Raw genomic sequence first — 115,343 nt, 5'->3', positions numbered from 1 at the left:
AAAAAAGTTGGTATAGAAGAAGTTCATATATTTGTATAAATATACAGATAATTCCCTTTATTTTTAAAATAAAAACATTAAAAAAGTATGTCATATTGAATACCCATACATTACCGGAAACATTGGTTTTTTTATAAAAAATCAAAAAAACATCAACATATTTGCCGATACATGTTGTATAATCTTGCGTGGGAAGCTATCATATAAATGTATAAAACGTTTACTAACATACGCGAAGGGAAGAATAGCATGTCACATTCAATCGAACAACTTTCTATCAACACGATTCGCACATTATCCATTGATGCGATTGAAAAAGCAAATTCTGGTCACCCAGGAATGCCAATGGGTGCAGCACCAATGGCTTATACATTATGGACTCAATTTATGAAACACAATCCAAATAACCCAACGTGGTTTAACCGCGATCGTTTCGTATTATCTGCAGGTCATGGTTCAATGTTACTATACAGCCTACTTCATCTATCTGGTTATGACTTAACAATGGATGACTTAAAGAACTTCCGTCAATGGGGAAGCAAAACTCCAGGACATCCTGAGTATGGTCACACAGCAGGTATAGACGCAACAACTGGTCCACTTGGACAAGGTATTGCAACAGCTGTTGGTATGGCGATGGCTGAAAGACATTTAGCAGCAAAGTATAACCGTGATGCGTACAATGTAGTAGATCATCATACATACGCTATTTGTGGTGATGGCGATTTAATGGAAGGCGTTTCTGCTGAAGCATCTTCATTAGCTGCTCATTTACAATTAGGTCGTCTTGTTGTGCTTTACGATTCAAACGATATTTCATTAGATGGCGATTTAAATCGCTCATTCTCTGAAAGTGTAGAAGATCGTTACAAAGCATACGGCTGGCAAGTAATCCGTGTTGAGGATGGAAACGATATTGAAGCAATTGCAAAAGCAATTGAAGAAGCGAAAGCTGACGAAAAACGCCCAACGCTAATTGAAGTAAGAACGACAATTGGTTTCGGTTCTCCAAACAAATCAGGAAAATCAGCTTCACACGGTTCTCCACTTGGTGTAGACGAAACAAAATTAACGAAAGAAGCATATGCTTGGACTGCTGAACAAGATTTCCATGTAGCAGAAGAAGTATATGACAACTTCCGTAAAACGGTACAAGATGCTGGTGAGACTGCACAAGCTGCATGGAACACGATGCTCGGTGAATATGCACAAGCATATCCAGAATTAGCAAACGAGCTGCAAGCAGCAATGAATGGTCTTCTTCCAGAAGGTTGGGAACAAAGCTTACCAACTTATGAATTAGGATCAAAAGCAGCAACACGTAATTCTTCAGGTGCTGTAATTAATGCTATTGCAGAGTCTGTACCATCATTCTTTGGTGGATCAGCTGACCTTGCTGGTTCTAACAAAACATACATGAATAACGAAAAAGACTTCACAAGAGCTGATTACAGCGGTAAAAACATTTGGTACGGTGTTCGTGAGTTTGCGATGGGTGCAGCAATGAACGGTATTGCACTACATGGCGGTTTAAAAACTTACGGTGGTACGTTCTTCGTATTCTCTGACTACTTACGTCCAGCAATTCGTCTTGCAGCATTAATGCAATTGCCTGTAACGTATGTATTCACACACGACAGTATCGCTGTTGGTGAAGATGGTCCAACGCATGAGCCGGTTGAACAATTAGCAGCACTTCGTGCAATGCCAAACGTTTCTGTTATTCGTCCAGCTGACGGTAACGAATCTGTTGCAGCTTGGAGATTAGCTTTAGAATCTACAAAAACACCAACTGCATTAGTGTTAACTCGTCAAGATCTTCCGACATTAGAAGGTGCAAAAGACGATACTTATGAAAAAGTAGCAAAAGGTGCATATGTAGTTTCTGCAAGCAAGAAAGAAACGGCTGATGTAATCCTACTTGCAACTGGATCTGAAGTAAGCTTAGCAATCGAAGCGCAAAAAGCTTTAGCAGCAGACGGCGTTGATGCAGCTGTTGTTAGCATGCCATCTATGGATCGCTTTGAAGCTCAAACTGCTGAGTACAAAGAATCTGTACTACCAAAAGCAGTAACGAAACGTTTCGCAATTGAAATGGGTGCTACATTCGGATGGCACCGTTACGTAGGTCTTGATGGAGATGTACTAGGTATCGACACATTCGGTGCTTCTGCTCCTGGTGAGAAGATTATGGAAGAGTATGGATTTACTGTAGAGAACGTTGTTCACAAAGTAAAAGAAATGCTTTAATGATTTTAGAAAAATCTCTCCAGCATGGGGAGATTTTTCTATGTAATTGAGTTTTTTCGACAGGAAAAGTTTTTTCTCTCTCCGTAGTCAGACAATCATTGCAAATTTTTTCTTATATAATGTAGGGAAAAGGTTGTCCAGATCGGGAGGGAAAAAATGAAAACGTATGAATTGTATTTAATTCAAGAGGATATTGCGAAAGCTTACTTTGGTCGTGAATATTTGTTTTTTGATTTATTTGCTCGATTTTCAGAATCTGGGTCCCTTTCGGAGAAGAAAGTATTATATAAACAAATGACGTATATTACGATGCCATTACAAGTAATGAAACTTCATCATAAATTAGAACAAGCTTTGCATGTTCTTGGCAAATATGAAAGAACACATCATACTCATACGCTCTATACAGGAGCCGAATATGGCGAAATAATGGTGAAACCACAATATATTCGAATGAATACTTCTGGAAATGTATCCATGGAAACAACTTTCTTTGAGGTGCTTAGAAAGTGTGAGTTAACATTTTTAGCGATGGATTATGAAAATAAAAAGTACGGATGGTTAAATCCTCTCAAACAAGTACGAACATATGTGTAAAAAATGTCGAATAGTATCTTGTCTTATTGAAAAGGTTTTAGTACACTGTAAGGTAGACAACATGAAGGAGGAAAAGATATGCCAATGTGGTTAGGTATTCTAGTGGGCGTAGTAGCACTAGTAGCAGGCGTGGCGTTAGGATTTTTCATTGCCCGCAAATATATGATGAATTACTTACAAAAAAATCCACCAATTAACGAACAAATGTTAAAAATGATGATGATGCAAATGGGACAAAAACCTTCCCAAAAGAAAATCAATCAAATGATGAGCGCGATGAATAAGCAACAAACAAAATAAGCGCCAAAGGGCACTCTTACCGAGTGCCCTTTTCTTTTGGATATAAAAGATATTTAAAACTTTTAAAAATTCTGCATTTTTGATAAACTGAAAATATCGCTCATTTTAAGGGAGGAGGATAAATATGAAAGTATTTTTTAATTTAGCTTGGTTTTTTAAACAAGAAAAACGAGCGTACATAATTGGAATTATTATGTTATTTGGTGTCGCGCTTCTTGAACTTGTAGCGCCAAGGGTACTAGGAATTGTAGTAGATGAAATTAATAATGGAACATTAACATCTGAAAAATTGTTGAACTGGGTTATTCTATTAGTAGTTGTAGGAATGACGATGTATATATTACGTTACTTATGGCGTATTATGATTTTTGGATCTTCTTTAAAACTAGCTCGTCAATTGCGAAAGAATTTATATGAACATTTTACAAAGATGAGCCCATCCTTTTATCAATCACGTCGTACGGGCGATTTGATGGCACATGCGACAAATGATATTCAGGCGATTCAGCAAACTGCTGGGTCAGGTGTGTTAACACTCGTTGATTCATTAGCTGTTGGAGGATGTGTACTCGTAGCGATGGGGTTTACAATTAGCTGGAAGTTAACGTTATTAAGTTTAATTCCGATGCCAATTGTAGCTATTTCTACAAATTATTATGGAACTTTATTGCATAGAAGATTTCATAAAGCGCAGCAATCGTTTTCTGAAATCAATGATAAAGTACAAGAAAGTATGAGTGGGATGAAGGTAATTCGCTCACTTGGACAAGAGAAAGAGGATTTACAAGCGTTTCGGAAAAAATCGGAAGATGTCGTACATAAAAATATGTTAGTTGCACGTATTGACTCGTTATTCGATCCAACGATTTCCTTAATTGTCGGATTTTCATTTTTAATCGCAATTTGTTACGGATCATTATTAGTCGTACGGGGTGAATTAACTGTAGGGGAATTGGTAACATTTACAACATACTTAGGGACTCTTGTATGGCCAATGTTAGCTTTTGGATGGCTATTTAATATTATGGAGCGTGGACGTGCTTCGTATGATCGTGTGGAGAAAATACTTTCACAAACTTCGGATGTAGTGAATAAGGAAAATGCTATACATGCTATAGCAAGTGGTGATGTCTCGTTTGCTGTTGATTCGTTTTCTTATAAAAAGAATGAACTATTAAACTTAAAAGATATTTACTTTAATTTAAGAAAAGGTGAAACGTTAGGAATTGTCGGGCGTACCGGTGCAGGGAAGACGACGTTATTAAAATGTTTAATTCGCGAGTATGACCACTTTAATGGTGAATTAAAAGTTGGTGAGCGGGATATTCGAGATTTAACACTTCACGGTGTACGCTCTGCAATTTCATACGTACCGCAAGATCATTTTTTATTTTCAGCGAGTATTGGGGAGAACATTGCTTTTGGAAAGGCCGATGCTACATATAAAGAAATTAGCAGGGCTGCTGAGATTGCTTGTATTCATAATGATATTATTCAATTTTCGGAAGGATATGACACGGTAGTAGGTGAAAGAGGGGTTTCGCTATCAGGAGGCCAAAAACAGCGGATTTCAATTGCACGTGCGTTATTAACGAATGCTGAAATTTTAATTTTAGATGATTGTTTATCAGCTGTAGATGCAAAAACAGAAGAAACTATATTAACTGCATTGAAACGAGAAAGAGCAGAAAAAACGACGATTATTACTGCGCACCGTTTAAGTGCGATTCAGCATGCAAATCTTATTCTTGTTATTGATGAAGGTAAGGTTATGCAGCGAGGAACACATGAACAACTAATGAACGAAAATGGTTGGTATAAAGAAATGTATGAAAGCCAGCAGTTAGAGGCGTTGGTAGAGAAAGGAGGCGTATGATGGCTGAGAAAAAGCGGAGTGATTTAAGGAGATTGCTTTCTTATATGAGACCATATAAAGGATTATTAGCATTAGCATTTTTATTTCTAGTTGGCGCAACTGTAACTGAAATGATGGGTCCTTTTTTAATTAAACAATTTCTTGATGAACACTTAGTACCACGTAACTTTGAACAATCAGCACTTGTAACTCTATTTGTAGTGTATATTATTGCTCACTTATTAAAAGTATTATTTACGTATTTAGACTTATTGTACTTTCAAAATATCGCTTTTAAGATTGTTCAAGATATGCGAGTTGAAGTGTATGACCATGTTCAAAAATTGTCATTAAGTTTCTTTGATCGTACGCCGATTGGTACACTTGTATCTCGTATAACGAATGATACGGAAGCGATTAAGGATTTTTATGTTAGTGTACTATCAACATTCGTGAAAAATGTAGTCTTTTTAGTGGGGATTTTAGTAGCGATGTTTTTACTAGATGTAAAATTAGCGCTATTCTCTCTCATATTAATTCCAATTATGTTTGCGATTATGGTGCTGTATCGACGGAAAAGTGCAGCTTTTTATTTAGAGGTACGTAATCAACTGAGTGTATTAAATGCAAAGTTAAATGAGTCCATTCAAGGGATGAATATTGTTCAAGTGTTCCGGCAAGAAAAGCGGATGAGAAAAGAGTTTGAAGAAGTGAACAACAAGCATTATAGTGCTGGACGTCGTACATTGAAATTAGATGCATTACTTTTACGTCCAGCAACAGATCTTGTTCATATTGTAGCAATTGCGTTAGTTCTTGGTTTATTTGGAATTGACGCTTTAAAGAGTCCTGTTGAAGTAGGGGTTTTATATGCTTTCGTTAACTATATTCATCGTTTCTTCCAGCCGGTAAATGAGATGATGATGAAACTATCTTTCTTCCAACAAGCGCTCGTTTCATCATCGCGTGTATTTCATTTAATGGACGATAAAGATTTAGCTCCTGTTCAAATGGGGAGTGAAAATCCACGAGTAGTTAACGGGGAAATTCAGTTTAAAGATGTTACTTTTTCATATGATGGAAAGCGTGACGTTTTAAAAAATGTATCTTTTCACGTAAAGCCAGGACAAACGGTTGCTTTCGTTGGACACACTGGTAGTGGTAAGAGTACAATTATGAATTTATTAATGAGATTTTACAATATTAAATCAGGTAATATTGTAATAGACGGAGTGGGTTTAGAGAAGTTTGAAGAACAAGAAATTCGAAAGAAAATTGGTCTTGTGCTGCAAGATGCATTTTTATTTGCTGGAAATGTAAAGCAAAACATTCGTATGTATAATGAAGAGATAACGGATGAAGAGATAGAAGAAGCAGCGCGATTTGTGCAAGCGAATACGTTTATTGAAAAATTATCGGAGCAGTATGATACAGAAGTTGTCGAGAGAGGAGCTGCGTTTTCTAGTGGTCAAAGGCAATTAATTGCTTTTGCTAGAACGATAGCAACTAATCCGAAAGTATTAGTGTTAGATGAAGCGACGGCAAATATTGATACAGAAACAGAGGAGGCGATCCAAACGGCATTGCAGCAAATGCGAAAAGGTAGAACAACGATAGCGATTGCACACAGATTGTCTACAATCCAAGATGCGGATCAAATATTTGTTATGCATGAAGGGGAAATCATAGAAAGAGGAACACATCAAGAATTGCTTAGTGAACAAGGACTTTACTACAATATGTACTTACTACAAAATAAAGGGAGTTTGCAACAGGCCTTGTAATTATAAGGTCTGTTTTTAATTCATTGAAGTAGTAAAAGTATGCAATGAAATTTCTTGTGGACAATAAAGTGGTATTTTGCTTAAGGTGCTTTTTTATGAAAAATATATAATTTTTACAAAGTATATATTGATAACATAGTATAATGTATTTGATATATATTTAAAAATAATCGGAAATGAAATAAAGGAGTAATAATATGGAGTATGTGCTAATAGGTGGGATTTTAATATTATTAGCTGTAGTGTTTGTACTGTTTTATAAAAATAAACAGTTAGAATCAGAGAGTCAGCAAGTAGAGTTTGAAAAGAAACAAGCGATTGAAACGTATGAAAATGAGATTGCAGCTACGATTACAGGGCATAAAGAACAACAGGATACTTTAAAGAATATGGAACAGAAAAAATATAATGATTTACAAGTGAATACAGCTAGAGAACTTGAAAATATGCGTATGATGAAAAATCAATTGGCTGTTCAACATAGTAAAGAACGTAGTGAAATGCAAGATAAGCATAGTAGTGAAATACATATGTTTCAAAATTTAATTGCGGATTTACGAGAATATACCAAAAATGGTGCTGAAGTGAATGCGCATGAAACATTACATTATATGAAGCGAGGTTTCGTTGAGCAAGGAATAATACTAGAAGAAGAGTTTCATATTATACCGAACGTTTTTATGATGCGCAATAAATATAGAGATAAACGTGACATAAATGATAATCGAATCCATCACCTCATCTTATGTAAAACTGGCATTTATCTACTTGAGACGAAAGAATGGACGGGGACATTAATTCATGGTTTAACGAGAGAAAATGCTGGTGTATGTTCATTTATGATGGAGGAAATTGGTAAGTATCAACATGAAATTGAAAAAGAAGAGACGTTTGAATTTATTACGGAGGGAACTTCATTAACTATGCAAGTAAGAAATGAAGGGAATCCAGCGTATAAAGCGAAAATACTATCTCAAACTTTATATAATTGTTTGGAAGAGATGCAAGTAGATATTGTAAAGGAAAAAGTAAAACCGATTGTATATTTTGAAAATGAAAGTGGAAAAGAAGTTATTGATCTTTCTAATGAAGAATTGCCGAGATTTAAAGATAGAGAGCAAATTGTAACGTTTTTCAGAAATGAAGTTTTAACAAGTAAAGTAATATATACAGCACGAGAACTACAAAAGCTTAGAGATATGATTGGCCAGATGAATTATGTTGCGAAGTGAAAAATAAAGTAGGGGTGTTGAATGAATGGAGAAAGGTAAAAGGTAAAAGCGCTATATTGAGGGAAGAAGCTATATCTTTTATAGCTTCTTTTTTATTGTTTAATTTGTTTTAGAAGGGGCATGAATTGTTGAATGGAATAAGGAATGAAAGCGGAGGTGATGCATATATTTAGAGGCATTGGGTAGTTTTTTATAATTTTGTATAAAATGAAAAGGAGGTAGGGCGGTGAAAGCGATACCGACTGATGTCCTGAGTAAGGAATTGATGGAAAGAGAAGGGGTTATATCTATTACAGTGATGGAATTTGAAAAGATAGAAGTGGCCGGAGTAGTTGTTTCTGGTCCGGCTGTTATTTTGATTAATCAAGAGTAAGTATATAGTATCAATATAGAAAAGTAGAAAGAGCATCCATTTAGGGTGCTTTTTGTTTGTATAGAAGTGCGCATATGATAGATAATTGGAGGGGGAATATGTGGCAATTATTATGACACCGATACTAGCTGGATGTATGTATGTTGTTAGTAGAGTAAAGAAAACTATTAATATATTTTACGAATGAATTATGTAAGTAATTCATATTTCCCATATAAAAAGATTTGCTTTAATATAATGAGTGTAAAGTTCGAGTATTCGAAGTATTACTTGAATTATATCCCTATCCCTTTTCTAAAAATGCGAACAAGTTTTGTCCTATTCTATTCAATAGTTTATTGTATAGAAATATATTGTTCGATGACCATTATGGAACGCACATAATGGGTAAATCCCGATCCTTAAAGAGGATGCCCCTAATCTTCATGTGAAAATATGATCGGATAAGAAAGCTGGCCAATTTATGGTCAGCTTTCTTTTTGTTCAAAGAGTAATTCTTCTTTAATTTCTGTTTGCAATAATAAAGTTTTTCCAAAGCGGCGTTTGCATTCAGCCCGTACTTTTTGGATTGCTAGTAGCTGAGAAGTAGCAGGCACTGTGACAATGGCTTGCCGAGGTTTTCGGTTTTCTTCACAAAAGACACACTCCACAACATATTTAGAAATCATAATTTCATCCTTCCATATTGAATTTCTAAGAAGGGACTGCTCATGAAGTTGATGTAAACTTTCGTCATCTTTTTACTTTTTTCCTCTTTTTTCAAGGATAAATATAAAAAAGATAGAAATTTAGTATGGGGAGATAGGATGAAAAGATGGATTGGTACGGCAGCTATATGTATGAATGAAAAGAATGAATTTCTAATGGTATTACAAGGAAAAGTAAATGAAGAGAAGCGATGGTCTGTGCCGAGCGGAGGACAAGAAGAGGGAGAAGAGCTTGAAGGGTGTTGTGTTCGTGAAGTATGGGAAGAAACCGGTTATGAAGTGGAAGTTATAGACAAGCTATGTGAAAAAAAGGGGATAACATATGGGGTACCAGTTCAGGTGTATTACTATATGGTAAAGTTAATAGGCGGTAACATGAAAATACAAGCCCCTGATGAGTTAATACATGAAATAGATGAAGTGAAAAAATTATCTTTATCGTTTCCGGAAGGTTATGATCTGTTATATAAATATGCAAATAAAAAAGAAGTGTTTAAACACTTTCTTTTTTATTGTATCCAAGATAAGAAAAGCGGAACGATAACTAAACTAGCTCCAGCTGTTAAAAGCATTGATAAACTTGCAATTGTACCTTCTACAGGACCGATTTCAAATGCTTTTGATGTTCCGGTTCCATTCGCGCTAGTACCTAGCATTATTCCTTTTGCAAGCGCTGTTTTAATACGGCATATGCGTATGAGCGTAGGACCGAGTAATGCTCCAGTTAAGGCAGTTAATACGACGAAAACGGCTGTTAATTGTGACATGCCGCCAATCATTTCTGAAATAGCCATTGCAATAGGTGTTGTTACAATGTGTGGTGCTAAACTTTGTTCTATTGTAGAGTCAATTTGAAAAAAATCAGCTAATAGTGCGGAAGTAATAACCGATAGAAATGAACCAACAATGACATTAATTAAAATGGCCGTTCCATGTTTTTTTAATAGATCAAAGTGTTTATAGATTGGCCACGCGAAAGCAACCGTTGCAGGTTTCAATAATTCTGTTAGCCAATGACTACCAGATTCGTAGGTTTCGTATGGTGTATCTAATCCGAGTAGTAAAGCAATTAAAATGATTGGGCATACAAGAAGGGGAGAAAGTAAGCTCCAATTCCAGCGTTGATACATTTTTTTAGATACCCAATATGTGAATAGTGTTAATAGTAAACAAAGAAAGCCGATCATTGTGTGGATCCTTTCCGCTTTAATAGCAATTCTGTTAAAAGTCCTGTTACGAGAGTGACACAAAGTGTACTAATCACGATAATTAAAATGAGATCGATTCCATATTGTGATAATGTATCTTTGTAACGAATGACAGCGACTGCAGAAGGGATGAAAAATAAAATAAGTTCTTTTAATAAAAAGTCTGCACCGTCTTGTATCCATTCTTTTTTCACTATGTTAAATTTTAATGAGATTAATAATAAAAAAATACCGATTATACTTCCTGGAACTGGGAGGTGTGCCTGTTTTGAAATCCATTCACCTGTCCAAGCGAAACAAAATAATAATAAAATTTGTCCGCTTAACTTCCACCATTTCATACAGTAACCACCTTTTTGTTTTTTTACATAAAAATTGTAAAAAATAATTCGCAATTTCTACTATACGTTCATTCGAAATATTTGTCTAATATATAAATTATATGTTATTAATATATTAGATGTATTAATCGAAAATGAAAAGGGTGTCCAAAATGGAATTACGGCATTTGCAATATTTTGTTGTAGTGGCAGAGGAATTGCACTTTGGACGAGCAGCTGCTCGTTTACAAATGACACAACCCCCGCTTAGTCAACAAATTCAGCAATTAGAAAAAGAAATGGAAGTTATGTTATTTTCAAGAACGAAGAGAAAGGTTGAATTAACAGAAGCGGGAGAAATGTTTTTAAAAGAAGTAAAAAAAGCGTTTGAACAAATTGAAAAAGCAGTAGAAGTCGCACAAAGTGCTCAAAGGGGAGAAGTGGGATCACTTTCAATTGGTTTTGTAGGTGCGGCGATATATGATATTTTACCGTCAATCGTCAGGGAGTATAGAAAGAAATTTCCAAGAGTGTCTGTTGCATTACATGAATTGTCAACACCGGATCAGGTGCATGCACTTCATGATAATCGAATTGATATTGGATTTTTACGTCCGCCAATTCCAACGCAATTACTTGAGTTAGAACCAATTCAAAAACTTTCGTGTACGTTATGTTTACCGAAGGCACATCCACTTGCTGAAAAGGACGAAATACATATCGAAGATTTAAGGGATGAACCTTTCGTATTTATTACGAGACCAGTATGGCCAGCGTTATACGATACAATTTTATCGCTTTGCCGCGATGTAGGTTTTAGTCCGCATATTGTACAAGAAGCAACGGAGTATCAAACTGTCATGGGGCTTGTAGCAGCAGGTATTGGAATTACAGTAATACCTGTATCCGCAAATAAATTGTATAAAACAGAAGTTGTATATAAAGAGTTATGTGATTCTAATTTTGTTGCAGAAATGTCAGTGGCTTATAAAAAAATGAATAACAATCCAGAGTTGTTAGAGTTTTTGAAAATTGCAAGAGAGAAGAAACGAATAGAAATAGGAGATGAGAAGGACGAGTAGTAATCGTGACGAAAAAGCGATTTAATTTATATATATAAAAGTACACCTTGTTAAAAAATAAAGAGGAAAGGCATTTGAGTTGCCTTTCCTCTTTATTGTTCTTTTTTTAGCTCGATACTAAATAGATAAACGTGTTCGTTTTCTTTTAAGAGTAACTCAATGCCTGGTTCTTCATCAATTGTAGGAACACTTAAAGTATCTTTACTTGTTTTTATTACAGCGGCTAAAATCGTTTTTTGATTGTATTTTACGTTTTTAGTAGATTGAATTGTAGTGGTTGCAGAACTATTTATGCTTGGAGGAGCTACTGCAGGAACAAGTGTTGAACCACCTTCGATATTAATGTACCATTGACCTTTTTCTTGTACATCTTTATCAAATTGGAAATATGGTGGTATGAAAGAAAGCCTTATTTTATTTTTTAAAAAATGTGATGAAGCTATGTTAGCAATCTCTTTCACTTTTTTACCATTTTGATAATATTCAATCGTAGCATGTAGTTCATCTTTATTATTCTTGACTGTAACATCATAAAACATTCTATTTCCTTCTTGTATAGGAGTCATTTGTAAAATATCAGATTGTTCTTTTGTTAACTTGTATGGTTTAACAGTGGCATCTTCGTTGTTTTTTAGTGGGCTACAACTAGTGAAAAGTAACAAAGAAAGAATAAACAGTAATTTTACACGCATATAACCCCTCCCTTTTTTTGTAATTATAGTATGTAAATAGTGTTATTTCCATTTTTATTTCTAGGACTAAAGGCTTAGTAAAAATTCCGATTGAAGTGCGATGTTTAAAATGTCATATTTTTATACACTAGTAGTATAGAATGCGTATGTTATGAAGTAAGGTAGGGGAAGGGATCTATGTCTTTATGTCGGTTAGCGAGAAAAAATATACAAACATTTGCTACCAAAAGGTTAAAACAATTTACGTGGATTGCTATGAATACAATGATTTGTTTTTTTATGATATCATTCCGATTCAATGAAGTTGTAATAAGTAAAGCGGGATATACACTTATATTTGTAAAGTGGTTTTATGCTATGTTTCTATTTGTAGTTTTTGTATGTATTTTCATTACTTATAAAATGACAGCCTCTTTTTTACAGGTAAGAAGAGAGGAGTTTAAATCGTACGAAGTAGTGAATATGACGAGAAAGGAAATGTTATGTTTATTGTGTCATGAGCAATTATTAATTTACGGAGGAGCTTTCGTTTTCGGATTAATTCATGGTATGTTATTTTTGAAATTATTTATTATTATTTTTATGAAAGCAGTAGGAATCCAAGGAGTAACAAATGCACCGATTACGACGTATGCGATAATGGTAACAGCAGTTGTTATGATAACCGTCATTATAGTATCAATGTGGCAATGTTGTAGGTTTATACAAAGGTTAAAGGGTGAAAAGTCATATGAAACAAGGAAAAAGGCATGAGAAATCATGGCTTTTTCTTCATTTTACACATGTTATTAATCATGATACAGTGGGAAGAACTGAAAAAAAGAGTTAAGAAGAAAGGTTGTATGGAATGATAAATGAGCAAGCGATCGTAAAAGTTGATCGATTAACAAAGCGAATTGGTTCAAAGACGTTAGTAGAAAATATTAGTTTTGAAGTGAAAAAAGGTGAAGTAGTTGGCTTATTAGGACCAAATGGTGCTGGAAAAACGACATTAATGCGAATGATGGTCGGAATGATTCGTATGACAGAAGGAGAAGTATGGATTGATGGTCAATCTGTAAAACAGCAATTTGAAAAAACTGCTGCGAAAATTGGCGCTGTAATTGAGACACCAGAATTCTATCCTTTCTTAAGCGGCTATGAAAATTTAACATATTTCGGACGAATGAATGGAAATGTAACTGAAGAGCGTATCGATGAAGTTGTGCAACTATTAGGAATGGGACAAGTGATTGACCGTAAAGTAAAAGCATATTCACTCGGTATGAGACAACGTTTAGGAATTGCTCAGGCGCTTATACATAATCCAGATGTATTAATACTAGACGAACCAACGAACGGATTAGATCCTAGTGGTATACATGAAATGCGGATGTACATAAAGAAAATTGCACATGAACAAGGAAAAGCTGTTCTTGTCTCTAGTCACTTACTCTCAGAAGTTGAATTAATGTGTGACAGGGTTATTATTATTCAGCACGGAGAATATGTCGCAACACAAAATATTCAAAGTGATCAAAAGGAAGAAACAGAAGAAATACATATCCGTGTAGATGATGCGAATAAAGCGGCAGAGGTTTTAGAATACGATGTTTTAGTAAAAGAAAACGAATTAATTATAAACGTGAAAGATGAAGAAATTCCAAATATTCTTCGTACATTGATGGAGAAAAATATTCAAGTTTATCGTGTATATGAAGAAAGAAAAACGCTAGAAGAGAAGTTTTTAGAATTAACAGGGGGAAAAGATATTGTTTAATTTAGTTTATAACGAGCTGTATAAAATATTTAAGCGAAAGCGAACGATTATTCCTTTTGCAGCTATTGCGGTATTAATTATTGGGTTAGGATGGGTTACGGTAAAGTATTTAGAGCCAGAAACAAAAGGGTGGAAAGCGGATTATACAGAACGCACTGTAGAAATTGAGAAAAAGCTCGGCATGAAAAAAGAGGATATTTTAACAGAAAAGTCAGGAGACGAGCTTGTAAAGGAATACCAGCTTAAAATGAAGCATTTAGATACGAATACAGCGCCAGCAAGTAGTTCTCCACTTTCTTTCATGAGAGATACTGGTTTTATTGTTTTTCCTATTTTACTTCCGTTTATTCTCGTATATGCGAGTACAATTTTTGCGAATGAATATAGCTGGGGAACATATAAATTTTTAACGATTCGTCCGGCGAGCCGATTTAAAATTTTAACATCTAAGTTTTTGGCAATCGTTATATTTTCGGCATTATTATTTATATTTAATATGATTTTTTCCGTATTATGTGGGCTAATTATTTATAAATTCCAACAACCAGCTTGGACTGAATTTGTCGTTCAAAACGGAAATATAATAAAACAAAATATTTTCGTAGAAGCAAGTAAATATTATATTTTATCGTGGCTACCAACTCTGGTGTATGCTGCATTTGCATTTATGATTTCTGTTTTAACGAGATCGAGCGGAGGTGCAATCGGGATTTCTCTATTTCTTGCATTATCAGGGGGAATAGCGCTAATTCCGGCAGCAAGATATGAATGGGCGAAATATTTATTACCAGCGAATACAGATTTATATGGGCTTTCAAAGGGCGGGAGCTTTATTGATGGAGTAACATTCCCATTCGCTTCTTGTATGCTTCTTCTATACTTAGCTGTATTTTTAGGGGTGTCCTATACTGTATTTATAAAACGAGATTTAACAGCATAAGCAAAAGCCGTTAAGGGTAACTTAACGGCTTTTTGTTTGTGATAATTGATGAATAGCTTCTTCGGCTAATAAGGCGAAATACTCCGCGCTAATAGGTAATGCTTCTTCATCTACTGTAAAAGCTGGATGATGCCATTCATGTGTACCGCTTGTTCCCATAAAGACGAATGAACCTGGTATTTCTTGTTGGTAAAAAGAAAAGTCTTCTCCTGCCATTGATGGTGTAGGAGAGATAACGTTTAGATTCATTTTCTCTGCAATCTGAATAGAAAAATCAGTGAGTACTTTATCGTTTTGAACAGCAGGAGGACCTGGGTAAAATCGAAATTCTGTTTTTACACCTAGTGCATCAGAAATGCCTTTAATGATACGTTCCATTAATGCCGGAATCTTTTCACGTGTTTTAGCTTGGAATGTACGGACAGTTCCTTCTAATATTGCTTTTTCGGGAATAACGTTCCACGTATTCCCTGAATGAATGTTTGTTACACTTACGACAGCGTTATGAGAAGAACTAATATTTCGGCTTACAATTGTTTGAAGTGCCATAACGATTTGAGATGATGCAACGATAGGATCGACGCCGGCATCAGGCACAGCTGCATGTGTTCCAACACCATGAATTTCAATTTCAAATCGATCTACTCCAGCCATTAGTGGACCGTCTTTAATACCGATTGTACCTACTGGTAAATCGGGCTTATTATGCATACCAAAAACGGCTTGCACATTCTTTAAATGTCCAGCTTCAACAACTTTACATGCTCCGTTTCCACTTTCTTCAGCAGCTTGGAATATAAAACGCACAGTTCCGTTAAGAGAAGCTTCTTTTTCTTTTAATAAGTAAGCCGCACCCAATATAGCAGCTGTATGAAAATCATGCCCACAAGCATGCATTTTACCTTGTATTTTTGAAGTGTATGGAAGGTCTGTTTCTTCTTGGATAGGAAGGGCATCTATATCAGCACGAAGCGCTACCACCGGTCCGTTTTTATTACCAGAAATTTCAGCGATAATTCCTGTTTCTAAACTGGAATCAATAATAGTAATATTAGCTTCTTTTAACCAATTTTTTATTGCTTTTGTTGTTTCAAATTCTTCGTACGATAGTTCTGGGTATTCGTGTAAATGGCGACGAATAGAAATAAGTTTTTCTGTTAATTGATTTGGAATGGATGCCACTTATTATCCCCTCTTTCTTAAGTGAAATATTTGTATTCATTATATAACACAATAATAAAAGAGAGGATTTTCAAATGAAAATCCTCTCTCGTTTATGCTGCAACTTTTTTATGAGCATGCTGTTTTTTATAACGTCCACGCATTGCATATGCAATTTGCGGGATTGCAATACCGATTAAAATAAGTGATACACCGACCCATTGTGAAGATAGTACAGCTTCTTTTAAAACGAATACAGACATAATTGTTGTAACTGGCAGTTCTGCTGCACCAAGAATAGTTGCTAAGCCAGATCCGATTTTTGGAATACCGATTGTAAAGGCAATGGACGGAATAACGATACTAAATATTCCTAATCCTAAGCCGTATTTCCAAAGGCCTTGAGAAATTGCTCCGTTAAAAATAAATGTTGGCGGGAATACGATCATGACTAAAGTTAAAGCGCCAGCCATTAAAAGGACACCGCGTGGTAACGAAGGTACTTCAACGGCAACTTTACCACTTACGAAAATGTATGTTGCAAATGTAATAGCAGATAATAAGCCTAAAATGATTCCAGTCGTATCGAAATCACCAGCTGATGTTTCTAATAACCCACTTGATAAAAATGTACCTGCAAGTAAGATGATTACTGAAATAACTTTTTCTCTTGAAGGTAATGTTTTCGTTGTAATTGCTTCAATGATAATTCCAACCCAAACGAATTGGAATAAAAGTATAATTGCAATAGAAGCTGGTACAGTTTTTAAAGAAGCGTAATAAAAAATTCCAGTAAAACTTGCAGACGTACCTGCGACGAATAAAATTAACATTTGTTTTAGTGGAACACGATGTCTAGAAAATAGAAGTGTAATAGCAAGTAAAATAATCCAACCGAACAAATACTGGCTACCAATTACCTCTCCAAGTGAAAATCCTTCTGCATATGCAAGTTTAACAAAAATAGCTAAAACCCCATAACTACACGCTCCTAATAAAACTAAAAGAGAATAACGAAGCATGAAAAATTCCTCCCATCTATATGAAATTGTTCCGTAACGGACATATATAACTAGAGGGAAGTATACAAAATTAAAAATGAAGGGTCAAATGAAAGAAAAGTGCGAAATTTTATAGAATAATAATAAAAGTATGATATTTATGCATAATCTTGAAATTAATAATAATTAAAGTATTGTAAAATCAGCTTTACGTTGTATAAAGACAGCATTTGAAAAAAATTTTTAGGCTTAATATGTGTGAAGTTAATTGTAATGTGCTAATGATTTGAGAAACTGTGGAACCTTTGTTATGTTAGTAACAATGAGAAAGAGTTTCATAATTCAATTGAGATTTTTCTATATAATAGAAGGGAATGAAAACGTTTTATTAGAAACTGTGTGAAAGGGTAGTTTTTCTTATTGTCACGTTGGAAAAGTGAATTCATGAAATGTCCATAGTATTTTCAATTGTTTTTGCTACAATATGGAGGAGGAGAGGAGTGGAATAATGCAAGATATTAGTATTTTTTTAGCGTTTGGAGCTGGGTTCTTATCATTTATATCCCCATGTTGCTTACCGCTTTATCCAGCATTTTTATCATACATAACAGGTATGTCGGTTTCTGAATTGAAAGAAGAAAATGCAATGCTTCGCAAAAGAAGTATGATACATACAGCGTTTTTCTTACTTGGATTTTCGATTATATTTATCGCAATTGGATTTGGTACAAGTTTTATCGGAGGAATTTTTACGGATTATAAAGATTTAATTAGACAGCTAGGTGGTATATTTATCATCGTGTTCGGTCTTATTATTGTCGGTGTATTTAAGCCGAAGTTTTTAATGCAAGATCGTAAATTTACTTTTAAAAACCGTCCGAGTGGTTATTTTGGTTCAGTTCTAATTGGATTAGCATTTGCCGCTGGATGGACACCTTGTACGGGGCCTATATTAGTGTCTGTAATTGGATTAGCTGCAACAAATCCAGAATCGGCAATGATTTATATGATTGCTTACATACTTGGATTTGCGATTCCCTTTTTCGTACTTTCATTCTTTATTACGAAAATGTCTTGGATTAAAAGAAATAGTATGGCGTTCATGAAAGTCGGAGGATACATAATGATCGTTATGGGGATCTTCCTATACTTTAATTGGATGACGAAAATTATCGTATATTTCTCAAGTTTATTTGGTGGATTTACCGGTTTTTAGTATTATTCTGTGAAAATGTTGGAAATACTAACGGAAAAGCATATAATGAAATTATATTTTGCATATAGCCACAAAAAAGGATGAGAAAATATGAACATAGTTTTGTTATCAAGTATCGTTGCTGTTTGTATGGCTGTCGGTGCGATGTTTATTCGTTTAAAAGCAGCTAAGAAACCTGCAACATTGAAAAAAATTATACTTCCGCCATTTTTCATGAGCACAGGAGCATTGATGTATGTTTTTCCTGAATTTCGATTAACTCCAGCAGAAATGTTAGAATCGATTGTCGTTGGTCTATTTTTCTCCATTTTTCTTATTAAAACATCTAAATTTGAAATACGCGGACAAGAGATTTATTTGAAGCGTTCAAAAGCATTTGTATTTATTTTAATTGGATTACTTGTAGTGCGTATCGTGTTTAAAACATACTTAAGCCAATCTCTTGATTTAGGACAACTTAGCGGTATGTTCTTCTTACTTGCGTTTGCAATGATTGTTTCATGGAGAATTGCAATGTACCGTTCCTTTACGAAATTACAGAAGGAAATGGAAAAAGAAGATGGTTTTTATAATGAGAAAGATATGAAGCTAACTTAAAAACTGTATATGTATAAAATAAAAAGACAGCGTCAAAGACGCTGTCTTTTTATTGGTATTGTTAACATCTTCTGTCCCAACCACGACGTATAAAACGTTTACCATTGATGTTAACTTGTTGAAAATAGGGAAAAAAATGAAGATTATTTTGCAAGTAAAGTTTTATAATTCGAATAATCAATCTCTTTTTCTTGCAATTTTTTAACTAAAAATTTATGATCACGCTTTGGTGTGGCAATAATATATCCTTTAATAATTAAATCTTGTGTGATTTGGGAGGCATTTTCTTGTAAGGCAAGCTCTCCAATTTTGCCAGCAATTTTTGATTTAGCAACATCGCGAAATAGTTCTGGAACAGGACTTACGAGCTCTTCTAACAATTGTTTTTGCTCGTCAGCCCATAAATGTCTCGTTTTATTTATGTAGTGTGCTTCCCAATCTAAAATAGACATACCGTCTTCTTTTGGTAATCGTTTTAAAAATTTTCTGAACATAAAGTATCCACCGATAGACATAAGCCCTAATAAAATGACAGTCCATAATACAATGAACCAACTGAACCATCCTTCGAGCAAGCGTACCCCCCCTTAATGATTGTGGTTTTCTTTTATTCATATTATAAACAGTGAGATTCATAGAAAGCAAGAACGCTTGGTCATTTTGACCAAGCGTTGTGATTTAAACGAAGTATAGTTGTTCAACGCGTAAAATATCATTGTCATCTTCTACGTATTCAATGATAAGTGTGCCAACTTTACGATCTTTATCTTCGGTTGTGAAAATAGAGTAAGAAGTAAAACGTGTTGTTGATAAGCCGCTTATATGTGTAGGTAAAGAAATGTAGTCGTTATCGCGGAAGAATTCCATCAGTTCAATATCTTCAAATTCTTTTCGGTCAACTTGTTTATTTGTATAGCGGCGTTGAAGTTGTTTTAACGATGCATTCCAGGAAATTGCTTTTGTGTCGTATACCATTGTTCTATCTCCTTACTGTATGTAATCATTAAGAACATACGTTCCAGATTAGTATACTCTTTTTATTAGAAAAGGGAAAGCAAAAAATAATGTAAGCTTGGATTTCCAAGCTTACATTATTGATGCGTCCGTCATAATCTCTATTTTTTATTATAAGTTAGATAAGAATAAGAAACAAGATGATATATATTTCGTTGATAGTTTTCAAAATTCTGTTTATTATCTATGTATTATAGTACAAGGGAATGAGAGGGATGGCATACGTAATTTCACTCCAAGGACCGATGGCAAGTGGAAAAACAACATTGGCAAAAAGGTTAGAGCAATATGGGCTTTCAATTATATATGAAAATCCATATCCAATTGTAGAAAAAAGAAAAGAATTGTATTTAGATATGAACTCAAAAGAGGGGTTTATTACAAATCAAAAAATGTTTATTGAAGCAAAAATAAAAGAGTTTCAAAATGTGAAAAGTTCAGTCATAATTTTTGATCGCGGACCAGAAGATATTGAATTTTATACACTTTTTTATCCGAAGATGATAGGGAAAGAGTGGGATATAGAAACAGAATTAAAAGATGAATTGTATAAATTAAGAGAATGTCGTTCAGATGCAATTTTTTATTTAGATGTTTCGAAAGAGAATTTGTATGATAGAAAAAATAATGATAGGGCAAGAAATCGAAGTACATTTGATGAACAATTTAAATTAGTAGAAATCGAAAAGGAATGGTATAAACAATTTCCTATAACTTATGTGAACACTAATGTACTAGCAGTGAACGAATTAGAGGCATATTTTATAGGGTGGCTAAAGGAGAAAGGACTATGAAAAAAATATTATTATTCGTATACCCAACATTTGCGGAGTTTGAAATTACGGTAGCAACGGCATTGCTGAAAAATAAATATGAGATTATTACAGCGGGTGTAACGAAAGAAATGGTTATAAGTGAAACGGGCTTGCAAGTACAACCGCACATAGAATTAAATGAAGTGCGTGTGGAAGAGTATGAGGGGATTCTTATTCCAGGTGGAGATGAAATACATATGAAAGAGGCAGAACTGCTTTTTTCAGTTATTCGTCAATTCTCTGAACAAGACAAATTAGTGGCAGCGATTTGTGCTGGACCGTATGCGTTAGCAAGAGCAGGTTTATTTAAAGAAATTTCTTATACAGCGACCATAGATTATCAAAAATTAGATTGTTTTCCAGTAGAAAATTTTGTGTATGAAGAAGTTGTACAGCACGCAAATATTATTACAGCACAAGGACATGCATTTGTACCATTTGGAATAGCGATTGCCTCTTATTTTGGGGTAGCGAATGAACATAATATAAATTTTTATAGTGGCAAGGGCAATATGATGATGGAGAATCTGTTACCAGAAAACGTGTAAAAGCTAGCAAATGCTAGCTTTTTTTACATTGATAAATCACTAACGTTTTCGGATCGCTCCATATACCGTCATGAATTGTTAATTCATTTTCTATTTCTTCTTTTAGCCATTCCTTCATTTCGGTGTGAAGGGACATATTATCAGGTATATTCAGCGACGGAAACATGCTAGATATATAGTTAACGATTGGAGTGGAATGATGAAAAACAAGTGCATTATGAATAATTGTTTCTTCAACAGTTGAAAAAACAGAGTGTAATAGATCTTTACCATTTTCTAAACAAAATGGAGCGACTGCTGGTGATGTTTTCGGTAAATCAAATGCGTCTAGCATGTTGTTGCACATTTCAACTATACGAGGCAATGAAACTTTAGAATTTGTTGTAGCTAAAAGGGCGCCGCCGGGACGAATTACTTTATGGAATCCTTGGATTGTTCTTTCGACATCTTTCATATGGTATAACATATGTCTTGCGATTACCCAGTCATAACAATTAGCCTCGAAAGGAAGTTTACTAGCGTCACCGAGTTTCCATTCAATCGTATTATTCGTTATAGCGGCTTCAGAAATCATGGTTTTCGATTGATCAAAGCCGGTTAACTGGACTTTATGACCATTGTTTTGCAAAAGGGAAAGGAATTTTCCATTAGCGCACCCGACCTCTAATATTTTTTCTTCCCCTTGGAGTTGTAAATGTTCAATGACGACTTCATCTACATTCACTCGTTTCTCTTCGAAATATGTATGCGTATCGATACGTGTTTGTAAATGGTTACTAACGTTGTATTGGCGTTTTACATCATTCATTTTTTCACATTCCACCTTTATGCAAAATTGCTGAATCGCATGTGTTAATACGTCTGTTTTATTTAAACTTTCGTAATGGAGTGCCGATTCAAACCTTGCAAGTAATTTTTCTTCAATTCGAAAATGAATATCCTTTCGCTTCGCCACTGAAATCTCACCCCTTTACATCTGTTAGTGAGACTATAGCACGTCTGAAAAAAATCTGTAAATAAATTGTGTACACAAGTACAAGTATGAGAGGGATAAAAAATTGCTTGAATAATATTTTAAACTATTGACGATTTAACCGTTTTCATATATTCTTAAATTAAGTAATATTCAAATAATTCAAAAGAAATGAGAGAGTCACATGCTTCTTCAAGGAACACATCGAATTGGTCGTATGGCCATGCTGTTGGCACTTGCGGATGAGAATGAAAGTCCCGTATTATCTATTCCAAAAGGTTGGAAATATTGTACTGGGAAAGTTGGTTCTATGAATTCGCAAAAAGTAGTAGCAGCAATGGAAACAGCGGCTAAGAGCAACCGAGTTATTGAAACAGATGTTTACAGAGAAACACATGCACTTTATCATGCAATTATGGAAGCTTTGTACGGAGTGACGAGAGGTCAAATTCAGTTAGCAGACGTTCTTCGTACAGTAGGACTTCGCTTTGCGATTGTGCGCGGTACACCATACGACGGAAAAAAAGAAGGCGAATGGGTTGCTGTTGCACTTTATGGAACGATTGGTGCACCTGTAAAAGGATCTGAGCATGAGGCGATTGGTTTAGGAATTAATCACATATGATTTGCCCATAGTCTATTAGTTAGAAGGGGGCCTTATTTTTTAGGACAGAAGTCTGTCTTAAAAAGATAAGGTCCCCTTTTGCCTTTATAAGGAGGAAAAAGAATGATTACGTTAACAGGACATACATTGACAGTTGAAGAAATGAAGAGGTTGTTACTTGAAGGTGAAGGTGTAACAGCTTGTCCAAATAGTATGCAAAAGGTAGCGGAGTGCCGCGAAGTAGTTGAGAAAATCGTAGAGGACGGAAAAGTCGTTTATGGTATTACAACTGGATTTGGAAAGTTTAGTGATGTACTTATTCAAAAAGATGATGTAAAGGCACTTCAGCATAATTTAATTCAGTCACATGCGTGCGGAATAGGCGATCCATTCCCGGAAGAAGTATCACGCGGTATGTTGATTTTACGAGCTAATACGATGTTAAAAGGAGTATCGGGTGTTAGACCACTTGTTGTAAATATGCTTCTTGAGTTTGTAAATCGTAAAATTCATCCGGTCGTTCCGCAACAAGGATCACTAGGAGCGAGCGGTGATTTAGCACCTTTATCTCATCTTGCTCTCGTTTTATTAGGTGAAGGTGAAGTGTTCTACAAAGGAAAACGAGTTCATGCGATGGTTGCTCTTACAGAAGAAGGACTTGAACCTATTGAACTTGAAGCAAAAGAAGGTCTTGCGTTAATCAATGGTACGCAGGCGATGACAGCGCAAGGGGTTCTTTCTTATATAGAAGCTGAAGCAAGTGCTTATCAATCAGAATTAATTGCATCGATGACAATGGAAGGATTACGCGGCATTATTGATGCATTCGATGAAAATGTTCATAAAGCGCGTGGTTATAAAGAGCAAGTGGAAGTGGCAAGCAGAATTCGTGATATTCTTCATGATAGTAAACTTGTGACAAAACAAGGAGAACTTCGTGTACAAGATGCATATTCACTTCGTTGTATCCCGCAAGTTCACGGTGCTTCTTGGCAAGTTTTAAATTATGTGAAAGAAAAATTAGAAATTGAAATGAATGCAGCAACAGATAATCCACTTATTTTTGATGGCGGGGAAAAAGTAATTTCTGGTGGTAATTTCCACGGACAACCAATTGCATTTGCAATGGATTTCTTAAAAGTAGGGATGGCGGAGCTTGCAAATATTTCAGAGCGCCGTATTGAACGCCTAGTAAACCCGCAATTAAATGACTTACCGCCATTTTTAAGTCCAGAACCAGGACTTCAATCAGGTGCCATGATTATGCAATATGCAGCGGCTTCACTCGTTTCAGAAAATAAAACATTAGCTCATCCAGCGAGTGTAGATTCAATTCCGTCGTCAGCTAACCAAGAAGATCACGTAAGTATGGGAACAATCGCTTCACGTCATGCGCATCAAATTATTCAAAATGCAAGACGCGTTCTTGCAATTGAGATGATCTGTGCGATGCAAGCAGCAGAATATCGCGGGATTGAAAACATGAGTACAGTTACAAAAACGTTCTATCATCAAGGTCGTCAGCAAGTGCCTTCTATTACAAATGACCGTATATTCTCAACGGATATCGAAAATATCGCGCATTGGTTAAAAACGAACTATTCAATAAAGGAAAGATTGGATGTAAATGCAGCACTATAAAATGAGAAAAGGGAGAGATTGAAATGGAAAAAGTACAACAAACAATTCGTGCGGCAAGAGGTACTGAGTTACAAACGAAAGGATGGGTTCAAGAAGCTGCACTTCGAATGTTAATGAACAATTTAGATCCTGAAGTAGCTGAAAAACCAGAAGAATTAGTTGTATACGGCGGAATTGGCCGTGCAGCTCGTAACTGGGAAAGCTACCATGCAATTGTTGATTCATTGAAAACGTTAGAAAGCGACGAAACGTTACTAGTTCAATCAGGAAAACCAGTTGCAATTTTTAAATCACATGAAGATGCGCCTCGCGTTCTTTTAGCGAACTCAAACTTAGTACCAAAATGGGCGAACTGGGATCACTTCCGTGAACTAGAGAAAAAAGGTCTTATGATGTACGGACAAATGACAGCAGGTAGCTGGATTTACATTGGAACACAAGGGATTTTACAAGGAACATATGAAACATTTGGTGAAGCGGCACGTCAACATTTCGATGGTTCATTAAAAGGTACTGTAACGATTACTGCTGGTTTAGGTGGCATGGGTGGCGCACAACCTCTTGCTGTAACGATGAACGGCGGTGTTGTAATTGCTATTGATGTAGATAAGCGTAGTATCGACCGTCGTATTGAAAAGAGATATTGTGATCTGTATACAGAGTCTTTAGAAGAAGCGTTAACTATTGCGAACGAGTATAAAGAGAAGAAAGAGCCAATTTCAATTGGACTGTTAGGAAATGCGGCAGAGATTTTACCAGAGCTAGTGAAGCGTAATATTACGCCAGATTTAGTTACGGATCAAACATCTGCTCATGATCCATTAAACGGTTATATTCCAGTAGGTTACACAGTAGAAGAAGCAGCGAAGCTTCGTGAAGAAGATCCAGAACGTTACGTACAATTATCAAAAGAAAGTATGAAAAAACATGTAGAAGCAATGCTTGCAATGCAAGAAAAAGGCGCGATTACATTTGATTACGGAAATAACATTCGCCAAGTTGCTTTCGATGAAGGATTAAAAAATGCTTTCGATTTCCCGGGATTCGTTCCAGCATTTATCCGTCCATTATTCTGTGAAGGAAAAGGACCGTTCCGCTGGGTAGCACTTTCTGGTGATCCAGAAGATATTTATAAAACAGACGAAGTTATTTTACGCGAGTTCGCGGATAATGAGCATTTATGTAATTGGATTCGTATGGCACGTCAGCAAGTTGAGTTCCAAGGTCTTCCATCACGTATTTGTTGGCTTGGTTATGGCGAGCGTGCAAAATTTGGCCGCATTATTAATGAAATGGTGGCTAATGGTGAATTATCAGCACCGATCGTTATCGGCCGTGACCATTTAGATTGCGGATCAGTAGCATCTCCAAACCGTGAAACAGAATCTATGAAAGACGGTAGTGATGCAGTAGCAGACTGGCCAATTTTAAATGCATTAATTAACAGTGTAAACGGTGCAAGCTGGGTATCTGTTCACCACGGTGGTGGCGTTGGTATGGGTTATTCACTTCATGCTGGAATGGTTATCGTTGCAGATGGAACAGAAGCAGCGGCAAAACGTATTGAACGCGTATTAACTTCTGACCCTGGTATGGGTGTTGTTCGTCACGTTGATGCTGGCTATGACTTAGCGGTTCAAACTGCGAAAGAAAAAGGCGTTAACATTCCAATGATGAAATAAGGAGGAAGAAACATGCTGGACACTTTACTAATAAATATCGGTCAATTACTAACAATGGATCAAGAAGATGGCTTGTTAAGACAGGAAGCGATGAACACGCTTCCTGTTATTGAAAACGGTGCTGTTGGAATCGAAAACGGCGTAATTACTTTCGTTGGAACAGCGGAAGAAGCAAAAGGATTACAAGCGAAAGAGGTTATTGATTGCGGCGGGAAAATGGTTTCTCCTGGTCTTGTAGATCCGCATACTCATCTTGTATTTGGTGGATCTCGTGAAAATGAAATCGCGCTGAAATTACAAGGAGTTCCGTACCTAGAAATTTTAGAACAAGGCGGAGGTATTCTTTCAACTGTAAATGCAACGAAACAAGCATCGAAAGAAGAACTTGTTCAAAAAGCAAAATTTCATTTAGACCGTATGCTATCTTTCGGTGTAACAACCGTAGAAGCGAAGAGTGGTTACGGATTAGATGATGAGACGGAATGGAAACAATTAGAGGTAACTGCACAATTACAAAAAGAGCATTCAATTGATTTAGTTTCAACATTTTTAGGTGCTCATGCAGTTCCGAAAGAGTATAAAGGAAGATCGAAAGAATTTTTACAATGGATGCTAGATCTATTACCAGAGATGAAAGAGAAGCAATTAGCTGAGTTCGTTGATATTTTCTGTGAAACAGGTGTGTTTTCTGTAGAAGAATCAAAAGAATTTTTATTAAAAGCGAAAGAGCTGGGCTTTGATGTGAAAATTCATGCAGATGAAATCGACCCTCTTGGTGGTGCGGAAGCAGCGGCTGAAATCGGTGCAGCGTCAGCGGACCATTTAGTTGGCGCTTCTGATAAAGGAATTGAAATGCTTGCGAATTCTAATACAGTAGCGACTTTATTACCAGGAACAACTTTCTATTTAAATAAAGAAAGTTTCGCACGCGGCCGCAAAATGATCGATGAAGGTGTTGCTGTTGCTTTAGCTACAGACTTTAACCCAGGAAGCTGTCCAACTGAAAACATTCAGCTTATTATGAGTATTGCAATGCTGAAACTAAAAATGACACCAGAAGAAGTTTGGAATGCGGTAACAGTTAACTCATCTTATGCCATTAATCGAGGCGATGTAGCTGGGAAAATTAGAGTTGGTCGTAAGGCGGATTTAGTTTTATGGGATGCTTATAATTATGCTTACGTACCGTACCATTACGGTGTAAGTCATGTGAATACAGTATGGAAGAATGGTAATATCGCATATACAAGAGGTGAACAATCGTGGAGTACGGCCACTATTTAAAGAAAAATGCAAAGTTTATCGATCGTGAAGTAACGAAATGGAGCGAAATGATTAAAGATTGGGAGGAAGGCGTAGAAATATTCGGTGCTGCCTTAATTGGAGCGCCCCTTTCTAAACCATCTATTAGTCATTCGGGGGCATGTTTTGCGCCAAAAACAATTCGTGCGATGTTAGATGCATATAGCACGTACGCAATTACAGAAGAACACGATATGAAAGAAAGTGTTCTTCATGATTGCGGTGATATTGCGATGCATGTGACAGATATAAAAGAGAGTCATAACCGAATTGCGAAAACAGTTGGCCACTTGACGAAAGTAAATCCGAAAATGATACCAATCGTTCTTGGTGGTGACCACTCGATTAGTTTTCCGAGTATAACTGGTTTTGCAAATAGTAAAGGGAAGGTCGGTATTATTCAGTTTGATGCCCATCATGATTTACGTAATTTAGATGATGGTGGTCCATCAAATGGTACACCGTTCCGTAGTTTGCTAGAAAATGATGTGATTACAGGAAAACAACTCGTTCAAATTGGGATTCGTAATTTTTCAAATGCACGAGCGTACCATGAATATGCAAAAGAGCATGGCGTGACAGTGTATACAATGAAAGATGTAAGAGAGCGAGAAATAAAAGATCTTATTTCAGAAAGTATTGAAATATTAAGAAAACAAGGTGTGACTTCTATTTATATTTCTCTTGATATGGACGTATTAGACCAAGCGTTTGCGCCAGGCTGTCCAGCAATTGGCCCTGGTGGAATGGATAGTACAACTTTACTTGATGCAATTGAATTCCTTGGTAAAGAGCCACTCGTTCAAGGGATGGATATAGTAGAAATTGATCCAACTCTTGATTTTAGGGATATGACGAGTAGAGTAGCTGCGCAAGTGATTATGAGTTTTCTTTTAGCGAGAGAAACAGTTCGTAAGCAGGTTAGTATATAGACGTAAAATTAAAAGTGAATGTTTTCCTATACCTTATAAAAAACACATTACTACTCATATGTAGTAATGTGTTTTTATGTTAAATGAGAATGTGAAATTAGAATAGATATGTGTGTGGAAAATGTAACAAAATGCGGGTTTTTTAGTGTTTCTGTACAGATTGAATTTTTATGCGTAAATAAATTGACATAGAAAATATTTTTGTGATATTATAAAAATTTTGCTAAAAAAATAAATGTGTGTTAAGATTGAGAAGGTTACCATATATGGAGGTGGATTATTTGTTTCAAATTGGCGATAACATCGTTTATCCAATGCACGGAGCAGGTATAATTAAAGCCATAGAAGAAAAGGAAATCACAGGAGAAAAACAACAGTATTATGTTATAAAAATGTCGGCTAGTAATATGGAAGTGATGATTCCTATTGGGAAAGTATTGACTTCAAATATACGACCAGTCACAGATATAAAGGCATTAACAAACATAATAGATATTTTTCAACATGGAGAATCAGACAGATTACTGACGTGGAAACAAAGGTATAAATTGAATACAGATAAAATAAAAACGGGTAAAATACAAGAAGGTGCTGAAGTTGTACGTGATTTATTACGTATGCAGAAAGAAAAAGCACTTAATGCAAGCGAAAAGAAAATGTTAGATAATGCACATGAATTTTTGATTAGTGAACTGGGATTAATTGAAGGTATCACAGAAAATCAAATAAAAAGCTTTTGTTAAGATTCATTGTAGATAATGTATTACATCCCAAAAAAGATCTTGAATTTTTTGGGAATATAATTATAGAACATCAATCATTTCAAAAACATTCAACTCTTTCAAACCACTTTTAAAGCATTAACCTCGTTTGTTATGACTACAATTTAATCCATTTTTATTTTTTAATTTCTTTTACGAATGTTCGAAGTTTAATTCAATACTTCGATAAAATAGTTACTTGATTTTTGCAATCCTGATTCACACTGGCACGGACAAGGAGCCGTAAGGATGAAAGAGAGGTAGGGCTTTCATTGTTTTAGGTATATAAGTTTTTATTTTTAGAAGAATACTGAGCCACTCTCATTTCTATTGTTACGGGATTTTTCATATGTGAGGAGATAATAATTGTTTATTTTCTTTATGTAAAAGAGATAAACGAATTGTTAGCCTTATATGGTCAACTAAAAGAGGTTTCCTAATTAGGAAACCTCTTTAATTTTTGTTTTTATTATTCTATTTGTTTAATATTCGAATCTTTAATGTTAAAGACGTATAAATTGACGTTACTATTTAAAAGTAAGTATGATGCGATTATAGTAATTTTTTATAAGGGGGAAGAAAAATGACAAGTTCAAACAATAAAGCAGCAAATATTTATGCAGGAACAAATATAAATAATTGGGGATCTTTTGAAAACATTGATGCAACAAAGGTGTTTGATCCGATTCAAATTGGATCTTGGTCTCTTCGTAATCGCATAGCGATGGCACCGATGACGAGATGTTTTGCAAATAATGAGACTGGGGTAGTTGGTACTGATGTAGTAGAGTATTACCAAAAACGTGCTGCGGATGGGATTGGATTAATTATTACAGAAGGAATTGTCATTAGCCCGAGAGCAAAAGGGAATCCGGGAGTACCAGGTATTTATACACAAGCGCAAATTGATTCTTGGAAACCTGTTACAGAGGCAGTACATAAAGAAGGCGGAACGATTATTGCTCAAATATGGCATGTTGGACGTATGAGTCATCACGAAATAATTGGTGGTCAAATGCCGCAAGCGCCGTCTGCTATTGCTGCGGAGGGTAATGTTCCGCGTTTTCGTAAACCGTTTGATACACCAGAAGCAATGACAATAGAAGAAATAAAAGAAGTTATCGGTCAATATGCACAAGCTGCAAAGAACGCAATCGAAGCTGGATTTGATGGAGTAGAAATTCACGGTGCACACGGATATTTAATTGATCAATTTACTTATGAGTTTGCGAATAAGCGCACAGATAAATATGGCGGGGACTTAAAGCAAAGGTTAACATTTATGAAAGAAGTAACCGAGGCTGTAATAGAGGCAGTTGGAGCTAATAAAACACTTCTTCGCTTCTCTGCATTTAAAGGTGATAATCCTGCTTATATGTGGAAAAATCCAGAACTTGCGATTGAAATGTTTGTAAATATGTTTAAAGAAGTTGGATTAGCGATGATTCACCCTTCAACGATGAATTATACGCAAGTTATTGCTGACGGAAAGAATTTTCATCAATTAGTAAGAAAATATTGGGATGGTACTATTGTTGGGGTGGGTAATTTGAATCCGAAAGAGGCAGAAGAAGCATTGCAAGAAGGAACAATTGATGTAGCGGCGTTCGGAAGACCATTAATCGCTAACCCAGATTTTGTTCATCGAATTAAAAATGCTGAAAGTTTAGTTGAATATGACGCGAAAGAGCATCTTGCTACGTTAGTGTGAATAAGGATAAAAAGAGAACACATCGAGTGTTCTCTTTTTATTATGGAATTTCATATATAGGGGGAAGCGGAATGAGTGAAGCGCTACTCGTTATTATTAGTATATTGCTCTTTTTGATGCTACTTTTAATTGTCTTTTTTATCATTACATTTTTTATTAAAAAACGGACGCATCATTCTATATTAAAACTGCATCCATACTTAGGTAGAATGCGCTATTTACTCGAAAAAATAGGTCCAGAATTTAGGCAATATTGGTTTGATCATGATACTGACGGAAAGCCTTTTTCGCGCTATGATTTTCAAAGTGTTATGTTTCTAGCAAAATACCGTTCTGAAATACTTGGTTTTGGATCAAAACGGGATTTTGAGGAATCTGGCTATTATATTGCTAATACATTATTCCCCACATTAACAGATGAATTAAGTGTGAATCTCACGCAAGAACGTGAGGGGAAAAAGTATATGATTCATAAAGAAGGGTTATTTTCAAGAAGAGAAAAATTGACAGCGGATACAACAAACCTTTGGTTGTATGAAGAAGATGATGCAATTATAGTCGGCGAAAATCGTAAATATCCATGGAAACTGTATGGGATGTTTGGAGCGTCAGCTACATCTTACGGTGCGATTGGAGAAAATTATATTTTATCAGCTGGGTTTGGTGCAAAAATGGCAGGTGGTTCGTGGATTAATACTGGGGAAGGGGGCGTAATTCCAGAACATTTACATACGGGTGCGAATATCGTTGCGCAAATTGGTCCTGGATTATTCGGATACCGTGACGAGGACGGGAATTTTTCGATGAAGGAATTTTTGGAGAAGGCGAAAGAAAGTAATATTAAAGCGTTTGAATTGAAATTTGGGCAAGGAGCAAAAATACGTGGTGGTCATTTAGAAGGGCAGAAGGTAAATGAGAAAATCGCTTCCGTTCGGAAAGTACGAGAAGGTGAAACGATTAATTCGCCAAATCGATTTTCATTTATTAATAGTGCGGCAGAGGCTTTATATTTTATTCAAGATTTGCAAGAAAACGGTGGTAAACCAGTGGGCATGAAAATTGTAATTGGTCAACAGAAGCCTTTGGAAGATTTATTAAAAGCAATGAAAGAATTAAACATCTATCCAGATTTTATTACAATCGACGGTTCAGAAGGTGGATCAGGTGCAACATATAAATCGATGGCAGATAGTATGGGGCTGCCGCTTATACCGGCATTACTTACATTTATTGATACGGCGAATCATTACGGTGTTCGGGATAAATTAAAGGTGTTTGCCTCAGGGAAATTAATCACACCAGATAAAGTAGCGATTGCTTTAGCTATCGGTGCAGATGCCGTAAATTCAGCACGCGGCTTCATGATGGCAAGTGGCTGTATTATGGCGCTTCAATGTAATTCAGGGCAATGTCCATCGGGTGTTGCAACTACGAATCCACACTACCAAAAAGCGTTAGATCCATATGAGAAGAAATGGCGAGTAATGAACTACATTATTAGCATGAGATATAGTTTGTTTTCATTAGCGGCAGCGGCGGGGGTAAAGAGCCCGCGCCATTTAACGAGAGAGCATATTGTGTTTAAAGATGAGATGGGGAGAGTAGTTCCACTTTCGGAATTGTTTCCTTCCGTAATTGGGAAGTAAATATGTAGCTGAACAAAAAATATGAGTACAAAGTCATACATTTGTATGGCTTTTTTGGTTATGGGAAAAGTAGAAGTTTATTACATGAATGTTCCCGCTTGTCTGTTGCTCTTTTTCAAACAAATTATTTGATGGAGATGAGTTGTCAGAATATTGTTTTTGATGAAAAAATGAAACGATATACGCATTGACAATAAAAACTAATTAGACTATAATAAATCTCGAATTCAAGGTATTTTTGAAGGATAGTCAAAAACATAAAATCAATATTTTAAATATAATCATAAGAACTGTAGTTTTTTTGTGAATTATCTCGAATTCGAGATAATTTCTGAGCGAGATGAAATGTGTTAGTTTTTTTGAAAGGCATCTCAAAATTGAGATAAAATAGCATTGCGGATTGAACTTTATCATATGGACAAAATGAATAATGAATTTTAGCAAATAAACGTTTTTTGTAATGAAATAAAAAAGGGCGTGGAGAAGACGATGGGTGAGGAATTAAAATTACCAGAGCGATATAATCAGCATAGAAAACAGATTGAACAAGGGTTATTACCAATTTAAGTAAGAGAATTATACTAATTATATAAGGAATTGAAAGGGGAGAAAAATGATGAAACATGTTTTTCAAAAAGGAAAAGATGAGTCAAAACCAACACTATTATTGCTTCATGGTACGGGAGGAAATGAATTAGATTTATTACCGCTTGCAGAAAGAATTGATCGGGAAGCTTCTGTCTTAAGTGTTCGTGGAAATGTATTAGAAAATGGGATGCCCCGTTTCTTCCGCCGATTAGCAGAAGGTATTTTTGATGAAGAGGATCTTGTTTTCCGTACGAAGGAATTAAATGAATTTTTAAATGAAGCAGCAAAAACATATGAATTTGATAGAGATAATATCGTAGTTGTTGGGTATTCAAATGGAGCAAATATTGCAGCGAGTTTATTATTCCATTATGAAAATGCATTAAAAGGTGCCATTCTTCATCATCCAATGGTCCCAAGAAGAGGGATAGAACTTCCTAATTTAGTAGAGAAAGCAGTGTTTATTGCTGCTGGAACAAATGATCCAATTTGTTCACCTTCTGAGTCAGAGGAATTGAAGATGCTATTAGAAAATGCAAATGCTAATGTAACAATGCATTGGGAAAATAGAGGACATCAATTAACGATGAATGAAGTAGAGAAGGCAACAGAATGGTATGAAAAAATGTTTTCACATGCATAAATAGTAGACTAAATCGAGTGTAAAATCATAAAGATTTTATACTCGATTTTTTTGTTGCAATTTAAGGAGTTAAAAGAGAATAGGAAAGTTATGTTAAAATAAAAGTAAAGGGGTTCCTGTATTGTTAATGAGCAGGAGTGTCGATTATTCTAATAATGGGGGAAACTATTAGATGGCAAACTACGAAAATGAAGAAATGCTAACGGGAGGCAATGTCTCAAACGTATATCGTTCAGAAGATACAGTTCGACGAGAATTAAAGCAAGGCAGTACCAAAATTCATAAGCTATTAAATCATTTAGAAAATAAAGGTTTTAGTTATGCACCAAAGTTTTTAGGTATTGATGATAAAGATAGAGAAATATTATCATTTATTGAAGGGAAAGCTGGTAATTATCCTTTAAAAGAGTACATGTGGTCTAATGATGTTTTAAAAGAAATAGCGAAGATGCTCCGTCTTTATCATGATGCCGTGAGTGATTTTCCTTTATCAGATGATTGGAAACTAATGGATAATACTCCGAATAAAATAGAGGTTGTATGCCACAATGATTTTGCAATATATAACATTATTTTTAATAACGAAAAACCAGTAGGTATTATTGATTTTGATGTTGCTGGTCCTGGACCAAGACTTTGGGACATAGCCTATACTCTTTACACTTGTGTCCCATTAAGTAGAGTTTATTATACGGAAACAGGTAAGGCAGTTTATTATAATTCATTACAGCATGCGGGACGTATAAAGCAAAGGATTAAATTGTTTTTTGAGTCCTATAAAGGTGAGGGGATGGACGAGGATTATTTGGAGATGGTACTTCTACGATTAGAAGGATTATGTAAATACATGAAAAGAAAAGCAAAAGAAGGCGATATGAACTTCCAAAAGATGATAGATGAAGGACACCTTGAACATTACGAAAAGGATATTAAATTTATTCGTGAACATGGAAGAGAATGGATGTAATGAAATGCGTTTTATACGCTAAAAAGCTCAGAGTCATATAGGGACTTTGAGCTTTTTAGCGTATTAGTGTAGATGTTTTCCACAATAACTGAACTACTTATAACAGATATCTTTTACTATATTCATGTAGCATAGTTAAGAGTTTGTTACAGGCTGAGCTGTAGCAACTGGTAATTGGATATCGACAGTTGTTCCTATGTTTAATTCACTTGAAATGAATAATTTCCCGTGATGCTCTTGAATGATTTTATAGCACATCATTAAGCCAAGGCCAGTTCCTTTTTCTTTCAAGCTATAAAAAGGTTCGCCAAGACGAGCCATGCGCTCTTCAGGAATCCCACAACCTTCATCGATAATGCGTATTGAAACAAAATCATTTTCTAACGAAGTTGTTTGAATGAATATGTTACCACCATCAGGCATCGCCTCGATCGCATTTTTTAATATGTTAATAAAAACTTGTTTTAATTGATTACTGTCACATTGAATGTCAGAAATATAATCGAAATGGTCCATGATGATATGAACGCTGTGCATAATTGCTGTTGGTAAAATAAAAGTTACAACTTCTTCAATTAATGTTTGTACGTTGCATGTATGAATAGATAACACTTGTGGTTTAGACATCGCCATAAATTGGCTTGTTATAGATTCCATTTGTGAAATCTCACTCAGCATAACGTCCACATACCATTTATTTTCCTCATTTATTTCTGGATGTAATAATGTTAAAAATCCTTTTAATGAAGTGAGTGGGTTTCTAATTTCATGTGCAATTCCAGCTGTCAGTTGTCCTACTACTGCAAGCTTTTCGGATTTTCGTAATAACTTTTCAGTTTCTTTTAGTTCGGTAACGTCTCTTCCCATTACTATAAGACCTTTGCGTGAGCCATCAGGGTGGAAGAGTGGGACTTTTGAAATACTTAAAACTAGGTCGAAATCATCTCTATGTATAATAAATTCCTCTCCGTGAAGAATTTGTCCTTTTTGCCATGTTAGTTCATCGACTTCTTCACAATGCAAAAAAGATTCGCGGTACGCTTCGTTATATTGAATGAGTTCATTATCTCTTTTTCCATGATAAGGTACGTTATGGAAATTGAAACAAGAAAGCGCATAGTCATTCGCCTCAAGCCAGCGTCCTTCATGATCCTTAAAAATAACAAACGCAGGCATCGAATTCATTAATGTGCGTAATCGTTTCTCACTCTCTTGTAATACTTTCTCAATTCTTTCTGATTTTTCAAGGGGTTTCATAATGGCGTATACACCTGTTAAACGATTTTTAACAAAAATAGGAACTAATTTTGTTACGACATCTAGTAAATATCCGTCTTTATGATAAATAGAGACGATATACTCTTTTTGATTATCAGCCGCAGTATTTTTGATGTATTGTAGCACTTGATCAGAAATATGTGCTTCTAAAATAGAAGTGATTGTTTTTCGCTCCAATTCGTTAGAAGTATAACCTAATATTCTTTCAGCAGAGGGGTTAATATGTAAAATAACTCCTGCTAAATTCAATGAAATAATACTATCAGGGTTATGTTCAAAAAGAGATGCATACATTTCTGCTAAAGAACGATTTTGTATATGGTTTCGCAGGCGTCCAGATACGTTTGGTTGACGCTTTTTTTGAGTAGATGAATATTTTTTACGACTCATAATATTTCCTCCGTACAACTGGCATCTAAAAAAGATGGATCTATTAATAACTATAATATAGGTGTGATGTGTATTTCTATAAAAAATGGAAATTACATAGTGAATTTTCTTTTTTATTTTTAGTGGAAGGTATAAAAGGTAGTAATAAGAGAATCTTATATTGTTTTATTAATTTTTTGTAAGTTACATGAATGTATTTTCGTTATACGATTAGAATAGAAGAGGGGGAAGTAATATGAAAAATTATATTCAAGGAATTGATCATGTACAAGTAGCTGCGCCCGTAGGATGTGAAGAAGAAGCGCGAGAATTTTATGGTAATAAAATTGGAATGGAGGAAATTCCAAAGCCGGAGGAATTAAAGAAGCGTGGCGGATGTTGGTTTAAGTGTGGAAATCAAGAGATTCATATTGGAGTCGAGCAAAACTTTAATCCAGCTAAAAAAGCGCATCCAGCTTTTTATGTTTTGAAAATTGATGAATTTAAACAAGAGTTAATAAAGCAAGGTGTTGAAGTAATAGATGATAATGCACGACCAGACGTGATTAGATTTTACGTATCAGATCCGTTTGGAAATCGAATTGAATTTATGCAAAATAAAAACTAGGTGAAGGTCCACCTAGTTTTTTATGCTTTTCTAAACAATCCTAACACTTCAACAGTTTCTGTAATATTAACGAATGCATGAGGATCAATTTCGGAAATCGTTAGTTTCATACTTGCTAATTCTTCACGAGAAACGACTGTCATAAGTACACGTTTTTTCTCGTTTGAATAAGCACCTTCACCATCAAGTAACGTAATTCCGCGTACTACAGTTGAAAGAAGCTTTTTTTTCATTTCTTCCGCTTGATTTGTTACAATCATAAGTGTAACTTTACGATGTTTTGTATGAACGGCATCAATTACTTTACCAGTTACATAAATTGAAAGTAAGCTTGTAAGGGCAACATCCCAAGTGAAGAAAAATCCTGCAATGACAACAACAACTGTATTTAATCCAATAAGGAATCCACCAAGTTTAATATCTCGTTTACGAGATAACAACATACCGATAATATCAAATCCACCAGTTGAACCATGGCAGTTAAAGACAAGGCCAATACCAGCGCCGGCGATGACACCGCCAAATACAGAAGATAAAAGTGGGTCTGTTGCTACGACTTTTACAGGAACATAGTATAGTGCAACAGATAATACAATTACAGAGACAACTGTGTTAAAAATTACTTTTTTTCCAAGACCTATGTATCCTAAAATAAGGATAGGTAAGTTCAATACAAAGTTAATAATGCCTGTGTTTACAGGGGTTGCAATCCCTAAAATAATAGCAATTCCGCCAATTCCACTACTTAAAATTTTATGGGGGATAAGGAAAAGATTAAAGGCAATCGCAATAATAATAGAACCAAAAATAACACCAAGAAATCTGACCATCTTTTTCCCGTCCTTCACTAAATAATCATATTATTTCAAGATTATATATGAAATTGAAAGTTTTAGGTGAAAACAGTTTATTTTGGAAAATTAGATTAATCTAAACAGTTTGAGTATTTGATGATTTGAAAGGGGATACAGATATGAAGATAACGACGTATCAACAGAAAAGTCCTTTAAAACAAGAATGTGAGGATTCATTTTTTTGTAATGAACATAACATGATGTACGGTGTATGTGATGGCGCAACGCCACTTGTCCCGTTTTGTGATGAAGAAGGACATAATGGAGCATACATCGCTTCGCATTTATTTGCAAGTCATTTTACTTCGTTACGGGAGATTAATAGTTTACAAGGTGAAGTTGCAAAGGCGAATGAATTATTGCAAAACAAGATGCTAGAGTACAAGGTTGATACGAGAAAAAAAGACCATCTGTGGTGTACATGTATTGCAGCAGTTCAAATAGAAGGCGAAAAACTTGAATATGCACAGTTAGGTGATTGTATGGTCGTTGCAATACTTCAAAATGGAGCGATGAGAGTATTAACGAAAGATACGGTTCAAGGAATTAGTAAACGTGCAAAAAAGAAGAGAGAGGAAGATAGAGAAAAGGGATTACCTGTACCTGAAGAACACGTTTTTCAAGATGTTCGGGAGCAGTTAAAATACAATCGATATCTTGCAAATATGCCAAATGGCTACTCAGTTGCAAATGGGATGAAAGAAGCTATGGATTATTTACAATATGGTGAATTACATGTAGCTGAAGTAAGTGGAATCTTTATTTGTTCGGACGGATTGTTCCATCCAGAGTGGTCGTTAGAACAAATTGTGATATATATAAGAAAGAATAGTATAAAAGAATATGTAGCAATCATTGAAAGGTTAGAAGGAGAAAATAGAATAAGACCAGATGATAAAACAGTTATTATGATCGATTTGTAAGAGGAGGATGTTCATATGGAAATTAAATGTGTAAATTTAACATTTCAAAATGAGTTAGTTCCTTTAGAAAAAGTAAATAAACTGATCATCCACCATACGTCAGAAGATGGATGGGATGTGTATAAAACTCACGAATTTCATCAAAAGGTAAGAGGATGGAGCGGGATTGGTTACAATTATTTTATTGAAGAAGATGGAACTGTAGTCGAAGGGAGAGGTTTACATATTGGAGCACATGCGAAAGATAATAATAGTGATACAATTGGAATATGTATGACGGGAAATTTTGATAAATATGATCCAACTACCCCGCAAATGAATTCATTATATTCTTTATGTAAAATGTTTATGAAGCAGTTTGCCATAGAGAAAGGAAATATACTCGGCCATAGGGAGTTAGAAGGGGTTACAAAAACTTGTCCAGGAAATCGCTTTTCTATGGTAGAGTTAAGAAAAGTATTATCTTAAATATAGAGGGGTAACTAATGATGATGAACATAAAAATACCGACTGATAAAAAAGAAGAGCTTGTAGCACAAATTCAGCAGTTTTTCGTTGAAGAAGATTTAGATGAGATTGGACGTTTCCAAGCAGAACGTTTAATAGAGGAAATGATTAAATTAGTAGGACCATTTGCATACAATCAAGCAATTGGAGATGCAAGAAAACTTGTAAGTGAGAAATTAACGAATATTGAAGAAGATTTGTATGTGTTAGAGAAGAATGAGGGTAAATAAAAAGAGCCAGATGGCTCTTTTTTTATTTGTTTTCTTTATGTTCTTTATATTCATGTACTTTTTCTTTTATATTACCGACAGTATCTTTAGCAGTGCCTTTCACCTTATCCCATTTTCCCTCGGCTTGTAATTTTTTATTGTCAGTTACTTTCCCGACAACTTCCTTTACTTCACCCTTTACCTTATCAATAGCACCTTCTACTTTTTCTTTTAAACCATGATCATGTTTAGTCATACATTTCTCCTCCTTGTAGTTTGAGTAGAATTCTCTTTTCATATTGCAAGTTGAATGATGTATATAGTAATAGCGTAACAAATTTAGTTTGAATATTCAAATGAGTAACAGGATAGAAAGGTAATTGTCATAAAATGTATACATTCGTAATGGAAAGAAAAAGAAAGTTAATTATATGTCTTTCGCAGTCCATATTGATTTTGTATAAGCAATTTTCATATGGGCACGTTCCATATTATTTTGACTGCCGCTACCGAATCTTGCTTGTCCAACTATTAAATTGCAATTGGATGCAACAGCGGTCGCAATTCGTTTTTGAATTAATACGGTATGACAACCTTTACGTTGAAATTCTGGCAAAGTAGCAGAAGCAGCTAATGAAGCAACACCTTTATTTATATAAAGTACCCCTATACTAGCAGGAGTGTTTTGAACTTCGGCTATGAAAAAATGCCATCCTGGTTTATTGTAAAGAATTTCGTTATTTTGACGTACACCATCCTTTGTAAAGGAGGGCATATTAAATCCGCGTACATATATGTCTGCAAAAATATCAAATTCATTTTCTTTTAGTTGGCGTACTGAAATGTTAGAAGGAATAAGGGATGGATCTTCTCTCGGTATACTATATAAAGCGGTATGGAAGCTAGATTGATAAAAACCTTTTTTAGATAAGTATTGAAATAGTTCATCTGTACCTTGCGCTGGTGTAATTTCAAAACGACAAGGGATTTGTAGCGATTCATAATAAGAGATGATTTCATCTATCGCATCTGTATTTGTATATGTAATGCCTTTTACCGTATTAAAAGCAGGACCAGCAATTATTTTTGATGAAAAGGCAGTGGCACTCCCGAACTTTTTCATTTGTACTTGCATTGGATTTCCGCTTATTGCTTGTAGTGCCTCTAATCTAGAAGAAAGCATATATATTTCTGCGTTTTCAATTTCTTGCGCTGCATTGTATGTCATAATCGTACTCATAAGATTCCTCCATCAATTAATATAGTTCCTAGTACATATACGATTTTTGTTCTGAGATTCCTGTTGAAATGTAAGAGAATAAGAAGTTTTTTGGAAGGGAAATGGAAGTGAACTGTCGAAGGGAGTGAAAACAGATTAAAGGTGGTGCTCTCATGAAACAGAAAGACGTGCAGACATGCTCTAATTGTGGTTCTCAAAACATAGGAGAAGGTGAGTTTGTCGGATATGCACAAATACGGAAAAAGGAAACGATGTTTACATCATCTCCAGTAGATGCTTATGTTTGTACGGATTGCGGGAATATCCTTTTATTAAAGGTACGGAATTATGAAAAGTTTAAGCAGAAGCCGTTATGATTATTGAGAAGTGGTAATATAAAACGTCGTATAGGAAACATCTTACATTAAGTTAATACAAGTGACATTTTACATATATATGAGTACGCCTTAAAAAAAGAGATAAAAACATATACTGTATGAGATGCTCATCATTCATTACATAAACGGAAAAATATATAGAAGAAAAAGTAGTCATCTTAGAATGGTTCATAACGAAAACTCCTTTAAATGAATAAAGGAGTTTTTTGTTTTTTTTAACAATAATCACCTTTAATTGTTATAATTGGTTATTGAGAGGTGTTATTTTATTAACGTAATAATCATAGAAAAAACAGCTAAATCGTATACAAAACCGCTATATAACATAATCGCAACCGTAAGTTGACAAAGTGCAACCGCAGGAAGATAGAGATGAGAGCAATGTTTACCTACAATTTAGTTAAGAAAACAAAGGGGGACACACATATGGAATTTGGTGAGAAGCTTTTTAAATTAAGAAAGGAAAAAGGCCTTTCTCAAGAAGCGTTAGCTGAGAAATTAAACACAACAAGACAAGCGGTTAGTAAATGGGAAAATGGTCAAGGTTTTCCTGAAACCGAAAAACTAATAATGATTGGAAATGTATTTGAAGTATCTCTTGATTACTTATTAAAAGAAACTGCTGAGCAAAGTAATGAAAAGGAAAATGGTTATTATGTAAGTAAGGAAATGGCGGAAGGGTATATAGTGTATGGGCAAAAAATTTCTAAATATATCGCATTAGGGTTTAGCTTGCTTATTTTATCTACAATACCGTATTTATTATTTAAAGAAAATGCAACAATGTCTACATTCCTTGTCATTATCATTGCTGTCCTTGGAATTGGAGCAATGATGGTACCTGTAACTATAGAAGAGAGTCGATACAATGTATTAAAAAAAGAAGAATTACTATTTGATCCAAACTTTTTAAAAGAATTGACAAAAAGATATGCGACTATTAAAAAGAAGTATGCTGCAGTAGTAATTGTTGGACTTTGTTTCATAGCAGCAGGAGCGATACCTTTTTTATTTGAGAAAAAGCATATCACTTCAGGAGAATTAGTGCAGTACTATCCTTACTGTGTAGTACTTATTGCGATCGGTTTCTATCTTTTTGTTAGTGTTTTAGGAGTGCTAGAAACGTACAGAATTTTAGTGGAAAATAAAGAATATAGCAATCGTTTCATTTTTAAATTAAAAAAGAAAGTAAGAAAAAAGGTAGATAGTTTTTAAATAGGAGAGAACCATGTTTTGTATCGTATGTATTCAAAACATGGTTTTTATTTATTAGAATTATTTCCAAAGAAATAATTCAGAAAATACAGAAAAATGTCGTAATTATTTGTAGAAGTCTGTTATAATGAACGAAATGAAAACGCTTTAAAGGGAGGATGTAAACAATATGATGATGAATGTACCTCTAACAATTAGTTCTATGATGGAAAGGGCAGAAAAACTATTCCCAAAGAAAGAAATCATTTCACGGACACATGATACAGTTACGACATTAACGTATAAGCAGCTAGGGGAAAGGACAAGAAGACTTTCCAGTGCGTTAAAAAAGCTTGGAATTAAAGAAGGCGAGCGCATAGGAACGTTAGCGTGGAATCATCATCGACATGTAGAAGCATATTTTGCTATTCCAGGTATTGCTTCCGTATTACACACAATTAATATTCGTTTATCTCCTCAACATATTTCATACATTATTCAACATGCAGAAGATCGTATTTTACTTATTGATGAAGATCTTGTACCACTCATTGAGAATATCCAGTCTGAATTATCGACTGTACAAGCATATATTATTATGACTGATAAAGAGGAGCTCCCAAAAACTACACTTCAGCCTGTATATCATTATGAGAAACTTTTAGAAGAAGGCGACCCAAATTTCCAATTTGTTAAAGATATTGATGAAAATACACCTGCTGGTATGTGTTATACGTCAGCGACTACAGGGAATCCAAAAGGTGTTGTTTATACACATCGTAGTACAGTGTTGCACTGTATGGCACTCGGGTTAGCGGATACGACAGCTTTATCGGAAAGTGATGCAGCAATGGCTATTGTGCCAATGTTTCATGTGAACGCTTGGGGACTTCCTTTTGCAGCTACTTGGTTTGGGTCAAAACAAGTTCTTCCGGGACCGATGTTTACTCCGAAAATTTTATTAGAAATGATTCAAACTGAAAAAGTAACGATAGCTGCGGGTGTGCCGACAATTTGGCTCGGTGTTTTACAAGAGTTAGAAAATAATAGTTATGATTTATCTAGTATAACGAGATTACTATGCGGAGGCGCAGCTGCACCGAAAAGCGTTATTAAAGCGTTTGAGCAAAAATATAATGTTCCTTTCGTACATGCATATGGCATGACTGAAACGAGTCCACTCGTAACGCTTGCACGTCTAAAAAGCTATGAAACAGATTTGGCGTATGAAGAACAACTTGAGATAAGATCGAAGCAAGGATATCTTGTCCCTGGTGTAGAGATGAAAGTAGTCGGTACAAATGGTGAAGTGAAGTGGGATGGTACGGAGATGGGAGAACTATGTTTACGAGCACCTTGGATCGCTGCAAGCTATTATAACGATGAGCGTACGGTGGAAGGGTTCCGTGATGGATGGTTATATACTGGCGATGTCGTTACAGTCGATGAGGAAGGTTGCGTCAAAATTGTTGATCGTACGAAGGATGTTATTAAAAGCGGTGGAGAATGGATTTCCTCAGTTGACCTTGAAAATGCTCTAATGGCACATGACGCTATATTTGAAGCGGCTGTCGTTGCAATTCCACACCCGCAGTGGCAAGAGCGTCCAGTTGCCTGCGTTGTACAAAAGAAAAATAGCACTGTTACAAAAGAGGAACTATATGAATTTTTAAAACCACAGTTTGCGAAGTGGTGGTTACCAGACGATATTGTATTTATGGAGGAAATTCCGAAAACATCTGTTGGGAAGTTTTTAAAACAGGCGCTTAGGAAAGAACTTGAGCATTTGCATAAAGAAAAGTGATTGAATTTATATTTGTAAACTTATGTAGAAATAAGGTTGACAAAGGGTGGATAGAAAGATAATATAATTCCTATAATATGTTATCTGAAATCTAATTTAAGTTTACAAATAGGAGAAGCAAACATGAATACAAAAAACTTAGTTTTCGTCGCTTTATTTAGTTCGATTATGGGAGTGTTAGGGTTAATTCCTCCGATTGCTCTTTCTATTACACCTGTTCCTATTACATTGCAATCGCTTGGAGTCATGCTTGCTGGTGGATTGCTAGGATCACGTCTAGGTGCACTAAGTCAGCTTATTTTCTTACTTATTGTAGGAGTTGGAGCACCACTACTTGCAGGTGGACGCGGGGGGCCTGGCGTATTTGTTGGGCCAAGTGCAGGGTATTTACTTGGTTATATTGCAGGAGCATTTGTAATTGGTTATTTAATTGAGCGTTTACGTGAAGTTTCTATTATAAAAGTATTATGCATTAATATAATTGGTGGTATTTTCGTAGTTTATGTATTTGGTATCATTGTCCAAGCTTTCGTAATGGATATTTCCGTATGGGAAACGATGAAAGTAAGTGTCGTATTTTTACCAGGTGATTGCATAAAAGCGACTATAGCAGCGATTCTTGTGACAAGATTACATCGCTCATTGAAACATATTATTACGCCTGCTTTGAAGAATAAAAAAATTACAAATGCAGGGTAAGAAAAAGGAGAAACACGTTACGTGCGTGTTTCTTTTTATTATTTTGTAAAGAAAGGACGTCACATATGGGGATTACAAAAGAATACAAAAAGTATGCCTCTTTACAACCGAATAAAATAGCGCTTAAAGAAAATGATAGAGTGTTAACATATAAAGATTGGTTCGAGTCAGTTTGTAAAGTAGCAAACTGGTTGAATGAAAAAGAATCGAAGAATAAAACAGTAGCAATTGTATTAGAAAATCGCATGGAGTTTTTACAACTATTTGCTGGTGCTGCAATGGCTGGATGGGTTTGTGTGCCGCTAGATATAAAATGGAAACGAGATGAACTTAAAGACAGACTAGCGATTAGTAAACCGGAGATTATTGTGGCGGAGCAGTATAGGCTTAGTGATATATCCTGCGAAGAAGGAAGGATTATTGAGATTGCAGAATGGAAAGAAATGATTGAGAACTATCTTCCTACATATCATCCTGTAGAAAATGTACAAAACGTTCCTTTTTATATGGGATTTACATCAGGATCGACTGGAAAAGCAAAAGCGTTTTTACGTGCCCAACAGTCATGGGTACATAGTTTTGATTGTAATGTATATGATTTTCATATGAAAAATACAGATTCTATTTTAATAGCTGGGACGCTTGTTCATTCTTTATTCTTATATGGAGCAATAAGTGCATTATTTTTAGGGCAAACGGTACACATAATGAGAAAGTTTGTACCAGTTCAAGTACTATCTGGTATAAAGATAGAGAATATTTCTGTAATGTATACAGTTCCTACAATGCTTGAGTCTTTGTATAAAGAAAATAAAGTAATTGAAAGTGAAATGAAAATTATTTCGTCAGGAGCGAAATGGGAAGCTGAAGCGAAAGAAAAGATGAAGAATATGTTTCCTTATGCAAAAAGATATGAATTTTATGGTGCATCGGAGCTAAGCTTTGTAACGGCATTGGTCGATAAAGAGAGTGAAAGAAAGCCGAATTCAGTAGGGAAACCCTGTCATAATGTACAAGTTCGAGTATGTAATGAAGTAGGAGAAGAAGTACAGGTAGGCGAGGTAGGAACTGTTTATGTAAAAAGTGATCAGTTTTTTATGGGCTATGTATCGGATGGAGCTATAATCCCGCAATTGTCCAAGGATGGTTGGATGACAGTGCAGGATGTGGGTTACCAAGATGAAGAAGGCTTTATATATATTGTTGGTAGAGAGAAGAACATGATTTTATTTGGAGGAATCAATATTTACCCAGAAGAGATAGAAAGTTTGTTATATACGCATCCAGCTGTTGAAGAAATTGTTGTAGTTGGTGTGAAAGATAATTATTGGGGTGAAAAGCCTGTCGCTATCGTAAAAGGAAGTGCTACGAAGCAACAATTAAAGAGTTTTTGCTTACAACGATTATCCTCTTTTAAAATACCGAAAAAATGGCATTTTGTTGATGAAATACCTTATACAAATAGTGGGAAGATTGCTCGTGTTGCAGCAAAAGATATGATTGAAAACCAGGAGAAGATATATGAATAGAGCGGTTATTGTGGAGGCGAAAAGAACACCCATCGGTAAGAAGAATGGGATGTTAAAAGATTATGAAGTTCAGCAATTAGTAGCGCCGCTTCTTACGTTTCTAAGTAAAGGAATTGAGAGAGAAATAGATGATGTCATATTAGGAAATGTCGTTGGACCAGGAGGTAACGTTGCAAGATTATCTGCTTTAGAAGCAGGGCTCGGTTATCATATTCCTGGTGTAACGATTGATCGGCAATGCGGCGCTGGCTTAGAAGCAATTCGTACTGCGTGTCATTTTATCGGGGGCGGGGCAGGTAATTGCTATATCGCTGGGGGAGTAGAGAGTACAAGTACGTCACCTTTTCAAAATAGAGCGCGGTTTTCGCCTGAAACAATTGGGGATCCAGATATGGGATTAGCCGCTGAGTATGTTGCAGAGCAGTATAACATAACAAAAGAGATGCAAGATGAATATGCTTGTCTTAGCTATAAAAGAACGCTGCAAGCATTAGAAAAAGGATATATACAAGAAGAGATATTACCTCATTATTTTAATGGATTATTAGATGAAGCAGTAAAGCAAAAAATGAATTATGAAAGAATGATTAAGAGAACGAAACCTGTATTTTTACAAAATGGAACGGTAACAGCAGGGAATTCGTGTGGTGTAAATGACGGGGCATGTGCTGTTCTTATAATGGAAGAACAACAAGCTCGGGAATTAGGATATAAGCCTGTTCTTCGTTTCGTTCGTAGTGCTGTAGTTGGAGTGGATCCGAATCTTCCAGGGACTGGTCCGATATTTGCAGTGAATAAATTATTAAGTGAAATGAATTTAAAAGTAGAGGACATTGATTGTTTTGAAATAAATGAAGCATTTGCTTCAAAAATTGTGGCTTGTGCAAAGGAGTTACAAATTCCGTATGAAAAGTTAAATGTAAATGGTGGTGCAATAACACTAGGTCATCCGTACGGTGCGTCTGGATCTATGCTTGTAACACGTTTGTTTTATCAGGCACAAAGGGAGCATATGAAATACGGAATTGCGACGTTAGGAATTGGGGGCGGAATAGGGCTTGCGCTATTATTTGAGAAAGTAGAAGACTAGCGAGGTATTAACTGTACTATGATTAATAGGGGATAATTAGTTCAATATATGAGTTAATATCCTCTCTTAGTAACCAAAAAACAAACAACCATTATTCTATATTTTTGAGTTGCCTGAGGTTAAATCTGTAAGCTTGAGCCTCAGATAATTGGTATAATGTAGTAATATGGATGGAAGGTGGAAAAGCTGATATTAGTAAATTGAGCATACAAATTTCATATGCATCCAGATAAGTATTAATAACATTTCTCTCTCTGAACATAAAACTATACACATATTATGATAGGTAATATAGGCGTTATTCTTATTATATTGCTCTAAAATAATCAAACCAGTTTATTTGAAGAAAGGAATGAGAATATGAACATTGGTGAACGGATTCGACAAATACGTATACATAAAGAATTCACGCAAGGGGAAGTCGTATCAGGGGTATGTTCTATAACTTATTTAAGTAGAATTGAAAATGGACAAATTAAACCTTCAAATTCTGTTTTAAAAAAAATCGCTAAAAATCTAGATATTGATTACAACTTTCTTGTAGGTGTAGATTATGAGGATATTGAAGCTAAGATTCTTGAAATATGTAATAGGTATAAAAATGATAATATTATAAGCTCTAAAGACTTATCATCTTTAGAGTTGTATGTTCGCGATACAGACTCTATTCTCTTATTATTAAAGGCCTATGGTGTTTTAATATACTACCATTCTCGAAATAATAACTTATTACATGTAGCAACGATTGTAAATGAGGCTTCGCAAGTAATTCCAAATCAAGTAGCCTCCCTATATACTCAAGACTTTATATATTATTTAATGGCTCGAGGTTATTATTTTTCTAATAAACAAGACTATATGACTGCAAATGAAATTTATATGCAGACAGAGAGTTTACTTGGTCTAGATGAAACTAGGCTACACGCTGATATATATTATAATCTAAGTCTAACAAATCAAAGTCTTTATAAAGATCAAACGATTAGTCGTTTGTATGCTAAAAAAGCCTACAGATTGTATGAAAAATTGAATGTAGAAAATCAAGTAATAAACATTCTTATAATCATTGCACTACAATATCAAAAAGATAATCTACCCGAGAAAGCTCTTGAATCTTTAAAACAAGCAGAAATTAAAGCAGAGGTTAGCGCTAATCCCATGTATTTACCTTTGATTGCATATAATTATGGGAAAATATATCAAGGATTAAAAGATTACACCAATTCTATTAAATACTATGAAAAAAGTTTACAGACTAGCAATCTCTATCCAGATCAAGCTCAAAAAATATACGCAGTAAGAAACTTAATAGAAATTTATATAGAATCTAAAGACTGGAAAATTGTTAATAAACTGATGGATGATGCATTAGAAATGTTATCAATTTCTGATATGCCACACGCATATGTTGAAATATATGGACTGAAGGGGAAAATATCCAAATTAAGGGGCGATAATCATGGATATGAGAAAAATATGCAAAAGGCTATTGAAATGGGCCTAGAAAAAAAGCAATACCCTTTAGTTCGTGAACTCGCTACTGAACTAGGAAACTATTTTTATGATAATCGTGCTTATAAAATGTCAGCAAAGTACTTGAAAATATCCAGTCAACTCCCCACTTAAGCTATGCTTAAGTGGGCTTTCTTATGTATTGATCTAATAGGAAATTAACGCCAGTAAAACTACTATGTTTATAACGCTTCCATTCAAGTACATTACTTTCGTCAAATATCTAGTTAGGGGAGTAAAACTTTCCTATATTTCAAAATAAGTAAAATATCAAGTTTAAAACAATTGATAATTCGCTAAAATTTTAATGGAATTTTACTAATTGTTATTAACAAAAATGAACATGTATATTTTAAGTACAGAAATTCAAACAGCAAGGAGGTGCTTATTCAATTGATTTTGATAATGATTATTTTGTTCGTTTAAAAGATATAAATATTCAAGACTTGAAGGCGGGAATAGGTGAACCAAAAGGGCCATTAGCTATCGGATATATGATAAACCGAAACGAAAGTATCCAGCATTCAAAAGGATTTATGTACCAAAGATTAAAAGAAGCAAACTACAGAATGCATGTTAGGCTTACAAAAGAAATTGCATATACATGGAGAGTTAGAAGAACAAATTAAGTTGTCATTTAATTTCAAGAAAATAATGATGTCTTTAAACGTCTTACAATGGATGAAAAAGACAGTATTTAAGCAAATTCAAATGAGATGAACAAAAAAATTGATGGCACTGAAGATACAATGCAGCATACTTTACTTAATAAATAAGAAAGAGGGATACATATGAAAAGAAACGAAGCGGGAACTAAGCGAAAAGTAGTAAGATATACGGGTGGAATTGCTATACTTTTATTATTGATATCCTTTATATATCAATGGAAAAATGGTTTAGAGGTTGATACTACTGAAAACTTCAGTCTGGCATTAATTGTTGCCATTTTCCTGTCTAGTTTTATTCCCGAAAGAAAAAGAGATAGTTAAATAATTGAATAGGCAATTGAGATCTATTTCTCAATTGCCTATTTATGCAAATGTAAATTCAAAATAAGAGATAAATGCTTAATATCGGTGATTACATACTTGAATAACAACTAATTCTTATTCAATATTTAATTATCTTTTAAAGTTTTTTAGATTTAGGTCTTGATAGTAGTGCTACTAGTTTTCTACTTTTTGAGGAACATAAACATTGCTACCAGGCTTTGCTTTTATTTCGTTCCAAGCAGCGATAGCATCACTTTTTGATTTTCCTTTATTATTTGGATCTTCGAAAAAGTCGCGAGTAAAACGATTATATTCAAATTGTGTACCGATAGTTGTTTTATATGTGGGGTCTTTTTTACGTTTGTTTTCTTCATGCCAAAACGTTATCGCGTCTTCATATGTTTTTCCGATATTCTCTTTAAAAAACTTTTGAAGGGCTACTGTAAAGCGGAAGTTTGCTCCAATTTTTTCTTTGAAAAAAGCACGCACATCTTCACTACAGCGGTGATTTTCAGTAATAATTGTTTGAAGAGAAAGATCTTTATAAGAGAGGGAAGTTTTACTCACTTTTTGATGAGAACGGTTTTTTAATACTTTACCCGTAGTTAAATAATGTGAGATACGCCCGCTTATTTCGATCTTAGAGCCACTAGCTGGTAAATCATGCTCACGACAAAATGTTTGCAGTTCTGTTTTTAACCAATAATAGTTTTGGAAATCTTCAAGAGATATAGTTTTTGTTAAAGGTGGGCGCATGCATATAACAACTTCTTTCTTCCATAATTTTCTTTAATTATAAAACGTACGTTCTTTTTATGGAAGGATTTATTTGTAAATTTAATAGAAAAAGGGGAGAGATTATGACGAATGTAATGTAAGTTCGGGTTACTGGAATTTTAATTGAAGACGAAAAGGTATTGCTAGTAAAACAAAAAGAGGTGCCACCTAGTCAAAAAGCTTCACTAGATGACATCTTCCTCATAAAATAATCTACACAGCCGACTGTAAAGAAGAAACAAGCTGACTTAAAAACTCATCTCCACTCATAATCGCTTTCCCACCGCCGCGAGCACTCTTTTTATTTCCGCCACCTTTTCCTTCAATTGTAGGAAGGGCATCTTTTAAAAGAGCATTCATATCGAGTGTCACTGCTTTACCACAAGCAAGAATACATTGTAGTTTGTCATCATTTTCAATGACGAAATACGTAATTGCATGCTCTTGTTGTTCTGTAATAATAGCAGAAAGTTTTGCGATTTCTTGCATGGAACGATTTATAAATACTTTAGAAATAAGTGTTCCAGCGTGTATTTCTTCTGGCTGTTGCAATAATTCATTCGCTTCTGCAAATAATAATTTTTCATTCATTGCTTGTACTGCTTTTTCGTTTTCTTTTTGAGAAGTAAGAATCTGTGCTACTTTTGCTGGAATATCAGTTTCGCTACTGTTTAATTGTTTAGAAACATCTTTCATAATTTGTTGCTGTTGTCCCATTAGTTTAAGTGTGCGCCAACCAGCGATAAATGTTAAGCGTATACCACCTTTATTGCGCTCCCATCCTAGTACTTGAATAGGACCTACTTCACCAGTATGTTTTGGATGCGTTCCACCACAACCGTTGTAGTCATAGTTTTCGATGATAACAACCCGTATATTTTCTGTCATAGTTGGTTCTTTGCGAAGGGGTAATGCTTTGGCCTCTTCTAAGTTCATCCATTCAATACGAATAGGGTGGTTTTCAAAAACAATTTGATTAGCAATTTGTGCGGCCTTCTCAATCGTTTCTGTAGGCAGGTTTGCCGTTTCTAAATCAATTGTTACCGTTTCTTTTCCGAGATGGAACCCAATTGTTGGTATGTCAAAATGGTCCCAAAAAGCAGCAGATAAAATGTGCTGAGCTGTATGTTGCTGCATATGATCAAAACGGCGCTCCCAATCTATTTTACCCTCTACTTCTTCTGTATGTAATTGTTCTATTATGAAATGACGAATTTCTCCATTTACTTCTTCAACGTTACTTACCTGAATACCATTTAAAGTTCCAGTGTCGTGTGGTTGTCCGCCGCCTGTTGGATAAAATGCAGTTTCATTTAAAACAACATATAAGTTTCCTTCTGTATCATGCTCTTGTTTTATAACTTTAGTTGTAAAGGTTTGCTGATAAGCATCGTTGTAATATAATTTTTTCTCCAATTCTCTTTCTCCTTTCTCATTCACTAGTTTCATTGTAAAGCAATTGAAATAAGTTTCCTAATATTTCAGAAGAAAGAAACTATTTTTAGAATTTTCTTGCTATAATAAGAAAAAGAAAATGCGGGGGTGGAATGAAAATGCTATATGAAAACGGCGTAGATAAGCTGCTTAGTTTAAGCAGAAATATTTCCGAATTATATCGAGAATTAAATGAGATGACCCGGATTTTAACGGAATGTAATCGAGAAAGTGTGAAATTTGATCGGTTATATGTAAAGGAGTTACTTTGGAAAAAAGAAGATGTAATGGAGAAGTATGATCAATTACTCGTCCAGCTTTGTGTTAATGAATGCTTTGATTTAAAAAGTGTAATCACTGGCGAATATAAGTATACATATGAAGAAGTAGAAAGCATTGTTTTAGAATTTAATGAAAAGTATAATGTAGCTATTTTGATTAAAGATGTTTGTAAAGAATTACAGTTTACATATGGAATTGATATGGAGATAACGAGAACAGCTCGGGTATAAACATTTCAAGTATAGAAAAAGGAAGAAGAAAGCAGGTCCTTTGCTTTCTTTTTTTATGTAAGAAAAGAGAGAGTGGGTTTAAAGATGAAGGGGAAGTTACAGCATATTCATCCACTTGGAATGAGTATCATTATAGGGACATTATTTGCTAGGTTTGCAACTTCAATGAGCATTCCTTTTTTAGCGATTTATTTAACGACTGTTAAAGACGTATCGGCTGGAATGACCGGTGCTATCATTGGAACGAGTGCGCTTGTTGGAGTTTTTGCTAGTTTTATTGGGGGGAATTTATCGGATCGATTTGGCCGGAAAACGATTATGATGTGGTCCATGATTGTTTGGGTTTTTGTATTTATAGGGTTTTCAGTTGCAGATCATGTTTTTAGTTTCTTTCTATTAAACGCTTTGAATGGGTTATGTCGGTCTTTTTTTGAACCGACATCAAGAGCTTTATTATCAGATTTAACAAAACCAGAGTATCGTTTACTTGCTTATAACTTGCGGTATGGTGCAGTAAATGTCGGGGTAGCTGTTGGTCCAATTGTGGGATTGCAGCTCGGAAGTGCAAAATCAACAATTCCTTTTTTAGTAGCCGCTGGAGTGTACATTTTATATACAGTTATATTAGCGCTTCAATTTAAGAAATATCCACTTGATAAAAAGAAAGTAACTACAAAAAACCCGGTCACAATGTTAAATGCGGTTCGGATTTTGCGAAAAGACATAGTATTTTTAGTGGCTTTAGTCGGGATTATTTTGAGTAATAGTGGTTTTTCACATTTAACGACGACACTATCTCAATATTTTGCAAACGCACATATATTTCAAGATGGAGTAAAACTGTTCTCATATATGCTAACTTTAAATGCAATTACAGTAGTAGTTATTCAATACCCTGTTATTCAAATGTGTAAAAAGTATACGCCGTTAGCGTCTATTATGGTTGGAACGTTATTTGTGAGCGGGGGATTGTTTGGATTTGGACTAGTAGAATCTATGTTAGGGGCTGCTATATGTACAATTATTTTTACATTCGGAGAAGTATTAATGTTTTCAATGACAGATGTATTTATTGATGAGATAGCTGTTTCACATTTGAAAGGGACATATTTTGGAGCTATGGGTTTTTCAGGAATTGGTGGAGTAATCGGGCCATGGTTTGGTGGGATACTTCTCGATTATTATGGGTATCAAAATGGCTTTTTAGTATTTTTAATATTAGCTATATTTTCAAGCATAGCGTTCCCAGTTCTTTTAGTGACAAAAGGTTTATTGAAAAAAAGATACTTTAGAAATTCTAAAATAGAAATACATGCGAAATAACATAAGCCCGAGTAAACTAAAAGGTTGCTCGGGCTTATATTTGTATTTATATCAATCGTTAATTCGAAAAAAGACTTTTTCTTCATGCTTATTGGCAACTTCGTTTTTGGAAATATGAATGGCTAAATATCCATTCTCTAAGCAGGCTAGCATCTTCTTGTAAATGATATTAGCAGGTAAAGGAATGATCCGCTGTAAAGAAGTGTTTTTATGAAGTATGCAAATGTTTAGGCCTGTCTCCATCTTTTTAATGAGTACATTTTGTGCAGTTGCATTTGGTACATCTGTTTCCAAAATGTATTCTTGTTCTGTTTCACAAAGGTCAATATGAATTTGATTTGGAAAACTAAAGTTACTACAAGAATCAGAACAAAATTGATCCATCCATTCTTCGAAACCATCAACATGAAAAAGACAATCCTTCTTTTTCTTGCCCATGTAAGACACCCTCCGTAAAATCTCAATTCATACTATGTTATGCATGAATGAACTAGAGGTGAAGAATAAATGAAAAAATATAAACATTGTATGTGGCAAAGGTAGCTAGTGTGAATATTTTGTTTTACATATCATGATGCGCATGATTTTTTTGACGAGAATGGTTACGGTTTTTTACTTTATGAGATCCGCTTAATGGTTCAGGTTGGCCTTTTTTTTCTTTAGATTCACGATTGTTTTTGCCCATTGTATATAACACCTCCTCTTCCTATTAGAATGAGAGAAGTTTGCGAATTTATACGAGAATGTTTTTAGAAAAAAAGGTAAAGATAAATGGGACTAACTATTATAGGAAGGGGATTGTATAATGCCATATCATAAAGATAAACAACAAGCTTTTCAAGCTGCACAGCAAGGAGTTACACAAGCAGAAAATACATTTCACAACATTGTAAAAAATGATCCAAACTACGGTCATGATTTAAAAGAGTTACGCCAAGAGGTCCAGGAAGCATATGAACAGATTCAAAATGCGCTAGAAGTAGCTTCGGAAACACAACGTCCACAACTTGAGCAATACGAAAATAATCTCCAAAATATTATGCGAAATGTAGATCAATTAGAAAAGTAAATGAGGTTGTTGTGTATTCGACAACCTTATTACTTTAACGAACGCTATGTTGAAACAGAAGGTTTTTCTATTAGTTTTTTCTTTACTATGCGCAGTACATATATTTCAAGTGGAAAAAGTGGAAGCGAAAATGTTGCTCAGAAAAGAACTAGAGCCAACTGGCTATGTAACGTGGGAAGTGCCAAATAATGAAAAGGTTATTGCAATTACGTTTGATGATGGACCAGATCCAACATACACGCCGCAAATTCTAGATTTATTACATCAATATAAGGCAGAAGCGACTTTTTTTATGATTGGATTTCGAGTTCAGCGTAATCCATATTTAGTAAAGCAAGTGTTGAAAGAAGGACATGAAGTTGGAAATCATACGATGAATCATTTGTATGCGAGCAATTCGTCAGATGAAAAATTAGAAAATGATATTTTAAATGGAAAGAAATATTTTGAAAAATGGGCGAAAGAACCTTTATTGTTTCGTCCACCAGGTGGATATATTAATGATGCTGTATTTACTACGGCAAAAAAAGCTGGGTATCAAATTGTTCTATGGTCATGGCATCAAGACCCTCGTGATTGGGCGAATCCAGGTACAGAATCCATTGTAAATCATGTTGTGAAAAATGCTAAAAGTGGAGATATTGTACTGTTGCACGATGGAGGAAGTGATCGTAGTCAAACAGTGGAGGCATTAGCAAAAATTTTACCTGAGCTGAAAAAGCAGGGGTATCGATTTGTAACAGTTTCGGAGTTGTTACGTTATAAACATTAAAAAAAATCCCAAAAGGTGTACCTTTTGGGATTTTTCGTTACTGATTCTTTTTTCGTTTCTTATTATTTTGTCGCTGCGCTGGTGTTAAAGGTTCGTTTGCGAACTCTTCGTTATAACCAGTTCCTTGTCCTTGTGCGGATGCAGCATTCATTCCTGAAATAATGTGATTGGCTTTTCGTTTACCCATTTTTCTCACCTCTATAATGTTTTTTATAGACGAACCATGAGTCGTTCATAGCATATATGAACGTAAAGTAAAACGCTGAAAGAGTGCTTTACTTTATAGTAATAGTATTAATAAAGAGCATGGACACTATTCAAATTTAGAAAGATAAAGAAAACTTATGATAATCCATAAGTTTCTTATTATTTACTTATTTAGAAAGTTGTAATAAGATATTATCGTAAGGTATTGAAAAGTTTGTCTACATTTTATATTCAGACAACTTAGTCACGTTTAACAGGGGGGAAACATAATGTTCAAACATAATCCATTTCAATCACGTGCAACTTTTGAACTAGATGGAAAGACGTATCATTATTATCAATTGAAAGCGCTTGAAAACGCAGGGGTTGGCAACGTATCTCAATTACCATATTCCGTTAAAGTTTTACTTGAATCTGTGCTTCGTCAAGTAGACGGACGCGTAATTACAGAAGAACATGTTACAAATTTAGCGAAATGGGGAACGAAAGATGTTCAAGATATCGATGTTCCGTTTAAACCATCTCGTGTAATCTTACAAGACTTCACAGGTGTTCCAGCTGTTGTAGATTTGGCTTCGCTTCGTAAAGCAATGGCAGATATGGGCGGGGATCCTGATAAAATTAATCCAGAAATTACTGTAGACCTTGTAATTGACCACTCTGTACAGGTTGATAGAGCGGGTACAGCAGACTCGCTTGCATTCAACATGGACTTAGAGTTTAAACGTAATGAAGAACGTTATAAATTTTTAAGCTGGGCACAGAAATCATTTGATAACTACCGTGCAGTTCCACCAGCAACAGGTATTGTACACCAAGTAAACCTTGAATATTTAGCACCGGTTGTTCATGCGGTGAAAAATGCTGAAGGTGACTTAGTTGCATACCCAGATTCATTAGTTGGAACAGACTCACATACAACAATGATTAATGGTATCGGTGTTCTTGGATGGGGCGTTGGTGGTATTGAAGCAGAAGCAGGAATGCTTGGACAGCCTTCATATTTCCCAGTACCTGAAGTAATCGGTGTGAAATTAACTGGTACACTTCCAAGTGGTACAACAGCAACTGATGTTGCATTAAAAGTAACACAAGTGTTACGTCAAAAAGGTGTAGTTGGTAAATTTGTTGAGTTCTTCGGTAGTGGACTAAAGAGCATGCCTTTAGCTGACCGTGCAACAATTTCAAATATGGCACCAGAATACGGTGCAACTTGTGGATTCTTCCCAATCGACGACATTTCATTAGAATACTTACGTTTAACAGGTAGAGATGAAGAGCAAATTCGCGTTGTTGAAGAATATTGTAAAGCAAACGGTTTATTCTATACAGCAGACAGTAAAGATCCAATCTATACTGATCTTGTTGAAATTGATTTAAATGCAATCGAATCTAACCTTTCTGGACCGAAACGTCCGCAAGATTTAATTCCGCTTTCAAATATGAAAGAAGAGTTCCATAAAGCTGTTGTAGCACCAGTTGGAACACAAGGACTTGGATTCAATGAGCAAGAGTTTGATAAAGAAGTGAAAGTTACATTAAAAGATCAAGAAGTAACGATGAAAACAGGCGGAATTGCAATCGCTGCGATTACAAGCTGTACAAATACGTCAAATCCATACGTATTAATTGGAGCGGGATTAGTTGCGAAGAAAGCAATTGAAAAAGGACTTAAAGTACCTGGTTACGTAAAAACATCATTAGCACCAGGATCTAAAGTTGTTACAGAGTACTTAGATAAGTCTGGTTTAACAACGTATTTAGATCAATTAGGTTTCCAAACAGTTGGTTACGGCTGTACGACTTGTATCGGTAACTCTGGTCCATTAGCAGAGGAATTAGAAGAAGCAATCGCAGCAAATGATTTATTAGTAACATCTGTTTTATCTGGTAACCGTAACTTTGAAGGTCGTATTCACCCACTTGTAAAAGCAAACTACTTAGCATCACCACCACTTGTTGTGGCATATGCACTTGCAGGTACTGTTGATATTGATCTGAAAAATGATGAAATCGGTAAAGATGTAAATGGTAATGCTGTTTACTTCAATGATATTTGGCCATCAGCTAAAGAAATTGAAGATGTAGTTCAAAGTGTTGTTACATCTGAATTGTTCAAAAAAGAATATGCACAAGTGTTTAACAGCAATGAGCGCTGGAATGAAATCCAAACTTCAAATGAAGCTTTATATACTTGGGATAATGATTCAACATACATTCAAAACCCACCGTTCTTCGAAGGATTATCTAAAGAGCCAGGTGAAGTTGAAACATTATCAGGTTTACGCATCGTTGGTAAATTTGGTGATTCTGTAACGACAGACCATATTTCACCAGCAGGTTCAATTGGTAAGCACACGCCAGCAGGACGTTATTTACTAGAAAACGGCGTACAACCAGTTGACTTTAACTCTTACGGTTCTCGTCGTGGTAACCATGAAGTTATGATGCGTGGTACATTCGCAAATATCCGTATTAAAAACCAAATCGCACCAGGAACAGAAGGCGGATATACAACATATTGGCCAACTGGTGAAGTAACATCTATCTATGATGCTGCTATGAAGTATAAAGAAGATGGCACAGGCCTTCTAGTTGTTGCTGGTAAAGACTACGGTATGGGAAGTTCTCGTGACTGGGCTGCGAAAGGTACAAACTTATTAGGTATTAAAGCAGTAATCGCAGAAAGCTTCGAGCGTATTCACCGCAGTAACTTAGTGTTAATGGGCGTATTACCATTACAATTTAAAGATGGCGAAAGCGCTGAAACGTTAGGTCTTGTTGGTGACGAGTCATTTGAAATTCAAATTGACAAAACAGTTAGACCACGCGATCTTGTAAAAGTAGTTGCAATCGATTCAGAAGGAAAAGAGAAGCAATTTGAAGTAGTAGCTCGTTTCGATAGTGAAGTTGAAATTGACTACTACCGTCACGGTGGTATCTTGCAAATGGTTCTTCGTTCGAAAATCGAAGAGTCTAAAGTGTCAAACTAAATAATTGAAATGAATGATAAGGAAGCTAACATTTGTTAGCTTCCTTACTTTATGTACAGAGGGAAAGGGATGAAACCATTTGGTTTCATCCCTTTCCTTTTATTATGCAAAATTGGGGGAATCACAATGAATGAGTATAGAAGAATAATGTTGCCGTTGTTGCAAGAAAAGCTATTGCTAATTAGTGCGATTTGTAGCGGAATAGTAGCTGCCATTTTAAATTTATCCCGTCCGCTATTTATGGGGCTAATTGTAGATAACATTATTCAGCGGGAGTTAAAAGGTACGTATGTATATATTGCTTTGTTTGCGGGGAGCCGCTTTTTGATGTGGGTGAACAATCTGTTATTTGATTATGTAAGCTCAAAAGTAAGTCAGCGAATATTACGAGAGAAGCGTATAGATGTATTACGTCATTTTTTCTTATTACCATTTGAAGAAAGTGAGAGGGTAAAACAAGGGGAGTTAGAAACATTAGTCGTTTCTGATATTCCGAATTGGGTAAGGTTATATGGATCTATATTAATAGAATACATCCACGCCATTGCACAATTTATTGGTGCGTTCATAGCTTTACAACATATCGATGTACAGTTCATATGGTGGATAACCCCGTTTTTATTTTTAAGTGCAATTGTTCCAATGCTTATGGGGGGAAAAGTAAGAAATATTGCAAGTATTGCTCAAAAAAATCAATCAAGTGTTGTAGAGATGATGTCACAGTTTGTAAAAGGTATACAAGATTTACGTAGTTTACAAAAAGAAAAATGGGCAATTCATTTGTTTAAAGGAGTGACGGCACAATCTTATAAAACAGAAGTAAGGAAGACGATGATACAACATTGTATTGGGATAGTTGGAACGGTAATAGAAACAGGAACATATATAGTTGTTCTTATTATAGGAGCAAAAAAAATAATAAAAGGGGATATGGAAGTCGGTTCGCTTGTGGCGGTATTAGCTACAATTGAGATGTTATTTTTCCCCGTTCGTTATGCGAGTGATTTATTGATGATGACACAAGTTGCTATTGCTTCGGCAAATCGAGTTTTTGGCTTTTTAGATATACCGGCTGAATACAGAAATGTAGAAAGAGCGATGGGAATGAAATTAACAAACGTTTCATTTCAAGAGAACGGTGAAGAGAGATGTAGAATTAAAAATATACATTTGCAAATTAATCCTGGCGAACTCGTTATTATTGTGGGGGAAAGTGGTGCAGGAAAAACGACGCTTTTAAAGTTATTAACAGGGTTATATAAACCATCTAGTGGCAAGATTACTTATTACGGTAATAAAGCTCGTATGACTACTATATGGCAGGAACCACGTTTTTTTCGAACGACAGTAAAAGAGAATATATATTTCGGGGAAGGGGGCTTAGAAAAACAGTTAGAAAAAAATATGGAACTTGTAAATGCGAAGTCGATTATTAGGAGTTTATCTGAAGGTATTCAGACTGTACTACATAAAAGCGGTGAAGAGTTTTCGGGAGGAGAGAGAAAGCGTCTTGCATTATTGCGAGCGATTGTATCAAATCCGAATCTCATTGTTTTAGATGAGCCGACTGCGGGATTAGATCCGGGCAATCAAGAAATGGTTTGGAATATGCTTAAAGGGCTAGAGGGGAATGTAACGAGAATTGTGACGACACATGATGTCGAGAGGGCGATGATAGCAGATCGGGTTGTTGTCATGAAGAATGGAATTATGGTGGAATGTGGGGATCCTAGAGAACTATTAAATTGTAAGTCATTGTTTAAAGAGATACTAATAAAAAGATAAGAGCTACATAGCGCTCTTATCTTTATTCACTCTTATTAAGTTGATACGTATAAGACTCAGGATTGTTAGTACTAAACTCTTTGACTAGAGTAAGTTGATTTGTATCCGGATTATATTTGAAAATCTTGACCGTACGTTCGCTACTTAGTGATGGATTATATTCTTGAATAGCAAATGTATTTTCAGCAATCTGAGTCATATTACTGGTGGAAACATTTTCTATGGAATCATGATTTGTAGAAATTTCAACGACTCTTTCACCGTTGAAAAATAAGAGAACGATTACTAAAATAACTAAACAAATTCGTATATAGCGAAGTTCTTTACTTATAGGATGTTCTCCCAAAATAATCATCCTTTCTATAACTATTGTATAGTAGTGGTAGTCATCGTGAAGAAACTAAGAATACCGAGACCGGCTAAAAGGATAAATGAGATTAAAGCGATAAAGAGACAAATACGCCCAACTTGCTTTTTTTCAGGATCTTTACTGAAGAGCGAGATGATCCAAGTGATAATCCCGATTGGGGAAAATATAAAACTAAGAATATATAATAGTATTTTTTCAAATAAATTCATAAAAATCCCCCTTTTTGAAAGTTCTACATGTGCAGTTTTCTTCGTATTAGCGCTGGCGTTATGTAGGAAAGTACAGAATAAACAGCACTATAAACAATCCAAGCGTCTAAGTTTTGTAAAGCGAGGTGCAAATCCCGAGACGATAATGAAAAATATAAGTGGAACAGTAAAAGAAATAATAATAGCAGCCCATTTGAATTTGTATAGTAAGGTGCTAAAAAAAATACATAGTAATGGTAAAGTGAAAAAAACAAAAGTGAAAGGGTTGATAAGTAATTGTAAAATACATATCACCTCGCAAGTTTTGTATTTATTTCTAATTATATGATAAAAAGGGAAATATTTCATCTGGACTATAAATATTCTAACTATTTCGACTGTGAATATTTCCAAGCTTGTCCGTATAAGCTAAAATAAGGTATATAGTATTTTGGTGATTATGTAATAAGAAGATAAACACGTAAGGGTGATATAATATGTGGCGGAAGCTTACCATTATTGTAGTGTTACTTTGTTTAGCGGGATATGCAGCTTATGAACAGTTTGGTAAAGAGGATCAAGTAATGCAAGAAAAGCCTGCCAAAAGTGAAGCTGCTATGAAAGAGATTTTCGCAAGGAACGGTATTGAAATTGGAAAGAGCGCACCAGATTTTGAATTAGCAAAGATAGATGGAACGAATGTAAAGTTATCCAATTTAAAAGGAAAGAAAGTTATTTTAAACTTTTGGGCAACGTGGTGTGGGCCTTGTCAGCAAGAAATGCCTGATATGGAGGCCTTTTATAAAGAACATAAAGAAAACGTAGAAATTTTAGCTATAAACTATACTCCTTCAGAAAAAGGAGGGGGAGAAGAAAAGGTACGGAACTTCGCTAAAGAAAAAGGAATTACTTTTCCTATTTTATTGGACAAGAACATTGATGTGACAACAGCGTATAAAGTAATTACCATTCCAACTTCTTATTTTATTGATACAGAAGGTGTCATTCAAGATAAGTTCATTGGACCGATGACGCAAAAAGAGATGGAGAAACGGATTGCTAAATTAAAATAACGGTGAAAAGGTAGAGGTGGAAAGTTACCATTTCTGCCTTTTCTTTTTCACGTAGTGATAGCAGCATGTTATGATAAAAGAAATATAAACGTTTAGAGGTAAAGGAGTGTTTGGAGTGGGGAATATATCCTTACCGTTAGATTATGTTGTAATTGATTTTGAAACAACAGGATTTAACCCTTATAATGATAAAATTATTCAAGTCGCAGCAGTGAAATATCATAATCATGAACTAGTAGATCAATTTGTTTCCTATGTGAATCCAGAGCGTTCAATTCCGGACCGAATAACGAGTTTAACAGGTATTACAAATTATCGTGTTTCAGATGCACCGACGATTGAAGAAGTATTACCTTTATTTTTAGCATTTTTACATACAAATGTTATTGTCGCTCATAATGCATCTTTTGATATGCGTTTTTTAAAAAGTAATGTAAATATGCTTGGACTACCTGAGCCTAAAAATAACGTTATTGATACTGTGTTTTTAGCGAAAAAATATATGAAGCATGCGCCTAATCATAAACTTGAAACGTTAAAACGAATGCTTGGAATTCGATTAAGTTCTCATAATGCATTTGACGACTGTATTACGTGTGCGGCTGTTTATCAAAAATGTGCAGCGGTTGAAGAAGAAGGAAAAAGAAAAGCGAATAAGGAAGTACTTGATGAAACAGCGGTATTTGAAGCAGTAAAAGAAATGCTTGTACGAAATAAACGTGATATTGAGTGGATTCGTTGTATGAATGTTGGGAGTTATTTAGATATAAAAGCCTTTTATCCAATTATAAGGTTAAAGGTCAAAGGGCGAAAGAAATATGTGTTAACAGAAAAAATGGAAGACGATGTAAGAGAAATTTGTACGAGCTTAACACACGAGGCAGCATTGAAAAGTGAGATTGGCAACACGAGAATTATGATTGACAGTGTAGAGGACATTTTGAAGCTAGAGAGCTACATTGTAGCAGAATACGATTCTGTATTACGAGCGCTGGATGAATATAGAGCAAATAAAGTAAATGCGGATGAAGAAATTAAAAAATATTTAAATACGATGGTGTAAAAAATCCCATGTGCAATATATGCGCATGGGATTTTTTATCAAAACATAAAATTTTCTTACAAATCTGATTAAAGAGTTTTTCATTTGCTCATACTATGTAATAAGAAAGCGTAGAAGAAAGGGTGAGCAACATGAGAAGAAGTCGCCGTAGATCGTTTGAAGAACTTGTAAATGAAAATAAACAACAATTATTAAGCGATCGTGATGCAATGGATCGAATTGAAAAACGAATTGAAAAACGTTATGAAATGAAACTTTTTAAGCAGGCTGAATAATTCTTAACACTAGTACGATACTAGTGTTAAGGAGGCGATAGTAATGGGTAATCCGAAAAAGAATTCAAAAGACTTTGCACCAAATCAAATTGGAACACAATCGAAAAAAGCTGGTGGCAACAAAGGAAAGCAAATGCAAGACCAAACTGGCAAACAACCAATTGTTGATAACGGTTAAAAAAAGGAGAATGTCATCATTCTCCTTTTTGTGTGTTTGGATAATATTATAAAAATATTTAAAAAGCTGACTTTCGTCAGCCTTTTTTCGTGATTGTAAAGTTTTCGACGAGTAAACGCCAATTTTGTGGGAATGGTAGACCAATCTTCCAATAGCTGATGCCGCCTATTCCTTGTTCTTTCATTAAATTAAATTTACTTTGAACGGACCGTGAATCTTCAAACCAAACTTCATGTTGTACGCCGTTTTCGTCAAAGTAATTGAAATGAGGAGCTTGAGCCGTGAAATCATAGCGGATAGGAACATTGTATTTACGAGCTAGTGCAACAGCTGCAACAGAGCTAATTGCTTTTGCTGGTGGATTTCCTTGTTTGAACGGCAGTTTCCAATCGAAACCGTATAAATTTTGACCCATCATAATTTTTTGTGGTGGCATTTGAGATTTTGCATATTGAAGTACCTCTTTCACAGGACCAATAGGAGAAATCGCCATCGGTGGTCCGCCTTGCCAACCCCAGTCGTATGTCATAATGACGACGAAATCAACAATTTGTCCTTGTGCTTTATAATCATGAGCTTCAAAAAATTTCCCTTTTTGATTGGAACTTGTTTTCGGTACAAGCGTTGTACTTAATGTGTACCCGCTAGGTAAGCGCGTTTTTACATTTCGTAAAAAACGATTATATGCTTCGCGATCTTCAGGTGCTACATTCTCGAAATCAAAATGAATATCTCGCATGCCGTATTTTTCAGCTGTTTGCAAAATGTTCGTAATAAATTTGTTTTGAATCGTTGCGTCGCGTAAAAAAACAGATGCCAGTTCGGTACTGAAATTTCCATTTTCAATATTTGTAATAACGAGCATAGGGATGGTTTTACCTTGCGTTGCAATATTAGCGATTTTAGCTGTTTCGGTTGGTTCTTTTAAAGTGCCGTCTCGTTTTGCTTCGAAGCTGAAGTAGGCTAAATATGTTAAAAATGGATTAATAGCACGTGTAGCATTTACTAAACTTTCTTTTATCGGTATTGTTGAAGGTTGTAAATAAGCGATGGATTCTACTGCTCGTTTTGTTCCTTTCGGTATATATAATTGTTGTCCGACATGAAGAATAGATTTTAATGAAAGGTTATTAACTTTAGCTAAACTGGCGAGAGGCACGCTATATGTTTGAGAAATTCGATAAAGGCTGTCACCAGGCTGTACATAATAGTTATTGCCTTTTGTATTAACGATAAGTGCCTGACCAACAACGAGTGTTTCGGCTGGGTTTAGTCCATTGTCTTTTACAATTTCTTCAGGTGTAGATCCATATTTTGATGCTAAACTATAAACACTATCACCGCTACGAACAGTTACAATTTGAATCATGTGTTTGCCCCTTTCGGTAAAAGATTCACTGTTTTTATTTTATTTTTGATTCCACTGTATTATGATTAAATGTATGCAAGGTAGCAGAAGTGAAAGAAGGCGAATAGAAATGTTTGTAGCAGAACATGAAGTTGAAATCCGCTATGCGGAAACAGACCAGATGGGTGTTGTTTACCATTCAAACTATTTAGTGTGGCTGGAACTTGGGCGCACGAAACTTATACAAGAATTAGGATTTTCGTATGTTGAAATGGAGAAAGAGGGAATTATCTCTCCTGTATTAGACTTGCAAATTTCATATCGTAAAGCGATGCGTTACGGTGAAAAAGCAATTGTGAAAACGTGGATTGATACTTTGAGCCCGCTGCGTGTTGTATATGGTTATGAAATTTATAACGGTGATGGCGAGCTTTGTATTACTGCAAGTACAACGAATATTTGTGCGAAAAAAGAAGGGTTCCGCCCTGTATCATTTAAAAAATTATATCCTGAGTGGTATGCGAAATATGAGGAAATTAAAAAAAAATAAAAAAAAACGTGGCAGAAGCCACGTTTTTTTATTTTTCATAATTAAATTGAGGGAAATCATCACCGTCGTTAAGTGTCACTAATAAATTATGTCCATCGAAGAACCACTCATCATCGCCTTCAATAAAGAAGTTAATACCTTCTTCTTGCATTTGAACAGCAGGATGCGCAGGATCATCTTTACGAATACCTAAAGAAAGTCCTTTTTGCACAGTACTGCAACCACCGTATTGTACGAAAAAGCGTATTGTTTCACCTGATTGTAAGTGTAATTCGTTTTTATACCATTGTGCTGCTTCTTTTGTTACGGAAAGATTCATGTATAGTTCCTCCAAATTATGTTGCTTTTTCTTTAGTATAAAAAATAACGCAAAAAGACGCTATTAATATGCTTCACGTTTTCTTTTTGCGTTATGTGGGTTACGATCTTATTTTTGCTTTTTTGAAAAGTTTGCTTTTGGTTCAGTTTTATTTATAATTCGTCCGATATTTGCACGGTGTTTATAAATAACCATACCTGCTAATAAACACATCGCAATAATGAAGATTTTATCCCCGCTAACAATGGATGCAATAACAGCAATGACAGCTGTTACCATTGAAGAAAGTGATACGTATCTTGTTGTAAATAAAAGGCTGAAAAAGACAACAGCTAATATTGCAAAAACAACTGGTGAATAGCATAATAATACCCCAGCAGAAGTTGCAACTGCTTTCCCCCCGCGGAATTTTGCGAAGATCGGATAGACATGTCCAAGAACAGCGGCTAATCCAAACCATAGTGGGTGAATATCTGACCCGAAAATAATCGGTAGACTTGTTGCTAATGTACCTTTTAAAATGTCAGCAATTGTTACGATAAAACCTGCTTTTTTCCCTAATGTACGGAATGTATTAGTTCCGCCTAGATTACCGCTTCCATGCTCACGAATGTCGATTCCATAACCGATTTTTCCAACGACTAATGCAAATGGAATCGAGCCGAGCAAGTAGGCAACGATAAATAAAAGATATGTAATAATCATGAGTTCAGTCTCCTTTATACAAATGTGTTGATAAAGGGTAAAAAGAGTTTTTCCCATATATTGTACCATACATTTGTAAAGAGCACATTTCTTTTTTACAAATGAAAAAGTCATTAATTTTTAAAAAAACTTTCACAGGAATGTTACATTTTTCACAGGAACAGAAGAACTATATGTTGTATGATTTTAATCAAAAGACAACAACATGTTGGTGGAGGGTTATGAATGTTGAAACAAAATGTACGTGGAGAAGAATTAATGAAAGTATTTGAGACAATTATTCACGGTAATGAACAAGATTTAATGCAGGAAAATGCAAATGTAGATGGCCGATCTCCAATGGGAGTAATGGGAACGTTCGCATCTGAGAGCGCAAAGTATTATGCAGTAGAAAAATTATTATCAGATCAAGTGAAAAAAGCGATAGATCAAAATATATTATATCCACATGATTTAGATTTTTATGCAACAGGAACGACGACTTGTTCGCAAATTCCGTTAGCGCAAATGCTTGCTAACGGTTTTCATACTGGACATGGACATATGAGACAACCGCAAGACATTAAAAGTGCATTGGCGCTTTCTTCAATTATTTTTCAGGCGAATCAAAATATGCAGCACGGTGGTCAATCGTTTGCACTCTTTGATATTGATTTAGCTCCATATGTGAGAAAAACAGTAGAGAGACATAAAAAACGACTACAGTCATATCCGCTTACGAAAGAACAAATAGAGGAATTTGCATGGAAAGAAACAGAAAATGATACGTATCAGGCGTGTGAGGCTTTCGTTCATAATTCAAATAGTATGCATAGTAGGGGCGGGGGACAAGTACCGTTTATTTCTATTAACTACGGAACAGACACATCGAAAGAGGGACGGCTTTTAATTAAGCAACTTTTAAAAGCGACGCAAGCTGGACTTGGTAAAGGGGAAACACCGATTTTTCCTATTCAAATTTTCAAAATGAAAAAAGGCGTGAACTTTGAAGAGTGTGATCCGAACTATGATTTATTTGAATTAGCGTTAGAAACGACAGTTGAGCGATTATTCCCTAACTTTTCGTTTTTAGATGCTCCGTTTAATGCTGTGCATTATGATGGTCGACCTGAAAGTGAAGTATGTTATATGGGGTGTCGTACTCGTGTTATGTCTAATATACATGGGGAAGAAACAGCAATTGGGAGAGGGAATTTATCGTTTACTTCTATTAATTTAGTGAAATTAGCGCTAATTAGTGGTTCAAAAGAAGCGTTTTTTGAAGCGCTAAGTTATTACTTAGATTTAGGTGTTAAGCAATTGTTAGAGAGATTTGCTTATCAATGTACAAAGAGAGCGAGAGATTTTCAGTTCTTATATTCACAAGGTGTATGGCGTGGTGGAGAAACGTTGCAACCTGAAGATGCTGTGGCACCGATTTTAAAACAAGGGACGTTAAGTCTTGGTTTTATCGGTCTTGCAGAATGTTTAGTAGCGTTAACTGGAAAGCACCATGGAGAAAATGAAGAATCATGGAAGCTTGGATATGAAATTATTTCCTTTATGAGGAAGAGAATGGATAAGGTGACGGAAGAACATCAACTCAATTTCTCTGTAATTGCAACGCCAGCAGAAGGGTTATCAGGAAAGTTTGTGAAGAAAGATAGAGAAGAATTTGGTGTAATTAGCGGTGTGACAAATCATAATTATTATACAAATTCGTTCCATGTACCGGTGTATTACAATATTCAAGCTATAGATAAAATTCGATTAGAAGGACCGTTTCACGCTCTTTGTAATGGCGGACATATTACGTACATTGAACTAGATGGTGCAGCTGTGCATAATCAAAAGGCGTTAAAGCAAATTGTACAAGCGATGGCGCAGTACGGAGTAGGATACGGCTCAATTAACCATCCTGTCGATCGTTGTAAGTGTTGTAGTTATCATGGCATTATCGGGAATGAATGTCCGAGCTGCGGAAATGAAGATGAGAATGAAATAGAAAGAATTCGCCGGATAACAGGATATCTTGTAGGAGATATGTCAAAGTGGAATAGCGCGAAACGTAGTGAAGAGATGGATCGGGTGAAGCATAAATGAAAGTTATGAATATCATTCATGATAGTGTAGTAGATGGAGAAGGGTTGCGGACAGTCGTGTTTTTTGCGGGCTGTCCGCATCATTGTATCGGTTGCCATAATCCGAAATCATGGAATGTTTGCAATGGAACTGAAATGACGGTAGAAGAAATTGTGAAAGAGATTGAAAAAAATTCATTAACCGATGTAACATTTTCAGGTGGAGATCCATTTTTTCAAGCTGCTGAAGTGAAAAAAGTAGCAAAAGTAGTGAAGGATCTGAAAAAAAATCTATGGATTTATACAGGTTACACGTTAGAAGAGATACAGAGTGCTCAAAATAATGATATGATAGAATTGTTACATTATGGGGATGTTTTGGTCGATGGAAGATTTGAACTTGATAAAAAAGATTTAACACTTCCATTTCGCGGAAGCTCCAATCAACGTATTATTCGATTGAATGAGTAAAAAGGCGGGATAGGTTATATGAATAAAACAGTATTACTTGTTGAAGATGAAAGAAGATTACGTGAAATTGTTAGTGATTATTTTCGTAATGAAGGCTTTGAAGTAATCGAAGCGGAAGATGGAAAAAAAGCGCTAGAATTATTTGCTGAACATACAATTGATTTAATTATGTTAGATATTATGTTACCAGAAATAGATGGTTGGTCTGTTTGTAGACGAATTAGAAAAGAGTCAGCGGTACCAATTATTATGCTGACAGCACGTTCTGATGAGGATGATACATTACTAGGCTTTGAACTAGGTGCAGATGAGTATGTAACAAAACCTTTTAGTCCAAAAGTGTTAGTAGCTCGTGCAAAGACGTTATTGAAACGTGCGGATGGAGCGATAGGAGTATCAGAAGAAAATACTATGTCATTAGCTGGAATAGAAGTGAATCGACTATCTAGAACAGTTTTAGTAGATGGAGAAGAAATTATATTGACACATAAGGAGTTTGAGCTTCTCGTTTATTTAATGGAGAACAAAGGAATTGTGTTGTCACGCCAACATTTATTAGATCAGTTATGGGGATATGATTACTACGGTGATGACCGAACGGTTGATACACATATTAAAAAACTGCGAAATAAGCTAGGAGATAAGGCGAAGCATATCGGCACTGTTATTCGAGTAGGTTACAAATTTGAAGAATAACCTTTAAGTTACTATGCATCCCGGCTTTGGGATATAGCAAATTTACACTCTCCTTTGTAGGTGAAATGTACAAAAAATACTTTTCTTGTCTACAATGATAGATAGGAGTATTTTTTTAATTGGATTTCACGATGAGTTCACAAGAAGGACACAAACTGTGACTATACTGAAAGTACGAATTCACCAGAGAGGGGAAATAAAACATGGGATATTACGACGGACCGAATTTAAATGAAGAGCATAGTGAAACGAGAGAAATGAAAAAATCAGGTAGTAAAAAAGGATATTTTTTCACAGGTTTAGTTGGAGCTGTAGTCGGGGCGGTTTCGATTAGTTTTGCAGCACCTTACATGCCGTGGATGCAAAATAATGCAGCAATTTCGTCATTCAATTCTAATCAACAAGTAGAAGGTACTGTAGCTCCTGTTGTTAATAAAGTGAAGGGCGAAACTGATTTGCCAGGCATGATTGAAGGCGCAAAGGATGTTGTAGTTGGTGTAATTAATATGCAGAAGACTATTGATCCGTTTGCGATGCAACCGGCAGAACAAGAGCAAACAGCTGGTACAGGATCAGGTGTTATTTATAAAAAATCAGGAAATAAAGCATATATTGTAACAAATAACCACGTAGTAGACGGTGCAAATAAACTTGCTGTTAAACTGAGCGACGGAAAGCAAGTTGATGCAAAATTAGTTGGTAAGGACCCTTGGTTAGACTTAGCAGTTGTAGAGATTGATGGATCTACTGTTAATAAAGTTGCAACGTTAGGTGATTCCAGTAAACTTCGTGCTGGTGAAAAAGCAATTGCAATTGGTAACCCACTTGGATTTGACGGCAGTGTAACGGAAGGTATTATCAGTAGTAAAGAACGTGAAATTCCAGTAGATATTGATGGAGACAAACGTCCAGACTGGCAAGCACAAGTTATTCAAACAGATGCAGCGATTAACCCTGGTAATAGTGGCGGTGCATTATTTAACCAAAACGGTGAATTAATTGGAATTAACTCAAGTAAAATTGCACAGCAAGAAGTTGAGGGGATTGGTTTTGCAATTCCAGTTAATGTTGCAAAACCAGTTATTGAATCGCTTGAAAAAGACGGGGTAGTGAAACGACCAGCTCTTGGTGTAGGTGTTGTTTCATTAGAAGATGTGCAAGCTTATGCAGTAAATCAATTAAAAGTACCAAAAGAAGTAACAAATGGTGTTGTATTAGCTAAAATTTATCCTGTGTCACCGGCAGAAAAAGCTGGCTTAGAGCAATATGATCTTGTAGTAGCATTAGATGATCAAAAAGTAGAAAATTCACTTCAGTTCCGTAAATACTTATATGAAAAGAAAAAAGTAGGCGAGAAAGTGGAAGTTACATTCTATCGCAACGGTCAAAAAATGACGAAAACAGCTACATTAGCAGATAATTCAGCTACAAAGAATCAATAAATATAAACTTTAATCAGTGGAGAGTTCTCTTCCTTCTGCTTATTAGTGTACATCAATCGGAATAAAAGAAAGTCTCTTTCATGTTGAAAGAGACTTTCTTTATCGGATATAATAAAGGTATAGGAGGGATTAATTATGACAATTGAAAACCCAACTCGTACGGAAATTGGTGAAGTATTGAAGAAAAGTAAAACGATTGCAGTTGTTGGATTATCAGATAAGCCAGAACGCACATCATATATGGTTTCAAAAGCAATGCAAGATGCTGGGTATCGCATTATTCCAGTAAATCCAACAGTAGATGAAGTACTCGGAGAAAAGGCGGTTTCTTCACTGACGGATATTAAAGAACATGTGGATATCGTAAATGTATTTCGTCGCTCAGAATTTTTAAAGGATGTTGCGAAAGAGTTTGTAGAGATTGATGCAGATGTTTTCTGGGCACAACTAGGAGTACAAGATGAAGATACATATAAACTTTTACAAGAAAAAGGCTATACAGTAATAATGGATCGTTGTATTAAAGTAGAGCATGTAATGACAAAATAGTATAGACTTTAAAGATAGAAAGATTGATTCAGCCTTCACTTTTTATATAAGTAGGGCGGATGAACGAGGTGTTCATCATGAGATTTTTTAAAGGCTGTTTTTGGGGATTGTTACTTGTTATCCCGTTTTGGATATTGATCATTTGGATCATGATAAAGGTCTGGAATGTATAATGTTGGAATACATATCCATTTCTCGTTGACAAACGATTATTTTTCTGAAATAGTAGCCTAGAGGAATCCTTGTGAAAAAAACAAGGATTTTTCTATTGAAAATAGTATATAAAAGAGATAAGATAACTTGCCAAAACCATAGTCGAGGCGTTATTCTATAATAGAAACATATGTTCTTATTTGATTAGGAAAGGGGCAAGGAGTTTGGTTAAGCATCAGTTCCAATATAATGAAGATGCAATTCAAGTGTTAGAAGGACTTGAAGCCGTTCGAAAACGCCCGGGTATGTATATCGGGAGTACGGATAGCCGTGGATTGCATCATTTAGTATATGAAATAGTAGATAACTCCGTTGATGAAGCATTAGCGGGATTTGGCGACGAAATTTCTGTCGTAATACATAAAGATAATAGTATTAGCGTAATTGATAAAGGGCGAGGAATGCCTACGGGAATGCATAAGCTTGGAAAACCGACACCTGAAGTTATTTTAACTGTACTTCATGCTGGTGGTAAGTTTGGCCAAGGAGGCTATAAAACGAGTGGTGGTTTACACGGTGTTGGGGCATCAGTTGTAAACGCCTTGTCAGAATGGCTAGTAGTAACGATTAAGCGTGATGGTAGCATTTATGAACAACGCTTTGAAAATGGTGGTACTCCTGCAACGACGTTAGAGAAAATCGGGAAAACGAAAGAGTCTGGTACAACGATGCACTTCAAACCAGATACAACTATTTTCAGCACGACAAATTATAATTATGAAACATTATGTGAGAGATTACGTGAATCTGCATTCTTATTAAAAGGAATGAAAATCTCGATAAAAGATGAACGTAATGATTTAGAAGATGTGTTTCATTATGAAACAGGAATTGAGGCTTTCGTTTCATACTTAAACGAAGAGAAAGATTCGATTCATCCAGTTGTATATTTCTCGGGTGAGCAAAATGGAATTGAAGCAGAGTTAGCGTTTCAGTTTAATGATGGTTACTCAGAAAACATTCTTTCGTTTGTAAATAATGTACGTACAAAAGACGGTGGTACACACGAAGCTGGATTTAAAACAGCAATGACACGTGTGTTCAATGAGTATGCTCGTAAAGTTTCTTTATTAAAAGAAAAAGACAAAAATTTAGAGGGTACAGATATTCGTGAAGGATTAGCTTCGATTGTTTCTGTACGTGTACCAGAAGACGTACTCCAGTTTGAAGGGCAAACGAAAGGGAAACTAGGTACAAGTGAAGCTCGTTCTTCAATTGATGCAATTGTATCTGAGCATTTAGCTTACTTTTTAGAAGAAAATCCAGATGTAGCTACACTTCTTGTGAGAAAGGCGATTAAAGCAGCGCAAGCACGTGAGGCTGCTCGTAAAGCGAGAGAAGAAGCACGTACTGGTAAGAAGAAGAAAAAATCAGAAGGTACTTTAAGCGGGAAGTTAACACCTGCGCAATCACGTAATCCTCAGAAAAACGAATTGTATTTAGTAGAGGGTGACTCGGCTGGTGGTTCAGCAAAGCAAGGGCGAGATCGTCGTTTCCAAGCGGTGCTACCATTACGTGGTAAAGTAATCAACACGGAAAAAGCAAAGCTTGCTGATATTTTTAAGAATGAAGAGATCAATACGATTATTTACGCAATTGGCGGCGGCGTAGGGAATGAGTTCGCTGTTGAAGATATTAACTACGATAAAGTTGTTATTATGACCGATGCAGATACGGATGGAGCACATATTCAAGTGTTACTACTGACGTTCTTCTACCGTTACATGAAACCACTTATTGAAGCTGGTAAAGTATTTATCGCACTTCCACCTTTATATAAAGTAAGTAAAGGAAAAGGGAAAAGTGAAGTAATTGAATATGCATGGTCTGATGAAGAATTAGGTGGTGTAACGAAAAAGGTCGGTAAAGGCTATATGTTGCAGCGCTATAAAGGACTTGGCGAAATGAATGCCGATCAATTATGGGAAACAACGATGAACCCTGAAACACGTACGTTAATTCGTGTGAAAATTGACGATGCATCAAGAGCTGAGCGCCGAGTTACGACATTGATGGGGGATAAAGTAGAACCTCGCCGTAAATGGATTGAGCGTAATGTACAATTTGGTATGCAAGAAGAAGGAAATATTTTAGAAAATGAAATGATTATGGAGACGGAGGTGGAATAACATGCAGGCAGAGAAGTTTCATGACCTCCCGCTTGAAGACGTGTTAGGTGACCGCTTTGCACGTTATAGTAAATATATTATTCAAGACCGCGCGCTTCCAGATGCGCGTGACGGTTTAAAACCGGTACAAAGACGTATTTTATATTCTATGTATGTAGAAGGAAACGTACATGATAAAGCGTTTCGTAAATCAGCTAAAACAGTAGGTAATGTTATCGGTAATTATCACCCACATGGTGATTCCTCTGTATATGAGGCGATGGTCCGTTTAAGTCAAACTTGGAAAGTACGTAATGTTTTAGTTGAAATGCACGGAAATAACGGTAGTGTTGATGGGGATCCAGCAGCGGCAATGCGTTATACGGAAGCTCGTTTATCACCAATCGCATCTGAGTTATTACGTGATCTTGATAAAGAAACAGTAGAATTCGTGTCAAACTTTGATGATACGAGTGAAGAACCTGTTGTATTACCGGCAATGTTCCCGAACTTATTGGTGAACGGATCTACAGGGATTTCCGCTGGTTATGCAACAGAAATTCCACCGCATCATCTTGGAGAAGTAATTGATGCTACAATGATGCGTATCGATCAACCGAATAGTTCTGTGGATGACTTGTTAACAGTTATTAAAGGACCAGATTTCCCTACAGGTGGTATTATACAAGGGATAGATGGCATTAAAAAAGCGTATGAAACAGGTAAAGGTAAAATTATTATTCGCGGAAAAGCAGAGGTTGAAACGATTCGTGGCGGGAAGCAACAAATCGTTATTACAGAAATTCCGTATGAAGTAAATAAAGCGAATCTTGTTAAGAAAATGGATGAATTACGTATAGATAAAAAGCTAGATGGAATTGCTGAAGTACGTGATGAGACAGATCGTACAGGTCTTCGTATCGTTGTAGAATTAAAAAAAGAAGCGAATGCTGAAGGTATTTTAAATTATTTATATAAAAATACAGATTTACAAATTCCATACAACTTTAATATGGTAGCGATAAATAATCGTCGTCCGACACTTATGACATTACCTAAGATTTTGGATGCATATATTGGGCATCAGAAAGAAGTTGTTACGAGACGTTCACAATATGAATTACGAAAAGCAGAAAATCGTCAACATATTGTAGAAGGTTTAAAGAAAGCATTATCAATTTTAGATGAAGTGATTGAAACGATCCGTGGGTCTAAAGATAAGCGTAATGCGAAAGATAATTTAAGTGCGAAATTTGGATTTACAGAGGCGCAGTCAGAAGCAATTGTTTCACTGCAATTATATCGTTTAACGAATACAGATATTACAGCACTAGAGCAAGAAGCAGCGGAACTTAGTAAGAAAATTATAGAGTTACAGACGATTCTACAAAGTGAAAAAAGACTTTTTCAAGTTATTAAAACAGATTTGAAGAGAGTAAAGAAAACATATAGTGATAATCGCCGTGCGATAATTGAAGAGGAAATTGAAGAAATTAAAATTGATGTGGAAGTTATGATTCCGCAAGAAGATGTCATCGTTACTGTAACGAAAGAAGGCTATGTGAAACGAACAGGTTGGCGTTCGCATAATGCATCGAACGGGAAATACTTCGGTATGAAAGAGGGTGACATCTTACTTGAGCGTTTCGATACAAACACGACAGAAACCGTTCTTTTATTTACGAACAAAGGAAATTATATTTATCTTCCTGTGTATGAAATGCCAGAAATTCGTTGGAAAGATTTAGGTCAACACGTTGCGAATCTTGTTTCACTCGAGCGAGATGAATCGTTAATTTGGGCAACAGTCGTACCGAATTTTGAAGAAGAAAAACGATTTATCGTATTTGTTACACGAAACGGTATGATTAAGAAAACTGAATTAAACCAATATAAAGTGCAGCGTTATTCACGGGCGTTCGTTGCTGTAAACTTGAAAAAAGATGATGAAGTTGTTGATATATTTGCGACAGATGGGACAAGTGATATTGTTCTTGCAACACATGGTGCATATGCACTTGTATTCAATGAAGAAGAAGTAAGTCCAGTTGGTGTAAGAGCAGCTGGTGTGAAAGCAATTAACTTAAAAGAAGATGACTATGTTGCTTCTGGTAAACCGTTAAATGGTGAAAAAGATCAACTTATTCTCGTTACGCAGCGCGGTGCTGTGAAACGTATAAAGGCATCGGAAATTGAGAAATCAACGAGGGCGAAGCGAGGCCTTGTAATTTTTAAAGAGTTAAAACGTAATCCGTACCGCATTGTCGGTATTGAAATTGTTCGAGATGACGAATTAGTTTACATGAAGACAGAGAAACACATTGTAGAAGAAATTGATCCGAAAGCGTTTCGAAATAAAGACCGGTATAGTAATGGTAGTTTAGTACTAGATGTTAATGATACTGGTGAAGTAATTGAAACGTGGACGAAGAAAAGAACGGAATAAAGGGAGCATCTTGCTATGAATGATAGCAAGATGCTTTTTTCTAAGCAAATCATTATGTATATAAAAATAATCTTGTTATAATAATGAAATGAAATCGTTATCACAAATGGAGGGGCAGCATGAAAAAAATAGGTGTAGGGATTGTAGGATTTGGATTTTCTAGTACAACATTTCACATCCCGTTATTACAAACGATAGAAGAGTATGATATTCGTGCTATTTTATCATCAAAAGAAGAAGTAGTGAAACAAACATTACCAAATGCTGAAGTTGTTGGTACAATTGATGAATTAGTAAACCGAGCCGATATTGACTTAGTCGTCATTACTTCACCGAATACAACTCATTTTCCATATGTAAAAGAAGCGATTGTACACGGTAAGCATGTTGTTGTGGAAAAACCATTCGTTGTTTCAATTGAAGAGGGAGAAGAACTTATTTCATTAGCGAAGCAACATAATGTCGTTTTAAGTGTGTATCACAACCGTCGTCTTGATAATGATTTCTTAACGATAAAGAAATTATTACAAGAAAATAGAATAGGGAATGTATACGCATATGAAGCGCATTTCGATCGTTTCCGCCCACATGTACGTGATCGCTGGAGAGAAAAGAATTTACCAGGTTCAGGAATTTTATATGATTTAGGATCGCATTTAATGGATCAAGCATTATCATTATTCGGGAAACCAGATGCGATAAATGCAGATGTAATAAAACAACGACCAGGTGCAGAAATTGATGATTATTTTCATGTTGTACTTCACTACGGAGTAAAGCGTGTCATTTTACATAGTAGTAGTTTTGTGAAACAAGCTGGACCACATTTTACACTGCATGGAGATAAAGGTTCTATCGTGAAGTATGGTATGGATTCACAGGAAGAACAATTAAAGACTGGAATGAAGCCAGGGGATAATGGTTATGGAGCAGACCCTGAAGAGAATTTTGCTATTTTAGAAACAGAAGAAGAGTTAGTACGTATTCCAACAGAAGTCGGCTGTTATGACATGTATTATAAAGGTGTAAGAGATAGTATTGTAAATGGTGAGAAACCACCTGTAACAGCAGAAGAAGGCTTGGAAGTTATTAGACTTATTCAATTGGCAATTGAAAGTAGTGAAACTGGTAGAGTCATTTCGGTAAAATAAAAAAGACACGATTCAGTGTCTTTTTTTATTTTTGCGGAACAGAAAGTCCGTAAAAGAACATCGTAACTATATCTTGTATATGTTTTTCTCGATCTCCTTCAAGAAGCTGTGCCCCGAAATCATCACCTAATTTAGTGAACATTTGAATGTACAGTAACATCATTTCTTTTGAAAGATGAGGATTAATTTCATTTTTGCGCTGTGCTTGTTCTAATATTTCTAAATACCAAGGCAGGATTTTTTCGTGTTGATAACTATAAATAAATTCTCGGAGCTCTTCGTCTTTTTGCATCATTTGTAGTAGCATATCAGGCTGAAATAACCCGCCCGTATTCATTTTTCTTACAATCATTTTTTGCATCATATCATGAAACGGTAATTTTTCTTCCGCAAGCTCTTTATAATATTGAAATTCAGATATTATAAATTCTTGTATAAGCTCCCTAAATAACGCATCTTTACTTCCAAAATGATTATAAATTGTAACTTGAGAAACGTTTGCTTTTTTTGCAATATGTTCTATTTTTACTTCATTAAATCCACGTTCTGAAAATAATACGAAGGCTGCTTCTTTAATGGCACGCTTTTTCTTTTCTTTCACTTTTTCAAAGCCGTTCAATATAATCACCTCATGTAAAATATACAAGAAAAAATAATTGAAAACAATATTTTTGAAATATGGACATATAAATATTTCAAAAAGTTGTTGCGAATATGAAAGATGAGGAGTACAATATTTTTGAAATATCACACATTAAATATTTCAAAAAATGAGGTGGACTTATGATTTCAGTTCAAAATGTCACAAAACAGTTTTCAAATGGGAAAGGCTTGTTTGATATTACATTTGAAGTGAAAGAAGGGGAAGTTTTTGGCTACTTAGGACCAAATGGAGCTGGAAAATCAACAACGATTCGTAATTTAATGGGATTTATAAAACCAGCAGCTGGTAAAGCAACGATTTTTGGATTAGATTGTTGGGAAGATGCTGCGAAAATTCAAAGAGAAGTTGGCTATTTACCAGGAGAAATTTCTTTTATTGAAGGAATGAATGGATTAGAGTTTTTAAATTTAATGCAAGGAATGCGTGGGTTAAAAGATATAAAAAGACGAGATGAATTGATAGAACGTTTGCAATTCGATGTGAAAACACCAATTCGAAAAATGTCTAAAGGAATGAAACAAAAAGTAGGGATAGTTGCGGCATTTATGCATGATCCAGAAGTATTAATTTTAGATGAACCAACATCAGGACTCGATCCACTTATGCAACAAGTATTTATAGATTTAATATTAGAGGAAAAGCAAAGAGGGAAAACAATCCTTATGTCATCACATATTTTCACTGAAATTGAGAGAACTTGTGACAGAGTAGCTATTATTAAAGATGGACGTCTTGTAACCGTAGAAGATATTCATGATTTACAAGGAATGCGAAGACAAGTAATAGATGTAACAGTATCATCTCAAGAAGAAATCGAGTCTCTTAAACAATGTGATTTGCAATTTGAAGGGGTGAAAGGTAGAGAGGCGTCAATTATTGTGCAAGGAAACTACCAAACAGTTTTACAAATACTTTCAAACTATAATGTAACGGCACTTCAAACGAGAGCGACGGATTTAGAACATTTATTTATGCATTATTACGAGAAGAAAGAAGGGATAAAGCATGAATAAACAACTATTTTTAGCTAGTTTGAAAGAAACTCAAAAAAGTATATTGAGCTATGCTACTGGTGCAGCTCTTTATTTATGGTTATTAATTTGGATATTCCCATCGATGGTTTCAGCGAAAGGTTTAAATGAATTAATAAGTGCCATGCCTGATAGTGTAAAAAAAATCGTTGGAATGGAAAGCCCAATTCAAAATGTAATGGATTTTTTAGCTGGTGAATATTATAGCCTATTGTTTATTATCATTTTAACAATTTTTTGCGTCACGGTTGCAACGCATTTAATTGCTCGTCATGTAGATAAAGGGGCGATGGCATATTTATTAGCAACACCTGTATCAAGGGTACAAATTGCAATTACGCAAGCTGCTGTTCTCATATTGGGGCTACTAATAATTGTAATTGTTACTTATGTAGCTGGTATATTAGGTGCAGAATGGTTTTTAAAAGATAATAACTTAAATCGAGAATTATTTTTGAAAATAAACATAGTCGGAGGGCTTATATTTTTAGTAGTTAGTGCCTATTCATTTTTCTTTTCCTGTATATGTAATGATGAAAGGAAGGCACTTAGCTATTCAGCAAGTTTAACAACCCTATTTTTCGTATTAGATATGGTAGGGAAATTAAGTGATAAGTTAGAATGGATGAGAAATATATCTTTATTTACATTGTTTCGTCCGAAAGAAATTGCTGAAGGGACATATAATATATGGCCAGTAAGTATAGGTTTAACCACTGGAGCGCTTTGTATCTTCATAGTAGCAATTGTAGTGTTTAGGAAGAGGGATTTACCGTTGTAAATTAGAAAGTCCACTGAGAAAGTGGGCTTTTTTTCGTTTTTGTAGGAAAGAGATTTTTAAAATATACATTATTTATTAACGACAATCCACAGTCTATTTATTAGAAAACATAATTAACACTATTAAATTAGTGTATATGTAACGATAAAAAAAGATGTTAAAAAACTATATGGAATTTTTATGAATATTACTGTAAAAAAATAATTTTTTTAAAATTTTTAATAATAACACTTTACAAATTTTAAAAAATTAGTAGAATAGGAAGTAGTAAGAATCGTCTGATAAATATATAAAGAAAAACAGAATTATCAGAAAATTCTTAAATAGATATCGTTTAGAATTAGGGAGGGTACAGAAAATGAAAAAGAAAAAAATGAAAAAACTAACAGCAGTTGTAGTACCGGTTTTAGCAATGAGCATGGCATTAACAGCATGTTCTACATCAGGTGGAGATAAGAAGACAAGCACAAATTCTAGCTCTAGTGGAGATAGTAAGTCAGGAGAAAAGCTAGCAGCGAAACAAGTATTAAATCGTACAGAAACAAATGAGATTCCAACAATGGATACTTCTAAAAATACAGATACATTAGGTTCTCAAATTTTAGGGAACACGATGGAAGGTTTATATCGATTAGATAAAGATAACAAGCCAATCCCAGCTGCAGCAGAATCAAGCACGAAGAGTGAGGATGGTAAAAAATATACATTTAAACTACGTAAAGATGCAAAATGGTCAAATGGAGATCCAGTAACAGCAAAAGACTTCGTATTTGCATGGCAACGTCTATTAGATCCAAAAACAACTGCTGAGTATGCGTTTATCGCATTTCCAATTAAAAATGCAGAAGCAGTTAACCAAGGGAAAGCAGAAGTATCTACATTAGGTATAAAAGCAGTAGATGACCTTACGCTTGAAGTTGAATTAGAACAAGCAGTACCATACTTCTTAAATCTAGTTGCATTCCCATCGTACTACCCATTAAATGAAAAATTCGTAAAAGAAAAAGGCGATAAATACGGTTTAGAATCTGATACAACAGTTTATAACGGACCATTCGTTCTTACTGATTGGAAACATGAACAAGGCTGGAAACTAAAGAAAAATGATCAATATTGGGATAAAAAGACTGTAAAATTAGATGAAATTAATTACAGTGTAGTAAAAGAAGTAGCTACAAAGGTAAACCTATATGATACAGGTGCAGTTGATTCTGCACTTTTATCAGGAGAATTTGTTGATAAGTATAGAAATAATAAAGATGAGTTTGGAACATACTCACAAGTAAGTACGTACTTCTTACGTATGAACCAACAACGTGGTGGACACGATACACCATTAAAGAGTCAAAAATTACGTGAAGCAATTGCACTTTCAATCGATAAGAAAAATTTAGCAAGTGTTATTTTAAATGATGGATCTAAACCTGCGGACTTCTTAGTACCAAAGGGATTAGCAACTGGACCAGACGGTAAGGACTTCCAAGAAACATTTAAAAATGGTATCAAGCCAGATGCGAAAAAAGCAGCTGCTGCATGGGATGAAGCGAAAAAAGAACTTGGTAAAGACCAAGTTACAATTGAACTATTAAACTATGATACAGGTAATGCGAAAAAAGTTGGGGAATATGTTAAAGATCAAATTGAGAAAAATTTAAAAGGTGTAACAGTTACCATTAAACTTCAACCATTCAAACAAAAACTGAAGTTAGAAACAGAGCAAGATTATGATTTATCATATGCTGGTTGGGGACCTGACTACGCAGATCCAATGACATTCTTAGATATGTTCCAGTCTAAGCATTCTCATAACCAAATGAGCTTCTCTGATCCGAAATATGATGAAATGATTAAGAAGGCTGGCGGAGAATTAATGGGTGATGCGAAGAAACGTTGGGAAGAGTTAGGAAAAGCAGAAAAACTACTTATTGAGCAAGATGTAGCGCTTGTACCTCTATACCAACGTGGTGATGCTTACGTTCAAAAATCGAATGTAAAAGACGTTGTTCACCATAACATCAGTCCAGAGTATAGCTTCAAATGGACTTATATTACTGAAAAAGACGGAAAGTAATAGAATTTAAAAAACATTCCAAAAGTGGTTGTTCTACTTTTGGAATGTTTTTTATTGAGCTTAAAATACTAATTTGTAGTGCAAGTAAATAGAGAAGCATAAGGGGTATAGTATGTACATACAGTAGATGGGGGATAAATTATACTAAATTACGGAGAAAAAATCTGAATATTTAAAATAAAACTATTTACAAATGCGAAAAATAGAGTAGAATAATATTAGTTATAATTTTCAGAAAACTAATCGTTAGCAAGGGGTCTCTCAAGGGTTGGTATTGTACATATAATTGGGGAGGATACAAAAATGAAGAGAAAAAAGATGAAAAAGTTAACAGCGGTTGTAGTACCAGTTTTAGCGATGAGTGTTGCATTGACAGCATGCTCTGGATCAGGTGGAGAAAAGAAAACGACTACTACATCTAATAGTGGGGAAGAAAAAAAATCTGATGTTAAATATGCAGCGAAGCAAGTATTAAATCGTACGGAAAACCAAGAAATTCCGACGATGGACACTTCTAAATCCACTGATACGTTAGGGGCACAAATTTTAGGGAACACAATGGAAGGGTTATATCGTCTTGATAAAGATAATAAGCCTATTCCAGCTGCTGCAGAATCAAGTACGAAAAGCGAAGATGGTAAAAAATATACGTTTAAACTGCGTAAAGATGCGAAATGGTCAAATGGAGATCCTGTAACAGCGAAAGATTTCGTATACGGATGGCAGCGCTTACTTGATAAAAATACAGCGGCGGAATATGCGTTTATTGCCTACTATATTAAAAATGCAGAAGCGATTAATAAAGGTGAAAAACCCGGAACTGAATTAGGAGCGAAGGCGGTAGATGATTACACGCTAGAAGTAGAATTAGAAAAACCGGTACCGTACTTCTTAAATTTATTAGCATTCCCGTCATACTATCCATTAAATGAAAAGTTTGTAAAAGAAAAAGGAGATAAGTTTGGTTTAGAAGCAGATACAACGGTGTATAATGGGCCATTCGTTATGTCTTCATGGAAACATGAACAAGGATGGCAGTTGAAGAAAAATGATAAATATTGGGATAATAAGACTGTGAAATTAGAAGAAATTAATTATAGTGTAGTAAAAGAAGTTGCTACGAAAGTAAATTTATATGATACAGGATCAATTGATTTCACACTACTATCAGGAGAGTTTGTAGATAAATATAAATCGAATAAAGATGAATACGGTGAGTATGCAGAATCAAGTACATTCTTCTTACGTTTAAATCAAAAGCGTAACGGACAAGATACACCGTTAAAGAGCAAAAAACTTCGTGAAGCAATTGCATTATCAGTTGATAAAAAAGGTTTAGCAAATGTTATTTTAAATAATGGATCAAAAGCAACAGATCAATTGGTTCCAAAAGGGCTTGCGACAGGACCTGACGGTAAAGATTATCAAGATACGTTTAAAAATGGTCTGAAACAAGATACGAAAAAAGCAGCAGCTGCATGGGAAGAAGCGAAAAAGGAACTTGGAAAAGATCAAGTTACAATTGAATTACTAAGCTATGATGATGGAACTGCGAAAAAGATTGCTGATTATGTTAAAGATCAAATTGAGAAAAATTTAAAAGGTGTAACGATTAATACGAAAATTCAGCCGTTCAAACAAAAATTAAAATTAGAATCAGCGCAAGATTATGAAATCTCTTATGCAGGTTGGAGTCCAGACTATGCGGATCCGATGACATTTATTGATATGTTTGACTCGAAGAGTCCGTATAACCAAATGAGTTATTCGAATCCAAAATACGATGAAATGGTGCAAAAAGCAGGTAATGAATTATTATCTGATCCGAAGAAGCGCTGGGAAACGTTAGGAAAAGCAGAAAAATTATTCCTTGAAGAAGATGCAGGATTAGTTCCTTTATATCAAACAGGAAGATCATATGTAATGAAACCGAATGTAAAAGGAATTGTGAAACACAACATCAGTCCAGAATATAGCTTTAAGTGGGCGTATGTAACTGAGGATGGCGGAAAGAAATAACATGAAGCATTTCAAAAGCGGCTAATATGCTTTTGAAATGCTTTTTTGTATGGATAGGAGAATAAGGAGCATGGAAATTTTGAGGTCACTTTTAAAATTCTACTGTAGAAATAGTAGAAGAGATTCAATAAGATAGTTAGAGATTTCATTTTTATAAGAAAAATATAGAACTTAGCAATAGAGAAGAATAAGGGGGGATATGTTTACATATAGTAGACGGGGGATAATTCATATAGTAGTTAAAACCACAAGTTACTATAATAAAAAAATAAATATTTAGAAAATTCACAAAAATACTTTACAAAACTCAAAAAAATAGTAGAATATTAATTAATAAGAATTTTCTGATAATGAAAGTTAATAGAAAATCTCTAAATGTTAATATCGTACATATAATTGGGGAGGGTACCAAAAAATGAAGAGAAAAAAGATGACAAAATTAACAGCGGTTGTAGCACCAGTTCTAGCAATGAGTATGGCATTAACAGCTTGCTCGGGATCAGGGGATAAAGATAAGGCAAGCACAACGCCGAAAAGTGGTGAAAAAGAAGGCGGAAAATTAGCTGCAAAGCAAGTAATGAATCGTACAGAAACGAATGAAATTCCGACGATGGATACTTCGAAAAATACAGATACGTTAGGTTCTCAAATTTTAGGAAACACGATGGAAGGGTTATATCGTCTAGATAAAGATAATAAGCCAATTCCAGCTGCGGCAGAATCTAGTACGACAAGCGAGGATGGAAAAAAATATACATTCAAATTACGGAAAGATGCAAAATGGTCAAACGGTGATCCTGTAACAGCGAAAGATTTCGTATTTGCATGGCAACGTCTAGTAGATCCAAAAACAGCTGCTGAGTATGCATTTATTGCATATTATCTTAAAAATGCAGAGGCAATAAATCAAGGGAAAGCAGAAGTTTCTACATTAGGTGTAAAAGCGGTAGATGATTATACACTTGAAGTTGAACTAGAAAGACCAGTACCGTATTTCTTGAATTTAATGGCATTCGCGTCTTACTATCCATTAAATGAAAAATTCGTAAAAGAAAAAGGAGATAAATACGGTTTAGAGTCTGATACGACAGTTTATAATGGACCGTTTGTGCTTACCGATTGGAAACATGAGCAAGGATGGAAATTAAAGAAAAATGATCAGTATTGGGATAAAAAGACAGTGAAGCTGGATGAAATTAATTATAGTGTAGTAAAAGAAGGGGCTACTAGAGTAAATTTATATGATACAGGTGCAATTGATTTCGCACTTTTATCAGGTGAATTTGTTGATAAGTATAGAAACAATAAAGAGGAGTTTGGAGCATATTCAGAAACAAGTACGTTTTACTTACGTTTAAATCAAAAACGAGGTGGGCAAGATACACCGCTAAAGAGCAAAAAATTACGTGAAGCAATTGCATTATCGGTTGATAAGAAGGGTTTAACTAATGTAATTTTAAATGATGGTTCAAAACCAGTTGATTACTTAGTACCAAAAGGTTTAGCAAGTGGTCCAGACGGTAAAGATTTTGCAGAAACATTTAAGAATGGTTTAAACCAAGACTCGAAAAAGGCAGCAGCAGCTTGGGAAGAAGCGAAAAAAGAACTTGGAAAAGATCAAGTGACAATAGAGCTATTAAATTATGATACTGGTAATGCGAAAAAAGTTGGGGAGTATGTAAAAGATCAAATTGAAAAGAATTTAAAAGGTGTAACAGTAAATATTAAACTTCAGCCATTTAAGCAAAAACTAAAATTAGAATCAGAACAAGATTATGATTTCTCATATGGCGGCTGGAATCCAGATTATGCGGATCCGATGACGTACCTTGATATGTTTGAAACAAAGAATTCTCAGAACCAAATGAGCTACTCAAATTCAAAATATGATGACATTATTAATAAAAGTAAGACGGAATGGATGGCTGATGCAAAAAAACGTTGGACAGAGTTAGGGAAAGCAGAAAAATTGTTACTTGAAGAAGATGTAGCGCTCGTACCTTTATATCAAAGTGGTAGATCATATGTTATGAAACCAAATATAAAGGGAATTGTGAAACATAATATTAGTCCGGAATATAGTTTCAAATGGGCGTATGTAGAAGAGAAATAATAAAAGAAAAAAGCATTTTCAAGTTGCGGTATTATAGCACTTGAAAATGCTTTTTTTTCTGTGCACTATTTTTTTATGGATGAATATATGTATTATAGAAAACTCAAAGGAGAATCTCATGAAACGAAACACATACATCGATTTCTTAGCTTATTACGGAATAGGGAGTGCTCATCCTGGTGGTTTTACGTTAACAAAACAATTATTATCTCAATTGCCACTTAAAAGTGGAGCTAGTGTCCTTGAGATAGGTTGCGGCACGGGGAAAACAGCGGCGTATATGACAAAAGAATTGGGTTATAAAGTGACAGCGGTTGAAAAGAATGAAATTATGATTCAAAAAGCGAAAGATAGATGGTTGTTTGATGGTTTAAATATACAATTGATTCAAGGCGATGTAGAAGGGTTACCATGTTTAAATGATTCATTTGAGCTTGTACTTGGAGAATCTATACTCGCTTTTACAAATAAAGAAAAGGTTATTTCGGAATGTTATCGTGTATTACAGAAGGATGGAAAGCTTGTTGTCATTGAAATGATTACCGAAAAACATATTGAGAAGAAAGAGGAAGAAAAGATTGGACAGTTATACGGTATGAAAGAATTATTAACTGAGAATGAGTGGATTCATTTATTTAAAGTAGCAAATTTTAAAAGAATTACAATTGCGGGTGGCGGAACTATTGCAGAAACAGTTGCAGGACATATGGAAGAGCCGGAGTGGAATGTATCACCGTTTATTCCAGAAGAATTGTATGAGGCGTGGGTGCAACACGAACAAGTACTGCTTATGTATCAACATATTTTAGGACATCGCATTTTTATATGTGAAAAATAGAGAAAAAGAGTTGGCTAAAGATAGTCAACTCTTTACTATGTTAGATGAAAAATAATGCAGCCAAAGTAATTCCAAAAATAAAGCCAAATCCGAGTTCAAGGCCCCAGCCGCCACCAAAGCCACAACCGCCGCAACCACGACGGCCACATCCGCAGCCACCGAATCCACCACTGAATCCACCATCGAATCCACCACCACATCCAAATCCACAGTTATCACATCTGCTAAGACCGCCGCAAATATCACATCCGCCGTTTGAATATGCGCCATGGTATCCAAATCCTGTATCAAAAGATGAACGCTGCTGCATTGGCTCAATCCAAACAGAATCATTTGTCACGTCTATTATCTTTCCTAAATGGATATGACCATCCCGATCTTCAATTCGAACAACTTTTCCGAAATAACGTTGGCATGTATTATAACATTTTTGTCTATGCATGTTCTTTCCTCCTTCCCCCATTACAGTAATACGATATGTAAGGGGGACAAGTGCGGCTTGTACGAATGACCTATCTATCATAATTGTTATAGGAAAGGGGAAATATACGAACAGGATACATAACGAGGAGGAAGAGAAATGAAATCTACAGACCAATTTCAGACGTATGAAGTTCCTTGGGAAGAATTTATTGAAGCATTGCGGGGGGAAATAAAGAAACAAGTAGGGGCGGATATTATTGATACGATCGTATGTAATTTAAAAGATGGTTTTGAAGTGTATACATATGTACAAGGAGATTTGGATTTCGAGTATACAGAAGCTCTTGAACGAAAATATGGGAGTGATGCGAAAATGCCTAATTTGTTAACAGTTATGCTGGTAGCTAGCATTTATAATACGGGTGAAGAGAATATACGTTTACATGCAGATAATAAAGATAATCCAATTGTTGAGGTATATGTGAAGAAGTAAAGAGTGCGCTAATTATAGCGTGCTCTTTATTTCTTGTATTGAAAAGAAAATCAAACTTTAATGGTGGAATTTATAGCGGGAAAAGTATGAAAGCTATGTGTTATTTCAGATATATAATAAGGAAAAAACTCGAAATAAAATATGGGAGTAGTTCATTTTTGTTTACATAATGTAATTGCTGTGAACTGTTGTCCTAAAATACAAGTCATATATCTTGTTTCCTCTCATAAATTTAAACATAGGAATTTGTCTACAAAGGTGGCGAAGCCTCATCATGAAAATTCGAATTTGTGCCACGTTCATGTTATTTCTATTTATATGTTTACCTTTTTCAGCTTTTGCAAAAGGAGAGGAGGCGAAGGAAAGGGTCGTTTCACTTGTATATGATGATTCGGGCAGCATGAGAAATAACGATCGTTGGAAGTATGCCAATTACGCCTTGCAAAGTTTAGTTGCGCTATTAGATGAGAAAGATAAATTTTCTTACGTTCCAATGAGTAAGCCAGATAATCCGTTAAACATTTCGTTAACAAAGGATCAAAGGCAAACGGAAATTGATGGGATCGGCGCGTGGAAAACATATTTAAATACTCCATTTAGCGCAGTAGAAACGGCGATGCAATCTATAAAGAAGGAAGCAGATATAGATGGGAAACGTGAATTTTGGCTTATTGTATTAACTGACGGGGCATTTAATGATTTGGAGAAAGATAAGGTTGGCGGAAAAGAACAAATTACACAGAAGTTAGCACAGTTTAAGAAAGAGATGGATTCTAAAAAGATCTCTTTGCACCCAGTCTTAATCACGATGGAAGAAGATTTAGGGCAGCAAGAAAAAGAGCAGTTAAATACGTTTAAAGAGATTTGGAAAAAAGAAATGAATGGAGTTGTCATGCCGTCTAGCGGTGAGGATGGTATTGTACAAAGTGTGAATCAAGTGGCAGCATTAGTTGCTAATCGTGATCCATTTTCTTCTGTTGAATCGATTGTTAAAACGAAAATAGTAGGGAAAAAAGTAGAGATTACAACACCGTTTCCATTAAAGCGTATGACGCTTGTACGACAATCACCTTCTTTGTCTAATTATAAAGTTATGCAACTTTCCAAACCGTTACAATTGCAGTCTTCTTTTTCTATACATGCACCAGGAGAAGCTAAATTATTCGGAAATATAGTGCATGTAAGTACAGCGAATCAGGAAGTGATTAAGCCAGGAACGTATACGATAGAAGTGGATCAGGACATTGAGAAAGAGGGATTACAAGTACTTGTTGAACCAGCGCTTAACTATACTGTTTCTACGTATGACAAAGATGATAAAGATAGAAAAAATGTTGAGAAAATGTATGAAGGTGTGACAGCTGTTATTGAAGCGAAACCTACTGAATTACCAATTCAAATTTCTTATTTCGAAGCAGAAGTAGAAATAGACGGAAAGCAGTATCCGATGAAGTGGGATGATAAAAGACATGTGTTTTATTACGAGACAAAGGTTGGTAAAGAGTTAGTACGCGGGAAAGTCCATATGAATATAAAGGGATTTTATAGACAGACGAAAGAATTCAAGATTGAACCAGCTGAAAAACCAAAATTAACACTTCAAGCTGTTACGAAAGATTATGAAGAAAAGGTAACAAATTTAGAAAATAGTAAACCATTTATTTTACAGCCACAGTTAAATGGTAAACCGATGACAGAAGAGGCTGTAAAGAAACTATTAAAATCTACTGGTGTCACATCGAATCAATCGATCAACTATGAATTAAAACAGCATGGTAGTCAAGTTTATGTTTATCCTCGACCTTATTACTCCGACACATTCAATTTTACAGATACCGGCACCGTAGAGGCTACCATCACGATCAATGATTCAACATTACAAGAAGTAAAGGAAAAAATCGTACTGCACATTGAAAATGCGCCTTTTTTTGAGAAGTATGCGCTCGTTTTTAAATTTGTAATTCCTATCACTTTATTACTTTTAATAGTAGGAATTATTATTTTAGGATGGATTGTTCGTCCGAGATTTCATAGGAAAGCATTACTATATTACGAATGGGATCAAGAAGTAGCGAAAGATTGGCTTTATCAATCTGAACCAGAGTTACTTAAAAATAAATGGTGGAAGCACTATTTTGGCATTCCATTCCGAGCAGAAAGAAAGACTGTGCAATCTGTAACATTAATAGCGAAAAAAGGATCGAAATCTATATTTGTAGCAAAAGAATCGCAAGTGGTTGGGATGATTATTGATGGGATGTTTATAACAGAGGAAGAGGTAGGAATGGAGCATAAGACGTTGTATCCAAATGAACTTTTAGTAATTGATAGAGGATATGGTAAGGAGATTTACCGGTACGAATGTGAATAGTAGATAGGGTGTAAGAGGGGCGAGGAGGCCTGGCTCTCTTTATTCTTCTTTTCAAACAAGCAAGAATAGGAAGGTGGTTCACATGACATTACAAGTTCCAACAATTTTAATTGGCTTAGGTGGAATCGGTAGTACTGTCACACATCAAATATATGAAAGATTACCTGAGGAGCGTCGTAAAAAGGTAGCGATGCATGTATTTGATACAGATGTGAATACATTGAGTAAATTTGATCATATTCGGAAGTTTAAGACGCAAACGAGCTCGAGTAAAACACCGAGAGAGTATATTGCGGGAGATCCAACGATTCCAGAGTGGTTTCCAATGGACCCGACTATACTGGATAAACCGTTAACGGAAGGAGCGGGACAGTTACGTGTCATTTCTCGTTTAGCGTTGCGTGCAGCGATGAAAGAAGATAAACTCACATCGTTTTGGCAAGAAATCGAGAAGATTTTTCCAGTTACAAGTGATCAGACGGAATATGGTGTACGTGTCATTATTGTAACATCACTAGCTGGTGGAACAGGCTCAGGGATGTTTTTACAAATCGCATTATATTTGCGTGAAATGCTCCGGAAAAAATTGCAGCATCACAACATTTTAATTCGCGGTGCGTTTTTAATGCCAGATGTTTTAGTTAAGACGAGAACGGTTAGTGCGAAAGAGTTTGAAACTGTGCAAGCGAATGGTTACGCATCGTTAAAAGAGTTGCACGCTATTACGCTCGGGTCGACTGGTGAATTATCAAAACGAGGCGGCGTAACGATTGAATTAGAATATCGTCCTGATCAAGTGGATGAAGATGGAAGAACAAATCATACGATAAAGCAGCATCATTTACCGTACAATTATTGTTTCTTATATGATTATGAAAATTTACATGGGCACCATTTGCACAATTTATCGGATTATATGGAGCAAATGGCAAATACGATTTATTTACAGTTATTCAGTCCAATGTCTGCAAATCATTTTGCGCAAGAAGATAATCAAATTCAGCAATTGGCAGAATCGAGTGGGAAAGGGAGATATTGCGGAGCAGGAACGGCGAAGCTCATTTATCCGTATGAGCACGTTTTGAAATACTGTGCTTTAAAATGGGCGGTGCAAGGTTTAGATGAATCTTGGCTTCATTTAGATCAACTGTTTCAAGAGAAGAAGCAAAGATATGATCAAGATGTAAAGCGCGGTATGCAGCGTGAAAAGCCAGAGCGCGGGAAAAGTTATTTAGAAGATTTAGAGCATCTTGCTACTCGTCCAGAACAGGCCCATATTTTTTATAGACAAATGTTCAATGAGACGCGCGAAGGGGCAGAGGGCGGTAAGGTCGGTGTTGCAAAATCAAAATTGTTTTTAGATGCTGTCGAAAGCTACGTACACCGTACAGTGCAAAAAGATGAAGAATTAAACCGCCTACAGCATGAGTGTAAAATATCGGCTGCGAAACTGAAAATGATGGAACAAATGAAAGGTGAAGTAGCGAGAGTTGATCATGCGGTTCGTTTATATGCTTATGCGATTCCGAGCCGTGTACATGAGCATGTGACTACACTTTTATATGACATGGTCGAATCAGACCGCTTTATACCGAGTGGCTCAGAAGGACAGTCTTATCAATTAAATACATGGTTTTTAAAGAAAACGGATCCGGTTCATCCTGTCGCAGCACGTTTTATGCTGTATGAAATTCGTAAGCAGTTAGTAGAGAAGATGAATCGACTGCATGAAAATAATGAACAAAAGCGTAATTTAATTCAAAACTACGATAAGAAATTTAATGTGAGTAATATTGATGGAACGGTAACGGCTGTTCGCCGCGTTGAAATTGCCCAGCAACAAGGCTGGGTCGGCAAAATGTTTTATAATCAGCAACGTTTGTTCAAAAAAGAATTTGAAGATATCGTAACGCAATATGTCCACAAATTAAGTGAGTATCGTAAAGAAATGTTATTAGAACTCGTGTATCAATCGCTATACCAAGCAGTTGATAAAATGATCCAATATTGGGAAAGATTCTTTGATAATTTACACGAAACACGTGAAAATTTATTGTTTGAAATCCAAAAGCGAAGCAAGGAATTTGAGGGGAAAACGAACCCGACGAATGTATACGTATTAGCTGAAGAGAAATTGCAAGAAAAGATTTGGCAAGATATGCAGCAACATTTAAATTTAGGTGTATTACCGAAAGATATATCGGCTGAAATTTATATGAGCTTGTACGGGGAATATTGTCGTGATGCGAAAGCCGAAGAAATTCAGTCGAAAAAGGTGGAAGACTTCTATCGTGAACATATATTGAGTTATTGTTATGACGAACTTCAAGTGCGCTATCGTGACAAACTAGAGCTTAATATCGTTGAAGCATTGCGAAAAGAAGCAGATTTCAAGAAACGTGATCGTGATGAATACGTTCGTGAAAAAATTGAAGATCTTTTCCATTTAGCAAGTCCGTTCGTTCCGAAAGTTTCTCATCATAGAGAGTTACAATATTGGGGCGTACATCCTTCTTTAAAACAAGAATTGCAAGAAGAGTTATTGCAAGAAATGTTTAAAGAAAAAGATACGGTAAACGAGGCGTTTTCACCATTTGAAGTGATTTGTTATCGTGCTCATTACGGATTATCGCTACAAGATTTTCCTAAGCTTTCATCTGGACATATTGCGAATGGTTTTATGAACGATAAAGGTGATTATTTTCAATCGTATTATCGCCGCGTGAACAAATTAAATAGTAAAAAATCTAGTTTGACGCCGCATTTAGATAAATATTGGCACTTACCAGCCTTTATGCCAGACTTGAATGCAACGCAAACGAAGTTAGATTACGATAAATGTAATCGTGCTCTTCTATACGCGTATATGTATCGCTGGATTAGCTTAGTTGCTGTTGATGGGCAATTCGTGTATCAATATAACGGTGTCGGCCGTAGCTTTTTAATCCAGTCGATGGGGAAAAATATTTCAAGCGAAAGTTATAAGTTGCACAGAGCATTGCTTCATAATCCGTTTATTTATGAAAATATCTTGTCCAGGTTTGAAGAAGAGCAAGAAAAGGCAATGATACAAGGTGGACATTTATATACACATGCATTTGTATTAGGTGCTCAAGATATTAGATGGCTTCGTAAAGAGCATGTCCATAATATTTTAGATATGATTTTAATGTATGATCGTGAGGCAAAATATGACCCGACGTTAGAAGAAACATCTGACGATTTGTTAAGGCTATTCCTTGATGAAATTGAGTTGTATTTCCAAAACTATTACGGAACAGGTGCAGATATGGTTGCAAAGAAAGAGAAAGAGATGTTTATGAAACAATTGTGGGATCGTTCGTATGCGAAAGGGTATGTGGATCCAAATAGTGCGCCTTATAAAAAATGGCAAAATGTATTACATGTTCCCGATGAAGAAGAAGTGCCAAAAACGAATGTATAATGAGTGAAAAGGGAATCCTTAAGAATGGCAATACAACTTTAGAAATGAGGGATTCCAATGCCGTTTTTAGGAAGTGTATATCAAATATTTGGATTATATCCAGAAATTTATCATGCGATGATTTCAGCAGAGCTGCAAGAAGAAGCTCAAAAGGAACATATCGATAATAATAGTACAGAAATTGAAGCGGAAGAATAAAGCGCAGATGAACATCTGCGCTTTTTTTATTGTCTTAGGTGAAAATACTGTTTGCAATTTGTAGGGAAGTTAATCGGTCTAACAAGATGAGTAATTATTTCTATATAACGAATCGACTGGTTTTATCTTGTTTGTATATGGGGATTCCATTGAGTCTGATGTATAAAAATAAATTCCGAAATAATATAAAATGTATTGAAATGGGAATTAACAGTGTTTTCAAGTGGTATCGTATATTTTGGAATACTATTTTATTTATAATTATTCGATGTGGGTGAATTAATTATATTGTTGACAATATAATTAATCGTGTGATAAATTCAATCAATCTTCTAAAAACATGCTTGTTAACAAGCGTATTTTTAGAAGATTGATTTTTCTGATTTTTAGGCATGTAATTTGTGGAGTTTATATAGGGAGTGAAAGTAAAGTATGAATATTATTAATGTGTAATAGCAACAGTAATAAAGATTGTAATGAGTAAGGGATAATTTTGAAAAAGAGGTTTCTACGAATGAGTTTATTTATAAAGAAAGCAATGAATGAAGAAAAGAAAAACGTGTTACAGCAAACTTTAGGAGCAATTGATTTAACGCTTTTAGGAATTGGAGCAATTATTGGTACAGGCATTTTCGTATTAACAGGTATTGTAGCAGCGAAACATGCTGGTCCAGCAATTGTATTATCTTTCATGTTAGCTGCAATTGTATGTGCTTGTGTAGCTTTTTGTTATGCTGAATTTGCATCTACAGTCCCGGTCTCAGGAAGTGTGTATTCGTATACGTATATGACATTAGGTGAGATTTTTGCTTTTATAGTTGGCTGGTGTGTTATGTTAGAGTACTTATTAGCTACTTCTGCGGTGGCGGCGGGATGGTCAGCCTATTTTCAGTCATTGCTACTAGGGTTTAATATTCATATTCCGGCAATCGTTGCTTCTGCACCAGGGATGGGGAATGGCGGGATTATCGACTTGCCAGCGGTTATTATTATTTTAGTTGTTACATTTTTACTAAGTCGTGGTGTGAAAGAAAGTGCACGTATAAATAATATAATGGTTATTATCAAACTGGCTGTTATTTTAGTATTTATTATTGTAGGAGCAAACTATGTAAAGCCAGAGAATTGGCAGCCGTTTCTTCCTTTTGGATACCATGGTGTTATTGGAGGAGCTGCTACTGTATTTTTTGCCTTTTTAGGTTTCGATGCAGTTGCAACAGCAGCAGAGGAAGTGAAACGCCCACAACGTAACGTTCCAATTGGATTACTTGTCTCTTTATGCATTTGTACAATTCTTTATGTTGGTGTTTCATTCGTGTTAACTGGAATGGTTCCATTTACGGATCTGAATGTAGCTGATCCAGTAGCATATGCACTGCGTATTGTAGGAGAGAATAGAATTGCTGGTCTATTATCAGTTGGAGCGATAGCTGGTTTAACAACAGTTCTGTTAGTTGCTATGTTCGCATTTGTTCGAGTATCATACTCGATGAGCCGAGATGGATTGTTACCAAAAAGATTTTCGAGTGTTCATAAACGTTATCAAACACCATTTTTTAATACATGGATTACGGGTATTCTTGCGGCTGTATTAGCAGGTTTATTGGACTTGAATTTGTTGGCAAATTTAGTGAATGTGGGAACGATAACAGCTTTCATATTTGTATCTATAGCTGTAATTGTATTAAGGAAGACACATCCTAATTTGAAAAGACCGTTCCGTGCTCCGTTAGTTCCATTCTTACCTATACTTGCGATAGTAAGTTGTTTATATTTAGCATTAAATCTTTCTAAAACCACTTTAATCAGTTTTGCAATTTGGGTTATTGTAGGTATTTTTATTTATTTTATATACGCGAAAAAACATAGTAAGATTAGAAATAAAGTATAAGGTATTACAATGATGGTTGTAGGCTAAAGTTTTTTTACCTATAGCCATTTTTATTTGTGCACACCTTATTTTCGTGTTAACATAAAGCGGATTTTTTAAGGGAGAGAAAGAAATGAAATGGATTTATTTTATTGTTATCAACGTTATAGCATTTAGTATGATGGGGCTTGATAAGCGAAAAGCAAAGAAAAAGCAGTGGAGAACGCCAGAAAGTACGTTGTTTTTATCAGCTGCAGCTGGAGGAGCGGTTGGAGCTTGGATTGGTATGTATATGTTTCATCATAAGACACATAAAAGTAAATTTGTCTTCGGTATTCCGGCGCTCGTTATTATAACAGTAGGAGTGTTTTTATACATATAACGGATTTGCAAGAGGAATGTCGAAAGAAATGCAGATTGAATATTGGTAAAGTAAGTATGTGAGACCTTATAATGAAGAAAAAAAGAGAAGAGGAGAACAGGGAAGATGGGGAGTCAAACAGCAGAGCAAAAGCAGGGGATTATATATGCGGCGGGTGCGTATACGATGTGGGGAGTTCTTCCGATTTATTGGAAATGGGTGGAGGAAGTACCGGCGGATGAAATATTAGCACACCGCATCGTTTGGGCATTTGTTTTTATGTTGTTAGTTTTAGGAGTAACGAAGAGGTTTCGTCAGTTTGGTGGGGAGTTAGTGGCCCTTTTTAAACGACCTAAATTATTAATGTCATTAACAATTGCTTCGGTACTTATTAGTGGAAACTGGTTTGTATACATATGGGCCGTAAATCATAACCATGTAATCGAAGCAAGTCTTGGGTATTATATTAATCCACTTATAAGTATTTTACTTGGTACAGTTGTTTTAAAAGAGAAGCTTAATTTTTGGCAATATGTTGCGGTTGGTTTAGCTGGATTAGGCGTTGTTATTTTAACGATACGTTTCGGATCAATTCCATGGGTTTCTCTTTCACTTGCTTTTTCATTTGGATTATATGGATTAACGAAAAAATTATTAAATTACGACGCAACAATTGGGCTTACGATGGAAACGATGTTAGTGACGCCATTTGCACTTATATATTTGTTTATGACAGGAGTTCATGGCTTTGGTTCGTTCGGTTCTATTTCGGCAATATCAACGTTTCTTTTAATAGGGGCGGGTATTGTTACAGCGTTACCACTCTTTTATTTTGCTAAAGGAGCACAACTTATTCCGCTCTATATGATAGGATTTTTACAATACATCGCGCCGACTATTAGTTTAATTTTAGGTGTGTTCGTTTTTGGTGAACATTTCACATCTACTCATATGATTGCGTTTTTCTGTATATGGATTGCTTTATTTGTCTTTTCAATGGCGAAAACAAAGTTTCTACTACAGAAACAACCAAAATTTATTAAAAATAAATCAGCAAAAGTATCATAATGCGTAGTATTTTCTACGCATTTTTCTTTATACTTATATTATATAGAAATTCCATTATAGTCAGTGAGGAGCTGAAAAACATGGAAACAATTTTACATAATGACCCACTTATAGCAGCTGTAATTTCTTGGTTTTTAGCACAGTTAACGAAAGTCGTTTTTAAATTAATAAAAACAGGCGAGTTTGATTTTGCTAAGTTCTTTGCTTCAGGTGGAATGCCAAGTTCGCATGCGTCGACTGTTACTGCACTTGCTACAGGTGTCGGAGTGGTGGAAGGTGTGGAGAGTCCAATATTTGCGGTTGCCGCTATTTTTGCCATTATTGTTATGTACGATGCTTCAGGAGTAAGGCTTGCGGTTAGTAAGCAAGCGAAAATATTGAATGATTTTTTTCATGGTAGACAAACAGAATATAAAAAGTTAAATGAGCTCGTTGGACATACACCCTATCAAGTTGTTGTTGGTGCACTATTAGGAATTGTTGTCGGGGTTGGGTATTGTTTGTAAGCAGAATGTGTGTAATACACGTTCTGCTTTTCTTTGTTTTCATACATATTTAGCTAAGTTTTCGAATATCGTATACGGACTTAGAAAGGGTGGGTGAGCGGTGTGCTACTATATGACAAAGTGCGTGAGGAGATAGAGCGGAGAACGACTGCACTTCAAACGATGCAAAGGCAAGACGGAACGTGGTCATTTTGTTTTGAAGGAGCTTTACTAACGGATTGTCATATGATTTTTTTACTCAAATTATTAGGGCGAAATGACGAAATAGAACCGTTTGTGAAAAGGTTAGCATCTCTTCAAACAAATGAAGGGACTTGGAAATTATATGAAGATGAAAGGGGAGGGAATTTATCCGCCACGATTCAAGCATATGCTGCTTTACTTGCTTCGGAAAAATATTCGAAAGAAGATATGAATATGAGGCGAGCTGAAATGTTTATTAAGGAACACGGGGGAGTTTCTCGTGCTCATTTTATGACGAAATTTTTATTAGCGATTCATGGAGAATATGAATTTCCTGCGCTTTTTCACTTTCCAACGCCAATCTTATTTTTACAAGATGACTCCCCCCTCAGTATATTTGGGCTAAGCAGCTCAGCGCGTATACATTTAATTCCGATGATGATTTGTATGAATAAGAGATTCCGTGTAGAGAAAAAGTTATTGCCAAATTTAAATCATATTGCAGGCGGGGGTGGGCAATGGTTTCGAGAGGAGCGGTCTCCGCTGTTTCAATCGTTTGTAGGTGATGTGAAAAAGGTAATATCTTATCCATTATCGTTACATCATAAAGGATACGAAGAAGTAGAGCGCTTTATGAAGGAGCGTATAGATGAAAATGGAACTTTGTATAGTTATGCGAGTGCTACGTTTTATATGATTTATGCTTTGCTTGCATTAGGGCACTCTATTCAGTCTCCAATTATTGAGAAAGCTGTGACAGGATTAAAATCTTATATATGGAAGATGGACAGAGGAAGTCATTTGCAAAATTCTCCTTCTACCGTATGGGATACCGCTTTACTTAGCTATTCATTGCAAGAAGCTAAAGTTACAAATGAAAATAAGATGATTCAAAGGGCGACAGAGTATTTATTGCAAAAACAACAAACTAAAAAGGTAGATTGGAGCGTACATGCATCATCACTTGTAGCTGGCGGTTGGGGATTTTCAGATGTTAATACGACGATCCCTGATATAGACGATACTACAGCTGTCCTTAGGGCGTTAGCGCGAAGTAGAGGGAATGATAGAGTAGATAAGGCTTGGGGAAGAGGCGTGGAATGGGTAAAAGGATTGCAAAACAATGATGGAGGCTGGGGAGCTTTTGAACGAGGGGTAACGAGCAAGTTACTATCGAATTTGCCGATTGAAAATGCGAGTGATATGATAACCGATCCGTCCACACCAGATATTACAGGTAGGGTGTTAGAATTATTCGGAACGTATGCACCGAATGAATTGCCTGAAGAGCAAAAAAAGAAAGCTATCAAATGGTTAATGGATGTACAGGAACAGAATGGATCATGGTATGGAAAATGGGGAATATGTTATATATATGGGACATGGGCAACGATGACAGGCTTACGTGCAGTAGGAGTGCCTTCTACTCATCCGTCGTTGAAAAAAGCATCTTCATGGCTCGAGCATTTGCAGCATGAAGACGGAGGGTGGGGAGAATCCTGTCAAAGTAGTGTAGAGAAAAAATTTATTTCTTTACCCTTTAGCACGCTGTCACAAACAGCGTGGGCACTTGATGCACTTATTTCTTACTACGATCAAGAAACACCGATTATTCGAAAAGGAATTTCATATTTGCTCGCGCAGTCTACTATGAATGAAAAATATCCTACTGGTACAGGGTTACCGGGTGGCTTTTATATTCGCTACCATAGTTATGGGCATATATATCCGTTACTTGCTTTAGCGCATTACGTAAAGAAATATAGAAAATAAACCGAGAGATACTCTCGGTTTATTTTGATGGGTAGTAGGTCCCTGTTGAAAAGAATAAGGAACGTTGTAGTGCCTTATTTTTCTGTTGATTGGCGTTTTTGACGTGCATCAGCGGCATTTGCACGTGCGTTTGCTTCTAAGTCATTGTGGTCAGCGAGTTCGCGAGCGAACTCAACATCAATGCCATCGGCAGCTTTGTTTCGATTTACATTCTTTTTTTTCATTCGACACAATCTCCTTGTGTTTTATCCCGCATAAACGGGTAGTAAAACTCCCACCTCAAAATTCAGATGGAACAAAGAAGCTAGGTGGGAGATTAACTGCCCGTAAATGCCCGATTGGTGAGGGCTAATAATCAGTGGGGGATGAACAAACTCCCCACTGATTAAAGTTTCACTTTATGCGGCGTTGCAAAGTTAGTTTGACACAAATAGACTTTTTTATACAAAGAGGATTTGGAAAGCATAGAGCCGAAATATACAATATAACTAATAGAAATGGGGGATAGGGATGGACTTGTTGAATGGGAAAACAGCTGTTGTAACGGGTGCTGCGCAGGGGATTGGAAAAGAAATCGCACGAGTTTTTGCAAAACTAGGGGCTAAAGTATTAATTAGTGATGTAAATGAAGAGAAGCTACAAGAAACGACACGTGAATTATCAGATGAAGGGTATGATGTGAGCTTATATCGATGTGATGTGAGTAATCAAAATGAAGCGAAGTCGTTAATTGAATATGCGGTGCAAAAATTTGGTACATTACATATTTTAGTGAATAACGCTGGGATTACAAAAGATGCAATGTTACATAAGATGGAGAAGTCTGCTTGGGAACAAGTATTACAAGTGAACTTAACTGGCGTTTTTTATTGTATGCAGCCAGCACTTCTTTATATGAGACAACAACAGTATGGACGGATTATTAATATTTCTTCTATTAGTAGGGAAGGAAATATTGGACAAGCAAATTATGCGGCTACAAAGGCAGGGGTTGTAGGCTTAACAAAAACAGCAGCGAAAGAGGTTGGAAGTTTTGGTATTACGTGTAATGCGATTTGTCCAGGGTTTATGGATACTGATATGACAAAAACAATACCGGATAAAGTAAAAGAAAAAATGGTTGGAGCGATTCCAGTTGGGAGAATCGGAACACCAGAAGATATTGCAAACGCAGCTGCCTTTTTAGCATCAGAGTATGCGTCTTACATTACAGGAGAGGTATTAAATGTGAGCGGTGGGTTGCAAGTGTAAATGAATACATAATGAAAAGAACCTGACCGAGTAGGTCAGGTTCTTTCTCGTTAATTTAAGTTAATCCAAACGCTCTTCACTTCTGTATAGTTGTTCAGCGCGTAAGATCCCATTTCGCGGCCAAGGCCAGATTGTTTAAATCCTCCAAATGGAGATGCTGCATCAAAGACGTTATAACAGTTTACCCATACTGTACCTGCACGTACTTTGCTTGCAATATAATGTGCAGTTTTTACGTTTTCTGTCCATACACCAGCCGCTAAGCCGAATTGTGATTTATTCGCACGATCAATTACTTCATCAATATCGTTAAACGGTAATGCAGAAATAACTGGACCGAAAATTTCTTCTTTAGCGATTGTCATCTCATCATTTACATCAGCGAATACTGTAGGAGAAACGAAGTAACCTTGATCGAATGGTTTGTTTCCTCCGCAAAGTACTTCAGCACCTTCTGCAATGCCTTTTTCAATATAGCCCATTACACGTTTTTGCTGTTCTTCAGAAACGAGAGGTCCGATTGTAGTCTCTGGATTTAGACCAGCGCCTTGATTTAATTTTTTTGAATATAGAACGAGATCAGCCATGACATTGTCGTACATTTTCTTCGGAATAAATAAGCGTGACCCAGCGCAGCACACTTGTCCTTGGTTAAACATAACACCAGAAAGCGCAGCTGGAATCGCTCGAGATAAGTCAGCGTCTGGTAAAATAATGTTTGGCGACTTACCACCAAGCTCTAATGTAACGCGTTTTAACGATTCAGATGCTTGTCTCATAATTTGTTTGCCGACTGGAGTAGAGCCTGTAAATGCAATTTTATCTACGAGTGGATGATTAACGAGAGCTTGTCCAGCTGTTTCACCGAATCCAGGAACGATGTTAACAACGCCTTTCGGGAATCCAGCTTCTTCAATTAATTCAGCTAAGTATAGAGCGGATAATGGAGTTTGTTCTGCAGGTTTTAAAACGATTGTACATCCTGTTGCAAGGGCTGCTCCCATTTTCCACATTGCCATAAGAAGTGGGAAGTTCCATGGGATAATTTGACCGACAACACCAACAGCTTCATGGCGTGTATAGTTAAAATATTCACCAGAAACAGGGATTGTTTGTCCAACGATTTTTGTAGCCCAGCCAGCATAATAGCGCATATGTTCAATTGCAAGAGGAACGTCTGCTGCTAAAGTTTCGCGGATTGGTTTTCCGTTATCTAAAGTTTCAAGCTGTGCCAGCTCTTCTTTATGCTCTTCCATTAAATCAGCGAGCTTGTACATAAGACGGCTTCGTTCAGCAGTGCTCATGCGTGACCAAGGACCTTCATCGAAAGCCATTCGAGCAGCTACGACAGCTTTATGAATGTCTTCGCGACCAGCTTCAGCAACGATAGCGAGTGTTTCACCAGTTGCTGGGTTAGGAGTTTTAAATGTTTTTCCAGAAGCGCTTTCAATGAACGCTCCGTTCACATATAGTTTCTTTGTGCCTTGAAGAAATTTCTCTACCTTTTCATGAAGATTTACAGCTAGTTGACTCATTGTATAACCCCCTTGAAAATATAATTTAAACGCAGTACGAGACAGCGTTTATTCCGAAATCAAGGATGTGGGAACTAGATGAAAAGCCTCTAATTAAAATCATAAATAAAAAATACTGAAAATTCAAATTTCATTTTCATTACAATTGTAAAAAATATGTAATGAAACATTGTATTCTATATAATTACAAAAAATCCTGCGCGTTTTTGTTTTCTAGTAGGAAAAACTAGAAAAACAGTGGTACAATTATACATCGTGAGAGGAGGGAGAAAATGAAGAATTATCATGATGATCCGCGCTTTCGAGTTGCCCATAGAGAAGCGTTAATTGGTCTTGGATTAGCTATTATTAATTTTATAGTATGGTATGGATTTGCTTATGGGCTTGGAAGTAAGGATCCGAGTGAATATACATATGTATTAGGTTTTCCAGCATGGTTTTTTTATAGCTGTATCGTTGGATTTATCGTAATGGTTATTTTGCTTATTTTAGTTGTTCGTTTTTTATTTCAAGATATTCCACTCGATGAGGAAGAAAAAAGTGAGGAATGATAGATGAATTGGTATGTAATAATCCCAATGATAATTTCTTTTATCGTTGTGTTTTTAATTGGTGTATATGCATCAAGACGTGTACAAGCAACCGCTAATAATAAATTTTTACAAGAATATTTTCTTGGTGGGCGTGAACTAGGTGGCTTATTATTAGCTATGACGATGATTGCTACGTACGGTAGTGCAAGTAGCTTTATCGGCGGGCCTGGTATTGCTTACAATATGGGTCTTGGATGGGTGCTGTTATCAGCGATTCAAGTTGTAACAGGATATATCGTTTTGACGGTTATTGGTAAAAAGTTTGCTATTATCGCTAGGAAGATGGAAGCAATTACACTTATTGATTATTTAAAGGGCAGATACAATAATAAAGCGGTAGTTGTTCTTTCTGCGTTATGTATTATAATCTTTTTGTTCTCAGCAACAGTAGCCCAGTGGGTTGGCGGCGGACGATTAATTGAGTCGCTAACAGGACTTTCCTACACAACGGCACTATTTTTATTTACATTTTCTGTACTTGTGTATGTGTTAATTGGTGGATTTCGTGCAGTCGCTTTATCAGATACGTTATTAGGAATCATTATGTTAGTCGGAACAACAATCATTTTAATTGCTACTGTCATTGCTGGTGGCGGAGTTGAAAAGATTATGCAGGAACTTATTCAAATTAATCCGAATTTAATAACACCGTTCGGAGCGGATGGAAGTTTAACGAAATCATATGTCACATCATTTTGGATTTTAATTGGAATTGGTGTCGTTGGATTACCGCAAATTAGTGTGCGTGCTATGTCCTATAAAAATTCAAAAGCTATGCACCAAGCATTAATCATTGGAACGGTTGTCGTCGGTACAATTATGATTGGTATGCATTTAACAGGTGTGTTTGCAAGAGTAGTCCTTCCAGGCATAACGGTACCAGATAAAGTAATGCCGCTACTCGCGATGGAAGTGTTGCCGCCTTGGTTAGCTGGAGTTTTCTTAGCTGCACCAATGGCAGCGATAATGTCTACTGTGAACTCATTATTATTACTTGTAAGTTCGTCAATTATTAAAGATATATATGTGAACTACATAAATAAAGATGCAGCGGCTAGTACGATAAAAAAAGGAAGTCTGTGGATTACTGGTATCGTAGGACTGCTTGTTTATGCAGCGGCTATTAAACCACCAGATTTTTTAATTTGGTTAAATTTATTTTCTTTCGGTGGTTTAGAAGCAGCGTTCATTTGGCCGATTGTGTTAGGGTTATATTGGAAAAAGGGAAATGCAACTGGAGCTCTCGCATCTATTTTAGTTGGAGTAGGTTCCTATATGTTTATTCACCTTTGCTACCCTAATCCATTCGGTATACATACAGTTGTTTTCCCGATTTGCTTTGCATTTATTGCGTATATAATTGGTAGTATGGTTACGATGAAAAAAGTAGCATAAAAATATAGAAAAACGTAGGGACTTCTAATGCGAAGTTCCTACGTTTTTTGTTTATACAAAATTTTCTTTTTCAGTCTGTATTCCGCCATACATTCATAAAGTAATAACAATTGATGGGATGGAGTTGAGGTCTATGAAAAAAATATTATTTTTAGGAGACCCAGGAATTGATGACTCTTTAGCAATTATGTATGGATTGTTACATCCTGATATTGATATTGTTGGTGTCGTAACGGGATATGGAAATGTAACACAAGAAAAGGCGACAAGTAATGCGGCGTATTTATTGCAAATGGCAGGGCGAGAAGATATACCTGTTATTAATGGTGCGAAAATTCCTTTATCCGGAGATTTTGTGACGTATTATCCGGAGATTCACGGTGCAGATGGCTTAGGACCAATTAAGCCTCCGAAAGCCTTTTCTCCAAATATAAAATCATTTTGTGCATTTTTCGATATTCTTGAAAAGTATAAAGGAGAATTAATCATTGTTGATGCTGGCAGGTCAACAACATTGGCGACGGCATTTATTTTAGAAAAACCGATGATGAAGTACGTGAAAGAATATTATATAATGGGCGGTGCTTTTTTAATGCCCGGAAATGTTACGCCAGTCGCGGAGGCAAATTTTCACGGAGACCCAATTGCATCACAATTAGTTATGCAAAATGCAAAAAATGTGACATTAATACCGCTTAACGTTACTTCAGAAGCGATTATTACACCGGAAATGGTGAAATATATTACGAAACATTCTAAAACGAATTTCAAGAAATTAATAGAACCGATTTTCAATTATTATTATAAAGCTTATAAAAACCTGAATCCTAAAATAACAGGAAGCCCAGTGCACGATGTAGTTACGATGATGGTAGCGGTAAATCCATCTCTTTTAGATTACGTGTATCGCCGTGTTGATGTCGATACGATTGGAGCTGCAAAAGGAGAGAGTATCGCTGATTTTCGCCCGCAGCCTGAAGCGAAAGCATTGAAAAATTGGGTGAGAATTGGTTGGTCATTACATTATAAAAAGTTTCTTGAGGATTTTGTGAAAATTATGACGTAGACATAATAGGAACATGCAAGTTAAAATAATGGAGATGATTATTTAAATAATCATCTCCATTATTTTGTTTTTAAGAGATAAATAGAGAAGAGTTACACAATAGGAGAGGAATTTCACTTGAAAAAGACTATAGTATGCGCAGTGATTGTGGGTATTTTTGTTTTGCTGATATCGGGTAACTTTTTAGTGAAAAAGGTGTGGAGTTCAAATAATGATGATGCGCAGTACATCGCATCCTTTATTGAAGAGCATAAAAATGAAAAAAATAGCGCTCTTCTAGTAAAGAGAAATGATAAAGTTGTGTATTCTGTAAATCCAGATGTTGTATTGCCAGTTGCTAGTACGATGAAGTTAATTGTGGCGCTTGAATATACGAAACAAGTTACAGAGGGGAAAATCGATCCGTCTAGTTTCGTTTCAATTAATGATGTGAATCGTTATTATGTGCCGAGTACAGATGGTGGTGCACAAGATAGATGGCAAAATTATTTACAAAAAAAAGAAAAGATAACTGAAGGAGCGGTTTCTTTAGAAGAAGTTGCAAAAGGAATGGTTAAGTTTAGTTCTAATGCAAATACTGAATATTTAATGGAGGTATTAGGATTAGACAATATTAATCGGAATTTACAAAGTTTAGCGCTTCCTGCACATCAACCGCTATTTCCGATCGTTTCATCTTTATACATTCCGGGATATTTGCATAAAGAATTACATGTTCCAAAATATAAAATAGAGAAAAAGTTAAAAGAAATGTCTCAAGAGCAATATCGTGAATATGCTATGATTATTCATGAACGCTTAAAAAAGAAGGGACCATTATTACAGAAGGAAATTCCTATATATTTAGAGGAGCGTTACGACAAAATTTGGTCGGATAGATTGCCGGCTGCTTCCGCTAACGATTATATGGTACTGCTTCAAAAGGCAAATCATCAAGGTGGCCTTACAGAAGCGGAAGAAAAAGTGTGGGCGAATATCGTCGAAACAGATATGAGTGCAAAGAAATATCGTAAAACATTCAGGCATGCCGGGCAAAAGAATGGTTATACACCATGGACGGTAACAAAAGCAGTTTATGCAATGGATAAACGCGGAAACTGTACAGAAATTGTTTTCTTGGCAAATAATTTAAATGAAGATGACAGTGCTGAAATACGTAAACATTTAGCAAATCTACACTTCCAAGTGTTGCAAAGTGATAAGTATGATGCGACTTTTATTAAGTAAACTCGGTGCTATGAGCGCCGAGTTTATTTTTATGTACAAGCACTTTTTCACCATCCCTGGGTATGATGGGTAGTAACACTTAGGCGAAAGGGGAAAAGGTGATGAAACAGAGTAAAGAAGAGTTTATTAAGAAGGAAGGCGCTGATTTCCCTGGGAAAACATATGTAGATTGTGTATTACAGCACGTATTTAATTTTCAGCGTAATTATTTATTAAAAGATATGTTTCAAGTGCATAGGGCACATATTATTATGTTAACTGAAGAAAAGTTGATGAAAAGAGAAGAAGCGAAAGTTATATTAACCGCACTTAAAAAAGTAGAGGGGATTCCAAAGGAGAAGTTGCTATATACAGAGCAACATGAAGATCTTTTTTTCTTAGTTGAATATTTGCTTTCTCAAGAAGCAAAGTGTGAATTTGTAAGTAATATGCATATCGGTAGAAGTAGAAATGATATGGGTGTAACGATGTATCGCATGAGTTTACGGCAATTTGTATTACGGTTAATGGAACATCATTTATTGCTGCAAGAAAGTATGCTGGAGCTTGCCGGTGAACATATGGAAACAATTATGCCCGCGTATACACATACACAACCGGCGCAGCCGACAACATTTGGTCATTATGTTTTGGCAATTTACGATACGATGCAACGAGATTTAGAAAGAATGAAAAAAGCGTATCATCTTGTAAATCATTCTCCAATGGGGGCAGCTGCCCTTTCTACAACAAGTTTTCCTATTAAGAGAGAACGAGTTGCGCAGTTACTTGGGTTTACAAATGTAATTGAGAACTCATATGATGCTGTTGCTGGAGCGGACTATTTATTAGAAGTTAGCTCGTTACTAATGGTTATTATGACGAATACGAGTAGATGGATTCATGATTTTTTACTATTAGCGACGAAAGAATATGATGGGATTACTGTAGCAAAGCCATATGTGCAAATAAGTAGTATTATGCCGCAAAAACGAAATCCTGTTTCAATTGAACATGCCCGTGCTATTACGAGTAGTGCTTTAGGGGAAGCCTTTACTGTATTTCAAATGATTCATAATACACCATTTGGCGATATTGTCGATACGGAGGATGACTTGCAGCCGTATTTATATAAAGGAATCGAAAAGGCGATTCGTGTTTTTTGTATTATGAACGCAGTTATTCGAACGATGAAAGTAGAAGAGGAAACGTTAAAAAGTCGCTCATATAAACACGCGATTACGATTACAGATTTCGCAGATGTTTTAACAAAAAACTATGAAATACCATTTCGGCATGCACATCATGCAGCAAGTGCGATTGCGAATATGTCATTGGAGCAGAAAAAGGAGTTACATGAATTAAATTTCAAAGACATAAATGTATACTTACAAGAAAATTTGAAAGTAAATTTATTAGAAGAAGAGTGGAAAGAAATCATATCACCAGAAGCTTTTATTCAAAAAAGAAATGTATATGGTGGACCGAGTAAAAAAGAGATGGAGCGTATGATTAATAAACGTAAAGAATCGTTTCGAAAAGAAGAGGAGCTATTTGAGAAGGAAAAGAAGAGAGTGTTGCATGCTGAAAATGATTTGAACACATTAGTTTCAAATATTATTGAATCGTAAAAGAAGGATTTAATGAATTAATCGCCAATACTTTATTTAAATATAAATTGAGGGAAGAGATTGTCGATGATTCAATTACAAGTATATGAAAATGTTATTCATTTTAAAGAGGATGTTATACCATTTTTAGAAAGGAATGAGCAGGAGAATAATTTGCTATTAGGTGTATTACAAGTTGCTGAAGAGCCGATGTTTATGGCGGCAGCGAAACAAGGGGAAGAAGTTACGATTGTATTTCTTCAAACAGTGGAGAAACAAGTTATTGTAGCTACATCTGAAATTTCGGAAGAGGCTATAGTGGAACTTGCAAAGCAATTAACGAATGTATATCCAGATATTCCTGGATTGATTGGTAATAAAAAAATCGTACAGAAATTAGCTGAAGAGATTGCGATATTAGAACAGAAAAAAACTACACTTGGAATGGAACAAGGTGTATATGAATTAAAACAAGTAAAGAAGAAGTGGAGCGGAGATGGAATTTTTCGAGCAGTAAATAGTGATGAGCTGCCATTAATAGAACAGTGGATACATCAATTTTGTGAAGATGTGAAGCTTCCTACTACGAAAGAAGAAGCAAAACAAACTGCATATACACTAATAACTACTAACCGTCTATTTGGTCTGGAGGTGGGCGGAAAACTAGTCTCTGTAGCTGCAAAAACGAGACCGACTACAAATAATATAACAGTCAATTTCGTTTATACGCCGAAAGAGGAACGAAAAAAAGGATATGCATCTATTTGTGTAGCCGAACTTAGTCAACGTATGCTAGATGAAGGCTACAAAACAACGACATTATATACCGATCTAGCAAATCCAACGTCTAATAAAATTTATCAAGAAATTGGTTATGAGAAGATTATGGAGTCGGTACTTATATTTTTAGAGAAATAGAACAAAAAGGCGCGCTAATTTAGCGTGCCTTTTCGTTATTCATCAATTCGAATAACCTCGCCTTGCGGAAAGTCTTCAGTCTCTAGTAAGTTACGAATAGCTTTCGCAACATATTCAGGTGACAGTAGCTTTCCTTTTTCTTTTAATGCGGTGAAGCGGTCTAAGTTAATAAAGTCTTCCTTATTTGTTTCACGAATTTGTGCTTGCATATTTGTATCAACAACACCCGGTGCAAAAGCGACAGTTTTTACAGGGTAGTCTTTCTCCACTTCTTCAGTAGCTACGCACTGTGTAAACATATTTATACCGGCTTTCGTTGTACAATAAGCTCCCCATCCGAAATAAGGATTTTTTCCTGCACCAGATGAAATATTTATAATGCGTTTATCTACTTTCCAGTCTTTCGTCTGTTTCATGAAAGTGGAAGTAAGGATCATCGGTGCAATTAAATTAATTTGAACGTTCGTAATGAATTGTTCACTTTCTGATTTTTCGATGGGTTTTATTGGTGCAACTGTGCCTGCATTATTAATTAAATGAATCGATGAGACATTGTCTTTTTGAATAGATGAAAAGACTTCGTTAAAATGCGTTTCTAAATTATGTACATCTTGAAGATCTATGGAATGGAAAATACAATTGCTGTTGTTTTGCACGGCGATTTTTGTAAGCTTTTTATTTTCTCTCCTAGAAATAGAGATAACGGTTGTATTTTCTTCTAACAATTGCACGGCGATTGCCTCACCTAAACCTTGTGAAGTTCCTGTTACGATAACGTAGCGCATAGTGTAGAAAACTCCTCTCATATGTGTGGGATTTTATTGGACAACGTATACAGTATAGCATCATTATTATTAATTCTTCACTTCTAACAATCGGTAAGATTGTTACGTTTAGTATTTCTGAGGAGAGGGAAAATGAATATTCCCTATATGTTAGACTAATGAAAAGGAGTGGGAAATATGAGACATAAAATGGGACTATATAATGAGCCTTTTCAATCTATTTATTCGGGTAAAAAAGTATTTGAAGTTAGATTGTATGATAAAAAGCGTCAACAAATAAAACATGGTGATGAAATTGTATTTACCAACCTTATGACGGCAGAAACAATTATTGTAAAGGTAACAGAGGTAAAGCGATACGAGAGTTTTAAGGAAATGTACGAACAAATTGATAAAAAATTATTTGACCGTGAAAATGTTAGCTTAGAGGAAATGTTAGAAAGTACATACAAAATCTATACGAAAGAACAAGAAAAAGAATGGGGAACAGTTGCGATTGGTGTTGAGGTAATAAAGTGAGAAGAAATCGCGGTGCAGCTATTATTGTACAGGACGGTAAAATCGCTCTTATAAAACGTGTTCGAGAAGGTGAGATGTATTTTGTTTTTCCAGGCGGGGGAATTGAAGAAGGAGAAACACCTGAAGAAGCAACGAAGCGAGAGATTTATCCCGCATTAACGGGCAGTAAGACCCCCACCTCAAAATTCAGTTGGAGCAAAGAAGTTAGGTGGGAGATCAACTGCCCGTAAACGCCCGATTGGTTCAACTAATAATCAGTGGGGGATGAACAAAACTCCCACTGATTAAAGTTTCACTTTATGAAGAATTAGGGGTGCATATACAAGTGGAGCATCTGATTGCAAAGGTGAAGTATAAAGGTACGGAGTATTATTATAATGCCCATATTATAGGTGGAGTTTTCGGAAGTGGTAAAGGCGAGGAGTTCGAGTTGAAAGATAGAGGGAGTTATATTCCTTTATGGATGCCGATAAATGAGTTGCCAAATGTAAATATAAAACCGTATGATGTGGCCCAAAGTGTATTCGATTATTATAGGAAATAAGGTCTGACAACATACAAAAAAAACCATTGACATAGCCTTCTGATTTAAGTATTGTATTCGAGTATGTTTATAATCAGGAGGTTTATATGAGCAATCAAACTACTACACATCATGTGAAAATGACAACAGCAGATCCATCTGGAATTGGTCTATTTGGATTAGCGATGGTAACACTTGTAGCATCATCTCAAAAGTTAGGCTTAACAGATGGCGTTTCACTTGTATTACCATGGGCAATCTTTTTAGGAGGATTTGCACAAATCTTTGCATGCATTCACGATGCAAAGCATAACAATACGTTCGGTACAACAGCATTTGGTGCGTACGGCCTATTTTGGTTAGGTGTTGGAATGACTTGGTTAATTCAACTTGGAGTATTTGGCGAAAAATTAGCCCAAACTGCAGATTCAAAACAGCTTGGTATAGCCTTTATCGGATACTTGATTTTCACGATCTTTATGACAATTGGTGCAATGGAAACACATAAAGTATTATTTATGATTTTCGTCCTTATTGATTTCTTATTTATCGGTCTTTCATTAAGTACTTTAGGTGTTATGCCGCACGCAATGCATAATTTAGCAGCGTATTCTGAACTATGTATTTCATTATTATCTTTCTATGGTTCAGCAGCAGCTGTGTTAAATACACACTTCGAAAAAGTTGTATTACCAGTTGGAAAACCATTTGGTATTTTTAAAAAGTAATAAAAAGGAACAGATGATTGTATAGTCATCTGTTCTTTTTTTATGGAATAAAATAAAATAACAAAAATATAATTGAAATTGATTCTCATTATTAATATAATGAGAATGAGAATCATTTATTGTAAAAGGGGGATGTCAAAGTGGCGAAAATTTTAATAGCGTATGCAAGTATGTCAGGGAATACAGAGAGTATTGCTGATTTAATTAAAGTAAGTTTAGATGCCTTTGATCATGAAGTAGTATTGCAAGAGATGGAAGGTATGGATGCTGAAGAATTATTAGCTTATGATGGAATCATTTTAGGATCTTATACGTGGGGTGATGGTGAATTACCATTTGAAGCGGAAGATTTCCATGATGAGTTAGAAAATATAGATTTAACGGGTAAAAAAGTGGCTGTTTTTGGATCAGGTGATACAGCGTATGAACTGTTTTGTGAAGCGGTAACGATATTTGAAGAACGTCTTGTAAAATGCGGGGCAGAACTTGTACAAGAAGGATTGAAAATTGAATTAGCTCCAGAAGATAAAGATGATGTTGAAAAATGCAGTGATTTTGCAATTGCTTTTGCCGAGAAGTTCTAGGAATGGGAGTGTCAACGTGGAAACAATGTTAAGTGCAACTGCTATTACAAAGTTAAGAGATGGGAAGCTTTTGTTAGCTACTACATATAATGGTTTATTCATTGAAAAAGATGGAGAATGGAAACAGGTTTTAACTGGTTTCCAAAAACGAATTCGAGATTTACATAGTGAGGGTAACGTAGTTTACGGAGTAGGAGACGAAGGAGTTTTTATTCGTAGTATGAATGGTGGAGAAACGTGGACGATCCAGCGCTTTCCAACGAAAGCAACGAGCTGGAATGTATGTAGTAATGAGAATGGAACAGTAATTGCTCATGGAGATAAAACACTGTATCATTCTAATAATTTTGGTTCCACATGGGAGACTATTCAGCCATTTCTTAATTATGGTAGCGAGGCACCATCTATTCGATCATTATTTTTATATAAACATTACTTATTTATCGGTACGAAAATACATACTAAATATGGTGGTGTTTGGCTTTTTGATTTAGAGACACGTAAATTAAAAAGGATTAAAATAGCGATGAATCAGATGATTTCTGCGTTGACTATACATAATTCCTATTTAGTATCGGCAAGTGGATCGTGCAAGGGAATTAGCGGGAATATTTCTTTTTGCAGAATAGATGAGAGTATCGAAAGTGATAAAATAGGTTGGCATACATGTCAAAGTGAACAAAAAGCGAGTAGTTATTTAGATTTAAGTGTAGATCAGCATGTGTTATATACAACGTCAACGCAAAATAAGGCGGGAATTAGTACTGTTTGCCGTGTGCTTCTTGAAGAAGGAATTGTTACAGTATGTGATTCGGTTAAAGGGCATGGTTGGCGCATTGTTAATGAAAAAGAAGGCTATGTTGTAGCTGGATCAGGTGAATTAAAAGAGATGCAATGGAAGAAAAAAGCTGTATAGCTAAAAAAAACTTTACTTTTATTATATTGATATGATATAGTTACTTTAAACCATTTTACTTTTAATAATATAGAGATTTAAATGAGCTGTAACTTCCGAGGAGGATAGCAATGTTAAATCTCCTCGGGGGTTGCAGTTTTTTAATATATGATGTATTATTGTAAAGTGGTTGAAAATGAATATGTACATATAGGTACATTGTAGGAGGATTTTTTAAATGCAAAACGGTAAAGTAAAATGGTTTAACGCAGAAAAAGGTTTCGGTTTCATCGAGGTTGAAGGCGGAGAAGACGTATTCGTACATTTCTCAGCTATCCAAGGCGACGGCTTCAAATCTTTAGAAGAAGGTCAAGAAGTTACTTTCGAAGTAGAACAAGGTAACCGTGGACCTCAAGCTACAAACGTAAACAAGAAGTAATTATGAAAAAAGAAGGGCTTGCCCTTCTTTTTTTTGCGTTTTTATTGAAGGTCCTCCTATTTACATGTGATAATAAGACTGAATTTTCGATTTATATTTAAATGTATTAAATGTATAAACTGCATGTATAAATAGATACTGAAAATAAAGTGAAGCTGTTAATTAGGCTTTTCATATTAATAGGAATTAGAAAGAGGTATACAAATTGAAAAACGCTACACACTTCATTGTGTTTGATATTGAAAGGAATTTTAGGCCGTATAAATCAGAAGATCCGTCAGAAATAGTTGATATTGGAGCTGTAAAAATAGATGTGAGTACAATGAAGGTTATTGGAGAATTTTCAGAGTTAGTAAAACCAAGTGCCCCATTAACTCGTCATACAACAAAATTAACTGGAATTACAAAGAAAGATTTAATTGGTGCAGAGAAATTCCCTCAAATTATAGAGAAATTTATTCAGTTCATCGGAGAAGATTCTATATTTATTTCATGGGGAAAAGAAGATTATCGTTTTCTATCTCAAGATTGTACATTATACGGTATAGAATGCCCATGTATGGAAAAAGAGAGCAGATTTGATGTGCAAAAATTTGTTTTCCAGGCATATGAAGAATTATTTGAGCATACACCAAGTTTACAATTTGCAGTGGAGCAGCTCGGTTTAACATGGGAAGGTAGGCAACATCGTGCTTTCGCAGATGCTGAGAATACAGCGAATATATTTCTTAAAGCATATAGTGAGAGAGATATTAATAAGCGATACAAGAGACATGGTGAGCTTGAACTTGTAAAGAACGGAAAACTAACAGAAAAAGCGAAAAAAAGGATGCGAAAATGGGTGTTTAAAGAACTGAGAAAAAATACAGAGCGTCCTTTTGTATGGAGTGCATTTGAAAGTAGTG

Annotated in this window: 112 protein-coding genes and 6 pseudogenes (1 of these 118 only partly in view); 90 read left to right on the top strand and 28 right to left on the bottom strand. The window is 35.5% G+C overall.

Annotated features, from left to right (window positions below; all coding sequences use genetic code 11):
* Positions 1-249 precede the first annotated feature (249 nt).
* The 7 genes from tkt (at position 250) to JTF23_RS10360 (ending at position 8,391) form a co-directional block, all read left to right on the top strand.
* Positions 250-2,250, top strand: coding sequence for a transketolase (tkt, locus tag JTF23_RS10390; RefSeq protein WP_204208684.1), 2,001 nt, complete (start codon positions 250-252; stop codon positions 2,248-2,250).
* A 156-nt stretch (positions 2,251-2,406) separates the two neighbouring features.
* Positions 2,407-2,847, top strand: coding sequence for a sporulation inhibitor of replication protein SirA (gene sirA, locus JTF23_RS10385; protein WP_002160871.1), 441 nt, complete (start codon positions 2,407-2,409; stop codon positions 2,845-2,847).
* A gap of 78 nt (positions 2,848-2,925) precedes the next feature.
* Entirely contained in the window at positions 2,926-3,147 is a 222-nt protein-coding gene (locus JTF23_RS10380; RefSeq protein ID WP_001132292.1) for a YneF family protein, read from the top strand.
* A 124-nt stretch (positions 3,148-3,271) separates the two neighbouring features.
* The gene (locus JTF23_RS10375) at positions 3,272-5,023 is read left to right on the top strand and encodes an ABC transporter transmembrane domain-containing protein (protein WP_002160872.1); all 1,752 of its coding nucleotides are present in this window, start codon (positions 3,272-3,274) and stop codon (positions 5,021-5,023) included.
* Positions 5,023-6,786: an ABC transporter ATP-binding protein gene (locus tag JTF23_RS10370; protein WP_016105862.1), complete on the top strand. Its 1,764-nt coding sequence runs from the start codon at positions 5,023-5,025 to the stop codon at positions 6,784-6,786. The genes JTF23_RS10375 and JTF23_RS10370 overlap by 1 nt, the downstream gene beginning before the upstream one ends.
* Before the next feature lie 197 nt (positions 6,787-6,983).
* Positions 6,984-8,018, top strand: a complete 1,035-nt coding sequence (locus tag JTF23_RS10365; protein WP_016105861.1) for a nuclease-related domain-containing protein — start codon at positions 6,984-6,986, stop codon at positions 8,016-8,018.
* 226 nt (positions 8,019-8,244) lie between these two features.
* Positions 8,245-8,391 (top strand): BC1881 family protein, encoded by a 147-nt coding sequence (locus tag JTF23_RS10360; protein ID WP_002111200.1) that lies wholly within the window; start codon positions 8,245-8,247, stop codon positions 8,389-8,391.
* Between the two features lie 467 nt (positions 8,392-8,858).
* On the opposite strand, the gene JTF23_RS10355 is transcribed toward JTF23_RS10360, so the two are convergent.
* A complete protein-coding gene (locus JTF23_RS10355; RefSeq protein WP_002121502.1) occupies positions 8,859-9,059 on the bottom strand; it encodes a DUF3903 domain-containing protein in 201 nt (66 codons plus the stop codon).
* A 138-nt stretch (positions 9,060-9,197) separates the two neighbouring features.
* Here JTF23_RS10355 and JTF23_RS10350 point away from each other — a divergent pair.
* A pseudogene (locus tag JTF23_RS10350) lies at positions 9,198-9,584 on the top strand (NUDIX hydrolase); the annotation flags it as partial.
* A 23-nt stretch (positions 9,585-9,607) separates the two neighbouring features.
* Here the strand turns inward: JTF23_RS10350 and JTF23_RS10345 are convergent.
* Complete coding sequence (locus JTF23_RS10345) at positions 9,608-10,285, bottom strand: LrgB family protein (RefSeq protein WP_016105859.1); 678 nt, start codon at positions 10,283-10,285, stop codon at positions 9,608-9,610.
* The gene (locus JTF23_RS10340) at positions 10,282-10,647 is read right to left on the bottom strand and encodes a CidA/LrgA family holin-like protein (protein ID WP_002111194.1); all 366 of its coding nucleotides are present in this window, start codon (positions 10,645-10,647) and stop codon (positions 10,282-10,284) included. Before JTF23_RS10340 ends, JTF23_RS10345 begins: the two co-directional genes overlap by 4 nt.
* A gap of 152 nt (positions 10,648-10,799) precedes the next feature.
* On the opposite strand from JTF23_RS10340, the gene alsR reads away from it, so the two are divergent.
* Complete coding sequence (alsR, locus tag JTF23_RS10335; protein WP_002160879.1) at positions 10,800-11,708, top strand: acetoin biosynthesis transcriptional regulator AlsR; 909 nt, start codon at positions 10,800-10,802, stop codon at positions 11,706-11,708.
* A 92-nt stretch (positions 11,709-11,800) separates the two neighbouring features.
* On the opposite strand, the gene JTF23_RS10330 is transcribed toward alsR, so the two are convergent.
* A complete protein-coding gene (locus JTF23_RS10330; RefSeq protein ID WP_016105858.1) occupies positions 11,801-12,400 on the bottom strand; it encodes a hypothetical protein in 600 nt (199 codons plus the stop codon).
* A 177-nt stretch (positions 12,401-12,577) separates the two neighbouring features.
* On the opposite strand from JTF23_RS10330, the gene JTF23_RS10325 reads away from it, so the two are divergent.
* From JTF23_RS10325 to JTF23_RS10315, 3 genes are all read left to right on the top strand, one after another.
* Positions 12,578-13,153 (top strand): FtsX-like permease family protein, encoded by a 576-nt coding sequence (locus JTF23_RS10325; protein ID WP_016105857.1) that lies wholly within the window; start codon positions 12,578-12,580, stop codon positions 13,151-13,153.
* Positions 13,154-13,247: 94 nt separating this feature from the next.
* Positions 13,248-14,159, top strand: a complete 912-nt coding sequence (locus JTF23_RS10320) for an ABC transporter ATP-binding protein (protein WP_016105856.1) — start codon at positions 13,248-13,250, stop codon at positions 14,157-14,159.
* Positions 14,152-15,099, top strand: a complete 948-nt coding sequence (locus JTF23_RS10315) for an ABC transporter permease (RefSeq protein ID WP_002111190.1) — start codon at positions 14,152-14,154, stop codon at positions 15,097-15,099. Before JTF23_RS10320 ends, JTF23_RS10315 begins: the two co-directional genes overlap by 8 nt.
* Before the next feature lie 21 nt (positions 15,100-15,120).
* Here JTF23_RS10315 and JTF23_RS10310 read toward each other — a convergent pair whose 3' ends face one another.
* Together JTF23_RS10310 and JTF23_RS10305 are read right to left on the bottom strand one after the other, a co-directional pair.
* Positions 15,121-16,281: a M20 peptidase aminoacylase family protein gene (locus JTF23_RS10310; RefSeq protein ID WP_002111189.1), complete on the bottom strand. Its 1,161-nt coding sequence runs from the start codon at positions 16,279-16,281 to the stop codon at positions 15,121-15,123.
* A 92-nt stretch (positions 16,282-16,373) separates the two neighbouring features.
* Positions 16,374-17,282 (bottom strand): EamA family transporter, encoded by a 909-nt coding sequence (locus tag JTF23_RS10305; protein WP_204208683.1) that lies wholly within the window; start codon positions 17,280-17,282, stop codon positions 16,374-16,376.
* A gap of 319 nt (positions 17,283-17,601) precedes the next feature.
* Between JTF23_RS10305 and JTF23_RS28200 the strand changes: the two are divergent.
* The 3 genes and pseudogenes from JTF23_RS28200 (at position 17,602) to JTF23_RS10295 (ending at position 19,074) form a co-directional block, all read left to right on the top strand.
* Positions 17,602-17,709: pseudogene (locus JTF23_RS28200) on the top strand (peptidase T).
* Between the two features lie 60 nt (positions 17,710-17,769).
* Entirely contained in the window at positions 17,770-18,477 is a 708-nt protein-coding gene (gene ccdA, locus JTF23_RS10300) for a cytochrome c-type biogenesis protein CcdA (RefSeq protein ID WP_001152675.1), read from the top strand.
* A gap of 90 nt (positions 18,478-18,567) precedes the next feature.
* Positions 18,568-19,074 carry a CcdC family protein gene (locus JTF23_RS10295; RefSeq protein WP_204208682.1) on the top strand — a complete coding sequence of 169 codons (507 nt, stop codon included), beginning with the start codon at positions 18,568-18,570 and terminating at the stop codon, positions 19,072-19,074.
* A gap of 143 nt (positions 19,075-19,217) precedes the next feature.
* Here JTF23_RS10295 and JTF23_RS10290 read toward each other — a convergent pair whose 3' ends face one another.
* Entirely contained in the window at positions 19,218-19,649 is a 432-nt protein-coding gene (locus JTF23_RS10290; protein WP_002121475.1) for a DUF2621 domain-containing protein, read from the bottom strand.
* A 103-nt stretch (positions 19,650-19,752) separates the two neighbouring features.
* Entirely contained in the window at positions 19,753-20,049 is a 297-nt protein-coding gene (locus JTF23_RS10285) for a hypothetical protein (RefSeq protein ID WP_204208681.1), read from the bottom strand.
* Positions 20,050-20,303: 254 nt separating this feature from the next.
* On the opposite strand from JTF23_RS10285, the gene JTF23_RS10280 reads away from it, so the two are divergent.
* Positions 20,304-20,882, top strand: a complete 579-nt coding sequence (locus JTF23_RS10280) for an AAA family ATPase (RefSeq protein WP_204208680.1) — start codon at positions 20,304-20,306, stop codon at positions 20,880-20,882.
* Positions 20,879-21,451 carry a DJ-1/PfpI family protein gene (locus tag JTF23_RS10275; protein ID WP_204208679.1) on the top strand — a complete coding sequence of 191 codons (573 nt, stop codon included), beginning with the start codon at positions 20,879-20,881 and terminating at the stop codon, positions 21,449-21,451. Before JTF23_RS10280 ends, JTF23_RS10275 begins: the two co-directional genes overlap by 4 nt.
* A gap of 13 nt (positions 21,452-21,464) precedes the next feature.
* Here the strand turns inward: JTF23_RS10275 and JTF23_RS10270 are convergent, their stop codons facing one another.
* A complete protein-coding gene (locus JTF23_RS10270) occupies positions 21,465-22,406 on the bottom strand; it encodes a class I SAM-dependent methyltransferase (RefSeq protein WP_002199656.1) in 942 nt (313 codons plus the stop codon).
* A gap of 202 nt (positions 22,407-22,608) precedes the next feature.
* Here JTF23_RS10270 and hutP point away from each other — a divergent pair, with 202 nt between their 5' ends.
* The 11 genes and pseudogenes from hutP (at position 22,609) to JTF23_RS10215 (ending at position 34,901) form a co-directional block, all read left to right on the top strand.
* Entirely contained in the window at positions 22,609-23,049 is a 441-nt protein-coding gene (gene hutP / locus JTF23_RS10265) for a histidine utilization transcription antiterminator HutP (protein WP_000926519.1), read from the top strand.
* A 102-nt stretch (positions 23,050-23,151) separates the two neighbouring features.
* Positions 23,152-24,669 carry a histidine ammonia-lyase gene (hutH, locus tag JTF23_RS10260; protein ID WP_002066582.1) on the top strand — a complete coding sequence of 506 codons (1,518 nt, stop codon included), beginning with the start codon at positions 23,152-23,154 and terminating at the stop codon, positions 24,667-24,669.
* A gap of 23 nt (positions 24,670-24,692) precedes the next feature.
* A complete protein-coding gene (hutU, locus tag JTF23_RS10255) occupies positions 24,693-26,351 on the top strand; it encodes a urocanate hydratase (protein WP_204208678.1) in 1,659 nt (552 codons plus the stop codon).
* Between the two features lie 12 nt (positions 26,352-26,363).
* Positions 26,364-27,635, top strand: a complete 1,272-nt coding sequence (hutI, locus tag JTF23_RS10250; RefSeq protein WP_002111179.1) for an imidazolonepropionase — start codon at positions 26,364-26,366, stop codon at positions 27,633-27,635.
* The gene (hutG, locus tag JTF23_RS10245; RefSeq protein WP_002199657.1) at positions 27,614-28,585 is read left to right on the top strand and encodes a formimidoylglutamase; all 972 of its coding nucleotides are present in this window, start codon (positions 27,614-27,616) and stop codon (positions 28,583-28,585) included. Before hutI ends, hutG begins: the two co-directional genes overlap by 22 nt.
* Positions 28,586-28,866: 281 nt before the next feature.
* On the top strand, positions 28,867-29,328 hold the full coding sequence (locus JTF23_RS10240; protein ID WP_176555913.1) for a CarD family transcriptional regulator: 462 nt from the start codon (positions 28,867-28,869) through the stop codon (positions 29,326-29,328).
* Between the two features lie 601 nt (positions 29,329-29,929).
* Entirely contained in the window at positions 29,930-31,057 is a 1,128-nt protein-coding gene (locus tag JTF23_RS10235; RefSeq protein ID WP_204208677.1) for an alkene reductase, read from the top strand.
* A 71-nt stretch (positions 31,058-31,128) separates the two neighbouring features.
* Positions 31,129-32,703, top strand: coding sequence for an FMN-binding glutamate synthase family protein (locus JTF23_RS10230; protein ID WP_002160895.1), 1,575 nt, complete (start codon positions 31,129-31,131; stop codon positions 32,701-32,703).
* A 483-nt stretch (positions 32,704-33,186) separates the two neighbouring features.
* Positions 33,187-33,270: pseudogene (locus JTF23_RS10225) on the top strand (VOC family protein); the annotation flags it as partial.
* 49 nt (positions 33,271-33,319) lie between these two features.
* Entirely contained in the window at positions 33,320-33,934 is a 615-nt protein-coding gene (locus tag JTF23_RS10220) for an alpha/beta hydrolase (RefSeq protein WP_002199661.1), read from the top strand.
* 172 nt (positions 33,935-34,106) lie between these two features.
* Complete coding sequence (locus JTF23_RS10215) at positions 34,107-34,901, top strand: phosphotransferase (protein ID WP_204208676.1); 795 nt, start codon at positions 34,107-34,109, stop codon at positions 34,899-34,901.
* A 135-nt stretch (positions 34,902-35,036) separates the two neighbouring features.
* On the opposite strand, the gene JTF23_RS10210 is transcribed toward JTF23_RS10215, so the two are convergent.
* Positions 35,037-36,569, bottom strand: coding sequence for a BA3702 family sensor histidine kinase (locus JTF23_RS10210; protein WP_204208675.1), 1,533 nt, complete (start codon positions 36,567-36,569; stop codon positions 35,037-35,039).
* A 235-nt stretch (positions 36,570-36,804) separates the two neighbouring features.
* Between JTF23_RS10210 and JTF23_RS10205 the strand changes: the two genes are divergently transcribed.
* A complete protein-coding gene (locus tag JTF23_RS10205; RefSeq protein ID WP_002146289.1) occupies positions 36,805-37,176 on the top strand; it encodes a VOC family protein in 372 nt (123 codons plus the stop codon).
* A 20-nt stretch (positions 37,177-37,196) separates the two neighbouring features.
* On the opposite strand, the gene JTF23_RS10200 is transcribed toward JTF23_RS10205, so the two are convergent.
* Positions 37,197-38,006 carry a YitT family protein gene (locus JTF23_RS10200; RefSeq protein ID WP_002111166.1) on the bottom strand — a complete coding sequence of 270 codons (810 nt, stop codon included), beginning with the start codon at positions 38,004-38,006 and terminating at the stop codon, positions 37,197-37,199.
* 143 nt (positions 38,007-38,149) lie between these two features.
* On the opposite strand from JTF23_RS10200, the gene JTF23_RS10195 reads away from it, so the two are divergent.
* From JTF23_RS10195 to JTF23_RS10185, 3 genes are read left to right on the top strand one after another with little or no spacing between them, the layout of a single operon-like run.
* Complete coding sequence (locus JTF23_RS10195) at positions 38,150-38,953, top strand: protein phosphatase 2C domain-containing protein (protein WP_033716691.1); 804 nt, start codon at positions 38,150-38,152, stop codon at positions 38,951-38,953.
* A gap of 15 nt (positions 38,954-38,968) precedes the next feature.
* On the top strand, positions 38,969-39,421 hold the full coding sequence (locus JTF23_RS10190) for a peptidoglycan recognition protein family protein (RefSeq protein WP_204208674.1): 453 nt from the start codon (positions 38,969-38,971) through the stop codon (positions 39,419-39,421).
* A 17-nt stretch (positions 39,422-39,438) separates the two neighbouring features.
* The gene (locus JTF23_RS10185) at positions 39,439-39,690 is read left to right on the top strand and encodes a DUF2164 domain-containing protein (protein ID WP_002087817.1); all 252 of its coding nucleotides are present in this window, start codon (positions 39,439-39,441) and stop codon (positions 39,688-39,690) included.
* A 22-nt stretch (positions 39,691-39,712) separates the two neighbouring features.
* On the opposite strand, the gene JTF23_RS10180 is transcribed toward JTF23_RS10185, so the two are convergent.
* Together JTF23_RS10180 and JTF23_RS10175 are read right to left on the bottom strand one after the other, a co-directional pair.
* Positions 39,713-39,925, bottom strand: coding sequence for a CsbD family protein (locus JTF23_RS10180; RefSeq protein WP_088079103.1), 213 nt, complete (start codon positions 39,923-39,925; stop codon positions 39,713-39,715).
* Positions 39,926-40,096: 171 nt separating this feature from the next.
* Positions 40,097-40,909 (bottom strand): GNAT family N-acetyltransferase, encoded by an 813-nt coding sequence (locus JTF23_RS10175; protein ID WP_204208673.1) that lies wholly within the window; start codon positions 40,907-40,909, stop codon positions 40,097-40,099.
* 152 nt (positions 40,910-41,061) lie between these two features.
* Between JTF23_RS10175 and JTF23_RS10170 the strand changes: the two genes are divergently transcribed.
* From JTF23_RS10170 to JTF23_RS10135, 9 genes and pseudogenes are all read left to right on the top strand, one after another.
* A complete protein-coding gene (locus JTF23_RS10170) occupies positions 41,062-41,265 on the top strand; it encodes a hypothetical protein (RefSeq protein WP_078174182.1) in 204 nt (67 codons plus the stop codon).
* A gap of 447 nt (positions 41,266-41,712) precedes the next feature.
* Positions 41,713-42,501, top strand: a complete 789-nt coding sequence (locus tag JTF23_RS10165) for a helix-turn-helix domain-containing protein (protein WP_286674634.1) — start codon at positions 41,713-41,715, stop codon at positions 42,499-42,501.
* Positions 42,502-42,670: 169 nt separating this feature from the next.
* Positions 42,671-44,284, top strand: a complete 1,614-nt coding sequence (locus JTF23_RS10160) for a long-chain fatty acid--CoA ligase (RefSeq protein ID WP_002111153.1) — start codon at positions 42,671-42,673, stop codon at positions 44,282-44,284.
* Between the two features lie 123 nt (positions 44,285-44,407).
* The gene (locus tag JTF23_RS10155) at positions 44,408-44,983 is read left to right on the top strand and encodes a biotin transporter BioY (RefSeq protein ID WP_204208672.1); all 576 of its coding nucleotides are present in this window, start codon (positions 44,408-44,410) and stop codon (positions 44,981-44,983) included.
* A 65-nt stretch (positions 44,984-45,048) separates the two neighbouring features.
* Complete coding sequence (locus tag JTF23_RS10150) at positions 45,049-46,512, top strand: acyl-CoA synthetase (RefSeq protein ID WP_204208671.1); 1,464 nt, start codon at positions 45,049-45,051, stop codon at positions 46,510-46,512.
* A complete protein-coding gene (locus JTF23_RS10145) occupies positions 46,505-47,602 on the top strand; it encodes an acetyl-CoA C-acyltransferase (RefSeq protein WP_204208670.1) in 1,098 nt (365 codons plus the stop codon). Before JTF23_RS10150 ends, JTF23_RS10145 begins: the two co-directional genes overlap by 8 nt.
* 360 nt (positions 47,603-47,962) lie before the next feature.
* Positions 47,963-49,228: a helix-turn-helix domain-containing protein gene (locus tag JTF23_RS10140; protein WP_204208669.1), complete on the top strand. Its 1,266-nt coding sequence runs from the start codon at positions 47,963-47,965 to the stop codon at positions 49,226-49,228.
* A gap of 266 nt (positions 49,229-49,494) precedes the next feature.
* Positions 49,495-49,834: pseudogene (locus JTF23_RS27740) on the top strand (hypothetical protein); the annotation flags it as partial.
* 71 nt (positions 49,835-49,905) lie between these two features.
* Complete coding sequence (locus tag JTF23_RS10135; protein ID WP_204208668.1) at positions 49,906-50,103, top strand: hypothetical protein; 198 nt, start codon at positions 49,906-49,908, stop codon at positions 50,101-50,103.
* Positions 50,104-50,280: 177 nt separating this feature from the next.
* Here the strand turns inward: JTF23_RS10135 and JTF23_RS10130 are convergent, their stop codons facing one another.
* Positions 50,281-50,862 carry a DUF6434 domain-containing protein gene (locus JTF23_RS10130; RefSeq protein WP_204208667.1) on the bottom strand — a complete coding sequence of 194 codons (582 nt, stop codon included), beginning with the start codon at positions 50,860-50,862 and terminating at the stop codon, positions 50,281-50,283.
* A 59-nt stretch (positions 50,863-50,921) separates the two neighbouring features.
* Here JTF23_RS10130 and JTF23_RS27735 point away from each other — a divergent pair.
* Positions 50,922-51,041, top strand: a pseudogene (locus JTF23_RS27735) (NUDIX hydrolase); the annotation flags it as partial.
* 55 nt (positions 51,042-51,096) lie between these two features.
* Here the strand turns inward: JTF23_RS27735 and JTF23_RS10120 are convergent.
* Complete coding sequence (locus JTF23_RS10120) at positions 51,097-52,299, bottom strand: alanyl-tRNA editing protein (protein ID WP_204208666.1); 1,203 nt, start codon at positions 52,297-52,299, stop codon at positions 51,097-51,099.
* 131 nt (positions 52,300-52,430) lie between these two features.
* On the opposite strand from JTF23_RS10120, the gene JTF23_RS10115 reads away from it, so the two are divergent.
* Positions 52,431-52,829: a hypothetical protein gene (locus tag JTF23_RS10115; RefSeq protein WP_088099413.1), complete on the top strand. Its 399-nt coding sequence runs from the start codon at positions 52,431-52,433 to the stop codon at positions 52,827-52,829.
* A gap of 84 nt (positions 52,830-52,913) precedes the next feature.
* Complete coding sequence (locus tag JTF23_RS10110) at positions 52,914-54,152, top strand: MDR family MFS transporter (protein ID WP_204208665.1); 1,239 nt, start codon at positions 52,914-52,916, stop codon at positions 54,150-54,152.
* A 51-nt stretch (positions 54,153-54,203) separates the two neighbouring features.
* Here JTF23_RS10110 and JTF23_RS10105 read toward each other — a convergent pair whose 3' ends face one another.
* Together JTF23_RS10105 and JTF23_RS10100 are read right to left on the bottom strand one after the other, a co-directional pair.
* Positions 54,204-54,590: an Hsp20/alpha crystallin family protein gene (locus tag JTF23_RS10105; RefSeq protein WP_016105830.1), complete on the bottom strand. Its 387-nt coding sequence runs from the start codon at positions 54,588-54,590 to the stop codon at positions 54,204-54,206.
* Positions 54,591-54,714: 124 nt separating this feature from the next.
* Entirely contained in the window at positions 54,715-54,837 is a 123-nt protein-coding gene (locus JTF23_RS10100) for a small acid-soluble spore protein P (protein WP_000517651.1), read from the bottom strand.
* A gap of 120 nt (positions 54,838-54,957) precedes the next feature.
* Here JTF23_RS10100 and JTF23_RS10095 point away from each other — a divergent pair, with 120 nt between their 5' ends.
* Positions 54,958-55,221, top strand: coding sequence for a hypothetical protein (locus JTF23_RS10095; protein WP_204208664.1), 264 nt, complete (start codon positions 54,958-54,960; stop codon positions 55,219-55,221).
* A 46-nt stretch (positions 55,222-55,267) separates the two neighbouring features.
* Positions 55,268-55,993, top strand: coding sequence for a polysaccharide deacetylase family sporulation protein PdaB (gene pdaB, locus JTF23_RS10090; RefSeq protein WP_078174172.1), 726 nt, complete (start codon positions 55,268-55,270; stop codon positions 55,991-55,993).
* A 37-nt stretch (positions 55,994-56,030) separates the two neighbouring features.
* On the opposite strand, the gene sspO is transcribed toward pdaB, so the two are convergent.
* Positions 56,031-56,180, bottom strand: a complete 150-nt coding sequence (gene sspO, locus JTF23_RS10085) for a small acid-soluble spore protein O (protein WP_016105827.1) — start codon at positions 56,178-56,180, stop codon at positions 56,031-56,033.
* A 289-nt stretch (positions 56,181-56,469) separates the two neighbouring features.
* Here sspO and acnA point away from each other — a divergent pair, with 289 nt between their 5' ends.
* Positions 56,470-59,193, top strand: a complete 2,724-nt coding sequence (gene acnA / locus JTF23_RS10080; protein ID WP_204208663.1) for an aconitate hydratase AcnA — start codon at positions 56,470-56,472, stop codon at positions 59,191-59,193.
* Between the two features lie 69 nt (positions 59,194-59,262).
* Positions 59,263-60,978 carry an ABC transporter ATP-binding protein gene (locus JTF23_RS10075; RefSeq protein ID WP_204208662.1) on the top strand — a complete coding sequence of 572 codons (1,716 nt, stop codon included), beginning with the start codon at positions 59,263-59,265 and terminating at the stop codon, positions 60,976-60,978.
* 22 nt (positions 60,979-61,000) lie between these two features.
* Here the strand turns inward: JTF23_RS10075 and JTF23_RS10070 are convergent, their stop codons facing one another.
* Positions 61,001-61,333, bottom strand: a complete 333-nt coding sequence (locus JTF23_RS10070) for a YmzC family protein (RefSeq protein WP_002066639.1) — start codon at positions 61,331-61,333, stop codon at positions 61,001-61,003.
* Positions 61,334-61,344: 11 nt separating this feature from the next.
* Positions 61,345-61,557, bottom strand: a complete 213-nt coding sequence (locus JTF23_RS10065) for a hypothetical protein (protein ID WP_002033553.1) — start codon at positions 61,555-61,557, stop codon at positions 61,345-61,347.
* A gap of 476 nt (positions 61,558-62,033) precedes the next feature.
* Here JTF23_RS10065 and JTF23_RS10060 point away from each other — a divergent pair, with 476 nt between their 5' ends.
* The 4 genes from JTF23_RS10060 (at position 62,034) to sspN (ending at position 64,125) form a co-directional block, all read left to right on the top strand.
* Positions 62,034-62,609: a TlpA family protein disulfide reductase gene (locus tag JTF23_RS10060; protein ID WP_002128499.1), complete on the top strand. Its 576-nt coding sequence runs from the start codon at positions 62,034-62,036 to the stop codon at positions 62,607-62,609.
* Positions 62,610-62,724: 115 nt separating this feature from the next.
* The gene (locus JTF23_RS10055) at positions 62,725-63,672 is read left to right on the top strand and encodes a 3'-5' exonuclease (RefSeq protein ID WP_002167838.1); all 948 of its coding nucleotides are present in this window, start codon (positions 62,725-62,727) and stop codon (positions 63,670-63,672) included.
* 131 nt (positions 63,673-63,803) lie between these two features.
* A complete protein-coding gene (locus JTF23_RS10050; RefSeq protein WP_002014298.1) occupies positions 63,804-63,947 on the top strand; it encodes an FbpB family small basic protein in 144 nt (47 codons plus the stop codon).
* A 43-nt stretch (positions 63,948-63,990) separates the two neighbouring features.
* On the top strand, positions 63,991-64,125 hold the full coding sequence (gene sspN, locus JTF23_RS10045; RefSeq protein ID WP_000527988.1) for an acid-soluble spore protein SspN: 135 nt from the start codon (positions 63,991-63,993) through the stop codon (positions 64,123-64,125).
* Positions 64,126-64,201: 76 nt separating this feature from the next.
* Here sspN and JTF23_RS10040 read toward each other — a convergent pair whose 3' ends face one another.
* Complete coding sequence (locus JTF23_RS10040) at positions 64,202-65,494, bottom strand: glycoside hydrolase family 18 protein (protein WP_002111131.1); 1,293 nt, start codon at positions 65,492-65,494, stop codon at positions 64,202-64,204.
* Between the two features lie 109 nt (positions 65,495-65,603).
* Here JTF23_RS10040 and JTF23_RS10035 point away from each other — a divergent pair, with 109 nt between their 5' ends.
* Entirely contained in the window at positions 65,604-66,023 is a 420-nt protein-coding gene (locus JTF23_RS10035) for an acyl-CoA thioesterase (protein ID WP_002160928.1), read from the top strand.
* Between the two features lie 28 nt (positions 66,024-66,051).
* On the opposite strand, the gene JTF23_RS10030 is transcribed toward JTF23_RS10035, so the two are convergent.
* Positions 66,052-66,342, bottom strand: a complete 291-nt coding sequence (locus JTF23_RS10030) for a HesB/YadR/YfhF family protein (RefSeq protein WP_002146331.1) — start codon at positions 66,340-66,342, stop codon at positions 66,052-66,054.
* Between the two features lie 108 nt (positions 66,343-66,450).
* Complete coding sequence (gene plsY, locus JTF23_RS10025; RefSeq protein ID WP_002160929.1) at positions 66,451-67,047, bottom strand: glycerol-3-phosphate 1-O-acyltransferase PlsY; 597 nt, start codon at positions 67,045-67,047, stop codon at positions 66,451-66,453.
* Positions 67,048-67,272: 225 nt separating this feature from the next.
* On the opposite strand from plsY, the gene JTF23_RS10020 reads away from it, so the two are divergent.
* The 8 genes from JTF23_RS10020 to JTF23_RS09985 all read left to right on the top strand — a co-directional run bounded on the left by JTF23_RS10020 (position 67,273) and on the right by JTF23_RS09985 (position 78,183).
* Positions 67,273-69,129: an anaerobic ribonucleoside triphosphate reductase gene (locus tag JTF23_RS10020; RefSeq protein WP_002160930.1), complete on the top strand. Its 1,857-nt coding sequence runs from the start codon at positions 67,273-67,275 to the stop codon at positions 69,127-69,129.
* Positions 69,126-69,578, top strand: coding sequence for an anaerobic ribonucleoside-triphosphate reductase activating protein (nrdG, locus tag JTF23_RS10015; RefSeq protein ID WP_204208661.1), 453 nt, complete (start codon positions 69,126-69,128; stop codon positions 69,576-69,578). Before JTF23_RS10020 ends, nrdG begins: the two co-directional genes overlap by 4 nt.
* An 18-nt stretch (positions 69,579-69,596) precedes the next feature.
* Positions 69,597-70,274 carry a response regulator transcription factor gene (locus JTF23_RS10010; protein ID WP_002111124.1) on the top strand — a complete coding sequence of 226 codons (678 nt, stop codon included), beginning with the start codon at positions 69,597-69,599 and terminating at the stop codon, positions 70,272-70,274.
* Between the two features lie 203 nt (positions 70,275-70,477).
* The gene (locus tag JTF23_RS10005) at positions 70,478-71,716 is read left to right on the top strand and encodes a S1C family serine protease (protein WP_002160932.1); all 1,239 of its coding nucleotides are present in this window, start codon (positions 70,478-70,480) and stop codon (positions 71,714-71,716) included.
* Positions 71,717-71,851: 135 nt separating this feature from the next.
* Positions 71,852-72,265 (top strand): CoA-binding protein, encoded by a 414-nt coding sequence (locus JTF23_RS10000; RefSeq protein ID WP_002137699.1) that lies wholly within the window; start codon positions 71,852-71,854, stop codon positions 72,263-72,265.
* A gap of 377 nt (positions 72,266-72,642) precedes the next feature.
* Positions 72,643-74,607 carry a DNA topoisomerase IV subunit B gene (gene parE / locus JTF23_RS09995; RefSeq protein ID WP_002160934.1) on the top strand — a complete coding sequence of 655 codons (1,965 nt, stop codon included), beginning with the start codon at positions 72,643-72,645 and terminating at the stop codon, positions 74,605-74,607.
* Between the two features lies 1 nt (position 74,608).
* Positions 74,609-77,032, top strand: coding sequence for a DNA topoisomerase IV subunit A (gene parC / locus JTF23_RS09990; RefSeq protein WP_204208660.1), 2,424 nt, complete (start codon positions 74,609-74,611; stop codon positions 77,030-77,032).
* Between the two features lie 119 nt (positions 77,033-77,151).
* Entirely contained in the window at positions 77,152-78,183 is a 1,032-nt protein-coding gene (locus JTF23_RS09985) for an oxidoreductase (RefSeq protein ID WP_002160936.1), read from the top strand.
* Between the two features lie 25 nt (positions 78,184-78,208).
* Here the strand turns inward: JTF23_RS09985 and JTF23_RS09980 are convergent, their stop codons facing one another.
* Positions 78,209-78,802, bottom strand: a complete 594-nt coding sequence (locus JTF23_RS09980; RefSeq protein WP_002160937.1) for a TetR/AcrR family transcriptional regulator — start codon at positions 78,800-78,802, stop codon at positions 78,209-78,211.
* 164 nt (positions 78,803-78,966) lie between these two features.
* Here JTF23_RS09980 and JTF23_RS09975 point away from each other — a divergent pair, with 164 nt between their 5' ends.
* From JTF23_RS09975 to JTF23_RS09950, 6 genes are all read left to right on the top strand, one after another.
* Positions 78,967-79,860, top strand: a complete 894-nt coding sequence (locus tag JTF23_RS09975) for an ABC transporter ATP-binding protein (protein ID WP_078180407.1) — start codon at positions 78,967-78,969, stop codon at positions 79,858-79,860.
* Positions 79,853-80,659 (top strand): ABC transporter permease subunit, encoded by an 807-nt coding sequence (locus JTF23_RS09970; RefSeq protein WP_204208659.1) that lies wholly within the window; start codon positions 79,853-79,855, stop codon positions 80,657-80,659. The genes JTF23_RS09975 and JTF23_RS09970 overlap by 8 nt, the downstream gene beginning before the upstream one ends.
* A gap of 358 nt (positions 80,660-81,017) precedes the next feature.
* Positions 81,018-82,730, top strand: a complete 1,713-nt coding sequence (locus JTF23_RS09965) for a peptide ABC transporter substrate-binding protein (protein WP_204208658.1) — start codon at positions 81,018-81,020, stop codon at positions 82,728-82,730.
* A gap of 303 nt (positions 82,731-83,033) precedes the next feature.
* Positions 83,034-84,749, top strand: coding sequence for a peptide ABC transporter substrate-binding protein (locus JTF23_RS09960; RefSeq protein WP_204208657.1), 1,716 nt, complete (start codon positions 83,034-83,036; stop codon positions 84,747-84,749).
* Between the two features lie 415 nt (positions 84,750-85,164).
* On the top strand, positions 85,165-86,862 hold the full coding sequence (locus tag JTF23_RS09955; protein ID WP_204208656.1) for a peptide ABC transporter substrate-binding protein: 1,698 nt from the start codon (positions 85,165-85,167) through the stop codon (positions 86,860-86,862).
* Between the two features lie 118 nt (positions 86,863-86,980).
* A complete protein-coding gene (locus JTF23_RS09950; RefSeq protein ID WP_204208655.1) occupies positions 86,981-87,700 on the top strand; it encodes a class I SAM-dependent methyltransferase in 720 nt (239 codons plus the stop codon).
* Positions 87,701-87,740: 40 nt separating this feature from the next.
* Here the strand turns inward: JTF23_RS09950 and JTF23_RS09945 are convergent, their stop codons facing one another.
* Entirely contained in the window at positions 87,741-88,142 is a 402-nt protein-coding gene (locus JTF23_RS09945; RefSeq protein ID WP_204208654.1) for a hypothetical protein, read from the bottom strand.
* Positions 88,143-88,280: 138 nt separating this feature from the next.
* On the opposite strand from JTF23_RS09945, the gene JTF23_RS09940 reads away from it, so the two are divergent.
* The 9 genes from JTF23_RS09940 (at position 88,281) to JTF23_RS09900 (ending at position 100,391) form a co-directional block, all read left to right on the top strand.
* Entirely contained in the window at positions 88,281-88,616 is a 336-nt protein-coding gene (locus tag JTF23_RS09940) for a hypothetical protein (protein WP_204208653.1), read from the top strand.
* A 274-nt stretch (positions 88,617-88,890) separates the two neighbouring features.
* Positions 88,891-90,987: a vWA domain-containing protein gene (locus tag JTF23_RS09935; protein ID WP_078174158.1), complete on the top strand. Its 2,097-nt coding sequence runs from the start codon at positions 88,891-88,893 to the stop codon at positions 90,985-90,987.
* 82 nt (positions 90,988-91,069) lie between these two features.
* Positions 91,070-94,432: a tubulin-like doman-containing protein gene (locus JTF23_RS09930; RefSeq protein ID WP_078174157.1), complete on the top strand. Its 3,363-nt coding sequence runs from the start codon at positions 91,070-91,072 to the stop codon at positions 94,430-94,432.
* Positions 94,433-94,489: 57 nt separating this feature from the next.
* Positions 94,490-94,630 (top strand): phosphonate ABC transporter permease, encoded by a 141-nt coding sequence (locus JTF23_RS09925; protein ID WP_002111095.1) that lies wholly within the window; start codon positions 94,490-94,492, stop codon positions 94,628-94,630.
* Positions 94,631-95,144: 514 nt separating this feature from the next.
* Positions 95,145-96,521: a branched-chain amino acid transporter BcaP gene (gene bcaP / locus JTF23_RS09920; RefSeq protein WP_204208652.1), complete on the top strand. Its 1,377-nt coding sequence runs from the start codon at positions 95,145-95,147 to the stop codon at positions 96,519-96,521.
* Between the two features lie 112 nt (positions 96,522-96,633).
* Complete coding sequence (locus JTF23_RS09915; protein ID WP_204208651.1) at positions 96,634-96,882, top strand: DUF1294 domain-containing protein; 249 nt, start codon at positions 96,634-96,636, stop codon at positions 96,880-96,882.
* A 105-nt stretch (positions 96,883-96,987) separates the two neighbouring features.
* Positions 96,988-97,929: an EamA family transporter RarD gene (gene rarD / locus JTF23_RS09910; protein WP_002014350.1), complete on the top strand. Its 942-nt coding sequence runs from the start codon at positions 96,988-96,990 to the stop codon at positions 97,927-97,929.
* An 80-nt stretch (positions 97,930-98,009) separates the two neighbouring features.
* A complete protein-coding gene (locus JTF23_RS09905) occupies positions 98,010-98,435 on the top strand; it encodes a divergent PAP2 family protein (RefSeq protein WP_002111092.1) in 426 nt (141 codons plus the stop codon).
* 102 nt (positions 98,436-98,537) lie between these two features.
* On the top strand, positions 98,538-100,391 hold the full coding sequence (locus tag JTF23_RS09900; RefSeq protein ID WP_204208650.1) for a terpene cyclase/mutase family protein: 1,854 nt from the start codon (positions 98,538-98,540) through the stop codon (positions 100,389-100,391).
* A 74-nt stretch (positions 100,392-100,465) separates the two neighbouring features.
* On the opposite strand, the gene JTF23_RS09895 is transcribed toward JTF23_RS09900, so the two are convergent.
* On the bottom strand, positions 100,466-100,615 hold the full coding sequence (locus tag JTF23_RS09895; protein WP_002066466.1) for a YfhD family protein: 150 nt from the start codon (positions 100,613-100,615) through the stop codon (positions 100,466-100,468).
* A gap of 286 nt (positions 100,616-100,901) precedes the next feature.
* Here JTF23_RS09895 and fabG point away from each other — a divergent pair, with 286 nt between their 5' ends.
* Entirely contained in the window at positions 100,902-101,642 is a 741-nt protein-coding gene (gene fabG, locus JTF23_RS09890; RefSeq protein ID WP_002111090.1) for a 3-oxoacyl-ACP reductase FabG, read from the top strand.
* Between the two features lie 50 nt (positions 101,643-101,692).
* Here the strand turns inward: fabG and dhaS are convergent, their stop codons facing one another.
* Positions 101,693-103,177 carry an aldehyde dehydrogenase DhaS gene (dhaS, locus tag JTF23_RS09885; protein ID WP_131230915.1) on the bottom strand — a complete coding sequence of 495 codons (1,485 nt, stop codon included), beginning with the start codon at positions 103,175-103,177 and terminating at the stop codon, positions 101,693-101,695.
* A 272-nt stretch (positions 103,178-103,449) separates the two neighbouring features.
* Here dhaS and JTF23_RS09880 point away from each other — a divergent pair, with 272 nt between their 5' ends.
* The 6 genes from JTF23_RS09880 (at position 103,450) to JTF23_RS09855 (ending at position 109,965) form a co-directional block, all read left to right on the top strand.
* Entirely contained in the window at positions 103,450-103,728 is a 279-nt protein-coding gene (locus tag JTF23_RS09880; RefSeq protein ID WP_204208649.1) for a YhdT family protein, read from the top strand.
* A 3-nt stretch (positions 103,729-103,731) separates the two neighbouring features.
* Positions 103,732-105,165 (top strand): sodium/pantothenate symporter, encoded by a 1,434-nt coding sequence (gene panF, locus JTF23_RS09875; RefSeq protein ID WP_016105807.1) that lies wholly within the window; start codon positions 103,732-103,734, stop codon positions 105,163-105,165.
* Between the two features lie 133 nt (positions 105,166-105,298).
* Positions 105,299-106,231, top strand: a complete 933-nt coding sequence (locus JTF23_RS09870; RefSeq protein ID WP_078181153.1) for a nucleoside hydrolase — start codon at positions 105,299-105,301, stop codon at positions 106,229-106,231.
* A gap of 117 nt (positions 106,232-106,348) precedes the next feature.
* Positions 106,349-107,458: a serine hydrolase gene (locus JTF23_RS09865; protein WP_204208648.1), complete on the top strand. Its 1,110-nt coding sequence runs from the start codon at positions 106,349-106,351 to the stop codon at positions 107,456-107,458.
* Positions 107,459-107,559: 101 nt separating this feature from the next.
* On the top strand, positions 107,560-109,068 hold the full coding sequence (gene argH / locus JTF23_RS09860; RefSeq protein WP_204208647.1) for an argininosuccinate lyase: 1,509 nt from the start codon (positions 107,560-107,562) through the stop codon (positions 109,066-109,068).
* A gap of 60 nt (positions 109,069-109,128) precedes the next feature.
* Positions 109,129-109,965: a GNAT family N-acetyltransferase gene (locus JTF23_RS09855; protein ID WP_204208646.1), complete on the top strand. Its 837-nt coding sequence runs from the start codon at positions 109,129-109,131 to the stop codon at positions 109,963-109,965.
* Between the two features lie 35 nt (positions 109,966-110,000).
* Here the strand turns inward: JTF23_RS09855 and JTF23_RS09850 are convergent, their stop codons facing one another.
* Positions 110,001-110,750, bottom strand: coding sequence for a (S)-benzoin forming benzil reductase (locus tag JTF23_RS09850; RefSeq protein ID WP_204208645.1), 750 nt, complete (start codon positions 110,748-110,750; stop codon positions 110,001-110,003).
* 177 nt (positions 110,751-110,927) lie between these two features.
* Between JTF23_RS09850 and JTF23_RS09845 the strand changes: the two genes are divergently transcribed.
* The 7 genes and pseudogenes from JTF23_RS09845 to JTF23_RS09810 form a co-directional block, all read left to right on the top strand.
* Positions 110,928-111,269 (top strand): ASCH domain-containing protein, encoded by a 342-nt coding sequence (locus JTF23_RS09845; RefSeq protein ID WP_016105802.1) that lies wholly within the window; start codon positions 110,928-110,930, stop codon positions 111,267-111,269.
* A pseudogene (locus JTF23_RS28310) lies at positions 111,266-111,813 on the top strand (NUDIX domain-containing protein). The gene JTF23_RS09845 and the pseudogene JTF23_RS28310 overlap by 4 nt, the downstream one beginning before the upstream one ends.
* Before the next feature lie 86 nt (positions 111,814-111,899).
* Positions 111,900-112,520 carry an acetate uptake transporter gene (locus JTF23_RS09830; protein ID WP_204208644.1) on the top strand — a complete coding sequence of 207 codons (621 nt, stop codon included), beginning with the start codon at positions 111,900-111,902 and terminating at the stop codon, positions 112,518-112,520.
* A 140-nt stretch (positions 112,521-112,660) separates the two neighbouring features.
* Entirely contained in the window at positions 112,661-113,104 is a 444-nt protein-coding gene (locus tag JTF23_RS09825; protein ID WP_002160966.1) for a flavodoxin, read from the top strand.
* A gap of 16 nt (positions 113,105-113,120) precedes the next feature.
* A complete protein-coding gene (locus JTF23_RS09820) occupies positions 113,121-114,020 on the top strand; it encodes a WD40/YVTN/BNR-like repeat-containing protein (protein ID WP_078174150.1) in 900 nt (299 codons plus the stop codon).
* A gap of 217 nt (positions 114,021-114,237) precedes the next feature.
* Positions 114,238-114,438 carry a cold shock-like protein CspB gene (cspB, locus tag JTF23_RS09815; RefSeq protein WP_001179147.1) on the top strand — a complete coding sequence of 67 codons (201 nt, stop codon included), beginning with the start codon at positions 114,238-114,240 and terminating at the stop codon, positions 114,436-114,438.
* A 205-nt stretch (positions 114,439-114,643) separates the two neighbouring features.
* Positions 114,644-115,343 carry the 5' portion of an exonuclease gene (locus JTF23_RS09810; protein WP_204208643.1) on the top strand. 155 nt of this gene lie beyond the right edge of the window, so 700 of the gene's 855 nt are visible here — the first part of the coding sequence; it begins with the start codon at positions 114,644-114,646; its stop codon lies beyond the right edge, outside the window.

Source organism: Bacillus sp. RIT 809 (genome assembly GCF_016892495.1).
In the GTDB taxonomy this organism is placed as follows: domain Bacteria; phylum Bacillota; class Bacilli; order Bacillales; family Bacillaceae_G; genus Bacillus_A; species Bacillus_A cereus_U.
This window is presented reverse-complemented; position numbering and strand designations above follow the sequence as displayed.

Bases quoted from the DNA above. Each gene is read 5' to 3' on its own strand.
- tkt (WP_204208684.1), top strand. From the start codon at position 250: ATGTCACATTCAATCGAACAACTTTCTATCAACACGATTCGCACATTA.
- sirA (WP_002160871.1), top strand. From the start codon at position 2,407: ATGAAAACGTATGAATTGTATTTAATTCAAGAGGATATTGCGAAAGCT.
- JTF23_RS10380 (WP_001132292.1), top strand. From the start codon at position 2,926: ATGCCAATGTGGTTAGGTATTCTAGTGGGCGTAGTAGCACTAGTAGCA.
- JTF23_RS10375 (WP_002160872.1), top strand. From the start codon at position 3,272: ATGAAAGTATTTTTTAATTTAGCTTGGTTTTTTAAACAAGAAAAACGA.
- JTF23_RS10370 (WP_016105862.1), top strand. From the start codon at position 5,023: ATGGCTGAGAAAAAGCGGAGTGATTTAAGGAGATTGCTTTCTTATATG.
- JTF23_RS10365 (WP_016105861.1), top strand. From the start codon at position 6,984: ATGGAGTATGTGCTAATAGGTGGGATTTTAATATTATTAGCTGTAGTG.
- JTF23_RS10355 (WP_002121502.1), bottom strand. From the start codon at position 9,059: ATGATTTCTAAATATGTTGTGGAGTGTGTCTTTTGTGAAGAAAACCGA.
- JTF23_RS10345 (WP_016105859.1), bottom strand. From the start codon at position 10,285: ATGATCGGCTTTCTTTGTTTACTATTAACACTATTCACATATTGGGTA.
- JTF23_RS10340 (WP_002111194.1), bottom strand. From the start codon at position 10,647: ATGAAATGGTGGAAGTTAAGCGGACAAATTTTATTATTATTTTGTTTC.
- alsR (WP_002160879.1), top strand. From the start codon at position 10,800: ATGGAATTACGGCATTTGCAATATTTTGTTGTAGTGGCAGAGGAATTG.
- JTF23_RS10330 (WP_016105858.1), bottom strand. From the start codon at position 12,400: ATGCGTGTAAAATTACTGTTTATTCTTTCTTTGTTACTTTTCACTAGT.
- JTF23_RS10325 (WP_016105857.1), top strand. From the start codon at position 12,578: ATGTCTTTATGTCGGTTAGCGAGAAAAAATATACAAACATTTGCTACC.
- JTF23_RS10320 (WP_016105856.1), top strand. From the start codon at position 13,248: ATGATAAATGAGCAAGCGATCGTAAAAGTTGATCGATTAACAAAGCGA.
- JTF23_RS10305 (WP_204208683.1), bottom strand. From the start codon at position 17,282: ATGCTTCGTTATTCTCTTTTAGTTTTATTAGGAGCGTGTAGTTATGGG.
- ccdA (WP_001152675.1), top strand. From the start codon at position 17,770: ATGCAAGATATTAGTATTTTTTTAGCGTTTGGAGCTGGGTTCTTATCA.
- JTF23_RS10295 (WP_204208682.1), top strand. From the start codon at position 18,568: ATGAACATAGTTTTGTTATCAAGTATCGTTGCTGTTTGTATGGCTGTC.
- JTF23_RS10285 (WP_204208681.1), bottom strand. From the start codon at position 20,049: ATGGTATACGACACAAAAGCAATTTCCTGGAATGCATCGTTAAAACAA.
- JTF23_RS10280 (WP_204208680.1), top strand. From the start codon at position 20,304: ATGGCATACGTAATTTCACTCCAAGGACCGATGGCAAGTGGAAAAACA.
- JTF23_RS10275 (WP_204208679.1), top strand. From the start codon at position 20,879: ATGAAAAAAATATTATTATTCGTATACCCAACATTTGCGGAGTTTGAA.
- hutP (WP_000926519.1), top strand. From the start codon at position 22,609: ATGCTTCTTCAAGGAACACATCGAATTGGTCGTATGGCCATGCTGTTG.
- hutH (WP_002066582.1), top strand. From the start codon at position 23,152: ATGATTACGTTAACAGGACATACATTGACAGTTGAAGAAATGAAGAGG.
- hutU (WP_204208678.1), top strand. From the start codon at position 24,693: ATGGAAAAAGTACAACAAACAATTCGTGCGGCAAGAGGTACTGAGTTA.
- hutI (WP_002111179.1), top strand. From the start codon at position 26,364: ATGCTGGACACTTTACTAATAAATATCGGTCAATTACTAACAATGGAT.
- JTF23_RS10235 (WP_204208677.1), top strand. From the start codon at position 29,930: ATGACAAGTTCAAACAATAAAGCAGCAAATATTTATGCAGGAACAAAT.
- JTF23_RS10230 (WP_002160895.1), top strand. From the start codon at position 31,129: ATGAGTGAAGCGCTACTCGTTATTATTAGTATATTGCTCTTTTTGATG.
- JTF23_RS10220 (WP_002199661.1), top strand. From the start codon at position 33,320: ATGAAACATGTTTTTCAAAAAGGAAAAGATGAGTCAAAACCAACACTA.
- JTF23_RS10215 (WP_204208676.1), top strand. From the start codon at position 34,107: ATGGCAAACTACGAAAATGAAGAAATGCTAACGGGAGGCAATGTCTCA.
- JTF23_RS10210 (WP_204208675.1), bottom strand. From the start codon at position 36,569: ATGAGTCGTAAAAAATATTCATCTACTCAAAAAAAGCGTCAACCAAAC.
- JTF23_RS10205 (WP_002146289.1), top strand. From the start codon at position 36,805: ATGAAAAATTATATTCAAGGAATTGATCATGTACAAGTAGCTGCGCCC.
- JTF23_RS10200 (WP_002111166.1), bottom strand. From the start codon at position 38,006: ATGGTCAGATTTCTTGGTGTTATTTTTGGTTCTATTATTATTGCGATT.
- JTF23_RS10195 (WP_033716691.1), top strand. From the start codon at position 38,150: ATGAAGATAACGACGTATCAACAGAAAAGTCCTTTAAAACAAGAATGT.
- JTF23_RS10190 (WP_204208674.1), top strand. From the start codon at position 38,969: ATGGAAATTAAATGTGTAAATTTAACATTTCAAAATGAGTTAGTTCCT.
- JTF23_RS10185 (WP_002087817.1), top strand. From the start codon at position 39,439: ATGATGATGAACATAAAAATACCGACTGATAAAAAAGAAGAGCTTGTA.
- JTF23_RS10180 (WP_088079103.1), bottom strand. From the start codon at position 39,925: ATGACTAAACATGATCATGGTTTAAAAGAAAAAGTAGAAGGTGCTATT.
- JTF23_RS10175 (WP_204208673.1), bottom strand. From the start codon at position 40,909: ATGAGTACGATTATGACATACAATGCAGCGCAAGAAATTGAAAACGCA.
- JTF23_RS10170 (WP_078174182.1), top strand. From the start codon at position 41,062: ATGAAACAGAAAGACGTGCAGACATGCTCTAATTGTGGTTCTCAAAAC.
- JTF23_RS10165 (WP_286674634.1), top strand. From the start codon at position 41,713: ATGGAATTTGGTGAGAAGCTTTTTAAATTAAGAAAGGAAAAAGGCCTT.
- JTF23_RS10160 (WP_002111153.1), top strand. From the start codon at position 42,671: ATGATGATGAATGTACCTCTAACAATTAGTTCTATGATGGAAAGGGCA.
- JTF23_RS10155 (WP_204208672.1), top strand. From the start codon at position 44,408: ATGAATACAAAAAACTTAGTTTTCGTCGCTTTATTTAGTTCGATTATG.
- JTF23_RS10150 (WP_204208671.1), top strand. From the start codon at position 45,049: ATGGGGATTACAAAAGAATACAAAAAGTATGCCTCTTTACAACCGAAT.
- JTF23_RS10145 (WP_204208670.1), top strand. From the start codon at position 46,505: ATGAATAGAGCGGTTATTGTGGAGGCGAAAAGAACACCCATCGGTAAG.
- JTF23_RS10140 (WP_204208669.1), top strand. From the start codon at position 47,963: ATGAACATTGGTGAACGGATTCGACAAATACGTATACATAAAGAATTC.
- JTF23_RS10135 (WP_204208668.1), top strand. From the start codon at position 49,906: ATGAAAAGAAACGAAGCGGGAACTAAGCGAAAAGTAGTAAGATATACG.
- JTF23_RS10130 (WP_204208667.1), bottom strand. From the start codon at position 50,862: ATGCGCCCACCTTTAACAAAAACTATATCTCTTGAAGATTTCCAAAAC.
- JTF23_RS10115 (WP_088099413.1), top strand. From the start codon at position 52,431: ATGAAAATGCTATATGAAAACGGCGTAGATAAGCTGCTTAGTTTAAGC.
- JTF23_RS10110 (WP_204208665.1), top strand. From the start codon at position 52,914: ATGAAGGGGAAGTTACAGCATATTCATCCACTTGGAATGAGTATCATT.
- JTF23_RS10105 (WP_016105830.1), bottom strand. From the start codon at position 54,590: ATGGGCAAGAAAAAGAAGGATTGTCTTTTTCATGTTGATGGTTTCGAA.
- JTF23_RS10100 (WP_000517651.1), bottom strand. From the start codon at position 54,837: ATGGGCAAAAACAATCGTGAATCTAAAGAAAAAAAAGGCCAACCTGAA.
- JTF23_RS10095 (WP_204208664.1), top strand. From the start codon at position 54,958: ATGCCATATCATAAAGATAAACAACAAGCTTTTCAAGCTGCACAGCAA.
- pdaB (WP_078174172.1), top strand. From the start codon at position 55,268: ATGTTGAAACAGAAGGTTTTTCTATTAGTTTTTTCTTTACTATGCGCA.
- sspO (WP_016105827.1), bottom strand. From the start codon at position 56,180: ATGGGTAAACGAAAAGCCAATCACATTATTTCAGGAATGAATGCTGCA.
- acnA (WP_204208663.1), top strand. From the start codon at position 56,470: ATGTTCAAACATAATCCATTTCAATCACGTGCAACTTTTGAACTAGAT.
- JTF23_RS10075 (WP_204208662.1), top strand. From the start codon at position 59,263: ATGAAACCATTTGGTTTCATCCCTTTCCTTTTATTATGCAAAATTGGG.
- JTF23_RS10070 (WP_002066639.1), bottom strand. From the start codon at position 61,333: ATGATTATTTTGGGAGAACATCCTATAAGTAAAGAACTTCGCTATATA.
- JTF23_RS10065 (WP_002033553.1), bottom strand. From the start codon at position 61,557: ATGAATTTATTTGAAAAAATACTATTATATATTCTTAGTTTTATATTT.
- JTF23_RS10060 (WP_002128499.1), top strand. From the start codon at position 62,034: ATGTGGCGGAAGCTTACCATTATTGTAGTGTTACTTTGTTTAGCGGGA.
- JTF23_RS10050 (WP_002014298.1), top strand. From the start codon at position 63,804: ATGAGAAGAAGTCGCCGTAGATCGTTTGAAGAACTTGTAAATGAAAAT.
- sspN (WP_000527988.1), top strand. From the start codon at position 63,991: ATGGGTAATCCGAAAAAGAATTCAAAAGACTTTGCACCAAATCAAATT.
- JTF23_RS10040 (WP_002111131.1), bottom strand. From the start codon at position 65,494: ATGATTCAAATTGTAACTGTTCGTAGCGGTGATAGTGTTTATAGTTTA.
- JTF23_RS10035 (WP_002160928.1), top strand. From the start codon at position 65,604: ATGTTTGTAGCAGAACATGAAGTTGAAATCCGCTATGCGGAAACAGAC.
- JTF23_RS10030 (WP_002146331.1), bottom strand. From the start codon at position 66,342: ATGAATCTTTCCGTAACAAAAGAAGCAGCACAATGGTATAAAAACGAA.
- plsY (WP_002160929.1), bottom strand. From the start codon at position 67,047: ATGATTATTACATATCTTTTATTTATCGTTGCCTACTTGCTCGGCTCG.
- JTF23_RS10020 (WP_002160930.1), top strand. From the start codon at position 67,273: ATGTTGAAACAAAATGTACGTGGAGAAGAATTAATGAAAGTATTTGAG.
- nrdG (WP_204208661.1), top strand. From the start codon at position 69,126: ATGAAAGTTATGAATATCATTCATGATAGTGTAGTAGATGGAGAAGGG.
- JTF23_RS10010 (WP_002111124.1), top strand. From the start codon at position 69,597: ATGAATAAAACAGTATTACTTGTTGAAGATGAAAGAAGATTACGTGAA.
- JTF23_RS10005 (WP_002160932.1), top strand. From the start codon at position 70,478: ATGGGATATTACGACGGACCGAATTTAAATGAAGAGCATAGTGAAACG.
- JTF23_RS10000 (WP_002137699.1), top strand. From the start codon at position 71,852: ATGACAATTGAAAACCCAACTCGTACGGAAATTGGTGAAGTATTGAAG.
- parC (WP_204208660.1), top strand. From the start codon at position 74,609: ATGCAGGCAGAGAAGTTTCATGACCTCCCGCTTGAAGACGTGTTAGGT.
- JTF23_RS09985 (WP_002160936.1), top strand. From the start codon at position 77,152: ATGAAAAAAATAGGTGTAGGGATTGTAGGATTTGGATTTTCTAGTACA.
- JTF23_RS09975 (WP_078180407.1), top strand. From the start codon at position 78,967: ATGATTTCAGTTCAAAATGTCACAAAACAGTTTTCAAATGGGAAAGGC.
- JTF23_RS09970 (WP_204208659.1), top strand. From the start codon at position 79,853: ATGAATAAACAACTATTTTTAGCTAGTTTGAAAGAAACTCAAAAAAGT.
- JTF23_RS09965 (WP_204208658.1), top strand. From the start codon at position 81,018: ATGAAAAAGAAAAAAATGAAAAAACTAACAGCAGTTGTAGTACCGGTT.
- JTF23_RS09960 (WP_204208657.1), top strand. From the start codon at position 83,034: ATGAAGAGAAAAAAGATGAAAAAGTTAACAGCGGTTGTAGTACCAGTT.
- JTF23_RS09955 (WP_204208656.1), top strand. From the start codon at position 85,165: ATGAAGAGAAAAAAGATGACAAAATTAACAGCGGTTGTAGCACCAGTT.
- JTF23_RS09950 (WP_204208655.1), top strand. From the start codon at position 86,981: ATGAAACGAAACACATACATCGATTTCTTAGCTTATTACGGAATAGGG.
- JTF23_RS09945 (WP_204208654.1), bottom strand. From the start codon at position 88,142: ATGCATAGACAAAAATGTTATAATACATGCCAACGTTATTTCGGAAAA.
- JTF23_RS09940 (WP_204208653.1), top strand. From the start codon at position 88,281: ATGAAATCTACAGACCAATTTCAGACGTATGAAGTTCCTTGGGAAGAA.
- JTF23_RS09935 (WP_078174158.1), top strand. From the start codon at position 88,891: ATGAAAATTCGAATTTGTGCCACGTTCATGTTATTTCTATTTATATGT.
- JTF23_RS09930 (WP_078174157.1), top strand. From the start codon at position 91,070: ATGACATTACAAGTTCCAACAATTTTAATTGGCTTAGGTGGAATCGGT.
- JTF23_RS09925 (WP_002111095.1), top strand. From the start codon at position 94,490: ATGCCGTTTTTAGGAAGTGTATATCAAATATTTGGATTATATCCAGAA.
- bcaP (WP_204208652.1), top strand. From the start codon at position 95,145: ATGAGTTTATTTATAAAGAAAGCAATGAATGAAGAAAAGAAAAACGTG.
- JTF23_RS09915 (WP_204208651.1), top strand. From the start codon at position 96,634: ATGAAATGGATTTATTTTATTGTTATCAACGTTATAGCATTTAGTATG.
- rarD (WP_002014350.1), top strand. From the start codon at position 96,988: ATGGGGAGTCAAACAGCAGAGCAAAAGCAGGGGATTATATATGCGGCG.
- JTF23_RS09905 (WP_002111092.1), top strand. From the start codon at position 98,010: ATGGAAACAATTTTACATAATGACCCACTTATAGCAGCTGTAATTTCT.
- JTF23_RS09895 (WP_002066466.1), bottom strand. From the start codon at position 100,615: ATGAAAAAAAAGAATGTAAATCGAAACAAAGCTGCCGATGGCATTGAT.
- fabG (WP_002111090.1), top strand. From the start codon at position 100,902: ATGGACTTGTTGAATGGGAAAACAGCTGTTGTAACGGGTGCTGCGCAG.
- dhaS (WP_131230915.1), bottom strand. From the start codon at position 103,177: ATGAGTCAACTAGCTGTAAATCTTCATGAAAAGGTAGAGAAATTTCTT.
- JTF23_RS09880 (WP_204208649.1), top strand. From the start codon at position 103,450: ATGAAGAATTATCATGATGATCCGCGCTTTCGAGTTGCCCATAGAGAA.
- panF (WP_016105807.1), top strand. From the start codon at position 103,732: ATGAATTGGTATGTAATAATCCCAATGATAATTTCTTTTATCGTTGTG.
- JTF23_RS09870 (WP_078181153.1), top strand. From the start codon at position 105,299: ATGAAAAAAATATTATTTTTAGGAGACCCAGGAATTGATGACTCTTTA.
- argH (WP_204208647.1), top strand. From the start codon at position 107,560: ATGAAACAGAGTAAAGAAGAGTTTATTAAGAAGGAAGGCGCTGATTTC.
- JTF23_RS09850 (WP_204208645.1), bottom strand. From the start codon at position 110,750: ATGCGCTACGTTATCGTAACAGGAACTTCACAAGGTTTAGGTGAGGCA.
- JTF23_RS09845 (WP_016105802.1), top strand. From the start codon at position 110,928: ATGAGACATAAAATGGGACTATATAATGAGCCTTTTCAATCTATTTAT.
- JTF23_RS09830 (WP_204208644.1), top strand. From the start codon at position 111,900: ATGAGCAATCAAACTACTACACATCATGTGAAAATGACAACAGCAGAT.
- cspB (WP_001179147.1), top strand. From the start codon at position 114,238: ATGCAAAACGGTAAAGTAAAATGGTTTAACGCAGAAAAAGGTTTCGGT.